Here is a 113,916-nt window from a genome sequence, read left to right as displayed (position 1 = left end):
GACAGCGGATCGGCAAGAAAGATCCGGTTCACATGGCCGCCGAGCGTGATCCACGCCCAGAACGCCACGAACAGGACAAAGAAGGCGACGCCGAGCACGGTTCGCGTGCCCGGCGCAACGGGATGCAAGGGGCGCAGCATCAGGAAAAGTCCTTGAGAGGAGGGATCGGCGGCGTCACGCCGCCGATCGGGCGATACGCGATCAGTCGGTGATCGCGCTGGTGTCTGCAAGCGTCGACACATCCGGCGCTTCCTTGATCAGCCCCATCTGCAGCAGCAGCTCTGCCGCGGTCTTGGAAAAGTCCTGAAAATCCTTGGTGAAGAACTGCTTGTTCTCGGCCTTGTCGGCCCATTTCAGGTACTTGGCCGACTCCTCGAACTCCTTGGCTGACTGCTTCACGTCGGCGCCCATGATCTCGTAGGATTTCTGCGGATCCTTCTTGATCATGTCGAGCGCGTCGAAATAGCTGTCGGCGAGCGCCTTGGCGGCATCGGGATTGGCCTTGAGGAAGTCCGGCGTGCAGCCGACCGTATCCATCACCATCGGATAATCGAGCGTGGTCGCCAGGATGTGGCCCTGGTCGGCCTTGTCGCGCACGGCTGAGATGAAGGGCTCGTAGGTGACGGCGGCATCGTTCTGGCCGGCGAGGAAGGCTTGCGCCGCCGCGTCCGGCTCCAGGTTGACGACTGTCACGTCCTTGGTCGACATGCCGTTCTTGTTGAGCACCCAGGCGAGCAGGAAATAGGGCGAGGTTCCAGGCGCGGACGAGGCAACGTTCTTGCCCTTGAGATCGGCGACGGTCTTGATGTCGTTGCGCACGACGATGCCGTCGGCGCCATAGGATTTGTCGAGCTGGAAGATCTGCTTGGTGGTGACGCCGCTGGCGTTCCACACCATCCAGGTCTCGACCGTGGTTGCCGCGCATTGCAGGTCGCCGCTGGCGATGGCCAGCGGACGGCTCGCCTGCGGCACTTTCTTGAGCGTGACGTCGAGCCCGTGCTTTTCGAAAAGCCCGGCCTGCTTGGCCAAGGTCAGCGGCGCGAAGCCGGTCCAGCCGCTGATGCCGATGGTGATCGACGTCGCCGCCATCGCCGGCGCGCTGAGCACCGCGGCCGCCGTCAGCGCCGCCGCGAAGATGGAGGTTCTTTTCATTGTGGTTCCCCTTTTTGTGGTGAGCGCGAATTGTCTCACAGACCCCAAAAGGCTTGTCAATGAAGCGGAAGCCGCACCGGACGATGGTCCAATCCGACGCCCGCCGGCGGACCTTGAGGGGCTTCTCGATTGCTCACGGCGTGCCCCAGCCGCGGTTGCGCCACATCTTCTCGCCTGCCAGGCAATCCGCGGCCGGCCCGTCGTCGGCGAGCACGACCGGCGGATGCGCCGCCTCTTGCGCCGCCCATTGCAGCGAAGCGGGACCGGCAAGCTCGAGCACCAGCTTGCGGCGGATCGCTTCGGGAAACTGCGTCCAGTCATTGACCGGGATCATGAAGGCGCCCGGTCCGCCGATGACGCAGTCGCTGTAATAGCGGTCGAGATTCTCAACGTCGAAGGCGCCGCTGAAACCGCCGCGCGTCATCAGCGGCAGCCCGTTGATGGTGATGCCTTGCCTGACCACCTCGTCGCGCGTGAGGTCGACCGGCGCGCCCTGATTGTTGGGCCCGTCGCCGGAGATGTCGATGACGCGCTTGGTTCCCTGGAATCCGCTCTCGGCGAACAGGTCGCTGCCGAAGCTCAGCGCGCCGGAGATCGAGGTCCGCCGAGCGCTGTCGGGCGGACGGGCATCGAGTTGCGCCACCACCTTCTCGGCATCGGCGCGGTTGGCGATCACCGTCCACGGCACGATGACGCGCTGCCAAGTCGTGCCTGCCCACTCGACATAGGTTACCGCGATCTTGCCGTAGGCGCCGTCGGCGATGGCCTTCAGCACATTGTCATGCGTCAGCGCCGCGGCATAACCATGACGCTGGATCTCAAGCTCGGCCGGTGACATCGAGAGCGAAACATCGACCGCCAGCACCAGCTCGACATCGACGGGCTCGGCGGGAGAAGCTGCCGGTGTCAGCCAGAGCGCCAGCGCCAGCGCGGCACTGCCTGAAAAAATATGCCTTGCACGGGCATAAGCAGACATGGAGCAAGGTTAGGCGAAAATCGCCGCGCGCAAAAGCCGGTAATCCGGGCATCGGATTCCGCCGCCGCGGGACCGCTCAAAAATACCGCGCGAGATTCGAACGGATGCGTTCCAGCACGCTGTCACCGGAAAAGTCGGGCACGAATTTCGCGCCCGTGATCGCCTCGTAGGCCTGGATATAGACCGCCGAGGCCTGGTTGACGATCTCGTCCGGAATTTGCGGGATCGGATCCTTGTAGGGATCGCAGCGCGCCGACACCCACGACCGGATGAAATCCTTGTCGAAACTCTGCGGCCGCCCGCCGCTTTCGAACGCCTCGTCGTAGCTCGCCGCGATCCAGTAGCGGCTGCTGTCGGGCGTGTGGATCTCGTCCGCCAGCACGATGGCGCCGTCCGGCGCGGTGCCGAATTCATATTTGGTGTCGGCCAGGATCAGGCCGCGTCCGGCGGCGCGCTGCTGGCCGCGCGCGAACAGCTGCTGCGCATAACGCAATACGATGTCCCACTGCGCCTGCGTGAGCAGCCCCTGTTCGATGATCTCGGCTTCCGACAGCGGCTCGTCATGGCCGCCGCTGGCGGCCTTGCTGGTCGGGGTGATGATCGCTTGCGGCAGCTTTTCATTGTCGCGCAGCCCATCGGGAAAGGTGTGACCGTAGAAGCTCCGTTCGCCCTTCCTGTATTTGGTCAGGATCGAGGTGCTGGTGGTCCCCGCCAGATAGCCGCGCACCACGATCTCGACCGGCAGCATGTCGAGCCGCCTGCCAACCACGACATTGGGATCGGGATATTCCAGCACGTGATTGGGGCAGATGTCGGCTGTTTCCTCGAACCAGTAGCGCGCCGTCTGGGTGAGGACCTGCCCCTTGAATGGGATCGAGGCCAGGATCGTGTCGAACGCGCTTAGACGATCGGTGGCGATGATGATGCGGCGCCCGTCCGGCAGATCGTAATTTTCGCGCACCTTGCCATTGTAACGGTTGGGCAGTTCGGGAATGAAGGCGTCGGACAGGATGCGCATGGGGCGTGTTGCTTTCGCGGGCTGCTGATGGGCCACATAAGCCGCTGGCCCCCGGCACATCAAGCCAAGCTTGAAGGCCTTCCGAGGAAGGCCAAGCTTTTCCGACCAGTTGCCGCTATTGCGCCGGTTGTCAGCTCCGCGGCTTGAGGTTCTCCGGGTCGTAGAGCGGCTTGTAGCCGACACCGGCCACCTCGACCGGATAGGTCTCGCCGAAATATTCCACGTTGAGCTTGCGGCCTTCCTGACAATAGTCCCAGGGCAGATAGGCGAGCGCGATGTTCTTGCCGATGGTCGGGCCGTAGGCGACCGAAGTGGTGAAGGAGCGGCGGCCGAGCTCGTCGACCAGCGTCTCGCCGGTCGCGGGATCCAGCACCGGCATGGTGCCGACCGGATATCGCGCGACACCCTTGGCGTCTTTGTTGTCGGTCATTACCAGCGTGCACAGCATCGCCGGCTGGTGCTCGCGGGCGCGATACTCCAGATGCTTGGCCTTGCCGCAGAAGTCGTTCTCCTTGACCTTCGGGCGGGCGAGGTCGGCCTCGAGCAGATTGTATTCGGTGAGCAGATCGGCGTTCTGCAGGCGCAGGCTCTTTTCCATGCGGCGCGTGTTGGCATAGGTCTCGACACCGAACGGCATGACGCCGGTGGAGCGCAGCGCGTCCCAGACGGCGAGCCCATCCTCGTAGCGCATATGCAATTCCCAGCCCTGCTCGCCGACATAGGAGATGCGGAAGGCGGTGACGTCCTTGCCGCCGATGCGGATCGGCTTGATTGCCGCGAACGGGAAATTCTCCGGCGTCAGCCCGTTCGGATCCTCGACCACCTTCTGCAGGGTCGTGCGCGCATTCGGTCCCCAGATGCCGATGGTGACGTATTTCTCCGTCACGTCGGTGACGGTGACGTCGAAGCCTTTGTCCTGCGCGGTGCGCTGCATGTAGCGGAAGTCGCGCGGGCCGGCGTCGGCGCCGTCGATCAGCCGGCACCGATCGGCCATGCGGATGACGGTGAAGTCGGCGCGCACCATGCCTTCCTCGTCGAGGAAGTGGGTGTAGATGCCCTTGCCGATATTGCTGTCGCCGCCGATCTTGGCCGCGCACAGCCATTCCAGCAGCGCGACATGGTCGGGCCCTTCGATGTCATACATCGAGAAATGCGACAGGTTGACGATGCCGCAATCCTCGCTCATCGCCAGGTGCTCGGCGTTGGAGACGCGCCAGAAGTGGCGGTTGTCCCACTCGTTCTCGCGCACCGGCACGCGGTTGCCATACTTCTCCAGCAGATGCTCGTTGGCCGCGTAGCCATGGGCGCGCTCCCAGCCGCCCAGTTCCATGAAATAGCCGCCGAGTTCCTTCTCGCGCTCATAGAACGGCGAGCGGCGGATGTTGCGGCCCTTGGAGAAGGGCTCGCGCGGATGCACCGCCGGATTGTAGACCTTCATCGCCGTTTCCGTGCAGCGATCCCAGATGAACTGTTCGCTGGTCTGGTGCGGGTAGAAGCGCGAATAGTCTATCGCGTGATGGTCGATCGAAGTACGGCCGTCGGTCATCCAGTCGGCGATCAGCTTGCCCATGCCCGGGCCGTCCTTGACCCAGATGGCGACGGCATACCACAGCCCCCTCACCTTCTGGCTTTCGCCCATCGACGGACCGCCATCGGTGGTCACCTGCAGCAGGCCGTTGAAGGAATGGCCTTCATTGTAGCCGAGCTCGCCGAGGATCGGCGTCAGCTCCATGGCGCGCTCCAGCGGCGCCATGATCTGCTCCATGTCGAGGTCGCGCTGCGACGGCGAGAGCCGCGCCTGGTCTTTTTCGAGAAGATCGCGCGGATGGCACAGACGCGGATTGGTCTCCTCGTAATAACCCCATTCGATCTGGCCGCCCTCGGCGGTCTTCGGGTCGCCGGTGTCGCGCATATAGGCCGAGTTGCCCTGGTCGCGCAGCAGCGGCCAGCCGATCTCCTTGCCGGTGCCGGCGAACTCGTTGTAGGGGCCGAAGAATGTCAGCGGATGGTCGATCGGCATGACCGGCAGGTCCTCGCCGACCAGCGCCGCGGTGAGCCGGCCCCAGATGCCTGTGCAGACCACGACATAATCGGCCTCGATCGTGCCGCGCTCGGTCACCACGCCCTTGATACGGCCGTTCTCGACAATCAGTTCCTTGGCCGAGGTGTTCGCGAAAGCCTGGAGCTTGCCGGCCGCGACACCTTGGTCGACTAGCTTGCCGGCAACCGTCTGCGAGCGCGGGATGACGAGGCCAGCATCCGGATCCCACAGACCGCCTTGCACCAGATGCTCCTCGATCAGCGGGAATTTTTGCTTGATCTCGGCCGGCTCGATCAGCCGCGCGCGGGTGCCGAAGGATTTTGCCGAGGCGATCTTGCGCTTGATCTCGTCCATGCGGGCGTCGTCGCCGACACGCGCCACTTCGAGGCCGCCGACGCGGGCGTAGTGGCCCATCTTCTCGTAGAAATCGATCGAGTAGAGCGTCGTCCAGCAAGACAGGAAGTCGTGGCTGGTCGTGTAGCAGAAGTCCGAGGCGTGCGCCGTCGAGCCGATATCGGTCGGGATGCCCGACTTGTCGATGCCGACGATATCCTCCCAACCGCGCTCGATCAGGTGGTGGGCGACGGACGCGCCGACGATACCGCCCAGGCCGACGATGACGACCTTCGCCTTTTTCGGAAACTCTGCCATTGCCCGCGACTCCGGAATGATGGACGGGCGCGTTTGCGCGCCTTTCGAATGGCGCACAATATGCAGAGGTCGCGGATTGAGCTACCGCCTGTTTGCGACACGCCGCAGGTACGGCGCGACCCCTCGCGCTGAGATGAATTGGCTAGTCGAAGGCCCAGACGTCCTCGGCCTGGAAGCCGACCTGGTAGCCCGCGGTCTTCAGTTTTACCACGACCTGGCCGATCTCGGCCGCAGGCAGCGCGCCGACCTCGATCTTGATCATGCCCGGACGATAGCGGCCAAGGTCAAGCTGTTCGAACACCATCCAGTCGGCGCCTTCGCAGTCGACCAGGAAAGCGTCAATGTGGGTGATGCCATTGCGGTCGAGCAAAGTCTGCAAGGTTTCGGACGGCACCTCGATATCCTTCAAGTGCGGCGCGAACTTGTTGAAATTGCCGTCGGCCTCGCCCCAGGCGTTCTTGCCCGACATCAGATTGGTGTCGGTGACCGACGAGCAGCCGATGAACTCGATCGGCAGCGTGCCGGCTTCAAGCGCCGCGGCATCGAATGTATGGACCGTGATCGTGCCCTTGGTCCTGGTCACCGCCACCGGCTCTATGACGAAGCGGCTGGCATCCGGGTAATTGGCGCGCAGCCGCTTCTGATTGTACGGGATCGGCTCGACCAGCATCGCGCACGCTCCGGGGATCCGGTGCAGCCAGGGTGTTACGTCGTCGAACAGCGCGCCGTCGCAGGCGCCGACATTGACCATCTGGAACGGCCGGCCGTTGCCGCCGAACCGTGCCTTAAGCGCCGCCTTGGCGAGGAATTTCGTGCCGTGCAGAGAGGGGCCGCGATCGAGCAGGCCGGCCGGAAGGCCGAGCGACAGAAGAACGCGCGCGAGACTGGAAAGCGAGTTCATGACTTGTCTCCGGGAATGACCTGCAGCGCGGCGCGGTGCCTGCCCTGGCTTGCCGATGCCCACAGCGCCATCAGTGGCGCGGCAAGCAGCAGGAAGGGCGGCAGAAGATTGGGGAAGTAGATGCGGCTGTCGTGGATCGGGAAGACGGCGAATTTCGCCAGCACGCCGAGCACAAGCGCCGCCAGCAGGATGCCGGCGCGGCGGTCGAGCCGGAAACCGGCGCGGCTCAAGCCGTACCATCCGGCCAGTGCCAGAACCGACACGCCGACCCAGCTGTTGACGTTGATGGCACGCACCACCGAGGCGGCGAAGGCCTTGAGATAGGCCGTCACCGAGAACGGCGGTTCGAACCCGTCCATGTTGTAATGCTGCTCGATGCTGGAGAACCAAAGATGCGGCCACCAGCCGGGATGCTGGGCCCAATGCGAAATGACGAAATAAGCAATGAAGGAGGCCGCGAAGCCTGCCAGCGCGCCCCATGCCTTCTCACGGAAAGCGACGAGCAGCGCCGCAAAAATGGCGAGGAAGACGATGTTGTCGGGTCTGGCTAGGAAAGCAAGGAACAGCAGGACCGCCGTCGCCGCCTCGCGCCTGCGCACATAGGCGAAGACACCGCCGAGGAATAGTGCCGAGCACAGAAGGTCCGGCGTCGAGGCCCGCGCCGCATCGCCGAAATCGGCCATGATCAGCAAGGCGCCGACGACAGGCGCCAGCGCCAGCGCGTCCTCGGCGCGCAGCCAAGCGAGCGTAATGGCGCCGAACAGAAGCACGGAAACCACCTGCACCAGCCGCATCGCCTCGACCGGCGAGACGACATGGCTGAGGCCGGAAAGAATTTCGGCATAGAGGAACTTGATCCGGTACATGCCGAGCAGCGAATGGAAATCGGCGGCATTCTGCGCCATATGGCTGCGGAAGCCGGCGCCGTCGTCGGTCAGCGCCTTGTAATCGCCGGCCGCCACGCCGGCCTTGACCGTGCCGTAGGCATAGTCATGCAGCGCCTGGGGGTCCGGGTAGGCGCTTTCCTCGGCGATCGCGAGATAGGGCAGCATGTCCCAGTTGGCGTCGGGCATAAGCCAGGCGGTCGCGGCGGTGAGCAGGATATAGAGCGAGAAGGTGATCGCCCCGATCGATGCCGCCCATTTCGCGTAAGCCCCCTCGCCCCACGCCAGGCCGGCGCCGGTCAATCGTTCCAGCGGATTGGTCGGAGCGGACGGCCTGGTCAGCATCCTCGGCGGCCTCTATTTACCGACCTGGCTTTTCACGAAGTCCTTCACGATCGCCACGATGCCGCGCGACAACAGGCTGTCGAAGGCGTCGACGAAGCGGTCGACATGCTCGGGTTGGCAGATCAGCGGCGGCTCGAGCCGGATGACGTTGCGGTTGTATTCGGTGAAGGCGACGAGCACGTCATAGTCACGCAACAGCAGCGAGCCGACGAAGCCCGACAGCGAGCCCTTAAGCTTGTCGTCGAGCACGCTCACCACCGGTCTGAGCACCATCGGCAAGGTCTGCGAGAAGTCGTGGAACTCAAGCCCGATCATAAAACCCTTGCCGCGCACGTCCTTGATGATCTTCGGGTATTTTTCCTTCAGCGCCTGCAGCCGCTGCAGAAGGTAGTCGCCCGTCGAGGCGGCGTTGTCGATCAGCCCCTCGTCATAGAGCACATTGATGCCCTCGATCGCGGTGACGCAGGCCTCGCCCATGCCGCCGAAAGTCGCCATGGCGTGAATCATCGCCGTCTTCGGCGTGCCATAGGCCTTCATGTAGACGTCGCGCCTGGCGATCATCGCCCCGACCGCCGCCTTGCCGGCGCCGAGCGATTTCGCCAGCGCCGTCACATCCGGCACCACGCCGTAATGCTCGAAAGCATAGAAGCGGCCCGAGCGGCCATAGCCGCACTGCACTTCGTCGGCGACCCACAGCACGCCATAGCGGTCGCAAAGCGCGCGCAGCTTCTGCCAGTACTCCGTGGGCGCCTGGATGATGCCGCCGCCGCCCTGGATGGTTTCCAGCACGATGACGCCGATCTCCGGATTGCTCTTGAACAGCCGCTCGACCGCGTCGATGTCGGCGAAAGGAACGCGCACGACATTGTCTGCGACCTTGAAATCGGCGCGGTAGAGCTGGCCGTCGGTGATCGCCAGCACGCCCTTGGTCTTGCCGTGGAAGGAATTCTCGGCATAGACGATTTTCGGCCGCTTCGGGCCCGCGGCGCGCTCGGCGAGCTTCACCGCCGCTTCCATGGCCTCAGAACCCGACGAGCCCAGGAACACCATGTCGAGATCGCCGGGCGAGCACTTGGCGATGTTGTGCGCAAGCGCCGCCGCATATTGCGACATGAAGGCGATGGCGATCTCCTGGCGCTTCTCCTCCTGGAATTTCTTCCGGGCTTCCAAAATGCGCGGGTGGTTGTGGCCGAAGGCCAGCGAGCCGAAGCCGCCGAAGAAATCGAGGATCTTGCGGCCGTTCTGGTCGATATAGAACATGCCCTCGGCGTGCTCGATCTTGACCTTGTGAAAGCCGAGCAGCTTCATGAAATGCAGCTGTCCAGGGTTGAGATGAGCCTTGAACAGGTCGGTGATGCGGGCGACGTCCATCGCCTTGGCCTGCTCGACGCTGATCAGATCGGGCTTGGCGATTGCTGTGGGCGAAAGCGCCGGCGCGTCGACCAGCGTGCGTGTTCCGGTATGTTCCGGCTTGGCCATGACGGTCATCTGAAAAATCTCCCCTTCGCGCTCTATTCGGCGGGAACCTGTCTGGTGGCGACGGCGTGGCCGTCCATCTTGGCGCGATATTCGTTGTAGGCGGCGATCAGCATGTCCTCGTCGCGATATTGCGGCACCCAGCCAAGCTGACGCTCGGCCTTGGAAACATCGAGCACGCATTCCTCGTCCGCGATCAGATACTGTTCCGGATCCATGATCGGCATGTTCAACCAGTCGAGCAGGTCGAGCGTGCGCTTGACCGCCCAGCCGGGCGTCGGCAGCAGGATCGACTTGGAGCCGGCATGGCGGATCAGATCGCCGAGCAGTTTTTTGACCGGCGGCGGATTGAGCGAGCCGAGATTGTAAGCCTCGTTCGGCACGCCGGCTTTCCAGGCCGCGCGGGCGGCTTCGGCGCAGTCGAATACCGAGATGAACTGGTAAGGGTTCCTGCCCGAGCCGATCATCGGCACCGGAAAATTCCAGTCGATCAGCTTGAACAGCTTTTCCAGGATGCCGAGACGGCCGGGCCCGATGATCAGGCGCGGCCTGAACAGCGAGATCGACATGCCGCGCTTGCGCCATTCAGTGGCGAGCTCCTCGGTCTTGAGCTTCGACAGCCCGTACTCGCCGAGCGGCGCGACCGGATGGTCCTCGGTCATCGGCAGCACGACCGTGTGGCCGTAGATCATGTCGGTCGTGTAGTGGACCAGCTTCGAAGCGCCGGCCTTGTCCATCGCCTGGATAATATTCTCGGTGCCGTGGAAATTCACCGGGAAGAAGAAATCGTGCCGCTTGGCGCGCACCTGGATCGGCGACAGCATCTTCGCCGACAGGTTGTAGACCATGTCGTCGGTCCTGAGGCCGACCCCCGCGACTGAGACCGGATCGGTGACGTCACAGGTGACGAAACGCATGGAGCGGTAATGCGGCAGGTCGCTCTTGACGATATCGGCGACGACGACGGTCTCGCCATCGGCGGCGAGCTTGGGGGCAAGGTGGCGGCCGACGAAGCCGTCGCCGCCGAAAATCACATGTCTCATCGAACGATCTCGCTTATGCCGATCTTGTCGGATTGATGGATGCTGTCTGGTCCTCATGCCCGCGCCCACCCATTTCCCGGCCACTTTGCGCGATCAGCACCGTGCCGACGCAGATGCAGGCGATGCCGGCGATGCGCCAGCCATTGAGGTCCTCGCGGAAGACGAAATAGGCGAAAATCGCCACGGCGACATAAGCGAGGCTGAGGAACGGATAGGCGAAGCTGAGCTCGACCTTGGACAGTACGTAGAGATGCGATGCCATCGAGATGACGAAGGTGCACAGGCCGAGGAACACCCAGGGGCTGAACACGATCTGCAAGAGCTTGACGAGCGGATTGACGCCCTCGAAGGAGACCGGCCCCATCGACATCATGCCCTGCTTCAGCATCAGCTGCGCTGCGGCATTGGTCATGACCGTGAAGAGAATGAATATTATGTATTTCATTGTTGCCACCCCGCCTCTTGGGCGGTCCTATTACAAACCCACAAAGATTTCGTGAAGCCTCGACGATGCTTTGAGTAAATCATGGTATAACCTTTCATTTACCATGGTTTATCTGACCTTTATCTATTCTGCGGCTTCAAAAACACCTTTCGTTGCATCCAGTCTTTTTGCCGTCCGTATCCAGAAGCTCGACAGAAAAGCAGGGTCGCGAAGCGCCTCCAGCTGCTGCCATTGCGGGAACGACGCGGCGAATGTCTCAGGTCCCATCCGGGCGTCCTTGTAGGGGTTCACCGCGCCGCCCGCCTCGACTGCGATGCGGTCGAGTTCGGCGAGCAGCCGCAACGTCCTTTCGCCCCGGTTGGGGAAATCGAGCGTCAGCGTGTAGCCGGGCCGCGGGAACGACAGCAGCGCCGGCGAGCGGACATCGCCGAAGCGTTTGAGCACTGTGAGGAACGACCCCTCGCCCGCCCGCCGCGCCGCCTCAAGCAGCGCAGGCACGATGCGGCGCGCATTGGCCTCCGGCACCACGCTTTGGTGCTGGAAAAGCCCGCGCGGACCGTAGAGCCGGTTCCAGTCGCGGACCCCGTCGAGCGGAAAGAAGAAGCCTTGATAGCCTGCCTGGTGCGGAGCCTGGGACTTGCCCTTCTTCCAGCGGTAGGCCGCGTTGAAGACGGTGAGGAAGGGCCGATTGAGGACATTGAATGGTAGCTGCACCGGCACGGAGAACCGGCTGCCGGCGCGCGCCGCCGCGTGCGAGCCGTGTTCGGCATGGTTGCCCGTGAACAACAGCCCGCGACCGTGCCCATGTCCGCTGGCAAGCTGATCGATCCAGGCGACGGCATATTCGTTGGTCTGGTCGGCAGCCTCGGCAAGATCGAAGAATTCGCCGAGATCGCGAAACCGCGTCGCCCTTTCCACTATGTCGAGCGAGGGCACCCGCATCAGCTTGATCGATGCCGACAGGATAAGCCCGGTCAGCCCCATGCCGCCGATCGTCGCTCCGAACAATCGGACATTGTCGGTCTGCGAGCAGCGATAGGTCCGGCCGTCGGACCGAAGCAGCGTCAAAGCCTCGACATGGCAGCCGAAGGTGCCGCGCCGATGATGGTTCTTGCCGTGGACGTCGTTGGCGATCGCGCCGCCCAGCGTCACGAACTGGGTACCTGGAACCACGGCCGGAAAGAAGCCGTAGGGCGCGGCATGAGCGATGATATCGCAAAGCAGCGTGCCGGCATCGGCCTCGAGCACGCCGGCCTCGGCATTGAAGGAACGGATGCGGTTGAGCGGCCGCATGTCGACCACCATGCCGGCATCGTTCTGGCAACTGTCGCCATAGGAGCGGCCATTGCCGTATCCAAGCAGCGATCCGGTCTTCGCCTCGCCGCGCTTAAGCAAAGCGATCGCCTCGTCCGCCGGGATCGCCTTGCGCGCCGGCGGCGTCGCCAGTCCGAAGCTGCCGAAGCGCTCGTGCCTCATCACCAGCCTCCGGCGACGAGGAAGACCGCGCCGATGGCGACGACGATCTGGCTGCGCCAGTCGCGGATGATGAAGACGACCGGGTCGTCATGCATCTCGTCGCGACGGGCGAGGATCCAGACGCGCATCGTGAGATAAAGCACGATCGGCGCCAGCGGCCATATCAGCCACGGATGCGGATAGAGCTCGCGCACCGCCGGGCTGTCCATATAGAGTGCCAGTACCAGCGCCGAGGAGAAAGCCGACGCCATGCCGGCCTGGGCGACGATTTCCTGGTCCTCGATACGATAGCCGCGGCCGGCGATGCGCTCGCCGGGCGGGATGGCCGTGGTGCGCAACTCGACGAAGCGCTTCACTAGCGCCAGCGACAGGAAGAAGAAGATCGAGAAGGCAAGCAGCCAGAAGGAGACGTCGACGCCGGTGGCGGCCGCGCCCGCCAGTACGCGGATCGTGTAGAGGCCCGCAAGCGTCAGCACATCGATCAGAAGCATGCGCTTGAACGACAGCGAATAGGCGGTGGTGACGGCCAAATAGCCGGCAAGCACGCCAAGGAATTCGATCGGAAGGAAGAGGCCCGCGGCGATGCCGATCGCAAGCAGCGTAGCGATCGCGCCGAGACCGAATGGGATCGACAATGCGCCGCTGGCGAAAGGCCGGTTGCGCTTGGTCGGATGCTTGCGGTCGAGCGCGAGGTCGAAGAAATCGTTGAGAATATAGATGGCGGACGCCACGGCACTGAAGGAAGCGAATGCCAGCAGGCACTCCCAGATCATGTTCGGGTTGAAATATTCGTGCGACAGCACCATCGGCACGGCGATCAGCGCGTTCTTCAGCCACTGATGCATGCGCAGCATCTTGATGTAGATCCTCAGCGCCGGCCTCGGTGCGGGCATGGCATCGGCTTGATGCGCCGCCTGCCAGCGCCGGGCGCTGCGGTCGGGCGCCACCACGAGCGCGTTGCGCGCTGCATCGAACACTTTGAGGTCGTGCCGGCTGTTGCCGGCATAGTCGAAGCCTGCATCGCCATAGGCGGCGACAAGTGCCGCGCCTTTCCTGCCGGAGGTCATGTCGTGCGGACCGTCGGTCGCCAGCACATGATCGAAAATGCCAAGGTGCGCCGCGATCGCCTCCGCGAATTTGCGCGGCGTTCCCGTCGCCAGCACGATCTTGCGACCCTCCCGATGCTCGGCGCGCAGCCGGTCAAGCAGATCCTGGCGGTAAGGCAGCGAGGCCGGGTCAATGTCGATGCGGCCGGCGATTTCCTGCTTCAGCCGGGCCGGCCCGCCAATCAGCCAGAGTGGCAGGAGAAAGACATAGAGCGGGTTCTTCTTGAGCAGGATGAACAGGCCTTCCCACAGAAGGTCCGTTGCGATCAGCGTACCGTCGAGATCGACCGCAAGCGGAATTGCGTTCCTGTCCGACCTCGCGTCCATTGCCCTGCCCCGATCGAGCGCGGATCCCAAAACTCCGATCACGGAAAGATCACGCGCCAACTCAACCCACGCCGTATGCCGGCGTCCTCGGGTCGGATATAGCGGGTCATGACGCAGCGAACGTTAAAACGTCCGGTTGCAGAGCATTGTCCTACCGGTTTTTCGCCATCGTCGTTAAGTGTCGGCTACCGGAAACGATAAAAGGCCGGACATCGGTCCGGCCTTTGCCAATCCTGCGGCGCCACTCTCTGTGGCGAGAGTTACTTGATGCGGGCCGCGCCGCCCGAGATTTCGACCGTTTCCGAGCCGGTCAGGGCTTCGAGGTCACCATTGGGCAGAGTGACGAAGCAGCCGCTCGAGCAGAACTCCACCGTCTCGCCGGCGGCAAGCGTCAGCTCGCTCTTGGCGCCGCCTTCGGTCACGACCAGGGTCCGCGTCTGAGCGTCCCTGTTGATCGCGCTGGCGGCGAAAGCCGAACCGCCAAGGGCCAGCAAAGCGATGGCGGCAACGACAGACTTCCACATTGCAATTCCGGTGTTCGCACACCGCCTCTGTTCAAATTTGCAAGGCATTCTCGCCCTTTGCATCGAAGCTTATATGAGATGTTACCTGAACCGCAACTGAATGCCGCATTCATGCCACAATCGGTTTCGGCGCCGGATGAGCGCAGCGTGTGGCCATTTGCAGGCCGGCCTCATCCGAATGTCGACACACCTCAGCCGGGGTCCGGCTTGCGGCCCCTGCGCTTCATCTTGGCCAGCCGTTCCCGCTCGGCCGCGGCTTCCGCCTCCAGCCTCTCGCGCTCCGCGAATTCGGCTTCGATCTTGTCGTCGTCGATCGGCCAGGCCTCGTGCTTCTTGGTTTCGACCACGGCGCGCGGCGTCGAGGGTATCTCGATCTGCTCCTGCTCGAAGATATCGAAGATGGCGAAGCGGATATCGTTCTGGACGACGCTGCCGTTCATGATGTCGGCGACGAACACGCGGATCTCGAATTCGAGCGCGGCCGCCCCGAAATTGGCGAAGAGAACGAATGGTTCGGGATTCTTCAGCACCATCGGATGGGCGCGCGCAATATCCATCAGGACGGCATGGACGCGTTTGACGTCGCTGCCATAGGCAACGCCGACCTTGATGTCGATGCGCCCGAGCTTGTTGCGATGCGTCCAGTTGCCGACCGCATTGTTGATGAGGTTCGAGTTGGGCAGGATCACCGCCTGCCGCTGGAAGGTCTCTATCTCGGTGGCACGCACGCTGATCTTCCGCACCGTGCCGCTGACGTCGCCCGCCACGATCCAGTCGCCGACCTTGAACGGCCGCTCGGCAAGCAGGATCAGGCCCGAAACGAAATTCGAGACGACGTTCTGCAGGCCGAAGCCGATACCCAGCGAAAGCGCGCCGGCAACCAGCGCCAGATTGGAAAGATCGATGCCCGCCGCCGAGATACCGACCAGGCCCGCGACCGCCACGCCGGCATAGCCGACGCCGAGCCGGATCGAGTTGCGCACGCCGGCATCGACCTTGCCGCGCGCCATCACCGATCCGTCCAGCCAGCCCTGGAACCAGCGCGTCAGGAAATAGCCGATGACGAATACGACGATGCCGCTGAGGATGCCGAGAAAGGAGATGGTCACCGAGCCGATCGTGACGCCGGTCGCCAGCTTGTAGGCCCAGGCCTCGATATCGCCGGGCTGAAAGCCCCACATCAACAGGATCAGCGGCAGGAACACCACCACGATCATCAGATTGATGGCGATGCTGACCACCAGGCCGAGCTGGTCGAGGGCGGTATCCTCGTAGCTGGAGTTTTCCGAAAGCCATCGCCCGACCGAAGTGTCGGCGAAGCCGCCCTCCTCTCCGATCGCGCGTGCCGACAGGAAGCCGATATAGGCCGTCACCAGCACGGTGCCGGTCACCACGACCTGGAACGAGACGAAAAGCGCCAGGCCGATATAGCCAAGCAGCGCCGCCGCGATGGTGAACAGGCCGAGCCCGATGGCGATGAAACGAAGCCAGGCCGGCCAGGGGCGCCATGAGCCGTCGGCCGCCCTGAACGGCCGCAGCAACCCCATCAGCACGAGGATGACGCCGACGATGATGCTGGCGACAACGCCCCTCGCGATCGTCAGCGAAAGTGGCGAACCCATCTTCTCGTTGACGACCGACAGGAAGTAATTGAACCCGAGTACCAGCGCCATGGCGGTCGTCAGTCCGACGAGCCAGCGCGCGGAACCGGTCGCGACCGGGATCAGGCGCCAATTGGGCAGGCGCGGCTCTAGCGCAGCGTTGGTCAGCCGGTTGACGCAGAACACCATGGCGATCACCGTCAGCAAGGCATTGAGGAACGTGCCGATATCGCCGCGCAGCACATTGTAATAGTTGAAGAAGAACACGGCCGAGGCGAAGAAGACGCCGAGCGCCAGGGACGGCAGCAGCGTCGACCAGAATGCCACCGACAGCCGGCTGAGATAGGAAGGATCTTCCACGGTCGGGTCGGCCTCGAATATTCGGCCGAACAGGCGCCGGCCGCCGATCAAAAGCACCGCCGCCAGCGCCAGCGCCATAAGCGTCGCCGCAAGGATCGCCTGGAACTTGAACCTGACGGCGAAGCTCGCCCAGGACGACACCGCCTTATAGAGGCCCGTGAACTGGTCATGCGCGTCGGAAAAGGCCTGCGGGCTCAGTGCGTCCGTCAGGTCGTAGTGCTTGGTGATGACGCTGCGGAAAAGCTCGCTGCGCATGACGGCGATCTTGTCGACCAAGCCGTTGACGCGGATCGACAGGTTTTGCGCGCTGGCGACGACTGCGTTGATCTGAGCTTTTTCCGTGGCGAGCGCGCTGCGCTCATTGCTCACGATCACCGGCTCCGGGGGTTGCCCCTGCGCTGGCGGCTGGCCGAGAACCTCCGCGCGATTGTTGATGTCGGTGAGGCGCTGCCGGAATGCCAGGGCGCTGTTCAGCGCCGCGCGCGAAATATCCTCGAGCTGCAACCGGATGTCGACGAGCCCCGCATCGTCCTGGTCGGGGTCACTCAGTTTCTTTTCCAGGCCGTCGGTCCTGGCCGTCAGGTCCTGGATGGCCTTGGTCTGGTCGGCGATGAGTTGTGACGAGCCATGGCCGATCGCCTGCGCCGACGCGTCCAGCGCCGGCTGCGCGAAGGCAGCGACGATGACGACCAGAACCAGGCGCAGCAGGCGGAAGAACATGATTTTGTTGGCGACTCGCGGCCGAAAAATTCTCGAAATTTCCGCCCTTGATAAAGACCGGCATATCGGGCGGCAAGCCGTCCCGATCGTGCCGACGATAGTCGGCCTGTCGAAAAGCGATGGCGCAATCTTGGCTTTGCGCTTCCCGCCTGCTCTATAGTCTGCCGCCTCGCACCATAAGGACGATAGGAAGAATGGCGGAATATTCAGCCTTCTCGCTGCTCAAGAACGCGCTGACCGGCAACAAGGATTGGAAGCCCGCCTGGCGTAAGCCGGACCCCAAGGCTTCCTATGACGTGATCGTCATCGGCGGCGGCGGCCATGGTCTTTCGACCGCCTATTATCTCGCCAAGGAACACGGCATCACCAACGTCGCGGTGCTGGAAAAGGGCTGGCTCGGCTCCGGCAATGTCGGCCGCAACACCACGGCGGTGCGCTCCAACTATCTCTTGCCGCAGAACACCCGCTTCTACGAACATTCGATGAAGCTGTGGGAGAATCTCTCGCACGACCTCAACTACAACGTCATGTTCTCGCAGCGCGGCTGCCTGAACCTCGCGCACACGCCAGCCCAGCTCGACGACTATGCCAGGCGCGGCAACGCCATGCGCCATCTCGGCGTCGACGCCGAGCTGATGAGCGTCGACCGGATCAAGCGGCTTGTGCCGGCGCTGGATGTCTCCGGGTCGGCGCGCTTTCCCGTCCTTGGCGGGCTGATGCAGCCGCGCGCCGGCACGGCCCGGCACGACGCGGTCGCCTGGGGCTATGCGCGCGGCGCCGATCGGCGCGGCGTCGATATTATCGAGAATTGCGAGGTCACCGGTTTCCTGCGCGACGGCGACCGCATCACCGGCGTTTCGACGACGCGCGGCGAAATCCGCGCCAAGAAGGTCGCGCTTGCGGTTGCCGGCAGCACCGGCCGCGTCATGCAGCTTGCCGGCATCTCGCACATGCCGATTGAAAGCCACGTGCTGCAGGCCTTCGTCTCGGAATCGCTGAAGCCTGTCGTCGACACCGTTCTCACCTTCGGCATGGGCCATTTCTACATCTCGCAATCCGACAAGGGCGGCCTGGTCTATGGCGGCGACCTCGACGGCTACAACAGCTACGCCCAGCGCGGCAGCCTTCCGATCGTCGACGAGGTGATGAGCGAGATGGTGGCGCTGTTTCCCGGCCTGGCACGCGTGCGCATGCTGCGCTCCTGGGGCGGGCTGTGCGACATGACGATGGACGGCTCGCCGATCATCGCCGCCGGTCCGCTGCCGGGCATGTATCTCAATTGCGGCTGGTGCTATGGCGGCTTCAAGGCGACGCCAGCTTCCGGCTGGTGCTTTGCCTATACCATTGCCAAGGACGAGCCGCACGAATTCAACGCGCCCTTCACGCTCGACCGGTTCTACCGCGGCCTTGTCATCGACGACAAAGGCCAGGGCGCGACGCCCAGATTGCACTAGGGGTTGGATTGAAAATGCTGATCACCTGTCCCTATTGCGGCCCGCGCGACGTCATCGAATTCACTTACCAGGGCGACGGCAACCGCGAGCGGCCGCAGCCCGCCTCGCAGGACCTCGACGCCTGGAACGCCTATGTCTACGACCGGCTCAATCCGGCCGGTGACCACAACGAGATCTGGCAGCATTCCGGCGGTTGCCGCGCGCATCTCAGGGTCGTGCGCAACACGCTCACGCATGAGATACTGAGCACCGCCTTCGCTCGCGGCGGCCACAGGGCGGAGGGCCGCTCGTGAGCCCGCGCCGCACCGAGACCGGCGGCCGGATCGACCGGCTGCGCACCATCCGCTTCACCTTCGACGGTGCGCCCTATACGGGCCATGCCGGGGACACGATGGCCTCGGCGCTGCTCGCCAATGGCGTGACGCTGTTCGGTCGTTCCTTCAAATATCACCGCCCGCGCGGCCTGCTCGCCGCCGGCGTCGAGGAGCCGAACGCGCTGGTGACGGTGCTGCGCGGCGAAGTGCGCGAGCCCAACATCGCCGCCACCATGGTCGAGATCTATGACGGGCTCGTCGCCGTCAGCCAGAACCGTACCCCCTCGCTCGCCTGGGATATCGGCGCCCTCAACCAGCTCGGCGGCAAGCTCCTGTCGGCCGGCTTCTACTACAAGACCTTCATGGGGCCGGTGATCGGCCCGCTGAAGGGCACGCGCTTCTGGATGTTCTGCGAGCATTTCATCCGTCGCGCCGCCGGCCTTGGCAAGGCTGGCACCGCTCCCGATCCGTCTCGCTACGAGCGCATGAACGCCTTTTGCAACGTGCTGGTCGTCGGCTCCGGTCCGGCCGGCCTGATGGCGGCGAAAGCCGCCGCCGACCAGGGCGCCCGCGTCATCCTCGCCGATCTCGAAGCCCATTTTGGCGGCTCCGCCAACTGGTCGGGCGAAACCATCGACGGCATGCCTGCCGCCGAATGGGCCCAGCGCACGGTCGCGCAGCTCGGAGGCAACGACAATGTGCGGCTTTTGCCGCGCACGACGGTGTGGGGCTATTACGACGGCAACACGCTGGCCGCCCTCGAACGGGTGACCGATCATAAGGAAACGCCAGCCAAGGGCGAGCCGCGCCAGCGCTACTGGGCGATCCGCGCCGGCACGGTGGTGCTCGCCACCGGTTCCTTCGAGCGGCCGCTGGTGTTTCCGGGCAACGACCGTCCCGGCGTCATGCTGGCGCATGCGGCGGAACGTTACGTCAACGAATACGGCGTGCTGCCGGGACAGCGCATCGCGCTCTTCACCAACAATGACAGCGCCTACCGCTCGGCCGTTGCGTTAAAGAAGGCCGGCGCGACCATTGTTGCCATCGTCGATGTCCGCGCCGACGTCTCGAACGACATGCGCCGGCTCGCCGGCGAAGCCGAGGCCGAGCTGCTGGACGGCCACGCCGTGGTTGCGACCGAGGGCGGCAAGGCCCTCACCGGTCTCAAGGTGCAGCGCTTCGACGCCACGAGCGGTGCGCTCAGCGGCGATGCCCGCAGCATCCATGCCGACAGCCTTTTGATGTCGGGCGGCTGGTCGCCGACCATTCATCTCGCCAGCCAGGCGGGCGCCAAGGCTGAATGGGACCCGGCCAGGCAGGCCTTCCTGCCGCCCAGGCCGACGCAGCGCTGGATCGGCGCAGGCGCCTTCACCGGCAGCTTCTCCACCGCCGAAGCCATCGCCGAGGGCCGCGCGGCCGGCGTTTCGGCCGCCGGCGGAACGGCGGCTCCCGCAGCCCTGCCGATCGTCGAAGCCGCCCCCGGCGATCCCGATCCAGCGCCGGTCTTCGAGATCAAGGCCAAGGGCAAGAGCTTCGTCGACTTCCAGCACGATGTCACCGCCGAGGACGTGCGGCTGGCGCATCGCGAAGGCTTCGTATCGGTCGAGCACCTGAAGCGCTACACCACGCTCGGCATGGCGACTGACCAGGGCAAGAACTCCAATGTGCCGGGCCTTGCGATCATGGCCGAGGCGCTCGGCAAGCCGATCCCCGAGGTGGGCACGACGCGCTTTCGCCCGCCTTACACGGCGGTTTCGATCGGCTCCCTTGCTGCCGAGCGTTTCGGCGACCTCAAGCCCGAGCGGCTGACGCCGATGCATGACTGGCACATCGCCAACGGCGCGACGATGTATTCGGCCGGCCTCTGGTACCGGCCGATGATCTACGGCCTTCCCGGCGAGACGGTCGAGCAGGCCTATGTCCGCGAAGCGAAGGCCACGCGCGAAAGCGCCGGCATCGTCGATGTCTCGACGCTGGGCAAGATCGCGGTGCAGGGACCGGACGCGGCGGAGTTCCTCGACCGCGTCTACACCAACATGTTTTCTACGCTCGCGGTCGGCAAGGCCCGTTACGGCCTGATGCTGCGCGAGGATGGGCTAGCCTTCGACGACGGCACCACCTGGCGGCTCGGTGAGCAGGAATTCCTGATGACCACCACCACCGCCAATGCCGGCAAGGTGATGCAGCATCTGGAGTATTTCCTCGACGTCATCTGGCCGGAGCTGAAGGTCACCGTCACCTCCGTCACCGATGAATGGGCGGGTGCGGCGATCGGCGGCCCAAACGCGCGCGCCATCCTCGCCTCTTGCGTCACCGGCACCGCCGTCGACAACGCTACGCTACCCTTCATGGGCATCGTCCATGGCCAGATCGCCGGCGTGCCGGTGATGATCTGCCGCCTGTCCTTCTCCGGCGAAATGGCGTTCGAGGTTTATTCCGGCGCCGGCTACGGCACCCATGTCTGGCAGGCCCTGATCGAGGCCGGCAAGCCGTTCGGCCTTGTGACCTACGGGCTCGAGGCGCTGGGCACGATGCGCATCGAGAAGGGCCATGTCACTGGCGCCGAGATCGACGGCCGCACCACGGCGCGCGACCTCCATCTCGACTGGATGCTGTCGAAGAAGAAGCCCTTCATCGGCTCGGCCATGATGGACCGCGAAGGCCTGATCGCGCCTGATCGGCTCGAACTGGTCGGACTGATCGCCCTCGACAACCGGCCGCTCAACGGCGGCGGCCATATCGTCGAGGAACTGGACGAGGACAATCCGCACGACTCTCTCGGTCACATCACCGCCTGCTGCTATTCGCCGGCGCTGGGCAAATACATTGCGCTTGCGCTGGTCAAGGGCGGCAAGGCGCGCCATGGAACGCGCGCCTTCGTCTCGGATCCGTTGCGCAACCGGTTTGGGCCGGTCGAGATCGTCTCCAATCATTTCTACGATCCGGACGGGAGCCGCATGCATGGGTGAGCAGCATTTGCCCGAACGCCAATCGCCGCTCGAGCCTGATTATCATCCGGGTTCGCACGGCAATTTCGAACATGGCGTCGATGTCATTCTGTCCGAGACGCGGCCGGGCTCGATCCTGCAGCTCGCCGCATGGCCGGGTGAAGAGAAGCAGCTGATCGAAATTATCGGCAAGCTCACCGGTCTCGCTCTGCCCGACGGCGCCGGCGGCGGCGTGAGCAGCGGCGCCCGCGCCGCCTTCGGCTTCGCGCCGGGAAAGTTCACCGTGGTCGACGAAGCGGAGGGGCTTGCTCAAACCTTCGCAGGCGCCATCACGCCGGCCGTCGGTACGATGACCGATCTCTCGCATGGCCGCACCGCGATCCGCATCGCCGGCCCGAAGGCTGAATGGGTGATGGCGAAGTTCTTCGCTATCGATTTCGCCTTGCCGGCCTTTCCACTCGGCGCCGGACGTTCGACCAACCATCACGACATCTTCGCCCAGATCCAGCGCAGCGGCCCAGACCAGTTCGACATCTACGTCTTCCGCTCCTTCGCGCGCTCCTTCTGGAAGGCCTTGTGCCACGCCTCGGAGGAAGTCGGTTACGAAGTGCAATAGCCCGCTCGGGCGTTGCTGGCTTAGCATTGGTCAGGCGGCATCTGGCATTATCGACGGCTACAACTGCTGCTTGAGCGCTGGGCCAGCAGGCGCGATAGGTAAGGAATCACGGGCGTTTGCCAGGGCAAACGTCCGCTCAGGCAACTCGTTCGACCATACCCTTCCATGACTGTTGAGACTTCGGCGACGGCCACGACCCGCTTTGCTCCGGCGGAGGGTCCGTCGATGCTGTTGCCGGCAACCGTCGCTTGCGGCGTGTTCATGACCAGTCTCGACCAGAACGTCGTGGTCACCGCGCTGCCCGGCATCGGCGAGAGCCTCGACCGGCCGCCAAGCCAGCTTGGCCTTTTGATCACCGTCTATGTCGCCAGCCTCATCGTCACCATGCCGCTTGGCGGCTGGCTGGCCGACCGTTTTGGGCTGCGCAACGTCTATTGCTTCGCGCTGCTCGTCTTCGCCGGCGCCTCGGCCTTGTGCGGCCTTTCGGAAAACATCTGGATGCTGGTCGGCTCGCGCGCCCTGCAAGGCTGCGGCGGCGCGCTGATGGGCACGCTTGGTCAGGTCGTGATCCTGTCGAGCTTCCCGCGCGACCGCACGCTGAAGATCAACATGTATATTTCGCTCGCCGGCCAATCCGGGCCGCTGGTCGGGCCGCTCGTCGGTGGCGCGCTCACCACTTACGTCTCCTGGCGCTGGATCTTCTACATCAACATCCCGATCGCGCTGACCGCGGCGCTGCTGGCCGCCTCCCTGTTTCCGACGACGACCAAGCCGGTGCGCACGCCGTTCGATTTGCCAGGCTTCCTGCTCGTCGGCTGCGGCATGACGCTGCTGGTCTTCGGCATGGATTCGGTCGCTGCGAAAGATGTGGCCGCAAGCAGCATGGCGCTTGAGCTCGGCCTGGCGATCGTCATCCTGACGGTTGCCGCCTTCTACTGCCTGCGCGCGCGCAATCCGCTGCTCGACCTCAATCTCTTGCGCATCCGCACCTTCCGCATCTCCTTCCTGACGGGCGGCGGCCTCGACACCATCGGGCTGAGCTCGGTGGTCTTCCTCTTGCCGCTGATGTTCCAGCTCGGCTTCGGCATGAGCGCCGTGCAGGCGGGATCGCTGACCTTCGTGGCCGCGATCGGGTCGTTGATCATGCGCTTCTTTATGCCGCGCCTTTTGAACCGTTTCGGCTTCAAGCGCGTGCTGGTCACCAATACGCCGATCGTCGCTTTGCTGGTCGCGGGCTTCGCCTTGATGCAGGAGAGCCTGCCGGCATGGATCGTGCTTGCCTATATTTTCGCCTTCGGCGTCTTCCGCTCGGTGCAATGGGCCTCGACCGGCAATCTCTCCTATTCGGACATCGCGCCGGAGCAGCTCGCGCGCTTCAGCGCGCTCTATTACATCCTGTGGCAGCTGGCGGTGGCGATCAGCGTCGGCCTCGCGGCCGCGCTGCTGTCACTGCTTGCCGGCGGCGGCAAGGCCGGCATCAACGACTACCGCATCCTGTTCGTCATCGAAGGATTGATCACCCTTTGCGCGCTGTCGGCCTATCTGAGGCTGACGCCGCAGGACGGCGCCCATGTCAGCGGCCATAGCGCGCATATGAGCACCGACTGACGCCTCAGCCGACGCTACTTCGCGAACGTCACCCAGTCCTCGAGCGGCGCGCGGTCGGTGCGGAACTCGTTTTCGGGCTTCGAGGTGTCCTCGTAGCCGAGCGCCATGCCGCAGACGACGATCTCCTCGTCGGGAATATCGAGCACCGGCCTGATCTGACGGTGATAGGGCGCAAAGGCCGCCTGCGGGCAGGTATGCAGTCCCCTGCCCCGTGCCGCGACCATGATGTTCTGCAGGAACATGCCGTAGTCGATCCACGACCCTTGGTTCAGCCTCCGGTCGATCGTGAAGATCATGCCGACGGGAGCATCGAAGAAGATGAAATTGCGGTCGTGCTGGGCGCGCATCCTGTCGACCTCGCGGCGGCCGATGCCCAGCACGCCATAGAGCCCGAAGCCGTTGGCGCGGCGGCGGGTGAGATAGGGTTCGAAGAACTGGTCGGGATAGTAGCGGTACTCGTCCCACTCAGCCTTTTCTGCGCGGATGCCGGAATTGAGGATGGCGTCGCTGATGCGCTGCTTGACCTCGCCCTTGGTCACATAGACGCGCCAGGGCTGCATGTTGGTGCCCGAAGGCGCGCGGGCGGCGACCGCCAGGATCGCGCGGATCGTGTCGTCATCGACCATATCGGGCAGAAACGCGCGCACCGACCGGCGCGACAGGATCGCGTCGTCGACGATCGCCGCGTCCATGGCGATTCGGCTATTCTTCTCCAGCATGGGCCGTCCCTTCGCGCATGGCCGGAACTGCAACCGGTTCCATGGCGACCATCCGCAGACACTAAAACTGTATTGGTCCCCGACCGGACGTCCCCACTCGCCGTTCGTGATCGTGGCTTTGCCTCAACCTCAAAAATCGCGCAAGTAAATCTTGCGGGTTATGAAAATCCCCTTGATTTTTTCATGACTTTACCGCTTCATGAAATTTATCCGGATTTTTTCACGAGATACGCTTGAGCTCGACTACAGCCCGATCGGAGCAGGATAATGGCGACCGGCTGCTGGCCGGCGACATCCGTGCGCTTCGCAAGGCGCGCGGCCTCACCCTGGCCGAGATCGCCCTCAAGCTCGGCCGGTCGGTCGGCTGGGTCAGCCAGGTCGAGCGCGGCCTCTCGGTTCCCTCGCTCGGTGACTTGCGGGCATTCGCCAGCCTCTTCGATGTTCCGATCAGCCTGTTCTTCAGCCATGATGTGCCTGTCGAGCAGGAACGCGGCGTGGTCGTGCGCGCCGGCAGCCGCCGTTCGCTTGGCACAAGTGAATCCGGCCTGGTGGAGGAGCTTCTGTCGCCCGATCTCGGCGGTAGCTTCGAGATGCTTCGCTCGGTCTTCGCGCCAGGCGCAGAGCTGAAGACGGAAGCGCGCCGTCCGACGGAAGAAGCGGGCTATGTCGTGTCGGGCACGTTCGAGATCGAGATCGACGGCGTCTGGCATCGTCTCGGCGAAGGCGATTCGTTCCGCTTCGAGGGCAAGCCGTTCCGCTGGCGCAATCCCGGCGCCGAGCCGGCAGTTGTCATCTGGGTGGTTTCGCCGCCTGTTTATTGATCAATGCATGTCGCCCAAAAATGCGAAGCGGTTTTGGGATAACGACATGCATCAAAAACAAAAATCGAAGCGCGAAGCGCTGAGACTCTGGAGGAAGAAATGGCCGGTTTGCCGACCACGGCACGCGTGGTGATCATCGGAGGCGGCGTCGTCGGCACCTCCTCGCTCTATCACCTCTGCAAGGCGGGCTGGACCGATTGCGTGCTTCTGGAAAAAAACGAGCTGACCTCAGGCTCGACCTGGCATGCCGCCGGCAACGTGCCGACCTTCTCCTCGTCCTGGTCGCTAATGAACATGCAGCGCTACTCGACCGAGCTTTACCGGGGTCTGGCCGAAGCGGTCGATTATCCGATGAACTACCATGTAACCGGCTCGCTCCGGCTCGCCCATACCAAGGAGCGCATGCAGGAATTCCAGCGCGCCAAGGGCATGGGCCGCTACCAGGGAATGGATATCGACGTCGTCGGCCTCGACGAGATCAAGCGCCGCTACCCCTTCATCGAGACGCATGAGTTGAAGGGCGCGCTCTATGACCCGAGCGACGGCGACATCGACCCGGCTCAGCTGACCCAGGCGCTGGCCAAAGGCGCGCGTGACATGGGCGCCAAGATCATCCGCTTCTGCCCGGTCACCGGCGTGCGCCGCGAGAACGGCGAATGGGTGATCGCCACCCCGCAAGGCGAGATCCGCTGCGAGATCGTCATCAATGCGGCCGGCTACCGCGCCGCCGAAGTCGGCAAGATGTTTGGGCGCGACGTGCCGATGATGGTGATGAGTCATCAGTACATATTGTTCGAGGAAATCCCCGAGCTTGCCGCGTGGACGAAGGAACAGGGCCGCAAGCTGCCGCTGCTGCGCGACGTCGACACGTCCTATTACTTGCGCCAGGAAAAGAGCGGCATGAATCTCGGCCCCTATGAGCGCAATTGCCGCGCGCATTGGGCGACCCACAACGATCCGATGCCGGAGGATTTCTCCTTCCAGCTCTTCCCCGACGATCTCGACCGCCTCGAGCATTACCTGGCCGACGCCGTCGCCCGCGTGCCGATCCTCGGCACCGCCGGCCTCTCCAAGGTGATCAACGGCCCGATTCCTTACGCGCCGGACGGCAATCCGCTGATCGGGCCGATGCCCGGCGTGCCGAACGCCTTCGAGGCCTGCGTCTTCACCTTCGGCATCGCGCAAGGCGGCGGCGCCGGCAAGGTGCTGGCCGAATGGGTCACCGAAGGCCAGACCGAATGGGATATGTGGTCCTGCGATCCGCGCCGTTTCACCAGCTTCGCCTCGGCGCCCGACTATTGCGTCGCCAAGGGTATGGAGATCTACGGCAACGAATACGCCATCCAGTTCCCGCGCCATGCCTGGCCGGAGGGGCGCAACCGTAAGCTGTCGCCGCTGCATGATCGCATCAAGGCGCTGGGCGGCCAGTTCGACGCCTATAATGGCTGGGAGCGCGCGACTTGGTACGCACAACCCGGCGATGATACTTCCGAAGAGTCTACCCTCACCTTCCGCCGCGACGGCCCCTGGCGGCAGCGCGTGCGCGAGGAATGCCTTGCCGTGCGCGACGCCGCCGGTATCCTCGACCTGCCCGGCTTCTCGCGCTTCAATCTCGAAGGCCCTGGCGCGGCCGATTGGCTGGCGCTGCAGGTCACCGGCCTGGTGCCGAAACCGGGCCGCATCGGCCTGGTCTATTTCGCCGATGACAAGGGCCGCATCGTCACCGAGATGTCGGTGGTGCGTCATGGCGAAGACCAGATGACGCTGATCACTGCGGCTGTCGCGCAGTGGCATGATTTCGAATGGCTGAAGTCGCGCATGCCCGCCGACGCGGCCTTCACGCTGACGGACCGGACGGAGGAATACTCAACGCAAATCCTTGCCGGCCCGAACTCGCGCAAGATCCTTGCCGAAGTCTGCGACGCCGACCTGACGCTGCCCTGGCTGACGCATCAGGAAACAACCATTGCCGGGCGCTGGGCGAAGCTGGTGCGCGTCTCCTTCGCCGGCGAGCTCGGCTGGGAGATCCACACCAAGGTCGCTGACACGGCGACCGTCTTCGACGCCGTCTGGGCCGCCGGCCGGAAGCACGGGCTGAAACCCTTCGGCATGTATGCGCTGGATTCGCTGCGGCTGGAAAAAGGCTACCGCACCTGGAAGGGCGACCTCTCGACCGACTATTCGATCCTGCAGGGCGGCCTGAAGCGCTTCGTCAAATGGGACAAGCCAGACTTCCGCGGCAAGGCGGCTCTCCTCAACGAGAAGCAGCAGGGCGTGAAGAAGCGCTTCGTCACTTTGGTTGTCGAGAACCCCGGCGACTGCGACGCACCCTATATGTCGACGCTCTGGCATGAGGGCACGATCGTCGGCGAGACGACGTCGGGCGGCTGGGGCCACCGCGTCGGCAAGTCGATCGCGCTCGGCATGCTGCGCACGGATCTCACGGAGCCGGGCACGGCGGTCGAGGTCGAGATTTTTGGCGATCGCTTCAAAGCCATCGTCCAGAACGACGAGCCGCTGTGGGATCCGAAGAATGAGAGGTTGAGAGCCTGATGCCGAAGCCATCAGAACGCATTACCGGTATCGTGCCTTCCGGCAAGGACGGCTGGGAGGTCCATTTCGCCGCCTGGAATCGCAAGCAGGCCGGCGAAGACATCATTGTGCTCTCGGTCGGCGACCATGATTTCGACACGCCGTCGGAAACCATCGAAGCCTGCGTGACTGCCGTGCGCGGCAGCAACCATCACTACACGCCGCTGCCCGGCCTGCCGCGCCTGCGCAAGGCGATGGCCGCCGCCGCGACCGTTTGCGCCGGCATCCTCACGGAACCCGACGAGGTCATCGCCACGCCTGGCGGCCAGGCAGCGCTTTACGCCGCCGTGCAGGGCGTGCTCGACCCGGGCGACCACGCCATTGTAGTAGCGCCTTACTACGCCACCTACCCCAACACCTTCAGCGCCGCGGGCGCCAGCTTCACGGTGGTCGAGACACCGGCCGAAGATGGATTTCAACCTCGCGCAGACATGATCCGCGCCGCGCTCAAGCCCAACACCCGCGCCATCCTGATCAACACGCCGAACAACCCGACCGGTGCCGTCTATTCGCGCGAACGGCTCGAACGGCTGGCCGAAATCTGCAAGGAGCACGATCTCTGGCTGCTGTCGGACGAGGTCTACTGGACGCTCGGCGGCGGCGAGCACATCTCGCCGCGCTCGCTGCCCGGTATGGCCGAGCGCACCCTGGTCATCAACTCCATGTCGAAGAGCCACGGCATGACCGGCTGGCGCATGGGCTGGCTGACCGGGCCGAAAGCGATGATCGCGCTGATGACCGACCTCAATCTGGTCACGACCTACGGCCTGCCAGCCTTCATCTCCATCGCTTGCGCCGAGGCGCTTGAAAACCACTATGGCGTGAAGGATATCGCCGAGCGTTACGCCGCGCGGCGCGCGATCTTCCTCGATGCCATACGCGGAGCCAACGAAGTCACCGTGCGCGGCTCCGAAGGCGGCATGTACATCATGCTCGATGTCTCCGCGGTCGAACCCGACGACGAGAAATTCGCCTGGGCGCTGCTCGACGAGGAAAAGGTCGGCGTGATGCCCGGATCGAGCTTCGGCGAAGCCGCCGCCGGCCACATCCGCATCAGCCTCTGCCAGCCCGAACCCGTCCTCAAGGAAGCAGCGCTTCGCGTTCGCCGTTTCGCTTCCAACTATCGCCGCGAGGCCGCATGACCAAGACCATCCCGGCCAAAGCCCGCGCGGTAATCATCGGCGGCGGCGTCTCCGGCTGCTCGGTCGCCTATCATCTGGCCAAGCTCGGCTGGACCGACATCGTGCTCTTGGAGCGAAAGCAGCTCACCTCAGGCACCACCTGGCATGCGGCCGGGCTGATCGGCCAGTTGCGCGGCTCCCAGAACATGACGCGACTGGCGAAATATTCGGCCGATCTCTACGTCAAGCTTGAAGCCGAGACCGATGTCGGCACCGGCATGCGCCAGGTCGGCTCGATCACCGTCGCGCTGACGGAGGAGCGCAAGCACGAGATCTACCGGCAGGCGTCGCTCGCCCGCGCTTTCGATGTCGACGTGCGCGAGATTTCGCCGCGCGAGGTCAAGGAGATGTACCCGCATCTCAACGTCTCGGATGTGGTTGGCGCCGTGCATCTGCCGCTCGACGGCCAGTGCGATCCCGCCAACATCGCCATGGCGCTGGCCAAGGGCGCGCGCCAGCGGGGTGCGACGATCATCGAGAATGTGAAGGTCACCAAGGTTCACACGATGAACGGTCGCGTCTCCGGCGTCTCCTGGACACAGGGCGAGGAGCAAGGCACGATCGAGACAGACATCGTCGTCAACTGCGCCGGCATGTGGGCGCGCGAGTTGGGTCGGCAGAACGGCGTTACCATCCCGCTGCATGCCTGCGAGCATTTCTATCTCGTCACCGAGCCGATCCCCGGCCTCTCCCGCTTGCCGGTGCTGCGCGTGCCGGACGAGTGCGCCTATTACAAGGAGGATGCCGGCAAGATGATGCTCGGCGCCTTCGAGCCGGTGGCGAAACCCTGGGGCATGGACGGCATCCGCGAGGATTTCTGCTTCGACCAGTTGCCCGAGGACATGGACCATTTCGAGCCCATCCTCGAAATGGGCGTCAACCGCATGCCGATGCTGGGCACCGCCGGCATCCATACCTTCTTCAACGGCCCGGAGAGTTTCACGCCGGACGACCGCTATTATCTCGGCGAAGCGCCCGAGCTTTCCGGCTACTGGATGGCGACCGGCTATAACTCGATCGGTATCGTCTCCTCCGGCGGCGCCGGCATGGCACTGGCGCAATGGATCAATGACGGCGAGGCGCCGTTCGACCTGTGGGAAGTCGACATCCGCCGCGCCCAGCCCTTCCAGAAGAACCGCCGCTACCTCAAGGAGCGCGTCTCCGAAACGCTCGGTCTGCTCTATGCCGACCATTTCCCCTATCGCCAGATGGCGACCTCGCGCGGAGTGCGCCGCTCGCCTTTGCACGAGCATTTGAAGGCGCGCGGCGCCGTCTTCGGTGAGGTGGCGGGCTGGGAGCGCGCCAACTGGTTCGCGCGCGAAGGCCAGGAGCGCGAATACCGCTATTCCTGGAAGCGGCAGAACTGGTTCGACAACCAGCGCGACGAGCATCTCGCGGTGCGCAACGGCGTCGGCCTGTTCGACATGACCTCCTTCGGCAAGATCCGCGTCGAAGGCCGCGATGCCTGCGCCTTCCTGCAGCGGCTCTGCGCCAACGACATGGAGGTCGCGCCGGGCAAGATCGTCTACACGCAGATGCTCAACGCCAGGGGCGGCATCGAGAGCGACCTCACCGTGACCCGGCTTTCGGAGACGGCCTATTTCCTGGTCGTGCCAGGCGCCACTTTGCAGCGCGACCTCGCCTGGTTGCGCAAGCACATCGCCGACGAGTTCGTCGTCATCACCGACGTCACCGCGGCCGAAGCCGCGATCTGTGTCATGGGTCCGGAAGCGCGAAAACTGGTCCAGAAGGTCAGCCCGAACGATTTTTCCAACGAGACCAATCCGTTCGGCACCTTTCAGGAGATCGAGATCGGGATGGGTCTCGCCCGCGCCCACCGCGTCACCTATGTCGGCGAGCTCGGCTGGGAACTCTATGTATCGACCGAGCAAGCGGGCCATGTTTTCGAGGTGATCGCCGAAGCCGGCGCCGATGTCGGCCTGAAGCTTTGCGGCCTGCATACGCTCGATTCCTGCCGCATCGAGAAGGCCTTCCGCCATTTCGGTCACGACATCACCGACGAGGACAATGTGCTGGAGGCGGGCCTGGGCTTTGCGGTGAAGACGAGCAAATCCGGCTTCATCGGCCGCGACGCTGTGCTCAGGAAGAAGGAAGCCGGCCTGTCACGCCGGCTGGTACAGTTCCGCTTGAAGGACCCGCAGCCGCTGCTCTTCCACAATGAGGCTATCCTGCGCGACGGCCGGATTGTCGGCCCGATCACATCAGGCAATTACGGCCACCATCTCGGCGGCGCGATCGGGCTTGGCTATGTGCCCTGCCAAGGCGAGAGCGAGGCGGATGTGCTGGGCTCATCCTACGAGGTGGAAATCGCCGGCGAGCGTTTCGCCGCGGAAGCCTCGCTGAAGCCGATGTACGACCCGAAGGCGGAACGGGTGAGGATGTAGCGCGGTCTGCTCTTCTCCCCTTGTGGGAGAAGGTGTCGCCGAAGGCGACGGATGAGGGGTGCTCCAGGGAAGCCAGCGTCTCACTCCGCTGGAACACCCCTCATCCGTCTCGGCGCTACGCGCCGATCCACCTTCTCCCACAAAGGGAGAAGGGAACTTGCACTACCCTCAAAAACCCTCCAACCTCGCCCTCACCTTCGCCAGGAAAGCCGCCCTGCTCTTCGGTGTCGAGGCATCCATCAGGTAATGCGCCAGGAAAAACGTCTTGCACCGCGTGGCGCATAGCGCCCGCATGCCGCGTAAAATCGTCTTGCGTCCCGGCTGGCCGACGACCACGCTCCACCAGGTCGGCGCGCCGCAGGTGGTGATGACGCCGACCTTGGTGACGTGTCGCATCAGCGACGTGATGCGTCCCTTGCCGGCCGGCAGCTTGAAGGCGATGTCGGTCGCCCACACGCGGTCGAACCAGCCCTTCAGCATCGCCGGCAATCCGTACCACCAGGTCGGGTAGATGAAGAGAATCGCCTGCGCCCATTGCAGATGCTCGAAATGCGGCGTCAGCGCAGCGTCTTGCGGCGCCCGGTCGTTGTAGAGGCGCCGCTCCTCGCAGCTCATCACCGGATCGAAATTCTCGGCATAGAGGTCGAGCAGCCGCACGTCCCAGCCCCGTCCTTTCAGCACCTCCACCGCCATGTCACGGATCGCCGCGCAATAGCTTTCCGGCACCGGATGGCAATAGACCACCAGCACGCGCATCAGAAGGCGTCCATCGTCGCCGCGACCTTCGCCATGAAGACTTTGCGCGTCTCGTCTGTGGATAGGTTAATCGAATAATGCGCGAGATAGGAGACGGGAGCGCCTGGCTTGATGGTCGCCCGCAGCATGCGCTTGACGATCTTGCGCGGCGGGTCGCCCATCAGCATGGCGCGAAAGCGGCTGCCGCCATAGGTGGTGATGGCCGCGAGCTTGCGGATGTTGTGCAATGTCGGCTGCACTTTGCCGTCGACCAGCTTGAACGACACGCCGGGCAGAAAGACGCGGTCGAAGAAGCCTTTCAGGATTGCCGGATAGCCATAGTTCCAGACCGGAAACGACAGCACCAGCGCTTCGGCATTCTTCAGCCTTTCGACATAGCCGGCGACCGCGTCGTCCGGCCCGCGCGGGTCGTGGTAGCCGAGCCGCTCGGCGCGTGTCAGCCTTGGGTCGAAATCGTCGGCATAGAGGTCGCAGTCGTCGACCGCATGCCCCGCCGCGGCGAGCCGCTCGACGATCGTCTTGTGCAGGCTGGCGTTGAAGCTGGTCTCCACCGGATGAGCGTAAAGCACGAGGACTTTCATCACCCCGCCTTCTGCAATCCCTTGAACAGGAACGTGCGGCCGGAGCGATAATCATAGTCCGGGTTTTCCCAGGCGATCATCTTGCCGGGATTGAGCAGCCCTTGCGGATCGGTCTGGCGCTTGAAGGCAAGCTGGATCTCGTCGGTCTGCTTCATGCCGCCTTCTTCCAGCGTGTAGCGGTGCGGGTTGAAGATCGGGCAGCCATTCTCCTCATGCAGGCGGATGATTTCGTTGAGCCGCGCCTCGGTGGTGAACTTGACCAGCGGCAGGCCGAAGCAGGTGATGTTGCCGTCGAGCCGCACGAATTCCAGATGCGAGAACACCTCGCCTGGGAACATCGCGTCCATCTTCTCGACCAGCGCCAACTGGTTGGGGAACGGATAGAGCGACTGCAGATAGGTGATCGACGGGTCGACGCGCAGTGCGCGCAGGGTCGTGTGGTTCCAGGCAAGCTCATAAGCCGGCGGCAGGCCCTTCTTGTCCTCGTCCGTCGCGGTCGCCGCATTGAAGATGACCTCGCCGCCGGCGCGCCGGGTGAAGGCCAGGAAGGCGTCGAGCCCGTGCTTCGCGACCATGACGACGCAGATGCTTTGCCCCTCGCGCAAGAATTTCTGGTGCCGCTTGAAATAGAGCTGCGGCACGGGTGCGGCGATCGGCGTGATCAGCTTGGTCAGGATGCCGTCCTGGCAGGCAAGCGCGTTGCCGTAGCGGGCTGCACCCATGAATTTGTCGAAGCTGACGATGACGTCGATCCAATCATAGGCGGCGGTCAGCGGCATCTCGACCTCGGTGATGATGCCGTTGGTGCCGTAGGCATGGGTCACCTTGTGCAGATCCTCGCCGGTGAGCTCGAGCGCCTTGGGCTCGGCCTCCATGGTGACGACGCGCAGCCGCAGCACATTGCCGAAATCGCGCAAGCCGCCGAAATTGATCGAGCCGACGCCGCCGGAGCCGCCAGCGATGAAGCCGCCGATCGAGGCGGTGTTGTAGGTCGAGGGCGAGAGCCTCAGCTCCTGTCCGGAATGCGCCCGCGTCGCCTTGTCGATGTCGGCCAGCACCGCGCCCGGCCCGGTCACCACCCGCCCCGGCGCGATCGTCTTGATCTCGTTCATCTCGGCGAGGTTCAGCACCACGCCGCCCGACAGCGGCATCGCCTGCCCATAATTGCCGGTGCCGCTGCCGCGCGGCGTCACCGGAACGCCGTGCCTGTGGCATGCGGCAAGCGCGCGGATGACTTCATCTTCGTTCTTCGGCGTGACGATCAGGTCGCCTTTGATGTGATCGAGTTGCGCCTTCAGCACCGGGCTGTACCAGTAGAAGTCGCGGCTCTTCTGCTGGACGATGGCCGGATGGTCGTCGAGCTTGATCCCGTCGAGATCGCGCTTCAGCGCTGCGATATCCATCATCACACCATCAGTTCGTCGAGTTCGGCATAGTCGGGCAGTTGGCGTTCGATCGCCCTGCCGTCGCGCACCACGATGCGATCCGATTCGGGCCGCGACAGCAATTCGGTCCAGCTCCGCCCCTTGAAGACAACGAAGTCGGCGCTGCCGCCGGCGGCCAGCGTGCCGGCGCCGTCGAGCCGCATCACCTCGGCCGGCGTCGCCGCTACAGCCTTCGGCCAGTCGCCGACCGGGTGATCGAAATGCAGGATGCGCGTCGCCAGGCGGTAGACCTCCAGCATATCGAGATCGCCATAGGCGTAGAAGGGATCGCGCGTGTTGTCGGAAGCAACCGCCACCTTGATGCCGCGCGCCTTCATCTCGTGCAGCAGCGTCACGCCGCGCCAGCGCGGGGTGGTGTGATCGCTGCGGCGGTCCTGCAGATAGAGATTGCACATCGGCAGCGACACCACGGCAAGCCGCGCCTTCGCCACCTTGTCCAGCGTGTCGAGCACCTCGAGGTCCGGCTGGCGCGCCAACGAGCAGCAATGGCCGACCAGGATATTGCCCTCGAAACCGTTCCACAGCGACGCCTCGGCGATCTTCTTCAGCGAGATGGCCGCGACATCGTCGGTCTCGTCGGCATGGAAATCGAGATCGAGCCCATGCTCGATCGCCTGGGCGAACACCTTGTCGAGCAGTTCCTCGAGATCGGGTACCATATAGGTGACGACGCCGAGCACGCCCTTGGCCGCGGCGACGCGCTTCGCCAACCGTTCGAACCAGGCCTTGTCGCGCACGCCTTCGATGCCGAGCAGGCAGGCCGCCTGCAGCTCGATGCGCCCGCGCCATTTTTCCCGCATCGTTTCGAACACCGGCCAGGAGATCTCCTCCTGCGGCGGCACGCTGTCGAGATGCGTGCGCATAGCCTTGGTGCCGTGCGCGTAGGCCGAGCGCAGCGAGAAGTCCATGCGGCGCGCGACATCCTCGGCGCTCCAGCGCGTGGTGCGGTCGGCGCCGGTGGCATTGAGTGCGCCCATGAAAGTGCCGTCCGGATTGGGCTTTCGCGGCCAGATATGGCCCTTGTCGATATGGGTATGGCAGTCGACGAAGCACGGCATCACGATGCGGCCGGCAAGGTCGATCGCGCCGGGGTGCGCCTCTGCCTGGTCGTGCGCGGCAAGATCGGCGATCTTGCCGTTGGTGATGGTAATGTTGGCAAGCGCAAACCCGTCCGAGTCGAAAGCGGCGGCAAGACCCGGCGTGAGCGATCGATGAAGCCGAACGTTAGCCAGGCAATAAGAACCAGAGGTTGGTATCAAGGCCTGGCCCCCGCTGTCTTATGCAGAGCTGGTGCCCAAATCGGCGCCTCACTATTCTCGATCACGTCGCGCACCTTACCGCTCCTGTTTCAGCGCGCTCTCGTGCCAGCGGCGCAGGATGAGATGCGACACCAGCGACAGCACCAGGAAGATAAGGATGCCGGTGAGCGAGATCAGGATCAGCGCCGCGAACAGCCTGGGAGCATTGAGCCGGTAGCCGGCCTCGATGATTCGCGATGCAAGCCCGGACGACTGCCCCTGCGCGCCGGCGACGAATTCCGCCACCACCGCGCCGATCAGCGACAGGCCGCCGGCGATCTTCAGCCCGCCGAGGAAATAGGGCATCGCCGCCGGCAGCCGCAGATAGCGCAATTGCTGCCAGCGCGTCGCGCCGTTGAGCTTGAACAGGTCCCGCAGATTGCGGTCGACCGAATTCAGCCCAAGCGTGGTGTTGGAGAGGATCGGAAAGAAGGCGACGATCCAGGCGCACAGCAGCAGTTTGACGGTCTGGTTGTCCACATAGATGTTGATCAACGGGAAGATGGCGACGATCGGCGTCACCTGTAGCACGATGGCGAAGGGGAAGAACGACATCTCCACCCATTTCGACTGCGCAAACAGCACCGCCAGTCCGACGCCGCCGATCACGGCGAGAGCCAAGCTGAGGAAGGTGATCCTAAGCGTCACCAACAGCGAGGAGAAGAGCAGCCCCGCATCGTTGTGCAGCGTCTGCAGCACCACGGCCGGCCGCGGCAGGATATATTGCGGGATCTCGTTCCAGACGCAGATGCGGTCCCACAGCACGATCGCCAGCACCATGATCGCCAGCGGCAGCACCCATTTGCCGATGCGCTCCAGCCGCTCCTGGCGGGCGCGGCGCGCCTCTTCCGGATCGAGCGTCAGGACATTGTCTTCAATGGCCATCATTTTGCGATCCGGCGGTTGAGTTGATGGCGTCGACCAGCACGCCCGAGGCCTGCCGGCAAAGCGCAGCGTAGCCCGGCGAGGTCCGGAACGCTTCGTCGCGAGGATAGGGCGCATTGATGGGGAGTTCGCCGAAAACGCGGCCCGGCCGCGCGGCCATGACGACGACGCGGCTGGACAGAAACACGCTTTCGAACACACTGTGGGTGACGAAGACGACGGTGAAGCGCTCGTCCTGCCAAAGCTCCAGAAGATCGTTGTTGAGCTTGAAGCGGGTGATCTCGTCGAGCGCCGCGAAAGGCTCGTCCATCAGAAGGATGCGCGGCTTGGTCACCATGGCCCGCGCGATCGAGACGCGCATCTTCATGCCACCGGAAAGCTCGCGCGGCACGGCGTTCTCGAAGCCGGTGAGATGGACGCGCGACAGCACCTCCATCACGGCGGGTTCCGCCTTGGCGCGCGACACCCCCTTCAGCCTCAGCGGCAACCAGACATTGTCGAAGACGCTGGCCCAGGGCAGCAGCGTCGGCTCCTGGAAGACGAAGCCGATGTTCGAGCGGTCGATCGAGCCGCGCCAGTCAAGCTGGCCGGAGGTCGGCGTCGAGAGACCCGCGATCAACCTGAGCGCGGTCGACTTGCCGCAGCCCGAGGGGCCGAGCAGGCTCAGGAAATCGCCTTCGCGGATCGCCAGGTCGACCTTGCTCAGCGCCGTCACGCCGTTGGAAAAGACCTTGCCGACATTGCGCAATGCCAGCAGCATCGGGGCCTCCCCGGATGCCGCCGGCGTCCCAGCCACTTTTTCCTGGATCATCTCAGGCCGGCCGCCTTACTTCTTCAGCTCCAGCCCGACACCCTTGTTGATGAAGGCCAGCGTGTAAGCCTTCTTGATGTCAAGGCCCGGCTGCGCGACCTTGGCCTTGACCATCTTGTCGTAAAAACTCTGGATGCGGGCTTCGGTCATGGCGCCGATGCCGAGCTTTTCCGAATCGCCCGAATCGACAACGCCGAACTTCTTCATCTGCTCGATCGAGAAGGCGATCTGCTCATCCGTCATGTCCGGATTGTCCTTCTTGATCATCTCGTTGGCGGCCTTGTTGTCGCCATAGAGGTATTTGTACCAGCCCTTGGCCGAGCCATCGACAAAGCATTGGACCACCTCCGGCCGCTTGTCGATCGTATCCTGCATCACCTCGATGGTGGTCGCATACGTATCCCAGCCATAGTCGGCGAGCAGGAACTGGTTCGGCGTGAAGCCGCCCTGCTTCTGCACGGCAAACGGCTCGGACGTCACATAGCCCTGCTGGATCGACTTCTTGTTGGCGATGAAGGGCGCTGGATTGAATGTATAGGGCACGCGCTTGGCGGCATCGAAACCGAGATCGGTGACCATCCACTGGAAGAAGGTCTGCGCGCCTTCGTCGCCCATGATGTACTGGTCGGCGTTCTTGAGGTCCTCCCACTTGTCCAGCCCCTCTCCCGGATGGGACATGATGACCTGCGGATCCTTCTGGAAGTCGGACGCGACGACACGCATCGGAATGCCCTGCTGCACGGCGTCGAAGGCCGAAAGCAAATTGCCGCCCATATAGAAATCGATCTTGCCGGCTAGCAGCATCGGCCGGCCGCTGACCTGCGGGCCGCCCTGCATGATGGTGACATCAAGGCCGCAGGCGGCATAGGTGCCGTCGGCGATCGCCTGGTAGTAGCCGCCATGCTCCGGCTCGGCCAGCCAGTTGGTGCCGAACGTCACCCTCTCGTTCGCGGCAGCAGTCAGCGTGCCCGCCGCCAGCAGGACGACGGCGCCCGCCAGGATCTTTCCTTGTCCGATCATAAACTCACCCTCTCTTGGCTCCGGCGCGCAACGCGCTGGGCTCGACACCATTGATTCAAGAAGCAAGACACATGCCACCGCCAGGGCCGCCCGCTCGTGCGGCAGTCGTTGCCGAGACCGGACGGGTCATGCCGTACGCGAGGCATCGTGCCTATTTTTTGGACGCCTGTCCATAATCGCTCCTGGCGGCGTCCACGGCATCTTGAATGTTTCATGAATCCGCCACTAGGCTGTCGGCCGACAGGAGAATGCCATGCTCAAATACCTCGCCCCCAAGTCGATCAAGCCGCCTTTCGCCCGCTACAGCCACGGCGTCGAAATACCGGCCGGAAAGCGCCTGGTGCTCTGCTCGGGTCAATTGGGAATCGGCCCCGACGATGCCGTGCCGGAGGACGCCGGCGCGCAGGCCGAGCTCTGCTTCAAGAACATCGCCGCGATTCTGAGCGAGGCCGGGCTGACCTTGAACGACATCGTGCGCATCAACGCCTTCGTCATCAGCCGCGAGCACCTGCAGGCCTATATGGATGTCCGCAATCGGCTCTTTTCCGATCCGGCGCCGGCCTCCACGCTGATGATCGTCTCCGGCTTCGCCCGCCCGGAATTCAAGGTCGAGGTCGAAGTTCTGGCAGCGGGCTAGCTGTTTCCGGGGATAGGCTCTAGACCTCAGGCCGGACAGCAGACCAATCGGGAGACGAAAAGTGACGACAAGACGCGTGTGGTGGGGCGATTACCGGACGACCGAATACGCCTCGATCGACGCCGAAGCGACCATCGCCGTGCTGCCGGTCGCGGCGATCGAGCAGCATGGCCCGCATCTGCCGGTCTCGACCGACACCTCGATCATGATGGGCATGCTGGAGACGGTGATCGCGCGCCTGCCCGACGATCTCGACATCCGCATCCTACCCGTGCAGGCTGTCGGCAAATCGAACGAGCATCTGCATGCGCCGGGAACGCTCACCTTGCCCGCCACCACCTTGGTCGACGCCTGGACCGAACTTGGCCTGTCGGTCGCCCGCGCCGGGGTGAGGAAGCTGATCATCGTCAATTCGCATGGCGGTAATGAAGAGATCATGGGCATCATTTCGCGCGAATTGCGCGTGCGCGCCAAAATGCTGTCGGTGAAGACGAGCTGGCAGCGTTTCGGCCGCCCGGCCGGAATGTACACCGAGCTCGAGGACCGTCACGGCATCCATGGCGGCGATGTCGAGACCTCGCTGATGCTGCACTTCCGGCCCGACCTCGTCGACATGAGCAAGGCGGAGAATTTCGTCTCCAATGTCGGGCGCGCCGAAAAGGAATTCGCCCTGCTGCGCCACACCGGCACGCATGCCTTCGCCTGGATCGCCAGCGACCTCAATCCGAACGGCGTGGTCGGCGACGCCTCCATCGCCACGGCCGAGAAGGGCCGGCTGACGGCGGAAATGCAGGCCGACGGCTTTATCAACCTGGTCCGGGATGTGCGCAAGGCGAAGCTTGCCGAGTGGCTGTCGTAGCGGCGGGTCTGCTTTGACTTAAGCTTCGATCCCCAGTTCGAAGGGTATCCCTTCGAACGCGTCGGCGCCGCGCCCGATCGCCTCGATCGCCGCGATCATGCGGCCGTCGCGCTCAAGCAGCGTGTCGGCGACAGCGATCAGCCGTGGATTGGGCGTAGCCGTCGGCGAGAGAAAGCGCAGCGTTCGGGCGAGCTCCATCTCGTCACGCTTGGGCGCCAGCGCCGCGGCGATGATGTAGGCCGACGCCGTCGAGCGGCTGACGCCGGCATAGCAATGCACCACCAGCGGCTTTACCCGGTCCCAGCGATAGGCGAAATCGAGCAAGGCCCGCACATGCTCCTCGCCGGGCATCGTCATGCCTTCCTGCGCGACAGCGATGTCGTGCATGACGAGATGCAAGTGGTTCTCCGCCAGGATCGAGGCCGGGCGGACCACTTCGGTGCCTGCGGCGAGCAGCGACAACAACCGCTGCGCACCGGTCCTTGCCACGGCCTCGTCGACCTTCGACAGCGAACAGACGTGGATCATTGCCCGAACTCCTTTGGCGCATCCTTGCGCCGCGCGGCCCATGTGGCAAGGGCGCCTTCGAGGCGTTGCCATTCCGCTTCATTGCCCGGCAAACCGACACGCAGCACTTGAGGCCGCTCGGCAAAATGGCGGACCAGCACGCCGCTCGAGCCAAGTGCCGAAAAAAGGCCTGCGGCCTCGGGAAACGACAGATAGCGGAACAGGCTGGTGCCGCCGGCGACCGGAACATCGAATCGGCCAAGCAGCGCGTCGAGCCGCCCGGCATCCTGCGCCAGGCGTTGCCGCATACCGGCCTGCCACGCCGCATCCGACAAGGCGCGGATGCCATATTCGAGCGCCGGGCCGGCGACTGCCCAGGGCCCGAGCTGCGCATCCAGCCGCTCGGCCGTCAGCGGATCCGCCAATGCAAAGCCGAGTCTCACACCGGCGAGGCCGAAAAACTTGCCGAACGAGCGCAGCACGACGATGCCGCCCTGCCCGACATCGCCGGCCAGGCTTTGCTCAGTCGGGCCGACATCCATGAAGGCCTCGTCGACGACCAGCAGCCCGCCCTTGGCGCGAAGTCGCGCCGCGAGCTTGAGCAGGCGCGCCTTTTCGATCACCCGCCCGTCCGGATTGTTGGGATTGACCAGCACCGCAAGGTCCGCCTCGGCCAGCGCGTCGAAATCGCTGACCTCCGCGACCGCATGGCCGGCGATAGCCGCCGCCCGGGCATGTTCGGCATAGGTTGGGCCGAGCACCAGCGCCTTGCCGGGCCGCAGCAGCGAAGCGACGCGCGGCAGGAGAATCTGCGTGCCGGGCGCCGCCGCCACATGCGCCGCCGACGGCGCGCCATAGGCCCTGGCCGCAATTTCGGCCAATTCGCGCAGTTGTCCTGCCTCCGGCAATCGGGACAGCGCTGTGGCGGGCAGGTCGAAAAGCGGATAGGAGTGCGGATTGATACCTGTCGAGAGGTCCACGAAAGGTTTTGGCGCATGAGGAAAAAGCGCGTTTGCCCGGCCAAGGCTGCCGCCATGATCAACCGCTGCAATCGCTCCGCTTAGAAGTTTCATGTCCGTCCTGATCGCTTTCCTATCACTCGCCATCGAACGCGCCCTCGGCTACCCGGACTGGCTGTTCGGCGCCATCGGCCATCCGGTCACCTGGATCGGCAGGCTGATATCCTTTCTCGATCGCCGGCTCAACCACGCTACGGATTCCGACGAATTGCGTCGCCGACGCGGCGTCCAGGCCCTGCTCGTCATTCTGCTGGTGCCCGGCCTGGTCGGCTTGGTGCTGCATGTCCTGCTCTGGATGATGTTCCCTACGGGCCTCGTCATCGCCGCCATCCTCGGTTCCTCGCTGCTGTCGCAGAAGAGCCTCGCGGAGCATGTCGAGGACGTCGCCGATGCGTTGGAGACCGGCGGCCTGACCCTCGGCCGCATCGCCGTATCGCGCATTGTCGGCCGCGATCCGGAAAAGCTCGACAAGGGCGGTGTCGCGCGTGCCGCGATCGAAAGCCTGGCCGAGAATTTTTCGGACGGCATTGTTGCGCCCGCCTTCTGGACCGGCATCGGCGGACTGGGCGGAGGTGCTGCCTATAAGGCCGCCAACACCGCCGATTCGATGATCGGCCACCGCACGCCGAAATACGAAGCCTTCGGCCGTGCTGCCGCCCGTTTCGACGATCTGGTCAACCTGCCCGCATCGCGGCTGACCGGCCTGCTCATCGTGCTGGCGGCCTTTCTCGTCCCGGGCGCCGATCCGCATGGCGCCTGGCATGTCATGCGCCGCGACGCGAGGAAGCACCGTTCGCCCAATGCCGGCTGGCCGGAGGCGGCGATGGCCGGCGCGCTGGGGCTGTCCCTCGCCGGACCGCGCAGCTATGGCGGCGAAGTCGTCGAGGACGCCTTCATGGGCGAAGGCGGCCGCCGCGAGGCCGAAAGCACCGACATCCGCCAGGCGCTCAAGCTCTATCGCGTAGCCGACTGGCTGCTGCTCGGCCTGTTCGCGGTCGTCTCGGCGATCGTGATCTACCTGACCATTTTGATCAGCGGCTAAAACTCAATTCCCTGCTGCGCCTTCACGCCGGCGGCGAAATGGTGCTTGGTCAGCCCCATCTCGGTGACGAGATCGGCCGCCTCGACAAGCAGCGGCTTGGCGTTGCGGCCGGTGACGATCACATGCAGGTCGCCCCGGCGCGCCTTCAGCGCCGCGACCACCTTTTCCAGATCGAGATAGTCGTAGCGCAGCGCGATGTTGAGCTCGTCGAGCACCACGAGGCTCATCGAGGGATCGGCCATCAGCTCCAACGCCTTGGCCCAGGCAGCTTCGGCGGCGGCGATGTCGCGCTTCAGGTCCTGCGTCTCCCAGGTAAAACCCTCGCCCATCGCATGCCAGACGACACGGTCACCGAAGGCCGCGAAAGCATCCTTCTCGCCGGTATGCCATTTGCCTTTGATGAACTGCACGACGCCGACGCGCTTGCCATAGCCCAGCATTCTCAGCGCCAAGCCGAAGGCGGCCGTGGTCTTGCCCTTGCCCGGCCCGGTGTTGACGATCAGCAGCCCCTTTTCGACGGTCTTGCCGGCCACTTCGGCATCCTGCACCGCCTTGCGCTTGGCCATCTTGGCGCGGTGGCGCTCGGCGTCCTTGTCGTCAATGGTCTTGTCTTCGATTTCGGCCATGTCACTTCACCTTGAGTGGCAATCCCGCCACCATCATGAGAACGCTGTCGGCAGCGGCCGCCACCTGCTGGTTGAGCCGGCCCGCAGCGTCGCGGAACCGGCGCGCCAGCGCGTTGTCGGGCACGATGCCCAATCCGACTTCGTTGGAGACCACGAACCATGGCCCGCGCGGCCGCGACAGAGCATCCTTGAGCCGCCGGCATTCGGCCTCGATGTCATGTTCGGCCAGCATGTGGTTGGTGAGCCATAATGTCAGGCAATCGATCAGCACAGGTTGGTGGGTCGGCAAAGCCTCGATGGCGCCAACCAGATCGAGCGGCGCATCGACGGTGACCCAGCCTTCGCCGCGCCGCGACCGATGCAGCGCGATGCGCTCGCGCATCTCGTCGTCATAAGCCTGCGCCGTGGCAATGTAGGTCCAGGGCGATGGATGGGCGGTTGTCAGCGCCTCGGCATGCGTGCTCTTGCCCGAACGGGCACCGCCCAGGATGAAGGTCAGCTTCCCATCGGAAGCTCTATTGCCGCTCGCGGCTGTCGCGCCGGTCATTCTTGCCTTCCAGGTTGGAATCGTGTTGCGGCCCAGAGGCCGACGGTGCGCGAACCTTAGGCAGAAGCGCAACCACCGGCAAACCCAATTTCGGCACCGCCCGGCGCGATTGCGGCGCGACTTGCGGTGCTACGAGCCGGCAATCCGCGCCGCGACCAGCTGCTGAAGCCGCCACAAATGCGTATCGTGGATGCCGCGCTGCTCGAGATTCTTCACCGTGTTGTAGAGATAGTCGGCGCCCGACCCCCAATGGCCGCAGGAGGTCGCCAGCCTTTCGGCAACCGCTTCCTCGCTTAATGGACCGGCATAGGTGGTGCCCTGGCGGTTGATGACGAAGGCCAGCGCCCGCAGCGGGCCGCCATCGCTCGTCATATCGAGCAGGCGCGGATGATAGCTGGTCGGCTTCAGTGTCACCTCTCGCCGCAGGATCTTGTCGAGTTGCTCGCGCCTGTCGCCGTCGCCGAGCCGAAAGGCGACGCCCTCGCATTGTCCGCCACGGTCCAGCGCCATCATCAGGCCCGGACTTTCCTTGGTGCCGCGCCAGCGCGTCATGTTCATGCAAAAGGATCTGTGCCAGCCGCGCAGCAGCGCCACGCGCTCCTCGATATGCTCGATCTCAGGCTTCCAGATCAGAGAGCCGTAGCCAAACAGCCAGAGCGGTTCGTTGGCCAGGAGTTGAGCCTCCAGCTCACGCGTCATCGCGGCATAGTCGCTGTCATCCAGATGCGCCGCATCGGGATCCGGTCCCGCATCCTCGACCGCGCGGAAGCAGCGAGCGACCAGTTCCTCGGTAAGCGACATGGTTCTTGGCAGCATGCGCGCGACCTTAAGGTTCCTGCGCGACCGAAACTATGCGGGCGCCTCGCGGTTGACAACTCCTTGGCCCGGGTGTCGGCTGCTGGCAGCCACGGAGAAGCCGATGCAGCCCGATCCGAGCGAACGCGCGTCTTACAACGGCCTGACCAGTCTACAGCCGACCTTGCCGTCCGCCTCCTATTGGGGCGCCGACGAGTATCGTCGCGATCTGGACGCCATCTGGTACCGAAGCTGGCTGATGGTCTGCCGCGAGGCCGATCTCGCGGAACCCCTCGCCTTCCGCACGGTGCGCATCGGCACCCAGGAGATCGTCGTGCTGCGTGACGAGACCGGCGCCTTGCGCGCCTTCCACAACACCTGCCGGCATCGCGGCTCGCAGCTTTGCCAGGAAAGCGCGGGGCGGCTGAAGGCCAGGCTGCTCACCTGCCCCTACCACGCATGGTCCTATTCGCTGCGCGGCGATCTCGTGCGTGTGCCGTCGAAATCGCTGCCCGAGGGCTTCGACAAGGCCGATTATCCGCTCTACCGCGTGGCGCTCTCGGTGTGGCGCGGTTTCGTCTTCGTCAATCTCGCCGAGCATCCCGACGGTTCGGCGGAAAGCGCCTTTGACCGCGCCTCCGGCGATCTTTCCAACTGGCCGCTGGAGACGCTCGTCACCGGTCACCGGCTCACCAAGGTGATGAACTGCAATTGGAAGGTCTTCTGGGAGAACTTCAACGAATGCCTGCACTGCCCGGGCGTGCATAAGGACTTGTCGCGACTGGTGCCGATCTACGGCCGCGGGCTGATGGCCAGGCATGACGATCCCGAATGGGCGCGCCACGCCGACAATGACGCGCCGGAATTCTCCGGCCGGTTGCGCCCCGGCGCCGAAACCTGGTCGAAGGACGGCCATGTCCATGGCCCGGTCTTTTCCGGCCTGACGCCGGCCGAACGCGCCGCCGGCCAGACCTACGCCACCTCGCTGCCGTCGATGTTCATCGTCGGCCATGTCGATTACATGCGCACCGTGCGGCTGGCCCCGCTCGGTCCCGAGCAGACCGAGCTCACCGCCGAATGGCTGTTCGCCCCGGAAGCTGAGACCGATGTCGAAAACATCGTCGCCTTCGGCACCCAGGTGCTCGAAGAAGACGCCGCGATCTGCGAGGTCAACCAGAAGGGGCTGCGCTCGATGCGCCATCAGGCGGGCGTGCTGATGCCGGAAGAATACGACCTGCACCGCTTCCACGATTGGGTGCGCGGTCGTCACGCGGCCTTCAGAACGCCTTCGGCAGGTAGCGCCAGGTGACGAAGCCGCAGAAGGCGGCCAGGATGCCGAGCGTGACGAACACCGAGCCCAGGCCGAAGAAGGCGAGCACCACCGAATAGACGAGCGGCGGCGTCAGCTCGGAGAAATCGAGATAGGTGCGGTAGACCGCCGCCATCTGCGCCTTCTCGTAAGCGCGCACCGAGCGCATGAACGCGGTCGAGCCGAGCGCATCGAGCGCGATGGTGAACAAGGCGCCGCAAAGCAGCAGCGCGCCGGTGAGCAACGGCGCCGCCTCGCCGATTCCGCCCGCGGCAAACAACATGGCCGACATGGCGAAATAGGCGAAGGTCATGACCCGCCGTCCACCGAAGCGCTTGCCGGCCCTGCCCCAGAAGATCGCCGCGAACAGGAGCGCGTTGCCGGCCGAAACCAGCAAGCCGCCGGCGAGCTCGCCCTGGCCGGTGATCACCATGAACAGCGGGCCGTAGACGAAGAACGTCGTCCAGAAGCAGGAGCGGCCGAAGGCGATCAGCCAGGCAAGCCTGAGCCTTGGCTGTTTCACGAAGCGGCCGATATTGGCGAGCGGATTGGCAGGACGCGACTTGCCGGGCCGGATCGACTGGTTGTCGCTCAGCCGGTAGAACCAGAACAGGCAAAGCAGCGCCAACGCAAACACCACGACCGCGCCATGCGCGGCATAGATGCCGAAATGGGTGTAGAGGAAGATGCCGAGCGTCGGCCCGCCGGTCCAGGCGAACATCGACCACGCCATGCGCAGCGATTCTGCTTGCATGAAGTCGGTCTTGCGGATGTGATCCATGATGTAGAGGTTGAGCGTGATCGACAGCGCGCTCGCCCCCATGACCCGGCACAGCATGCCGGCAATCTGGCCGGGCAACGTGTGGGTGATGAAGAAGGCGGAGCCGAGCGCCAGCAGCACGCAGCCGGCCGTGTAGACCCAGCGCCGCGCGAAGCGGCGGATGAGCACCGGCATGAACAGCGTGACCGAAAGGCCCATCAGGGACACGATCGTGTAGAGGATCGAGACGATCCGCTCATTGTGCAGGATCTCGTAGGCCTGGATCGGGATCACGCTGGAGATCGTGGCGCGGGCGAAGGATTCAACCGCATAGAGCGAGGCGAAGGTGCGCGCGTCCGCCGGCCGCAGGGCCGGAAGCCAGATCGGATGGCGCACATGGGTGGACATCGGCCCTCCGAAACGTGAATCCCGCGCCCGAATCTGGCCGGGCCAGCTGCCGGCCAGTAGCAGGAAACCGACTCCGAGGGGCCGAAAAGCGAAGCTTGCCAAAGGCTTTCCAGCTCTGGCCTAAAGCGCAATTTCATGGCTGCCATGAACCGCATTGATGGCCGCCTGCTTCTGTCGTCCACTTGAACCGTGATAGTCGTTTGGCAGGACTGAATCGGATCGAGATGATGAGCCTTCAAACGACGAGCGGCCTTGTTCAGGACGCGCCAAAGCACGGCCGCATCCAGGCCATCGACATCCTGCGCGGCATCGCGCTGATCGCGATGGCGAGCTACCACTTCACCTGGGACCTCGAAAACTTCGGCTACACCGCGCCCGCCCTCACCGCCTTCGGCTGGTGGAAATTCTACGCGCGCTGCATTGCCTCGACTTTCCTGTTTCTGGTCGGCGTCAGCCTCTTCCTCGCCCACGGCCGTCAGATCCGTTGGCCAGGCTTCTGGAAGCGGTTTGCCATGGTGGCCATCGCAGCGGCCGCCATCTCGGCAGTCACCTACATCGTCACGCCCGACGGGTTCATCTTCTTCGGCATCCTGCATGAGATCGCGCTTGCGAGCCTGCTCGGCCTCGCCTTTCTAAGGCTGCCCTGGCCGGTAACGGCGATCATCGCCGCGGCGGTCATTGCCGCCCCTTACTATCTGCGGTCGGAGTTCTTCGACCATCCGGCGCTGTGGTGGGTGGGCCTTTCCGCCACCAACCCGCGTTCCAACGACTACGTGCCGCTCTTCCCGTGGTTCGGCGCGGTGCTTGCGGGCATCGCCACGGTGAAGCTCGCTTCCGCATCGGGCTTGCTCGCCCGTCTGGGAAGCTGGCTGCCCGGCCGCTGGTCTAAGCCGCTGACCTTCATCGGCCGGCACAGCCTCGCCTTCTACCTCATCCACCAGCCGCTTCTGTTCGGCTCGGTGTGGCTGTTCTCGCAGGTCATGCCCGCCGCCCCTCAGGATAGGGAGGCCGGCTTCCTGCCTGCTTGCCAGGCGCAGTGCGAACAACAGCGGGACAGCAAGTTCTGTACGAGCTATTGTGGCTGCATGCTGGACACGCTGAAGGGCGAAGGGTCGCTCGACAAGCTTTACGCCAACGATCAGTCCAGCGTCTGGAAATCGCATTTGGCCGACATGGCGGAGACCTGCACCGCCGCGACGCAGGACCAGATGGAGGGAGGGCAGCAATGACGGGCATCACAAAGCCCAGACACGGGATCATTCCCTGGCCGCCGGTGATCTATGTCGCGGCGATTGCGGCGAGCATCGTCCTCGGCATGCTCTACCCACTGCCCTGGATCGGCGACATTCTCGGCGATCTCCTGTTCGGCGTCGGCTGGGTGGCGCTGTTCGGCGTCGCCATGCTCTGGGTCACGGCCATCCGTGTCATGATGCGGGCCAAGACGACATTCGACCCCAACGCCGAGCCCGATCATCTGGTGACGTCGGGCCCCTTCGGCATCACCCGCAATCCGATGTATCTCGCCAACACGCTGCTGCTGATCGGCGTCGCCTTCATCACCGGCATCGCCTGGTTCCTGCTCTTTGCCTTCCTCGCCGCCTTCGCGACGCAGAAACTGGCGATCGAGAAGGAAGAAAAGATCCTGGCGGAGAAGTTCGGCAAGAAATACCGCGATTATGCCAAGCGGGTGCGGCGTTGGATTTGAGGGCTGCTTCCTGAGTGGCCTGCGATTAGCCTAAGCGTTCCGGACGTCGTCATCCTCGGGCTTGACCCGAGGATCCATTCCGTGACCTATGACGTAAGGTGCAACGGTGCAGAATTCTGTAATCGTTGCGACGCCTTAGCGCCACGGCATGGATCCTAGGGTCTGCGCGCGTCGCTACGCTCCTTGCTCCGCCTAGGATGACGAAATTCAGAGGCTCAGGCCAATCGCCAATATTCGTTCGACTCCCTACGTATTCACGCCCAGCTCGGCCAGCCGCTCCACGCAGGACTCCTCGGCCTGGTCCAGCTCGGCCAGCGTCTCTTCCAGGTCGCGCCGCTTCTGGCGCAGGTCCTCGCGCTTTTCCTCGATGCGCTTGATCATCAGCTTGAGCTGGCCGACCTCGCCGGGCGGCTCCTTGTACATCTGAATGATCTCGCGGATCTCGTTGATCGAGAAGCCGAGCCTTTTCCCCCGCATGATCTGGCGGATGAGATGCCGGTCCGACGGCCGAAACAGCCGCGTGCGGCCGCGCCTTACCGGCTGCACCAGCCCCTCGTCCTCGTAAAAACGCAATGTTCGCGTCGACACGTCGAACTCGCGCGTCAGCTCGGTGATCGTGTAATATTCCCGCATTCCCGCTCCCAAGCCCGGGCATCGCGCTTGAAGCGTCGCCCTTCCCTCCGATGATACCCATCCAGCGCCGGAATCGGCACGTGACCCCGCGGCAACCCTCGCACGGCATTTACGTAAAAGTCAATTAACGGCGCCTCTTGCTTTAGCGAATGCTGAACCACCAGGTAGCCAAGCCAAGGAAAGCAAAGAAGCCGACGACGTCGGTGACGGTGGTGACGAAGACGGCGGAGGCCACGGCCGGGTCGATCTTGAAACGGTCAAGCAGCAGGGGGATGAGAATCCCTGCCAAGGCGGCCGCGAACATGTTGATGATCATCGCCGCCGCGATGATGCCGCCCAGATTGGGATCGCGGAACCAGAAACCGGCGACCATGCCGATAAGCACGGCAAACACCACACCGTTGATGAAACCGACACCGACCTCGCGGCGGATGATGCGGGCGGCGTTATAGATATCGAGGTCCCTGGTCGCCAGCGCGCGCACGGTGACGGTCATGGTCTGCGAGCCGGCATTGCCGCCCATGCCGGCGACGATCGGCATCAGCACCGCCAGCGCCACCACATGCTCGATGGTGCGGTCGAACAGGCCGATGACCGAAGCCGCGAGGAAGGCGGTCACAAGATTGACCAGCAGCCAGGGCACGCGCGAGCGCGAGGTGGCGAGCACCGTGTCGGACAGTTCCTCGTCGCCGACCCCGCCCATGCGCAAAAGGTCCTCTTCCGCCTCTTCCTGGATGACGTCGACCACGTCGTCGATGGTCAGCACGCCGACCAGCCGCCCGTTCTCGTCGACCACGGCGGCGGAGAGCAAATTGTACTGCTCGAACTCGCGTGCCGCCTCTTCCTGGTCCATGGTGGCCGAGATCGCATGCAGTGTCTCATGCATGACATCCTCGACCTTGACCGCGCGCTTGTTGCGCAGGATCTGGTCGAGATCGATGGCGCCGAGCAGCTTGAAGCTCGGGTCGATGACGAAGATCTGGCTGAAACGCTCGGGCAGGTTTCTGTCCTCGCGCATGTAGTCGATGGTCTGGCCGATCGTCCAGAACGGAGGCACGGCGACGAACTCGGTCTGCATGCGCCGGCCGGCGGTCTCTTCCGGATAGTCGAGCGCGCGCCTGAGCCTGATGCGCTCGGTGAAAGGTAGTTGCGACAGGATCTCGTCCTGGTCTTCCTTCTCAAGGTCCTCGAGGATGTAGACGGCGTCGTCGGAATCGAGCTCCTGCACCGCCTGCGCGATCTGCGCGTTGGGCAGATTGTCGACGATGTCGAGGCGGATCGCTTCATCGACTTCGGTCAGCGCGGAGAAGTCGAAATCGGAGCCGAGCAGTTCGACCAAAGCCCGGCGCTGTTCGGGATGAAGCGCCTCCAGCACGTCGCCGAGCTCCGACTGGTGCAGGTCGTCGACCTCGCGCTTAAGGGTGATCGTGTCGCGGTCGGCAATCGCCGCGCCGATCTGGGCAAGGAAGGAGGCGCGAACAGCGCCATCCTCGCCATAGATGTCGGCGTGGCGCTCCTCGGCGGGCGCGGCGCCGGTCGTCTGTGTGTCCTGGCCTTCCACCAGCGCCTCCCGCAACGAGGAATCCCCAAACGAGGTCTAGTGCATGATCCCGAAAAGGGGAAACCGCTTTTCGGGAAATCCAAACGCTGTGCGGCAGATAGCGCGGCAACAGGATTCGTCTTGGAAAGATGTCGCTCTAGCGCATGGAATAGCCAAAGAAATGTGACGGTCGCCTTCGCCTCGCAACCTCCCGGAAGTAGCGTGGAGCGCCCGCGTCGCGGGTATGACAACGCTTCAGCGGGCGCGACAGCGCATGTCGCTGGGGAAAGAGCACCCCTTCCCTATTGAGGCAGAATTGTCATGATGCATGATCCAGCAGGATCAGCGCATCGCCAAATGCTCCGAGGACAAACGCTGGCCTTGAACATCAAGTCCGCAAAGACGAACGAGGGCAATGCCGAGCGGCGCGTTCGCGTGGTCGTCGCCGAACGCAATCCTTTCGTCGTATCGGCGCTGCGCGAGATGCTGGAATGCGACGGCCGCTTCGATCTACTCGGTGTCGTGCACAGCGGCGCGCAATTCCTGGAACTGGCCGCCGTCACGCAATTCGATGTCGCCGTCGTCGGCTGGAAGCTGGCCGACATGGACGGCGCCGATGTGCTTACGGAAGTCCAGAGCCGCGAGCTTGGCGTGCGTATCGCGATCTTCTCCAACGACCACGACATTGGCATCCTGAAGCAATGCGTGCGCCTGGGCGCTCAAGGCTACTGCTTCCAGTTCGACGATCCGCCGGTGATCTTCGAGACGATCCTGGCGGTCGCCCACGGGCGTATCTGCATTCCCTATATCGACATCAACAAGGTCAACGACACGCCGTTGTCCAGGCTCACCGTGCGCGAGCGCGAGTTGCTGGCGGTGCTTTCCGACGGCTGGACCAATTTGCAGATCGCGACGCGGACCGGGATTTCCGAGAACACGGTGAAGTATCACCTGAAGAATCTCTACGACAAGCTGGACGTCCGCAACCGCGCCATGGCCGTCGCGCTCTATTCGAGCGAGAAACGCCGCACCTCCAAATCACCTATGGGGTAGGCCAACCGGGTAGGATCATCCCACCCTCAAGGGCAAACAACTTACCCGGCAAGGTGTTGTTGCAAGGCCTCATCGAAACGAAACTGCCTCCAATATCCCAACGATCGGAGGAGTTTCGCGCATGGCTGGGTTTACCCATCTCTTTATCCCAGGACCCACCAACATTCCGGAACAGGTCCGGCAAGCCATGAACCTGCCGATGGAGGATATGCGCGCCTCCTCCTTCCCCAACCTGACGCTACCGCTGTTCGAGGACATCAAAAAGGTCTTTAAGAACGACACCGGCCGCGTCTTCATCTACCCCTCCTCGGGCACCGGCGCCTGGGAAGCGGCGATGACCAATGTGCTCAGCCCCGGCGACAGGGTGTTGATGTCGCGCTTCGGCCAATTCTCGCATCTGTGGGTCGACATGGCCGAGCGGCTCGGCTTCGATGTCGATGTCATCGATTGCGAATGGGGCACTGGCGTCCCGCTCGAGCTCTATGCCGAGAAGCTTCGGGCCGACAAGGCGCACCGCATCAAGGCTGTCTTCTGCACCCAGAACGAGACCGCGACCGGCGTCACCAGCGACGTCGCCGGCTGCCGCGCCGCGCTCGACGCGGCGAACCATCCTGCCCTTCTCTTCGTCGACGGCGTTTCCTCGATCGGCTCGATCGACTTCCGCCAGGAGGAATGGGGCGTCGACTGCGCCGTCAGCGGTTCGCAGAAAGGCTTCATGCTGCCGGCCGGCCTCGGCTTCCTGTCGGTCAGCAAGAAGGCGCTTGCCGCTTCGCGGGTGGCGACACACCGGCACTGCTACTTTTCCTTCGAGGACATGATCCGCGCCAATGACGCGGGCTATTTCCCCTATACGCCGGCCACCCAGTTGCTGCGCGGCCTGCGCGCTTCGCTCGATCTGATTGCCGAGGAAGGGTTGGAAAACATCTTCGCCCGCCACCATCGCCTGGCCGAGGGCGTGCGCAAGGCCGTCGACGCCTGGGGCCTGAAGCTCTGCGCCAAGACACCGCAATGGCACTCCGAAACGGTCAGCGCCATCCTGGTGCCGGAAGGCATCGACAGCGCCAATGTCGTCAAGCGCGCCTACCAACAATACAACACCTCCCTCGGCGGCGGCTTGAACAAGGTGTTCGGAAAAGTCTTCCGCATCGGCCATCTTGGCTGGCTGAACGAGGTTATGGTCTGCGCCTCGCTGTCGGCCGCCGAAATGGCGCTGCTCGATTGCGGCGTGCGCCTGGCGCCCGGCTCGGGCGTGGCGGCGGCGATCGAGCATTTCCGCCGCACGGCCGACGTGCCGGTCGCCAGAGCGGCGTGAGGGGTACCATGAGCCACACCATCAACCATCTGAAGAAGCTGAGGCTGCAGCGCAGCGAGCTCGCGGTGCCGGGCTCCAGCCCGGAGATGATCGACAAGGCGGCCAACAGCGCCGCCGACTTCGTCTTCCTCGACATCGAGGATGCGGTGGCGCCGCCCGACAAGGAACGCGCCCGCAAGAACATCATCCAGGCGCTGAACGACATCGACTGGCGCGCCAAGGGCAAGACCGTCTCGGTGCGCATCAATGGGCTCGACACGCATTACATGTACCGCGACGTCGTCGACGTCATGGAGCAGGCCGGCGACCGGCTGGACACGATCCTGGTGCCGAAGGTCGGCGTGCCGGCCGACCTCTATATGGTCGAGGCCATGGTCAATCAGATCGAGATGGCCAAGGGCTTCAAGACCCGTGTCGGCCTCGAGGCATTGATCGAGACGGCGCTTGGCATGGCCAATGTCGAGGCGATCGCCGCCACGCCGGGCCGGCTGGAAGCCATGCATTTCGGCGTCGCCGACTATGCCGCGTCCAACAAGGCGCGCACGGTCAACATCGGCGGGCTCAACCCCGATTATCCCGGCGACCAATGGCATTTCGCTTTGTCGCGCATGACGGTCGCATGCCGTGCCTATGGCCTGCGCGCCATTGACGGGCCGTTCGGCGATTTCTCCGACCCGGAAGGCTACAACGCGGCCGCCAGGCGCGCCGCGGCCCTTGGCATCGAAGGCAAATGGGCGATCCACCCTTCGCAGATCGCCCTGGCCAACGATGTGTTCTCGCCGCCGGAGAAAGAAGTCACACGGGCCAGGCGTATCCTCGAAGTGCTGAAGGAAGCCGAGGCGCTCGGCAAGGGCGCGGCGGCGCTCGACGGCAAGATGATCGACGCGGCTTCGGAGCGCATGGCGCGCAACGTGCTGGTGGTGAGCGAGGCGATCGAGCGCGCCGGCCAGGCGCATAGCGCGGCGCGCTAAAAAATTACCGGGAGGACATGATGGACATCCACGAATACCAGGCCAAGGAACTGCTTGCCCGCCACGGCGTGCATGTGCCGCGCGGCGGCCTCGCCTACAGCCCCGAACAGGCGACCTACCGTGCCCGGGAGATCGGCGGCGCCAAATGGGTGCTGAAGGCGCAGGTTCACTCCGGCGCGCGCGGCAAGGCCGGCGGGATAAAACTCTGTTCGAACGACGAGGAGATCTCCAACGCGGCAGAAGCCATGCTCGGGCGCAAGCTGGTGACCCAGCAGACCGGCCCGCGCGGCAAGCTGATTTCGCGCCTTTATCTCGAGGAAGCGGTCGACATCGCGCAGGAACTCTATCTCGGCTTCGTCCTCGACCGCAAGGAAGAGCGCGTCATGATCGTGGCGTCGGCCGCCGGCGGCATGGAGATCGAGGACATCTCCGAAAAGAAGCCGGACTCCATCATCCGCGCCACCGTCGATCCGGGCGTCGGCATGCAAGGCTTCCAGGCGCGCGAGATCGCCTTTGGACTAGGCCTCGAAAGCAACCTGATCGGCAAGGCGACCGAAACCATCCTCGGCTGCTACCAGGTGTTCCGCGACTACGACGCCTCGATGCTGGAGATCAACCCGCTGGTGGTGACGCGCGACGGCAGCCTGGTCGCGCTCGACGCAAAAATGTCGTTCGACGAGAACGCGCTGTTTCGCCGGCCGGAGATTTCCGAGCTGCGCGACAAGAGCCAGGAAGATCCGCGCGAGACTTTCGCCAGCGACCGCGGCCTCTCCTATGTCGGGCTCGAGGGCAATATCGGCTGCATCATCAACGGTGCTGGCCTCGCCATGGCGACGATGGACATGATCAAGATCGCCGGTGGCGAGCCGGCCAATTTCCTCGACATCGGCGGCGGCGCCTCGCCGGAGCGTGTGGCAAAGTCCTTCCGCGCCGTGCTCGGCGACAAGAATGTAGAGACCATCCTGGTCAACATCTTCGCCGGCATCAACCGCTGCGACTGGGTGGCCGAAGGCGTCATCAAGGCGATCCGCGAGGTCGGGGTCGACGTGCCGCTAGTGGTGCGCCTTTCCGGCACCAAGGTCGAGGAAGGCCGCAAGATCCTGGCCGATTCCGGCGAGAAGGTCATCGTCGCCGACACGCTGGCCGAAGCCGCCGAAAAGGCCGTCGCCGCCTGGCGCGAAGCCGCCAAGAACAAAAAAGCAGCCTGAGGGAGGTCGAGAAATGGCAATCCTGCTCAACCGCAGCACGCGCGTCATCGTGCAAGGTTTCACCGGCAAGATCGGCAGCTTCCATGCCGATGACATGAAGCGCTATGGAACCAAGCTGGTCGGCGGCGTCACCCCCGGCAAGGGCGGTCAGACGCATCTCGGCCTGCCCGTTTTCAACACTGTCAAGGGCGCCGTGCGCGAGACCCGCGCCGAGGCCAGCATCGTCTTCGTGCCGCCGCCCTTCGCCGCCGATTCGATCATGGAAGCGGCCGACGCCGGCATCAAGCTTTGCGTCTGCATCACCGACGGCATCCCCTCGCAGGACATGATGCAGGTCAAGCGCTACATGCGCCGCTACCGCTTCGAGGATCGCATGCGCCTGGTCGGCCCGAACTGCGCCGGCGTCATCACGCCCGGACAGGCGCTGATGGGCATCATGCCGGGCAGCATCTATCTGCCGGGACGCGTCGGCATTGTCGGCCGTTCCGGCACGCTGGGCTACGAGGCCGCCTCGCAGATGAAGACGCTGGGCATCGGCGTGTCGACCAGCGTCGGCATCGGCGGCGATCCGATCAACGGCTCGTCCTTCAAGGACATCCTGCAGCTCTTCGAGCGCGACGACGACACCGACGCCGTGGTGATGATCGGCGAGATCGGCGGCCCGCAGGAAGCCGAAGCCGCGATCTGGGCGCGCGACAATATGAGGAAGCCGCTGATCGCCTATATCGCCGGCCTCTCCGCCCCGAAGGGCCGCCGCATGGGCCATGCCGGCGCGATCATCTCCGCCTTCGGCGAGTCGGCGCAGGAAAAGGTCGAGATCCTGAAGGAAGCCGGCGTCGTCATCGTGCCGACCCCCGCCTCCTTCGGCGAAGTTGTGGCCGATACGCTGGCGCGGACGAAGAAGGCGGCGTGACGGCCGACCAGGCGAGAATCGCGACAGGATGTGAAGCCTGTTTCGGGCCGGCCTCCTCGACGGTCGTCGGCCCGTGCGCTCGGCGCTGCCCTATGAAGGGCAATCCCAGGAAACGTGCGCTGCGGCCGTCCGGGATTGCCTGAAAACAACTGCTTAGCAGCGCGGCGGCAAATCGGCTTACGATCGGGAAAGCGGCTTTGGAACAGAGCAAACCCATCAAATTTCGTGAGGACGAGCGCAGCCTGCTGTTGCGCCTGCTGCTTCGGGTCGCAAGCGCGCGTGAGCCCGAGATCGCCGCAGTCCTGAACGGACGCAGGTCACTCGTCTCGCTGGCTCCCGAGCAGCGCATCCCGGCGCTCCAGGCGAGCGGCGTGTGGTTCCAGTTGCTGACCATTGTCGACGAGTTGCTTGCCATGCGGGCGCGGCGCGAGCTCGAGCAAGGCACGGGTGCCGACGAAGTGCCTGGCTCCTTCGCCAGCGTGATTGCCGAGATGGCGGCGAGCGGCCACTCGGCGGACGATGTCCAGGCGATGCTCGACGAACTTTGCGTCGGCCCGACCATGACCGCGCATCCGACGGAGGCCAAACGCGTCACGGTGCTGGAGATCCACCGCCGCATTTATCGCAAGCTGACCGAGCTCGATCAGCCGCGCTGGGCGCCGCGCGAACGCGATCTCCTGGTCGCCGACTTGGAAAGCGAGATCGAGCTTTTGTGGATGACCGGCGAGTTGCGGCTGGAGCGGCCGACGGTCGAGCGCGAGATCGCCTGGGGACTGCATTTCTTCCGCGAAGTCATCTTCGAGGCAACGCCGCAGCTCTATGGCAAGCTTCAGAGCGCCTGCGAGCGCCACTATCCGGGCGAGCCGATCCGAATTCCTTCCTTCATGCGCTATGCCTCCTGGATCGGTGGCGACCGCGACGGTAATCCGAACGTGACGGCCGAAGTCACCGCCTACGCCATGGCCGAATACCGCAACACCGCCATAGGCTGGTATCTGGCGCAGGTGCAGCGGCTGGTGACGGTGCTCAGCGCCAGTTCGAACGTCATCGAGCTGCCGGCCGGCTTCAGGCCGGTGCTGCAGACAGCGCTGGATAAGAGTGGAGAGGCGCAAGAGATAGCCGCCCGCAACCCTGACGAACCGCTGCGCCAGTTCGCTTCGGCCCTGCTGGCCCGGCTGGTCGCCACGCGTGACGGCGGCAAGGCGGCCTACCCCTCGGCGGAGGCGTTTCGCGCCGATCTCAACGCCCTCTCATCAGTCCTCGAAGCGATCGGCGGCCGCGCGGTCGCCAGGCGTTTCATCCAGCCGCTCGTTTGGCAGGTCGGCAGCTTTGGCTTCCGCACCGTCTCGCTCGACATCCGGCAGAACTCCACAGTCGTCAACCGGGTGCTGGCCGAGCTGTTTGCGCTGATAGACGCCGCCGATCCGATCGCCGCCGGCACGCCGCAATGGTCGGCGCGCATCCGCGCGGCGCTCAGCCAGGGCGAGCGGCTGGAGATCGACGAAGCACGGCTCTCGCAAGAAGCTGCCGAGCTGCTTTCGACATTCTCGGTTATCGCCAAGCAGATCTCGGGCTCCGATGCCGATGCGGTCGGCTCTTTCGTGCTCAGCATGACACGCTCGGCCGACGATCTGCTCGCGGTCTATCTGCTGGCTCAATGTTGCGGGCTCTCTACCGCGCCCGGCGGCGACGGCTCGATCAGGTTGCGGATCGTGCCCTTGTTCGAGACCATCGCCGACCTGCAGGCTGCACCGGGCGTCCTGAACGCATTGCTCGACGTTTCCCTTGTGCGGCGCACGGTGCGGGATTTCGGCGCGCGCCAGGAAATCATGCTTGGCTATTCGGACTCCAACAAGGATGGCGGATTCCTCGCTTCCAATTGGGAACTGGCAAAGGCGCAGAAGCGCCTCGCCGCGATCGGGCGCAAGCACAAGGTCAGGATCGGATTCTTTCACGGCCGCGGCGGCTCGGTCAGCCGGGGCGGCGCGCCGACCGGCCGCGCGATCGCGGCGCAGCCGCAAGGAACGGTCGGCGGAACCATGCGGGTGACCGAACAGGGCGAGGTCGTTTCGTCGAAATTTGCCAATCGCGGCACCGGCCTCAACCAGCTTGAGGTTCTCGCCGCCGCCGTGCTAGCGCACGGGATCCGATCGCCCGGCGATGCCAGGCAAAAGGAATCGCCGGAGTTCGACGAAGCGCTGGAAGCGCTCGCCGGCATGTCGCAGGCGTCCTATGCCGGATTGATGGCCGAGCCGGGCTTCCTGGATTATTTCAATCAGGCGAGCCCGGTTGCCGAACTGGCGCTCTTGAAAATGGGCTCACGGCCGGATCGCCGTTTCGGCGCCAGCGGCATTGCCGACCTGCGCGCCATTCCATGGGTGTTCGCCTGGAGCCAGAACCGACATCTCTTGACCGGCTGGTACGGCATCGGCAGCGCGCTGAGCGCGTTCGTCACGGTGCGCGGCGAGGCCGGGCGCGAGCTTCTGACCCGCATGTTCGAGCACTCGCGCTTTTTCCGCCTGATCGTCGACGAGGCCGAAAAGACGCTCTACCAGTCCGACATGGAGATTGCACGGCTCTATGCCGACCTGGTGTCCGACAGCGATGCGGCGGCAAGAATCCACGCCCGCATCGCCGCCGAATACGAGCTGACGCGACGCCTGATCGGCGACCTTACGGGAGGCGACCTTTCCGCGCGCTTTCCGATGTTCAAAAGGCGTTTCGACAATCTGCGCCGGCAGATGCACGACATCCACCGGCTGCAGGTCAATCTGCTGCGCGAAGTTCGGGCAGGCACAGGCGCAGATCAAAGGCGGGCGACCGACGCCCTGCTCGTCTCGATCAACTGCATCTCGGCCGGTCTGGGGTGGACGGGGTAGGCTCGGTTTGCCCGTTGCCGGAATTGCCTCGCGTCAAGCATCAGCGGCGGTGCGGTCTCATGGCCCGCCGCCGCTTCGCTTTGGTCTACCGCCGGCAGCGACGAGAACGATCGCTCGCCGATGCCAAATTCGACAGGCTTTTGGGGAGAATGGTGCGGTCGAGAAGACTCGAACTTCCACGGGTTGCCCCACAGCGACCTCAACGCTGCGCGTCTACCAATTCCGCCACGACCGCACGTGGTAGGAGCCGGAACCGTCCGGCCCGGGGCCTGTAGCAAATCGTTTCCGGCGAAACAAGTGCGCCGAGCGGAATATTCGCGAATGCGTATCGCCCACAAGTGCGCAGAGGTTTGGGAGGACGACGTGCATCAGGCAAAGCGGCTGGCACAAGCCTCCGCGGCTCGGCTTCACACTGGCGGAACTGGACGTTTTGGCCGATTGCCGCCATATGAGAGGAGCATCGAGAAAGTTCCATGACAGAACGCAGCCAGATCGCCACGTCGTTCCTTCCTTTGCCTGGTTCGGCGCCGGTGGAATGGGTGATCGAACCCGGCCTCACGTCTTATCCGGATGCGCTCGCCTTCATGGAGGCGCGCGCCGAGGCGATCCGCAGCGGGGCCGCCGGCGAGATGGTCTGGCTGGTCGAGCATCCGCCGCTCTACACCGCCGGAACCAGCGCGCGAATCGATGACCTGATCGATCCCAACCGGTTTCCAGTTTTTGCCGCCGGGCGCGGCGGCGAATATACCTATCACGGTCCCGGCCAGCGCGTGGCCTATGTGATGCTCGACCTGAAACGCCGGCGCGAGGATGTGCGCGCCTTCGTCGCGGCGCTCGAGCAATGGATCATCGCCACGCTCGCCGCCTTCAACGTGCGCGGCGAGCGGCGCGAGAACCGCGTCGGCGTCTGGGTGGTACGGCCGGACCGGCCCGCCCTGCCGGACGGCACGCCCGCCGCGGACAAGATCGCGGCCATCGGCATCCGGCTGCGGCGCTGGGTGAGCTTTCACGGCATCGCCATCAATGTCGAGCCGGATCTCGGCCATTTCAGCGGCATCGTGCCCTGCGGCGTCTCGGACCATGGCGTGACCAGCCTTGTCGATCTCGGGCTGCCCGTCACCATGGCCGATCTCGACCTCGCGCTGAAAGCTGCGTTCGAGGATGTGTTCGGACCTGCCGCCGTTCCGGTCGCTGAGCCCGCTCGCAAGGCTAGCTAAGCCGCTCCGCCACGCGCAGCCGGCAAGCGTGGCCAAAAGCATGGCGGCCAGCCGATGTCCTTCGCCATTGGCGAAGCCGCTGGCGGCGATCAGCACCGGCACCAGGAAGGCGGAGAAGCCGGCGCCCATAATCGCCACGAAGGCGACCTCGAAGCGGCTGTCATAGGGCCTGCCGCCGATGGCGATGCCGCCCAGCAGCGGAATGAAGATCATCCGCGCGCGGCGATGCCCCGTCAGGCGGAAGGCGGCCATATGGCCAAGCTCGTGCAGGGCGACCACCGAGATGAGGATCGCCGCCAGCGCCAGGCCGCCAAGATTGAGCCCGAAGAACGGCCACAGGATCAGGGCCGAAAGCGCGGCGAAGCCGACCTGGCTCAGCGGATGCTCGAACCAGCCGCCCCTGCGATAAGTGCCCGTCGCCGCCCAGACGTCGAGCTTGCGCAATTCGCGACGCATGGCGAAGAAACGGAAGATCAGGAACGCGACACCGCGATAGCGGTCGGTCTGGGTGAGCGTCACTCGCACGGCCTCGCCTTCCGGCACAAGCTCGGCGGTCTCGCGATAGTTCGCCCAGAACGAGGGATCGAGCGCCGTGTCCTCGATGACGGTCATCGAGAAGTAGCTTCCCTCCCTCACATCCTCGAGCCGCGCCTTGCGGTCGATCGGCCGGCCGTCCCGTCCTTCCCAGGAGAGCCGGATCAGCGCCGTCCCTTCGCTATCCAGGGGTTCGGCGGCAAGGATTTCGCCCGACCAGCCGGCGTCGCTGCCGAACGGCCACAGCGCCTGCCAAAGGCAATTGCGGTCGGCCTTGATCACGCGGCTGACCGTCACCGTGCGCAGTCCGAGCGGCACGGTCATCAAAAGAAAGATCAGTCCGAGATTGCCGGCCACGAGCGTGACCGTGACGATGACCGACACTTGCCTTGGCTCCCCGTCTTGAAGGAACAGCCTAGCGGCAGCGCGGCCAAGAAAGACTTAACAACGGGCGGGCATCTGCCCGTCCCGTACAGGCGGCGAAACCGCCTGATCACATGGCGCCGATCCAGATCGCCATGGAAACGAGAAAGGTGCTCATGCAAACCAGTGAAACGACGTCCTGAACAAGATCGCTCATAACTCTCTCCTGTTGTTGCTGTGTTCGTAATTTGTTCTAATTTTGTTCGAATGTCAACGACCGTCGGAGGCGTGCCAGATTGATTTCGGGCGATCCGTTTGGGCAGGGTTAAGGAAAGGTTGAGGGCCTTGCTCCGCGGGCACACCGCAGCCGTTTGCGATTAGCCAACACGCCGATGGCTTCGTCATTCTAGGGCGGAGCAAGGAGCGAAGCGACGCGCGCAGACCCTAGAATCCATTCCGTGAGATTGATGCTTCGCTACGGTGCGGAACAAGGCTTCTAAAAGCCCCTCTGCCCCCTCTGCGGCGTCGCATTCTTCGGCAGAGGTAACGGAATGGATCCTAGGGTCTTCGCTCCGCTTCGCGGAGCTTCGCCCTAGGATGACGACATTGGCCTATAGCGGCACGACCTTGCCTTCAGCCAACGTCACGCGCCGGTCCATGCGTCCGGCGAGCTCATGGTTGTGGGTGGCGATCAGCGCCGCGAGGCCCGACTGCCTGACCAGCGCCTCCAGCGCATCGAACACATAGGAGGCGGTGACCGGATCGAGATTGCCGGTCGGCTCGTCGGCCAGGAGCACCAGCGGCGCGTTGGCAACGGCGCGGGCAATGGCGACGCGCTGCTGCTCGCCGCCGGAAAGCTCGGCCGGCCGGTGCTGCGCGCGCTTGCCGATCTGCATATAGTCGAGGAGCTGCGCCGCCCGCTCGGATGCTTCCTTGCGGCCGAGCCCCTTGATCAGCTGCGGCATCATGATGTTCTCGAGCGCGGAGAACTCCGGCAGCAAATGATGGAATTGATAGACGAAGCCGACGTCGTTGCGGCGGATCGCGGTGCGCTCCTCGTCCGACAGCCGTCCGCACGCACGGCCGGCGAGGATCACATCGCCCGCATCGGGCCGCTCCAATAGCCCCGCCGTGTGCAAAAGGGTGGACTTGCCGGTGCCCGACGGCGCCACCAGCGCCACCATCTCGCCGCGCCTGAGCGAAAAGTCGGCGCCGTTCAGAATGGTGAGCTTGCGCGGCCCTTGGACGTAGTGCCGCTCGACGCCCTTCAACTCGATAATGGCCTCGGCCATCATTCGTACCTCAAGGCTTCGACGGGATCGAGCCGGGCGGCCCGCCAGGCCGGGAACACCGTCGCGAGGAACGACAGGCCAAGCGCCATGATGACGACATAGGTCGTCTCGCGCGGATCCATCTTCGCCGGCAACTGGCTGAGGAAATAGAGCTCGGGATTGAACAGGATCCTGCCGGTCATCCAGGAGAAGAACTGGCGGATCGATTCGATGTTGAGGCAGATGACGACGCCGAGCAGCACGCCGGCGATCGTGCCGGTGACGCCGATCGCCGCGCCCGTCATCAGAAAGATGCGCAGGATCGCGCCGCGCGAGGCGCCCATCGTGCGCAGGATGGCGATGTCGTGGCCCTTGTCCTTCACCAGCATGATGAGGCCGGAAATGATGTTGAGCGCCGCCACCAGCACGATCAGAGTGAGAATCATGAACATGACGTTGCGCTCGACCTGCAGCGCCGAGAAGAAGGTCTCGTTGCGCTGTCGCCAGTCGACGAGGTCGACCGGCCGCTGCGCCGCCTGCTCGACCAGCGGCTTCAGCGCGTCGACATTGTCGGGATTGTCGACATAAATCTCGATGGTCTGGGCTCGCCCGTCCATGTTGAAATAGAGCTGCGCTTCCGAGAACGGCATATAGACGATCGAGCTGTCATATTCCGACATGCCGACCTCGAAGATCGCCGCCACCTTGTAGCCCTTCATGCGCGGCGTGGTGCCGAGCGGCGTCACGTCGCCGTCCGGCGAGATCAGCGTGATCGTGTCGCCGAGCACCAGCCCGAGGCTTTCGGCCATGCGCTTGCCGATCGCCACGCCGTCGCCGGTGTCGAAACCGTCGAGCGTGCCCTGCTTGATGTTGCTGGCGACGATCGAAATCTTGCCGAGGTCCTCGCCGCGGATGCCGCGCACCAAGGCGCCCGTGCCGCCGCCGACATTGCCTTGCGCCAGGACCTGGCCGTCGATCAGCGGGATGGCGTATTTGACGCCCGAAACACCGTTGATGCGGCTCGCCACCTGGGCGTAATCCTCCAGCGGCGAATCGAGCGGCTGCACGATGAGATGGCCGTTGACGCCGAGGATGCGGGTCAGCAACTCGGCGCGGAAACCGTTCATCACGGCCATGACGACGATCAACGTCGCGACTCCGAGCATGATGCCGAGAAAGGAGATCGAGGCGATGACCGAGATCACCGTCTCCTTGCGGCGCGATCGCAGATAGCGCCACGCCACCATGCGCTCGAAGCCGGAGAAAGCGCCCGCCGCTGACCTGGCCGCTGCCGCCGCCTCGTTCATGCGGCGATACCCAGGCGTTTCTTGGCTTCGGCGATCGGCAGCGTCTCGCGCTCGCCCGACCTGCGGTTCTTGATCTCGACCTCGCCGGCGGCCACGCCGCGCGGGCCGACGATCACCTGCCACGGCAGGCCGATCAGATCGGCGGTGGCGAATTTGCCGCCGGGACGCTGGTCGGTGTCGTCATAAAGCACGTCCTTGCCCGCCGAAGTCAGAGCCGCATAGAGCTCGGCGCAGACGCGGTCGCATTCGCCATCGCCGACCTTCATGTTGATCAGGCCGATATCGAAGGGCGCCACCGCTTCCGGCCAGATGATGCCGTTCTCGTCATGGCTGGCCTCGATGATCGCCGCGACCAGGCGCGACGGACCGATGCCATAGGAGCCGCCCGAGGCGTAATGGTCCTTGCCGTCGGGGCCGGTCACCTTGGCGTTCATCGGCTTGGAGTATTTCTCGCCGAAGTGGAAGATATGGCCGACCTCGATGCCGCGCGCCGAGACCTGCTCGCTTGGCGGAACGTTCGCCCAGGCCGCCTCGTCATGCATCTCGTCGGTGGCGGCATAAGGCGTCGTCCACTTCTTCACGATATCGCCGATCTCGGCGTCGTTGGAGAAGTTGGTGCCGGCGCCCGGCACGTCGAGCGTCAGATAAGCGCGGTCGCAGAACACCTGGCTCTCACCGGTCTCGGCCAGGATGATGAACTCATGGCTGAGATCGCCGCCGATCGGACCGGTGTCGGCGCGCATCGGAATGGCCTGCAGGCCCATACGTGTAAACGTCCTGAGGTAAGAGACGAACATGCGGTTGTAGGCGGCCTTGGCGCCCTCGAAATCGAGGTCGAAGGAATAGGCGTCCTTCATCAGGAACTCTCTGCTGCGCATGACGCCGAAGCGAGGGCGCACCTCGTCGCGGAACTTCCATTGGATGTGGTAGAGGTTGAGCGGCAGGTCCTTGTAGGACTTCACATAGGCGCGAAAAATCTCGGTGACCATCTCTTCGTTCGTCGGCCCGTAGAGCATGTCGCGGTCCTGGCGGTCCTTGATGCGCAGCATCTCCTTGCCGTAGTCGTTGTAACGGCCGCTTTCGCGCCAAAGATCCGCCGACTGGATGGTCGGCATCAAGATTTCCAGCGCGCCGGCGCGGTTCTGTTCCTCGCGGATGATCTGGCAGACTTTGTCCAGCACGCGCTTGCCGAGCGGTAGCCACGAAAAGCTGCCCTGCCCCTGCTGGCGGATCATGCCTGCGCGCAGCATCAGCCGATGCGAGACGATCTCGGCCTCGCGGGGATTTTCTTTGAGAATGGGCAGGAAATAGCGCGACAAACGCATGGACTGGTCCGTGAGTGAAAATGGCGGCGCGGGGAATCGGCGCAACCGAGGCTGCTTGCCCGGGCTTCATAGCCATTTCATGGCCGAATGGAAACCCGAGTGCCCCAAAGTATCGGGCCTTCTGCACCTTACCAAAAAGGCGATTTTGGCTGCAAAGTGCCGCAAATGGCTATTTGATCGATTCACAAGCAAGCCCTGCCGCACTATTGTGCAGTGCAGCACGATATTGCCTGTTTCGAGGCAAAATTCTTCGTGACATTTTCACCTGCCTTGGTCTAGTGTGCGCCGATAACCGAGAGGGCGGAGAAAAATCTGCTCTCCTACGCGGTCAAAGTCTTGGGAGGATGCGATCTAGGCGCGGTAACTCGCTGCCGCCGGACACCGGAAACGGATCGGACGCGTTTAAATTGCAAGGCCTTGTGCCTTGCATTTTTTTTGTGCAATCATCTGCTTAGCGCGATCATCTGCCAAACAGCGTCAGCCACGGTTAGCCGTCGAATTCGGAAGCCGGCTTCCGAATTCAACCTTGGCGCGCGTATGCTGCTTAATACTTGCGGAGACTGTATCTTCAGCGTCAGTGATGGGCATTCGGACTAAAGTCCGGCATGATCCGCATGATATCGTCGAAGCTGAATCCCAGGCCCATCGTCAGGCCGTAGAGAATGCCCATCACGACCACCGTCACGATCGTCGCGCGGGCGAAGGCGCGCAGCATGTGCGGGCCGCGCGGTGCGCTGGAAACGGTGCCAAGCGTGACATCCTGGTCGTCGTCCTGGGTGCGCAGGCTGAACGGCAGAACGACGAACAGCACCAGCCACCAGGTGACGAAGAACAGCGCGGCGAACAGGATCCAGTTCATGCCTGCTCCAGTTCGACCAGCGTGCCGAAGAAATCCTTGGGATGCAGGAACAGCACCGGCTTGCCATGCGCGCCGATCTTCGGATTGCCGTCGCCAAGCACACGCGCGCCGCTTTGCTTCAAATGATCGCGGGCGGCTAGGATATCGTCGACCTCATAGCAGACGTGATGCATGCCGCCCGAAGGGTTCTTCTCGAGGAACGCGGCGATGGGCGATGCCTCGCCCAGCGGTTCCAGCAACTCGATCTTGGTGTTGCCGACATCGACGAACGCCACGCTCACACCATGCTCCGGCAGCGCCTGCGGCTCGCTCAGCCGCGCGCCCAGCGTATCCCGATAGGCTGCCATTGCCGCGGCCAGATCCGGCACAGCAAGCGCGACATGGTTCAGACGTCCAAGCATAAAGCGCTCCGCTTTTAGGGGAGTAAGGGAGTAGGGCAGTAAGGGAGTAGGGAAAAATCTCGGCGTATACAAATCTATCGCCCTTTCCCTACTGCCCTACTGCCCTACTGCCTTACTGCCTTACTCCCCTACTCCCCTACTCCCTTGTTCGTCACCGCGTGACGAACACCGTCACCAGCGGCTTCTTGCCCCAAGCTTCGTTGGCGGCGCCGCGCACTGCGCGGCGCACCGCCTCCTGGACCAGGTCGAGGTCTTTTCGGCGCTGACGCGGAATGGAGTCCACCGCGCCGATTGCCGCATCGAGCATCAGATCCTCCAGCGTCTCGCCGCGGGCGTCCGCTTCGGCGACGCCGATCGCCACCAGGTCGGGGTCGCCGGCAAGCTCATATTTGTCGTCGAGCACGACATTGACCGCGACATGCCCGGCGAATGAAAGCTTGCGGCGGTCGCGTATGCCCATCGCCTGGTCGGTGCCGATCAGCGAGCCATCCTTGTAGAGCCGCCCGAACGGCACCTGGTCGATGATCGTCGCCGGCCCTGGCCAGAGCCTCAGCATGTCGCCGTCGCGCACCTGCGCCACCTGGCCGATGCCCGACATCGACATCAGCGAGCCCTGCGCCACCAGATGCGCCGCCTCGCCATGCACGGGAACGCCGATCTGCGGCCGCACCCATTCATACATCTTGCGCAATTCGCTGCGGCGCGGGTGGCCGGAGACATGCACCAACGCGTCGCCGTCCTCGATGATCTTCATGCCGAGATCGATCAGCCGGTTCTTGATCTCGAGAATTCCCTTTTCGTTGCCGGGAATGGTGCGCGAGGAAAACACCACCGTGTCGCCGGCCGTCAGCGCCACCGACTTCATCTCGTCGCGTGAAAGCTTTGCCAGCGCCGCCAGCGGCTCGCCCTGGCTGCCGGTGCAGATGATCACCAGGTTCTCGCGCGGGATATAGCCATAGTCCTCCTCGGCGATGAACTCCGGCAGCCCGTCCATGTAGCCGAGCTCGCCCGCCACATCGATAACACGCTTCAGCGATCGGCCGAGCACAAGGCATTGCCGGCCGGCATCGCGTGCCGCCTTGGCGATCGAGACGATACGCCCGACATTGGAGGAGAAGGTCGTGACCGCGACGCGCCCCTTCGCGCTCTCAATGACACCCTTGAGGCCTTCGCCGACAGCGACTTCCGACGGCGACTCCCCTTCCCTCAGCGCGTTGGTGGAATCGCAGATCAGCGCCAGCACGCCCTTGTAGCCATAGGCGCGGAAGCGTGCCTCGTCGGTCTTCGGGCCGATCGTCGGCGCCGGGTCTATCTTCCAGTCGCCGGTGTGGATGACGATCCCGGCGGGCGTGGTGATCGCCAGCGACATCGGCTCGGGAATCGAATGCGCCACGGGAATGGCCTCGATCTCGAAAGGTCCGATGGTGAATTTCTCACCGCCCCGGTAGATCGACGCCGGTATCTTCTGCGCGCCCTGCTCGCCCTGTCGCTTGGCCTCGAGCAGGCCGGCGGTGAACGGCGTCATCCAGACCGGGACTTTAAGCTTCGGCCAGATATCGAGCAGCGCCCCGTAATGATCCTCATGCGCATGGGTGATGACGATGCCGCGCAGGCCGTCGATATTCTCCTCGATGAAGCGCGTATCGGGCAGGATGAGATCAACGCCGGGATGTGCCGAGTCCGGAAAGGTGACGCCGACATCGACGATGATCCATTCGCGCGCATCGGCGGGCCCATAGCCGTAAAGGGCGAAGTTCATGCCGATCTCGCCGACGCCGCCCAGCGGCGCGAAGACGAGCTCGGCGTTTTCCTTATTCGCCATCAATTCTTTCCTTCCTGGCCGCTTTGGCCAAGCCGTTGGCGCAAACCCGGGAAAAGCGTGTCACGGCTTTCCGTACGGAATTGCACAAAAACAAAATTATACCCGGGCCGAGGCGACCGCGCCGAAATGCACGTCGCCGGCCGCGATCGTCAAAACCGATCCCTCATCGTCGCGGATCACGAAACGGCAGTCCTCGTCAATGGTTTCGAAGACGCCGCGCACCACATTGCCGTCAATTCTGACAGCAACCTCACCGCCGAGCCCTGCCGCGCGGGCAAGCCAGCGCTTTCTGATGGCATCGAGCCCGCGCCCGTCATCCCACAGCCTGGCATTCTCGCTCCAGGCATCCGAAAGCGCCAGGAACAGCATTTCGGCATCGCATGTGGCGCCCAGCGCCCGCAGCGACGTCGCCGGATAAGGCAAATCTTCGGGGTAAGCCACGACATTGACGCCGATACCGATGGCGACGGCAAAGCGGCCGCCCTCGAGCATCGCCGATTCCAACAGGATGCCAGCAAGCTTGGCGCCCGACGCCAGCACGTCGTTCGGCCATTTCAATTCGAAGCGGTTGCGGCCCTGGCTCGCGCCGTCGACGGCGACGGCGATCCGGCCCTTCGGCACGACGGCGTCGAGAGCGTCGGCCAGCGCAAGCCCCGCGACGAAGCCGAGCGTCGCGGCAAGCCGGAGCTCGCCACCCGGAACCAGAAGCAGCGTCGCCGCGAGATTGCCTTCGGGCGTTGCCCAGACACGGCCGCGGCGGCCGCGGCCGCTTTCCTGCTTCTTCGAAACGACCCAGAGCTTGCCGGGATCGCCGGCGCGCGCGTGTTCCAGCGCCAGCGCATTGGTCGAGCCGACGCTGTCATGCGCCTCGAGCCGGAACCCCTCCGACGCCGCGGTTGGAGCCAGCCGAAACGCCATCCCGTCAGAAGAAGGTCTTGGCGGCGGCTTCGGCATAGCTGCCGATCGGCCCGCCGATCAGCACGTAGAACAGCACGAAGGCGCCGCTGACGCCGAGCACGAGGCGCAGCTCGCTGGCCATCGGCACGAAGCCGCCGACCGGCTCGTCGAACCACATGATCTTGATGATGCGCAGGTAATAATAGGCGCCCACCACCGAGGCCAGCACGCCGATGATCGCCAGCGCGTAGAGATGCGCGTTGATGGCGGCGAGGAACACGTACCACTTCCCCCAGAAGCCGGCGAGCGGCGGAATGCCGGCCAGCGAGAACATCAGGACGGTGAGGATGGTGGCCATGATCGGATTGGTCGAGGCGAGACCGGAAAGATCGCTGATCTGCTCGACATTGCCTTCCTTGCGCCGCATGGCCAGGATGAAGGCAAAGGTGCCGAGCGTCATCACCAGATAGATCAGCATGTAGATGGCGACGCCGCGCACGCCGGCCTGGCTGTTGGCGGCAAGGCCGACCAGCGCATAGCCCATATGGCCGATCGAGGAATATGCCATCAGGCGCTTGATGTTGGTCTGGCCGATGGCCGCGAAGGCGCCAAGCGCCATCGAAGCGATCGAGATGAAGACGACGATCTGCTGCCAGTCCGAGGCGATCGGCTTGAAGGCGCCCATGGTGACGCGCACGATCAGCGCCATCGCCGCCATTTTCGGGGCGGCTGCCAGGAAGGCGGTGATCGGCGTCGGCGCGCCCTCATAGACGTCCGGCGTCCACATATGGAACGGCACGGCCGAGATCTTGAAGGCGAGGCCTGCCAGCACGAACACCAGGCCGAAGACCAGGCCGAGCTGGCGCTCGCCGCCGCCAAGAGCCGTCGCGATTTCCTGGAAACCGGTATTGCCGGTGTAGCCGTAAACGAGGCTGATGCCGTAGAGCAGCATGCCCGACGACAGGGCGCCAAGGACGAAGTATTTCAGGCCGGCTTCGGTCGAGCGCAGATTGTCGCGGTTGATCGCCGCCAGCACATAGATCGCCAGCGACTGCAGCTCGAGCCCGAGATAAAGCCCGATCATGCCGTTGGCCGAAATCATCAGCATCATGCCGAGCGTGCAGAGCAACACCAGAACCGGGAATTCGAACTTGTCGAAATGCTCCTGGCGCGCAAAGCGCATCGACATGACGAGCGTCACCGCCGATCCGATCAGCGCCAGCATCTTCATGAAGGCGCTGAAGGAATCCTGCACGAAGGCGCCGCCATAAGCAGCGCCTTGCGTGCCGGAGAAGCCAAGCCAGAGGCCGGTCACCACCAGCACGAGGACGGCCAGGCCGGTCACGGTCATGGTGCTGTTGGAGCGCGAATAGGCCCCGATCATCAGGAGCGCCAGCGCACCGACGGCGAGGATCAGCTCCGGCGTCGAGAGCGAAAGGCTGGAGAGAAGGTCCGGCGTCATGGTCTATTCCCCAGTCAGTTCGCCGCCGCGGTCTGCGCGGAATTGATGGATGCGGTGACGTTGGTTACGAGCGTCTTGACCGACTGGGCCGTCGCGTCGAACACCGGCGCCGGGTAGACGCCGAAGAAGATGACCAGCACCACCAGCGGGTAGACGATCGCCTTCTCGCGCGGCGAAAGGTCGAGCAGGTTCTTCAGGCTATCCTTGGTCAGCGCGCCGAAGATCACCCGGCGATAGAGCCACAGCGCGTAGGCCGCCGACAGGATGACGCCGGTGGCGGCGAAGAACGCCACCCAGGTGTTGACCTTGAACACGCCGAGCATGGTCAGGAACTCGCCGATGAAGCCGCTGGTGCCGGGAAGGCCGACATTGGCCATGGTGAAGATCATGAACACGGTGGCGTATTTCGGCATGTTGTTGACGAGACCGCCATAGGCGTCGATTTCGCGCGTATGCATACGGTCGTAGATGACGCCGACGCACAGGAACAGCGCGCCCGAGACGAGGCCGTGGCTGAGCATCTGGAAGATCGCGCCCTGCACGCCTTCCTGGTTCATCGCGAAGATGCCCATGGTGACGAAGCCCATATGGGCGACCGACGAATAGGCGATCAGCTTCTTCATGTCCTCCTGCATCAGCGCCACCAGCGAGGTGTAGATGATGGCGACGACCGAGAGCGTGAACACCAGCGGCGCGAACATCGCCGACGCCTCCGGGAACATCGGCAGCGAGAAGCGCAGGAAGCCGTACCCGCCCATCTTCAGCAGGATGCCGGCCAGGATCACCGAACCGGCGGTCGGCGCCTCGACGTGGGCGTCCGGCAGCCAGGTATGCACCGGCCACATCGGCATCTTCACCGCGAAGGAGGCGAAGAAGGCGAGCCACAGCCAGGTCTGCATGTTGGCCGGGAAATTATGCGTCAGAAGCGTCGGAATGTCGGTGGTGCCCGACTGGAAGAACATCGCCATGATGGCGAGCAGCATCAGCACCGAGCCGGCGAGCGTGTAGAGGAAGAACTTGAACGAGGCATAGACGCGCCGCTTGCCGCCCCAGACGCCGATGATGATGAACATCGGAATCAGGCCAGCCTCGAAGAAGACGTAGAACAGCACGATGTCGAGCGCGCAGAACACGCCGATCATCAGCGTCTCGAGGATCAGGAAGGCGATCATATAGGCCTTGACCCGCTTCTCGATCGCATCCCAGGAGGCCAGTATGCAAAGCGGCATCAGGAAGGTGGTCAGGATGACGAACAGCATCGAGATGCCGTCGACGCCCATGTGGTAGGAAATGCCCGAATCCAGCCAGGCGTGCTTCTCGACGAACTGGAAGCCGGCCTGCGAATTGTCGAAGCCCGTCCAGATGAACAGCGAGATCACGAAGGTGAACGCCGTCGTGATGAATGCGATGGCGCGGATGTTGCGGCGCGCGTTTTCGCTGTCGTCGCTGATGAACAGGATGAGCAGAACACCAACCAGCGGCAGGAAGGTGACCAGCGAGAGGATTGGCCAGTCGGTCATCAGAGCATCATCCAGGTGACGAGAGCGGCCACGCCGATCAGCATGGCGAAGGCATAGTGATAGAGATAGCCGGTCTGCAGCTTGACGACCCTGTTGGTGACGTCGACGACGCGCGCCGAGATGCCGTCGGGGCCGAGGCCGTCGATGACGGCGCCGTCTCCGGTCTTCCACAGGAACCTGCCGAGGCGCTTCGCCGGCCGCACGAACAGGAAGTCGTAGAGCTCGTCGAAATACCACTTGTTGAGCAGGAATGCATAAAGCAGGCGATGATTGGCGGCGACGCTTCGGGGAAGTTCCGGCGAGCGGATATAGAATTTCCAGGCCACCGCGAGGCCGATCAGCATGGCGACGAACGGGGCGAGCTCTACCCAGAGCGGCAATTCGTGGATCTCATGCAGGATGTGGTTTTCCGGCAGCGTGAACAGCGAAGCCTTCCAGAATTCGGCGTAACCCTCGCCGATGAAGGCGCCGTGGAAGATGATACCGGCAAACAGCGCGCCGGCGGCCAGCACATAGAGCGGCACCAGCATCACCGGCGGCGATTCGTGGACATGGTGCATGACCTCGTGGCTGGCGCGCGGCTCGCCGTGGAAGGTCATGAAGATCAGCCGCCAGGAATAGAAGCTGGTGAAGCAGGCGGCGACCACCAGCAGGATAAAGGCGAAGCCGGCGACCGCATTGTGGCTGGCGAAGGAGGTCGCGATGATGGCGTCCTTGGAGAAGAAGCCGGCAGTGCCGATCACCGTTGCCGGAATGCCGACGCCGGTCAGCGCCAGCGTGCCGACGATCATCATCCAGTAGGTCGCCGGGATGAGCCTGCGCAGGCCGCCCATCTTGCGCATGTCCTGCTCGTCGGACACGGCATGGATGACCGAGCCGGAGCCGAGGAACAGCAGCGCCTTGAAGAAGGCGTGCGTGAAAAGGTGGAAGATCGCCGCGCCATAAGCGCCGACGCCTAGCGCCACGAACATGTAGCCGAGCTGCGAGCAGGTCGAATAGGCGATGACGCGCTTGATGTCGTTCTGGACGAGGCCGACGGTCGCCGCGAAGAAGGCGGTGAATGCGCCGATGAAAGTGACGACGGTCAGCGCCGAATGCGAAAGCTCGAACAGCGGCGAAAGCCTCGCCAGCATGAACACGCCGGCGGTCACCATGGTCGCCGCGTGGATGAGCGCGGAGACCGGCGTCGGGCCTTCCATCGCGTCCGGCAGCCAAGTGTGCAGCGGCACCTGCGCCGACTTGCCCATGGCGCCCATGAAGAGCAGCAGGCAGACCACCGTCAGCGCCGTCTGCTTGTCGAGCGCTTGGCCGAGGAAGGTGAGCACGGCAGCACCCGCCGGCGCGCCTTCGGCCGGCAGGAAGGATGCGGCATTGGCGAACACGGTGCTCAGATTGACCGAACCGAACAGCACGAACACGCCGAAGATGCCGAGCGCGAAGCCGAAGTCGCCGACGCGGTTGACGACGAAAGCCTTGATGGCGGCGGCATTGGCCGACGGCTTCTTGTACCAGAAGCCGATCAGCAGATACGAGGCGAGACCGACGCCCTCCCAGCCGAAGAACATCTGGATGAGGTTGTCGGCCGTCACCAGCATCAGCATCGCGAAGGTGAACAGCGACAGATAGGCGAAGAAACGCGGCCGGTTCGGATCGTAGTGCATGTAGCCGATCGAGTAGATATGGACCAGCGCCGACACGGTGTTGACGACGACCAGCATAACCACCGTCAGCGTGTCGATCCTGAGCGCCCAGGAGGCGTCGATGCCGCCCGACTGGATCCAGCGCAGCACCGGCACGGTGAACACCTCGCCATGGCCGAAGCCGACGGTGAAGAAGGCAACCCACGACAGCACCGCCGCGATCACCAGGAAGCCGGAGGTGATGTATTCGGAAGCCTTGGCGCCGAGCGAATTGCCGAACAGGCCGACGATCAGGAAGCCGAGCAGCGGAAGGAAGACGATAGCCTGATACATGATGGTTCCCGTCAACCCTTCATCGCGCTCACGTCTTCGACCGCGATCGAGCCGCGGTTGCGGAAGAAGACGACAAGAATGGCAAGTCCGATCGCGGCTTCAGCGGCTGCGACCGTCAGCACGAACAGGGCAAAGACCTGTCCGACAAGGTCATGCAGCGCCGCCGAGAAAGCGACGAAGTTGATGTTGACCGCAAGCAGGATGAGCTCGATCGACATCAGGATGACGATGATGTTGCGGCGGTTCAGGAAGATGCCGAACACGCCGAGCGTGAACAGGATCGCCGATACCGTCAGGTAATGTGCAATGCCGACGACCATCTCAGATGCCCTCGCCCGATTTGACCTTGCGGATTTCCATGCCCGTCGCCGGCGTGCGGGCGACCTGCGCGGCGATCGACTGCCGCTTGACGCCTTCCTTATGGCGCAGCGTCAAGACGATGGCGCCGATCATGGCGACCAGCAGCACCAGGCCGGAAATCTGGAAATAATAGAGGTAGTCCGTGTAGAGAATGTCGCCGAGCGCCGCCGTGTTGGAGCGCGTGGCGAGATCCGGCGTCGCCTTGGCGACCGTCGAGGCGAGCTGCGGCGCAAATGTGTAGCCGCCGAGCACGACGATCAGCTCCGCCGCCAGGATCAGCCCGACCAGCGCGCCGATCGGCGCGTATTGCAGCGCGCCCTCTTTCATCTCGGCGAAGTCGACGTCGAGCATCATGACGACGAACAGGAACAGCACCATAACCGCGCCGACATAGACGACCAGCAGGATCATCGCCAGGAACTCGGCGCCGGTCAGCATGAACAGACCCGCGGCGTTGAAGAAGGTGAGGATCAGGAAGAGCACCGAATGCACGGGGTTGCGCGACGAAATGACCATGAAGGCCGACGCCACGGCGATAAAGGCGAAGAGGTAGAAAAAGGCCGCCTCTAGTCCACTCAGCATGGGTTCCCCCGGGTTCCAAATTCCGACTCCGACCCGCCTCCGGTTCGAAACCGCGTGTTCCTTAGACGGACGACGTTGCGACGTCCACTTTCTTGTTCTTTCTCCCCGTTTACAGGGAGAAGGTGGCCCGAAGGGCCGGATGAGGGGTACGCCAAGTTTCCAGAAGCTGGCGCGGCCCCTCATCTGCCTGCCGGCGTCTTCTCCCCGTAAACGGGGAGAAGCACGCTAATCACCTATACGGCGCATCCAGCGCGATGTTGCGCGCCAGCTCCCGCTCCCAGCGATCGCCGTTCGCGAGCAGCTTTTCCTTGTTGTAGTAGAGCTCCTCGCGCGTCTCGGTCGCGAATTCGAAATTGGGCCCTTCGACGATGGCGTCGACCGGGCAGGCTTCCTGGCAGAAGCCGCAATAGATGCACTTCACCATGTCGATGTCGTAGCGCACGGTGCGGCGCGTGCCGTCATTGCGGCGCGGGCCGGCCTCGATGGTGATGGCCTGCGCCGGGCAGATCGCCTCGCAGAGCTTGCAGGCGATGCAGCGTTCCTCGCCGTTCGGATAGCGGCGCAGCGCATGCTCGCCGCGGAAACGCGGGCTGATCGGCCCCTTCTCATGCGGATAGTTGATCGTTTCCTTCGGTGCGAAGAATTGGCGCATCGACAGGAAGAAGGCGCTGACGAAATCCTTCAGCAGCAGCGATTTTGCGGCCTGGGCCAGAGCGGACATCACGCAAACCCCGTGATCTTGAGGAAGGCCGCGGTGGCGACGACCATGAACAGCGAAATCGGCAGGAACACCTTCCAGCCCAGCCGCATCAGCTGATCGTAGCGGTAGCGCGGCACAAAAGCCTTCACCATGGAGAACATGAAGAACATCAGGCAGATCTTCAGCACGAACCAGATCACCCCAGGTATCCAGGTGAAGGGCGCGAAGTTGAACGGCGGCAGCCAGCCGCCGAGGAACAGGATGGTCGCCAGCGCGCACATCAGGACGACGGCGACATACTCGCCGAGGAAGAAGAGCAGGAACGGCGTCGACGAATATTCGACCATGTGGCCGGCGACGAGTTCCGATTCCGCTTCCACCAGGTCGAAGGGCGGACGGTTCGTCTCGGCAAGCGCGGAAATGAAGAACACCACGAACATCGGCAACAGCGACAGCCAGTGCCAGTCGAGGAAGGTGTTGGGCAGGCCAAGCCGCGTGCCGAGACCGTCCTGCTGCGACATGACGATGTCGGAGAGGTTGAGCGAGCCGACGGTGAGCAGCACGGTGACGATGACGAAGCCGATCGAGACTTCGTAGGACACCATCTGCGCGGCCGAGCGCAACGCGCCGAGGAACGGATATTTCGAGTTGGACGCCCAGCCGCCCATGATCACGCCATAGACCTCGAGCGAGGAGATGGCGAAGACATAAAGGATGCCGACATTGATGTTGGCGATCGCCCAGCCCTCATTGACCGGAATGACAGCCCAGGCCGAGATCGCCAGCACCGCCGACACCAGCGGCGCCAGAAGGAACACGCCCTTGTTGGCGCCCGACGGGATCACCGGCTCCTTGAAGACGAATTTCAAAAGGTCGGCGAAGGCCTGCAGCGTTCCCCACGGACCGACGACGTTCGGCCCGCGCCGCAATTGCACCGCCGCCCAGATCTTGCGGTCGGCATAAAGCAGATAGGCGACGCCGATCAGAAGCACGACGATCAGCACGACCGACTTCAACAGGATCAGCAGCGTCGGCAGCACATAGAAGGAGAAGAAGGTGTCCATGCTTATTCCGCCGCCTGCTTGAAGCCGCTCTTGGCCAGCGCCGAGCATTCGGCCATCACGGCCGACGCCCGCGCGATCGGGTTGGTGAGATAAAAATCCCTCACCGGCGAGGTGAACGTGCCCTTGTTAAGCCGGCCGCCGAGCTTCGCCACCTTGGCGATGTCGTCGCCGCTGCCCGCCTGCACCTGATCGATGCGGGCGAGATGCGGGAATTCGCCATAGAGCTTGGCACGCAGCTGCGCCAGCGAATCGAAGGGCAGCTTCTTGCCGAGCACGTCGGAGAGCGCCCGCAGGATCGCCCAGTCCTCGCGCGCCTCGCCAGGGGCGAAGCCGGCGCGGTTGGTCTGCTGCACGCGGCCTTCCGTGTTGACATAGGTGCCCGACTTCTCGGTATAGGCCGCGGCCGGCAGGATGACATTGGCGCGGTGCGCGCCGGCATCGCCATGCGTGCCGATATAGACGACGAAGGCGCCGCCGGTCTTGGCCATGTCGATCTCGTCGGCGCCGAGCAGGAAGAGCACATCGGTCTCGCCCAACATGCCGGCGACGTTCTTGCCGCCCTCGCCCGGCACGAAGCCGACATCGAGGCCGCCGACTCTTGCCGCTGCGTTGTGCAGCACCGCAAAGCCGTTCCACTCGGCTGTGACCGCGTTGACGGCAGCCGCGAGCCTGGCTGCCTGGCCGAGCACCGCTGCGCCGTCGGTGCGCGCCAGCGCGCCCTGGCCCACGATGATCAGCGGATGCGTGGCCTTGCTCAGCACCTCGAAGAACTTGCCGTTGCCGTCGGCAAGGTCCTTGAGCGATTCCGGGCCGGCGCCGATCAGCTCATAGTCGTAGCGTGTATCGCCGATCTCGCCGATGACGCCGACCGGCAGATTGCCGACGCGCCAGCGCTTGCGGATGCGGGCGTTGAGCACCGAGGCCTCGAAGCGCGGATTGGCGCCGATGATCAGCACCGCATCGGCCTGCTCGATGCCTTCGATGGTCGGGTTGAAGATATAGCTGGCGCGGCCGAGCGACGGGTCGAGCGCTGCTCCATCCTGGCGGCAGTCGATGTTCTTCGAGCCGAGCGCGGCCATCAGCAGCTTGAGCGCGTAGATTTCCTCGACCGCGGCGAGATCGCCGGCGATGGCGCCGATCCGCTCGGGTGCGGTCTTTGCAACCTCGTCCTTGATCGCGGCGAAGGCTTCCGCCCAGCTTGCCGAAACGAGCCTGCCGTTCTTGCGCACGTAAGGGCGGTCTAGGCGCTGCGTGCGCAGGCCGTCCCAGATGAAACGGGTCTTGTCGGATATCCACTCCTCGTTCACCGCCTCGTTGACGCGCGGCAGGATGCGCATCACTTCACGGCCTCTGGAGTCGACGCGGATCGCCGAGCCGACCGCGTCCATGACGTCGATCGATTCCGTCTTGGTCAGTTCCCACGGCCGCGCCTGGAAGGCGAACGGCTTGGAGGTCAGCGCGCCGACCGGGCACAAATCGATGACGTTGCCCTGCAACTCCGACGTCATCGCCTGTTCGAGATAGGTGGTGATCTCGGCATCCTCGCCGCGGCCGATCAGGCCGAGCTCGGAAATGCCGGCGACCTCGGTGGTGAAGCGGACGCAGCGCGTGCAATGGATGCAGCGGTTCATCACCGTCTTGACCAGCGGGCCGATATACTTGTCCTCGACCGCGCGCTTGTTCTCATGATAGCGCGAGGAATCGACGCCGAAGGCCATTGCCTGATCCTGCAGATCGCATTCGCCGCCCTGGTCGCAGATCGGGCAATCGAGCGGATGGTTGATCAGCAGGAACTCCATCACGCCTTCGCGGGCCTTCTTGACCATCGGCGTGTTGGTGAAGATTTCCGGCGGCTCGCCATTCGGGCCCGGGCGCAGGTCGCGCACGCCCATGGCGCAGGAGGCCTGCGGCTTGGGCGGACCGCCCTTCACCTCGATCAGGCACATGCGGCAATTGCCAGCGATCGACAGCCGCTCGTGGAAGCAGAAGCGCGGCACTTCCGCGCCGGCGTCCTCGGCCGCCTGCAGCAGCGTGTAATGGTCGGGTACCGTGATCTCTTTCCCGTCGACCTTTAGCTTTGCCATTCGCCTCAAACCTCTGCGGATGTCCCGCAATCTATCCTTCCGGGCGCGACTGAAGCCGCGCCCGGCATTTCAATTCACTTCTTCGCGGCGAGCGCCGCGGCCTGGGCAGTCCAGTTGTCGCGGCCGATACGGCCGGCGAGCGACAGGTAATCTTCCACCCAGGCGATCTCTTCCGAGGTCCAGGCGGCGATCTGGCCATAGGTCCAGATGCCGAGACCGTTGAGCACCTTCTCCAGCTTCGGTCCGACACCCGAAATCGCCTTCAGGTCCGACGGCTTCGCCGGCTTGTCGACGGCCTTAGGCTGCCTGAAATCCTCAGGCATCAGCCCCGTTGCGGCCGGTTGGGCGACAATATCGGCCCCGGTCGCGTCGAGCGCCTTCTCGGTCGCGTTCGCCGCTATGTCGGTCACATCCTGGGCGAAGGTCTGAGCCCTGGCGATCAACGTCTCGGTCGCCTTGCGCGCCTTGGAGGCGTTGGCGGCCGCTTCATGCTGCGCCTCGAGATCGTCGAGGAAAGGCTGGAACATGCGCTGCGAAGCCTCCAGCGCGCCGGTGAACGCGCCCATCCACATGCCGACGGCGTGGTTGGCCAGACCGATGCTGAGCGCCGACATCGCGGCGGCGCCCGCGACTGGATGCGCCAGAAGGTTGACGGCGCTGGCCATCTCCTTCGGCATCATCTTGGTCAGGTCCTGGTTCATCTTCTCGAGTTGGTCCAAATCAGGCACGAACGGATAGGGTATCGAATACGGCGCCATAGAGATCTCCTGGTCGTTTCTTCGTATGCCCGCCCCAGTTTTTCAGTCTTCGGGCCAAGCCCGTATTTCGTAGTCTTATTCCGCCGCCACCATCACCGGCTCGACCCGGTGCGCGTTGCGCGAAAACTCGTCGATGCGGCGTTCCACCTCGCCGCGGAAATGCCGCATCAGGCCCTGGATCGGCCAGGCAGCCGCGTCGCCCAGCGCGCAAATTGTGTGGCCCTCGACCTGCTTGGTGACGTCGAGCAGCATGTCGATCTCGCGCTTCTGCGCCTCGCCGCGCACCAGCCGCTCCATCACCCGCCACATCCAGCCGGTGCCTTCGCGGCACGGCGTGCACTGGCCGCAGCTCTCATGCTTGTAGAAGTAGGACAGCCTGGCGATCGCCTTCACGATATCCGTCGACTTGTCCATGACGATGACGGCCGCCGTGCCAAGGCCGGATTTCAGGTCGCGCAGCGCGTCGAAATCCATCGGCGCATCGATGATCTGCTCGGCCGGCACCAGCGGCACCGAAGCGCCGCCCGGAATGACCGCGAGCAGATTGTCCCAGCCGCCGCGGATGCCGCCGCAATGCGTCTCGATCAGCTCGCGGAACGGGATCGACATCGCTTCTTCGAAAGTGCACGGATTGTTGACGTGGCCGGACACGCAGAACAGCTTGGTGCCGGCATTGTTCGGGCGGCCGAAGGACGAGAACCAGGCGGCGCCCCGGCGCAGAATGGTCGGCGCCACCGCGATCGATTCGACGTTGTTGACGGTGGTCGGGCAGCCATAGAGGCCGACATTGGCCGGGAATGGCGGCTTCAGCCGCGGCTGGCCCTTCTTGCCTTCCAAGCTTTCGAGCAGCGCCGTCTCCTCGCCGCAGATATAGGCGCCGGCGCCATGATGCATGTAGATGTCGAAGTCGTAGCCGGACGTGTTGTTCTTGCCGATCAGCTTGGCCGCGTAAGCCTCGTCGATGGCGCGCTGCAGCGCCTCACGCTCGCGGATGAACTCGCCGCGCACATAGATGTAGGCGGCGATCGCGCCCATGGCGAAGCCAGCGACCAGCGCGCCTTCGACCAGCGTGTGCGGATCGTTGCGCAGGATATCGCGGTCCTTGCAGGTGCCGGGCTCGGATTCGTCGGCGTTGATGACCAGATAGCTCGGCCGTCCGTCGCTCTGCTTGGGCATGAACGACCACTTCAACCCGGTCGGGAAGCCGGCGCCGCCGCGCCCGCGCAGACCCGACGCCTTCATTTCGTTGATGATCCAGTCGCGGCCCTTGGCGACGAGGCCTGGCGTGTCATCCCAGATGCCGCGCGACTGCGCGCCGGCCAGCGACTTGTCGAACAGGCCGTAGATGTTGGTGAAGATGCGGTCTTTGTCCTGAAGCATTTGTCGTCCCTCAGACCGGCTTCTTGCCGAAGACGCGGATGTATTCGGCGACGCCGCCCTTGGCGAGCGCCTTGGCCTGCTTCACCCAGTCGTCGCGCTCGATGCGGCCGCGGAAATTGAGATAGCCGTCGACCCATTCGCGCTCGGCTTTCTTCCAGGCGGCGACCTGCGCGAAGGTGTAGATGCCCAGCGAATGCAGGGTGCCTTCGATCTTCGGGCCGACGCCTGAGATCAGCTTGAGATCGTCGACCGTTGCCGGGCGCTCGATGCCGTTCGGCCGGTTCTTGTCGTCGAGCGAAGGTTTCGTCGTCTTGGCGACAGGCTGCTTGGTTTCCGGCGCCTTGAAAGCCGTGACCGGCTCGGCCTTGGTCTTCGGCCCGCTGCGCGGCTTTGAAACCGCCTCGACTTCCGGAGAAGCCTGATTGGCGTTGGCGGCCGAATGGCGCGGCGCCCTGACGCTGGCGCCATTCTCGGTGGCCGGGGCGACCTTGACCGGCGACGGCGTGTTGAGCGCCGGGCTGGTTTCAGCCGCATGGGTCTTCGGCTTGCTGGATTTTGACGGTCCAATCGGGCCAGAGGCGGCCGTAGCCGGCGCCGAAGCTGCCGGCGCAGCGGGTGCCGGGGCTGCGGCGGGAGTTGCAGGCGGCGCCGACGCGAGAGCTTCCTTGGCGGCTTTCGCCGCCGCCCTGGCTTCCTTGTCGCGCGTCGACTTCAGGATCCCCTTTTCGCTGGTCAGCGTCGTCAGCCCGGTAGCCGGCTCGGACCCGTGGCGGCCGTTCTGCGGACCAGGCTTCACCTCGGCGCCCTTGCCGGCGTCGTAGAGATCGATGATCTCGGCCAGCCGCTCGGGCGTCAGGTCCTCGAAAGTGTCCTTGAAGATCATGACCATCGGCGCGTTGACGCAGGCGCCGAGGCATTCGACTTCCTCCCACGACAGCGTGCCCTTGTCGTTGGTGTGGAACTGGTCGTGATGGATTTTCGACCGGCACACATCCATCAGCGCTTCCGAGCCGCGCAGCATGCAGGGCGTGGTGCCGCAGACCTGGATATGGGCGCGCGTGCCGACCGGATTGAGCTGGTACTGCGTATAGAAAGTCGCGACTTCGAGGCCACGGATGCGCGGCATGCCGAGCATGTCGGAGATCGTCTCGATCGCCGCCTTGGTGACCCAGCCTTCCTGCTCCTGCGCGATCATCAGCAGCGGGATGATGGCCGACTGCTCGCGACCCTTTGGGTATTTGGCGATCCACTGCTGGGCGGCTGCCGCGTTCGCCTCGTTGAAGGCGAAGGTGGCAGGCTGGAGGCTGGCTTCTGCAAGACGGCGGACTGACATTTAGCGATCGACCTCACCAAACACGATGTCGAGGGAGCCAAGCACGGCGGTGACGTCGGCCAGCATGTGGCCGCGGCACAGGAAATCCATGGCTTGCAGATGCGCGAAACCGGGCGCGCGCAGCTTGCAGCGATAGGGCTTGTTGGTGCCGTCGGAGACCAGGTAGACGCCAAATTCGCCCTTCGGTGCCTCGACGGCCGCATAGACCTCGCCGGCCGGCACGCGGTAGCCCTCGGTATAGAGCTTGAAGTGATGGATCAGCGCTTCCATCGAGCGCTTCATCGCGGCGCGCTTCGGCGGCACGACCTTGCCGTCGAGGTTCGACACGCGGCCGGCGCTTTCCTTGCCGAGCAGCAGATCGACGCACTGGCGCATGATCTTCGCCGACTGGCGCATCTCTTCCATGCGCACAAGGTAACGGTCGTAGCAGTCGCCGTTCTTGCCGATCGGAATGTCGAAATCCATCTCGGAATAGCATTCATAGGGCTGCGATTTGCGCAGGTCCCAGGCGGCGCCCGAGCCGCGCACCATCACGCCAGAAAAGCCCCAGGCCCAGGCGTCGGCCAGGGACACCGTGCCGATATCGACATTGCGCTGCTTGAAGATGCGGTTGCCGGTCAAGAGCGCGTCGAGATCGTCGATCGACTTCAGGAACGGGTCGATCCACTTGCCGATGTCCTCGACCAGCTTCTGCGGCAGGTCCTGATGAACGCCGCCCGGCCGGAAATAGGCCGCATGCATGCGCGAACCCGAGGCGCGCTCGTAAAACACCATTAGCTTTTCGCGTTCGACGAAGCCCCAAAGCGGTGGCGTCAGCGCGCCGACATCCATGGCCTGCGTCGTCACATTCAAGATGTGCGACATGATACGGCCCATCTCGGAATAGAGCACCCGGATCAGTTGCCCACGCTTCGGCACCTCGATGCCGAGCAGGCGCTCGGCCGCGAGAGCGAAGGCATGCTCCTGGTTCATCGGCGCGCAATAATCGAGCCGGTCGAGATAAGGCACGGCCTGCAGATAAGTCTTGGCCTCGATCAGCTTCTCGGTGCCGCGATGCAGCAGACCGATATGCGGATCGACGCGGTCGACCACCTCGCCGTCCAGCTCCAGCACCAGGCGCAAAACGCCATGCGCCGCAGGATGCTGCGGGCCGAAGTTGATGTTGAAGTTGCGGACGGAGGTTTCAGCCATCGTGGCGCCTCTGGCGACGAGTCAGTAGTGAGTAGTGAGTAGTATTCATCAATCTCAATGCCTGCTTCATTCCGCCTGCTTGGCCTGCACCGTCCGAATGAGAGATCTCGTCATCTTTCCAATCTCTTCGCATCGCACCAGCAGTTCAATCTCATTGTCTTTTTCTAATAAGCCAACCCGGCATGCCAGGAGTATGTGCGTTTCCAGTTCCTTCAACGAACCCTGCGCCATGCGCAGAAATTGAACGAATGAACCTCTGTTCTCACGACCATATCCCTCAGCGATATTGGCGGCGATAGATGCCGCCGAGCGGCGCATCTGGGAGGTCATTCCATAGATCTCGTCCTTCGGAAAACCCTTGGTGACGCGATAACAATCTTCGGCAAGGACCATCGCCGATTGCCACACCATCAGGTCGCGATAAGATTCGATCCGCTTTTCCAATTCCTTCCCTACTGACTACTTACTACTCACTACTTCCTACTCACTGCTTCGCCTTCTCATCCCCGGGAAGCACGTAATCCGTTCCTTCCCACGGGCTCAAGAAGTCGAAATTTCTGAATTCCTGCTTCAATTCCACCGGCTCGTAGATCACCCGCTTGGCCTCGTCGTCGTAGCGCACCTCGACGAAACCGGTCAGCGGGAAATCCTTGCGCAGCGGATGCCCCTCGAAACCATAGTCGGTGAGAATGCGGCGCAGGTCCGGATGGCCCGAGAACAGCACGCCGTAAAGGTCGTAGGTCTCGCGCTCGAACCAGTCGGCACCCGGATAGACGCCGGTCAGCGACGGCACCAGCGTCTCCTCGTCGGCCTGGACCTTGAGCCTGATGCGGACATTCTGCTTCGGCGACAATAGGTGATAGACGACGTCGAAGCGCCTGGCGCGCGACGGGTAGTCCGCTCCGCAGACATCGATGATCGAGATGAACTGGCAGCGCGGATCGTCGCGCAGGAAGGTCGCGACCTCGATCAGGTTGCCCGGTTCAACCGAAACCGTCAGCTCACCATAGGCAAGCACGGCTTCGCCAATGCGGCCGGAGAGCTTCTCGCCGAGATAGGTGGAGAGTTCGTTCAACGCCAGGGTCATCGGCTCACCGTTCGATCGTGCCGGTGCGGCGGATCTTCTTCTGCAGAAGGAGAATGCCGTAGAGCAGCGCCTCCGCGCTCGGCGGGCAGCCGGGCACATAAATGTCGACCGGCACGACGCGGTCGCAGCCGCGCACCACCGAATAGGAATAGTGGTAGTAGCCGCCGCCATTGGCGCAGGAGCCCATCGAGATGACGTAGCGCGGCTCCGGCATCTGGTCGTAGACCTTGCGCAGCGCCGGCGCCATCTTGTTGGTCAGCGTGCCGGCGACGATCATAATGTCGGACTGGCGCGGCGACGCGCGCGGGGCGACGCCGAAACGCTCCGAGTCATAGCGCGGCATCGAGGTGTGGATCATCTCGACCGCGCAGCAGGCGAGGCCGAAGGTCATGAACATCAGCGAGCCGCTGCGCGCCCAGGTGATCAGCGCCTCGGTCGAGGTGACGAGAAAACCCTTGTCGGCCAGCTCATTGTTGATTTCGAGAAAGAAGGGATCGTCCTCCCCCACCGGCCTGCCGGTGTTGGGGTCGATGATGCCCTTGGGCTTCGGCGCGACAAGGGTGCCTGAACTGTCGTTCAATCCCATTCCAGCGCTCCTTTTTTCCATTCATAGGCAAAACCGATGGTCAGCACCGCCAGGAACACCATCATCGACCAGAAGCCGAGCATGCCGAGCTTCGAGAAGGACACCGCCCACGGGAACAGGAAGGCGACCTCGAGATCGAAGATGATGAACAGGATCGACACCAGGTAGAAGCGGATGTCGAACTTCATGCGGGCGTCGTCGAACGAGTTGAACCCGCATTCATAGGCGGAAAGCTTTTCCGGGTCGGGATTGCGGTAGGCCACAAGGAACGGAGCGATGATGAGCGCCAGACCGACGATCATCGCCACGGCGATGAACAGCACGATAGGCAGGTACGAACTTAGGAGTGCGCTCATGCGGCGACTTTCCTTCGGCGGGGGCAGTTCATTTTGATTACAGCAACGAACTCTAATGCGGAAGCGTGACAGATTAACCGCTGAACCGTTTTAAGGGGCCCATGCTGCAACGCGGCGAGGGTTAGCGCAGCGGTTTCGGTGACGCAAGTCAAACGTTGTTCAAATCGCGGCTCTGGACGCCTTATCGGAAGAAACTGGTCCGATCCGCTCCTGTTTGATTTCCTTCAGTTTTTACTCCAGTTTTCTCTCCTGACATATCTCCCGCCATTTGCCTGCTAGCATGGCCGGAATCACCGGCTAAAAATCCAACGGACGATCGGGGCAAGGACACCTGATGAAGGACAAGATTTCGCTGGCCATGGCGAGGCGCGTCGCGCTCGGGGCGCAAGGGTTCAACGACCCTAGGCCCAGTGGTGTTCCGGATCGCCGCCACCTTGCGCGGGTACTTTCGCGAACCGGCCTTCTGCAGATCGATTCCGTGAGCGCGGTGGTGCGCGCGCATTACATGCCGCTCTATTCGCGCCTCGGCCCCTACCCGCTTACGCTGCTCGACAATGCCGCGGTCACCCGCAAGCGCGCCGTTTTCGAATACTGGGCGCATGAGGCATCGTTCCTGCCCGTCGAGACCTATCCTTTGATGCGCTGGCGCATGCAGCGCGCCGAGCAGGGCGACGAGATGTATCTCGGCCTGGCGAAATGGGGCCGTGAACGCAAGGAAATGATCGACGAGATATATAGAGAGGTCGCCGATCGCGGTCCGATCGCCGCGTCCGACATCGAAGGCCACAAGGGCAATGGCGGCTGGTGGGGCTGGAGCGAGGCCAAGCACGCTTTCGAATGGCTGTTCTGGGCCGGGCGCATCACCACCGCCTACCGCCGCGGCTTCGAACGCTATTACGACCTGCCCGAGCGCGTTTTGCCGCAGGCGGTGCTCGACCTTCCCGTCCCCTCGGTCGAGGACGCGCATCGCGAATTGCTGCGCATTTCCGCCCGCGCCCATGGCATCGCCACCTATGGCGACCTGCGCGACTATTTTCGTCTCGCGCCGGGCGACACGAAGGATCGCATCGAGGAACTGGTCGAAGCCGGCGAATTGCTGCCGGTGAAGGTCGAAGGTTGGGACAAGACCGCCTATCTCCACAAGGACGCCCGTTTCCCGCGCCGGATAGAAGCGCGCGCCCTGCTCGCCCCTTTCGATCCCGTCGTCTTCGAACGCACTAGGACGGAGAAACTCTTCGATTTCCGCTACCGCATCGAGATCTACACGCCGGCCGAGAAACGCCAATATGGCTACTACGTGCTGCCCTTCCTGCTCGGCGATCGGATCGTCGCCCGCGTCGATCTGAAAGCTGACCGCCCGGCCAGCATCTTGCGCGTCCACGCCGCCTACGCCGAGGCCGGCGCCCCGCCCGAAACGGCCGCCCAGCTCTTCGACGAGTTGAAGCAGATGCAGGGCTGGCTCGGCCTGGAGGCGATCGAAGTGACGCCGGCCGGCGACCTCGGACCGGCGCTGGCCGACATCGCGGTGTCGTAGCTGCGCGTTGACAGGGAGAGTGAACAAAAATAGAACATCCCAACTGTGGTTAGGATCGGTTGCGATGGTTTTCAGGCGCTCGATATGTCTGGTCTTGGCCTACCTGACCTTAGCGTCGCCATCATATGCGACAGGTGCTTACCGAGAGGAATGGGTAGAGGTCACGCGTCCAGTCATTTTCTGTGGCGGCCACATTGCACCCGGTATGCAGCCAAAAGAAGTGACGGCGCTTCTTCTGCGGTGGTTGGAGTTTGGAACGATCGACAAGCAGATCGCAGGCGCCTGTGGCTTATTGCCGGTAGGGCAGCGCTATATAATAGTTCATGAGCCGAAGTTCGACGCCAATCGCTTCGTCTTGATGTGGGAACCGGTTTGCCAGCACGGCTGTTCGTTAAGTATGGCGCCCGTGGCCTCACCGCCTCGCAAACTTGTGGGTCCATACCTCAAACCCATAAAGCCGCCAAAAGGCTGGTACTAAGCCAGTCGTTGACTCCAGCCCCCTGAACCCTCTAAATCCTGACCCAGACGGTCTTCTCCCGGCAAAGGGAGGAGCCAAGAGGGAATGCGGTGCGGGCCAACACCCAAATCCGCGGCTGTCCCCGCAACTGTAAGCGACGAGCCTCTGCCGAAAACCACTGGGATGTTCCCGGGAAGGCGGCATTCAGGGTGACGACCCGCGAGCCAGGAGACCTGCCGTCTGAGACTTTAAGTATCCGAATGCCCGGCGGGTTTTCCGGGCAAGGAGCATGGTTTTGGATCGCAACGGCAGTTTCCCGGCAAACAGTGCGGACATTCCGTCCGAGCCCGATGCTTTGGCTGGCGTCACCGTCATCGTCTGCTCATCCTGCCCCGACGAGACCGGGTCGGATGCGCATCCGCGCGCCGGCGCGCTGCTTGCCGAAGACACGCGTCGGGCTGCTTGCGGCGAAAAGATCGACATCCGTACCGTCGAATGCCTCGGCAACTGCAAGCGCCGGCTAAGCGCCGCGCTGCTGCGCGACGGCTGCTGGAGCTACGTCTTCGGCGATCTGAACACGACCAGCGGCGCCGATCTCGTCGCCGGCGCAAAGCTCTTCGCCACCTCGACCGATGGCCTCATCCCCTGGCGCGGCCGGCCCGATTCTCTCAAGCGCGGCCTGGTTGCCCGCATCCCTCCCCTCGACATGCTGAAGGACCGACCATGAACGCATCCGTTTCCCGCGTGCCCTGCACCGTCGTCACCGGCTTTCTTGGCGCCGGCAAGACGACGCTGATCCGCAACCTGCTCGAAAACGCCAAGGGCAAGCGGCTGGCGATCATCGTCAACGAGTTCGGCGATGTCGGCATCGATGGCGAGATCCTGAAGGGCTGCGGCGTCGACACCTGCCCGGAGGAAAACATCGTCGAGCTCGCCAATGGCTGCATCTGCTGCACCGTCGCCGACGATTTCGTGCCGGCGCTCGACCAGATCCTGTCCCGCACGCCGAAGGTCGACCACATCCTGATCGAGACCTCCGGTCTCGCTCTGCCGAAGCCCTTGGTGCAAGCCTTCCAGTGGCCGACCGTGAAGAGCCGCGTCACCGTCGACGGCGTCATCGCCGTGGTCGACGGCCCGGCGCTGGCCGACGGCCGCGTCGCTTCCGACATGGACGCGCTGAAGGCGCAGCGTGCCGCGGACGATTCGCTCGACCATGACGATCCGGTCGAGGAGGTGTTCGAGGACCAGATCGCCTGCGCCGACCTGATCATCCTGTCGAAGAGCGATTTGATGGATGCGGCGGGCTCTGAGCGCGCCAACGCCGTCATCGGCGAGCATGTGGCGCGCGCCGTGAAAGTCGTGCCGACGTCGCAGGGCAAGGTCGATCCCTCGGTGCTGCTCGGCCTCGGTCTCGCCGTCGAGGACGACATCGAGAACCGCAAGACCCATCACGACGACGAGCTCGACCACGAGCACGACGATTTCGATTCCTTCGTCATCGACATCCCGTCGATCGCCAATCCCGACGAGCTGGCCAAGCGCGTCGCCCTTGCCGCAGAGCAGGAAAACGTCTTGCGCGTCAAAGGCTTCGTCGAGGTCGGCGGCAAGCCGATGCGGCTCCTGCTGCAGGCTGTCGGCCCGCGCGTCAACCACTATTACGACCGCGCCTGGACGGCTGAGGACGACCGCCGCTCGCGGCTCGTTGTCATCGGCCTCAAGGGGCTGAACCGCCCGGCGATCGAGCGTATCCTCGCCGGCTGAGGCAATCCGGACCGCGATGCACATCCTCGCCACCACATCCGCATCGCTCGACGATCTCGCCGAGCCGATCGACCTCAGGCAGACGCCTGCGGATGTGGTGGCGCTGTCCTTCACCGACAGCGACCTCGCCGGCCTGGCCGCCGCCTGGAAGGCGGATGCGGCGCGGCTGCCCTCAATGCGGCTTGCGGCGCTGCGTGACCTTCGCCACCCGATGTCGGTGGACCTGTGGATCGACAGCGTCGCCCGCCACGCCAGGGTCATCCTCGTCCGCATCCTCGGCGGCTATGACTGGTGGCACTACGGCTGTGACCAGCTCGCCGCCCTGGCGCGCGAACGCGGCATCAAGCTGGCATTGCTGCCCGGCGAAAGCCATGACGAAGACCTGCGGCTGGTCGAAGGCTCGACCCTGCCGCGCGCCGAATTGGACGCCCTGCTTGGCTATTTCCGCGAAGGCGGCCCGGCCAATATGAGCGCGCTGGTGCAAAGGCTGGCTAGGCTTGCCGGGTCGGATGCGGCCTTGGCCGAACCGGTCAGCGTGCCGAAGGCGGGATTTTATCAGCCGGGAATTGGTGTCGTCGAGAAGCCGAACCTTTTAAAGGCGGAACTCGACGCCTACAATTTTGCCGTCATCCCCATCCTCTTCTACCGCTCGATGCTGCTTGCCGCCGACGTGGCACCGATCGACGTTCTCGTGGAAGCGTTGAAGCTGCAAGGGCTCACCCCCGTGCCGATCTTCGTGTCCAGCCTCAAAGACGCGGCATCCCTGGCCTTCGTCGAAACCGCCCTCACCTCCCTGAACCCCTCCGCCATCGTCACCGCCACCGCCTTCGCCTCTGGCGCGGAACCCGGTGCCGAGACCCTCTTCGACCGCGCCGGTGTGCCCGTCTTCCAGGTCATCGTCGCCACGACGAGGCGCGAGGTCTGGCAAAAGAACCAGCGCGGCCTGGCTCCTGCCGACCTTGCCATGCATGTGGTGCTGCCCGAGCTCGACGGTCGCATCCTGGCCGGCGCCATCTCCTTCAAGGGCGAGGTCGAGACCGATCCGGCGCTGGCTTTTCGTGCTTTCGCCAACCGTCCGGAAGCGGACCGCGTGGCGCAGGTCGCCAGGCGGATCGCCGCGTTCATTCGCCTGCAGCGGACGAAGCGGGCCGAGCGCAAGCTCGCCATCCTGATCCCGGATTATCCGAGCGCGCCTGGACGGACCGGCTACGCCGTCGGGCTGGACGTGCCGTCGAGCGTGCTCGCCATGCTGCGTGACCTGAACGAACAAGGCTATGCGGTTGACGGGATTCCGCAATCGCCGCGGGAGTTGTTGGATGCGCTGGAGGTTCGTGGGCACAGGTTAAGTCTGGAAGACTACCTGCGCTCGTGCACGGAACTGTCAGGAGGCGCGCGTGATGCAGTCAGGGCTGCCTGGGGCAGCGCGGAGGACCAGATAGGTCTGCGCGAGGCCCCCCTCTCTGTCCTGCCGGACATCTCCCCCTCAAGGGGGGAGATTGGCAGCTCCGCCGCCGGCTCCCCCCTTGCTAGTCCGAAAATTGGCGAAAGCCAGGCGCAAGGAATAATCTCCCCCCTTGAGGGGGAGATGTCCGGCAGGACAGAGAGGGGGGCGACGGAACGCCTGCCTTTGAAGGCAGCCTCCCCGCCACACTTCCCCTTCCGCGCCGCGACCTTCGGCAACGTCACCGTGGCGCTGGCCCCCGACCGCGGCCGCTCGGCCGACCGCCGCGCCGACTATCACGACCCGACGCTGCCCCCGCGCCACGAGCTGATCGCCTTCGGCCTGTGGCTGCAAAAATCGCTCGGCGTGCATGCCATCATCCATGTCGGCGCGCATGGCACGCTCGAATGGCTGCCGGGCAAGACGGTGGCCCTCTCCGGAACCTGCTTCCCGGAGATCGTCACCGGATCGCTGCCCGTCATCTATCCATTCATCGTCTCCAATCCGGGCGAGGCGGCGCAGGCCAAGCGCCGCATTTCGGCCGTCACCCTCGGCCATCTGGCGCCGCCGCTGACCGGCGCCGGCCTCGATGAGGCGCAACAGAAACTCGAGCGGTTGGTCGACGAATATGCTCAGGCCGACGGCCTCGACCGCCGCCGTCGTGACCAACTTGCAAAGCTGATCGTCGAGACCGCGCAGAAGACTGGCCTCGCTTCTGAAGCGGGCGTGGCCAAGGCCGATCAACCCGACGAAGCGCTGCGCCGCATCGACGCCTGGCTCTGCGACCTCAAGGATTTCGCCGTCAAGGACGGGCTGCATGTCTATGGCCGGGCGCCGGAGGACGAGGCCGATCCGCTGCGCCGGCAAAGCGCGGACGCGGAAAAAGCAGCCCTGCTTGCCGCGCTCGACGGCCGTCACGTCAAGGCGGGTCCCGCCGGCGCCCCGGCGCGTGGCCGCTCCGACGTGCTGCCCACCGGCCGCAACCTCTTCACCTCCGATCCGCGCACAATGCCGACGCCAACCGCCTATGACCTCGGCCAGGCGGCGGCGGAGGAAGTGGTGCGCAGCTATATGCAAAGCCATGGCGACTGGCCGCGCTCGCTGGTCATCGACCTCTGGGGTTCCGCCTCGTTGCGTACCGGCGGCGAGGAGATCGCGCAAGGTCTGGCGCTGATGGGCTGCCGACCGCAATGGGATGCCGCCACCGGCCGCGTCACCGGCATCGAGGTGCTGCCGCCGGCCGCGCTCGGCCGCCCGCGCGTCGACGTCACCTGGCGCATCTCCGGCCTGTTCCGCGACATGTTCCCGACCCAGATCGCGTTGATCGACGCCGCTGCCAACGCGGTCGCCAGCCGCGACGAGGACGATACCGAGAACCCGCTCGCCGCAGCGACGCGCGCTCAGGGGAAGATCAGCCCGCGCATTTTCGGCACCTCACCGGGAACTTATGGCGCCGGCGTCGAGGACTTGCTGTCGCGCGGCGAATGGGGCGCGCGCGAAGAGATCGGCCGTGCCTATCTCGACGCCACCTCGCACGCCTATGGCGGCGCCGAAGGCGAAGCGATATCGGCGCCCGGCGCTTTCGAGGGCCGGGTCGCCGAAGCCGATCTCCTCGTCCACACCGGCGACGATCCCGGCCGCGACATCCTCGAAGGCTCGGCCGACGTCGCCTTCATCGGCGGCTTTTCGGCCGCCCTTGCCACGCTCGGCCGCAATGCCGACGTGATCGTGCTCGACACGACCGACCCGAAAAAGCCGAAGCCGCGTTCGGTCGGCGAAGCGGTATCGCGCGTGGTCCGCGCCCGCGCCGTCAACCCGCGCTTCATTGCCGGCCAGATGCGCCACGGCCCGCGCGGCGCCTCCGAATTCGCCGAAACGGTCGACCGTCTGGTCGGCTTTGCCGAAACCACGCATGCCATTTCGGGAGCGCTGATCGAGGCCGTTCACGACGCCTATGTTGGCGACCCGGACGTCCGTGCCTTCCTGCTGCGCGAGAATCCGGCGGCTGCCAAGGTCATCGCCGAACGGTTCCTCGCCGCCCGTCGGCGCGGCCTGTGGCACCCGCTGCGCAACTCCATCGACGACGACCTCGCAGCCTTGATTGCCGAGGCCCAGGCAGGTGGAGTGGCGGCATGAACGCGTTTTCGCGCCGTGGCGCTTGCCCTGCTCTAAGCGCGCCGATGCAGACCGGCGACGGGCTGCTGGTGCGGCTCAACCCAGTCGCTGGAGGAATTTCGCCGAAGTCGCTGATCGGGCTCGGCGAATCCGCCTTGCGCCACGGCAACGGCATCATGGAAGTGACTGCGCGCGGCAGCCTGCAGATCCGCGGGCTGACGGCGGAAAGCGCCCGGTTGCTGGCGGACGAAGTGGATGCGCTCGGCATCGCGGTGCAGATCGGCGTGCCGGTCGAGACGGGGCCGCTGGCGGGAATCGATCCGGAAGAGATCGCCGATCCGCGCCCGTTGGCGGAGCGAATCAGCGCGGCGATCGAGGAAGCCGGGCTGACGGCAAGGCTGGGGCCGAAGGTGTCGGTGGTTGTCGACGGCGGCGGACAGCTGACGATGGATGCCGTGACGGCCGATGTGCGGCTGAAGGCGATGCAGGCTGCGGCGAGCATCTGGTGGAGCGTGTCGATTGCCGGCGACGGGCGGAGTGCGAAGCCGCTCGCGACGGTCGATGCGGATGCTGGGCGTGACATTACAGTTGCTGCACTCCGGATGGTCGCGGAAAAGGGCCGGGAGGCGCATACCCGCGATTTGTCGGAGCGGCAGTTGGCCTCTCTCGCCAGCTGGCATTCCTTCGCGCCCCCCTCTGTCCTGCCGGACATCTCCCCCTCTAGGGGGGAGATTGGCAGTTTCCGCGCCGGCTCTCCACTTTCAGCGTTGGAGATTGGCGAAAGCCGCGGTGACAAGGCAATCTCCCCCCTTGAGGGGGAGATGTCCGGCAGGACAGAGAGGGGGGCGCAGGAACGCCAGCCCGCGAGAAGTCCCATTGGCCTATTCAATCTAGGCAACAACACCGCCCTAGGCATCGCCCTGCCCTACGGCAGCATGCCGGCGCAAAACCTCATCGATCTCGCCGCCCAAGCTGCAAACCTCGGCGCCTCCGAAATCCGCCTTGCCCCAGGCCGAGCCCTGCTCTTCCTCGGTCTCTCCGCCCCCTCCACGCTCCAATCCTCCGCCGCCGCGCTCGGCTTTGTCACCGACCCCGCCGATCCGCGCACCCGCATCGTCGCCTGTCCCGGCACGCCGGCTTGCGCGTCCGGCCGCATCGCCACCCGCGCCATCGCCGAAACCATCGCAAAGGAAAGCGCGGACCTCCTTGACACCTCGCTGACCCTGCACGTTTCCGGCTGCGCCAAGGGCTGCGCGCATCCCGGCACCGCTGCGCTCACCCTGGTCGGCGACGAAAACGGAGCCGGACTTGTCGTGGACGGGACGGCAAAGGCCCTTCCTGCCGCGTACAGGCCGGGCTATGACGCCGCGCTCGGGGTCGCCGGCATCCTTGCCGCGATCCGCGACGGAAGACATCAGGGCGAAACCGCCGCCGCCTGCCTGAAAAGACTTGGCGCGGCCGGCATCGCCGAACTCTATCGACGGAACCAATAATGGCCGCCTACGACTATATCCATGACGGAACGGCGATCTACGAGCGGTCTTTCGCCATCATCCGCGCCGAGGCGGATCTGTCGCGCTTCTCGGAGGCGGAAGCCGATGTCGCGATTCGCATGATCCATGCCTGCGGCCAGGTTGAAGCCGCCAGCCATTTCGTCTTCTCGAATAATTTCGTTGCCGCCGCCCGGACCGCGCTCGCCGCCGGCGCGCCGATCTTCTGCGATGCCGAGATGGTGGCGCACGGCGTCACCCGCGCCCGTCTGCCGGCCGGCAACGAGGTGATATGCACGCTGCGCGACCCGCGCACGCACGACATCGCCAGGCAAATCGGCAACACCCGCTCGGCCGCGGCGATCGACCTCTGGGGCGAGCGCATGGCCGGCTCTGTCGTCGCCATCGGCAACGCGCCGACCGCGCTCTTCTATCTGCTTGAGAAGCTGCGCGACGGCGCGCCGAAGCCGGCCGCGATCATCGGCATGCCGGTCGGCTTCGTAGGCGCTGCCGAATCCAAGGATGCGCTGGCCGAAAATTCCTACGGCGTGCCCTATGCCATCGTGCACGGCAGGCTGGGCGGCAGCGCCATGACGGCCGCCGCGCTCAATTCGTTGGCGAGGCCCGGCCTGTGAACGCGATCATGAAAGGCCGTCTTGTCGGCGTCGGCACCGGCCCTGGCGACCCCGAGCTTCTGACACTGAAGGCAGCGCGCGCGTTGGCAGAGGCCGACGTCGTCGCCTATTTCGCCAAGCGCGGCAACAACAGCAATGCGCGTGCCATCGTCGAGGCGCGCTTCCGGCCGGACATGATCGAGCTGCCGCTGCTCTATCCGGTGACGACGGAGATCGACAAGGATCACGACGACTACCGCGCGCAGATCGCCGATTTCTACGAGCAATCGGCCGAACAGGTGGCCGAGCATCTCGGCGCCGGCAGGATGGTGGCGGTGCTGTCGGAGGGCGATCCGCTCTTCTACGGCTCCTACATGCATCTGCATGTGCGGCTTGCGCACCGCTTCCCGACCGAGGTCATTCCTGGCATCACCGCCATGTCGGGCTGCTGGTCGAGCACGGGTCTGCCGATCGTGCAGGGCGACGACGTGCTGAGTGTGCTGCCCGGCACGATGAGCGAGTTCGAGCTGACCCGCCGCCTCGCCGACACAGATGCCGCCGTCATCATGAAGGTCGGCCGCAACCTGCCAAAAATCCGCCGCGCGTTGGAAGCGACCGGCAAGCTGGCGAAGGCCGTCTATGTCGAGCGCGGCACCATGCCGGGCAGCGTCTCGATGCGGCTGGCCGAAAAATCGGACGACAAGGCGCCCTATTTCGCCATCGTGCTGGTTGCCGGCTGGTCGGCTCGCCCGGGTGCCAAGGCATGAGCGGCCGCCTTACCGTCATCGGTCTCGGACCCGGCAATGCCGACCAGGTCACGCCGCAGGCTGCCAATGCCGTGGCCGAGGCTTCCTTCTTCTATGGCTACAAGCCCTATCTCGACCGGCTGGAGCTGCGGCCGGACCAGACCCGCATCGCCTCCGACAACCGCGAGGAACTCGCCCGCTCCAACGAAGCGCTGGCCAAGGCCGCAGAAGGCCACAATGTCGCCGTCGTTTCCGGCGGCGATCCCGGCGTTTTCGCCATGGCCGCGGCCGTTTGCGAGGCGATCGAAGCCGGCCCTGAAGAATGGCGTGCCATCGACATCTCGGTTGTCCCGGGCGTGACTGCAATGCTCGCCGTCGCCGCCCGCATCGGCGCACCGCTCGGCCATGATTTCTGCGCCATCTCGCTCTCCGACAATTTGAAGCCGTGGGAGCTGATCGAATTGCGCCTGCTGGCAGCGGCCGGCGCCGGCTTCGTCATCGCGCTCTACAATCCCATCAGCAAGGCTCGCCCCTGGCAGCTTGGCCGCGCCTTCGAATGCCTGAAGGCGATCCTGCCCGGCACCACGCCGGTGATCTTCGGCCGCGCTGCCGGCCGGCCCGACGAGCGTATCGAAGTCTCTCTGCTGGCGGATGCCGATGCGGCAAAAGCCGACATGGCGACCTGCATCATCATCGGCTCGCCCGAAACCCGGATCATCAAGCGCGGCGAAAAACCCGCGCTAGTCTACACGCCGCGCTCGGCAACAGGGTCGAAAAGATGATCGACTTTTGCCGCCAGCGCATCGACGGTTTTGGCCGAAGGAACGTCCGGCAAAGGCGGTCGGCGGATCATGATCACTTCGATGCCGAGCGCCCGCGCAGCGGCGATCTTGCCATAGGTCGCCTCGCCGCCGCTGTTCTTGGAAACGACGGCATCAATGCCGTATTTTTCGAGCAACGCCCTTTCGTCCGCTTCCGGAAACGGTCCACGCGCCAGGAGGTAAAGCGCATCGGGCACGCCAAGCTTCGGCTCGACCGGGTCGACGCTGCGGATCAGGTAGCGGTGCTGCGGAGCGACTTCGAAGGCGCCGGCCTCCTGACGGCCGATCGCCAGGAAAACGCGGCGCGGCGCCTCGCCAAGCGCCTTCGCCGCCTCAGTGACGCTGTCGACCAGCGTCCAGCGATCACCGGCCACGGGCTCCCATCCAGGACGCCGCAGCGCAAGGACCGGCACGCCAGCCTGCGCAGCCGCTTCTGCGGCGTTGGCCGAGATACGCGCGGCGTATGGATGCGTGGCGTCGATCAGCAGATCGACGTGTTCTTCCCGAAGATAGGCAGCCAGCCCATCTGCGCCGCCAAAGCCGCCGGCACGCACCGGCACGCCTTGCGCGACCGGGCTTTCAGTGCGGCCGGCCAGCGACAGCGTGACCGAAAAATCGTCGCGACGGGCGAGCTTCCCGGCCAATTGCCGGGCTTCCGTCGTTCCGCCGAGGATCAGGATATGGTGGGTCATCATGCCTGCTAAGGGTCCGCGCGCCGCCAAGCCAGCCTCAAAATGGCTCACCATCGTCGGCATCGGCGAGGACGGTGTAGCGGGTCTCGGCGACGAGGCCAAGCAGCGGATTGCGCAGGCGGACGTCGTGTTCGGCGGAAAGCGGCATCTTGCGCTCGTCTCTTCCCTCGCCAACGGCGAAACCCGCTCATGGCCGACACCCTTCGACGCGGAAATGCGCGACGTGCTGGCGCTCGCGGGCAAGGACGTCTGCGTGCTCGCGTCCGGCGACCCGTTCTTTCACGGCGTCGGCGTCACGCTCGCGCGCAAGGTAGAACCGGAACAGATGCTCGTCCTGCCGGCGCCCTCATCTCTGTCGCTCGCGGCATCGCGCCTCGGCTGGGCCTTGCAGGACGTCGAGACCATCTCGCTGCACGGCCATTCGATCGACCTGATCCGGCCCCTGCTCCATCCCGGCGCGCGCATCCTGGCGCTCACCTCCGACGCCGAAGCGCCGGCGGCTATCGCTGCACTGCTCGACGAGCTCGGTTTTGGCCCTTCGCACTTGACTGTCCTCGAAGCGCTCGGCGGCCCCGATGAGATGCGTCGCACCGTTCGAGCCGATGCCTTCAATCTCGAAAACATCAACCCGCTCAACGTGCTGGCGCTCGAAATTGAATCGACACCGGACGCGCGCATCCTGCCCTTGACCTGTGGCCTTGCCGATCATCTGTTCGAGCACGACGGCCAGATCACCAAGCGCGAGATCCGCGCTATCACGCTGTCGGCACTGGCGCCGCGGCGCGGCGAATTGCTCTGGGACATCGGCGCCGGTTCCGGCTCGATCGGCATCGAGTGGATGCTGGCTCATTCCTCGCTGCGCGCCATCGCCATCGAGGCTAACGCAGAACGCGCCGCCCGCATCGCTCGCAACGCCGCGCATTGCGGCGTGCCCGGCCTCGTCGTGATCGAGGGCGCCGCGCCTAAGGCGCTGGCAAAATTGGAGACGCCCGATGCCATCTTCATCGGCGGCGGCGGCAGCGATGCCGGGGTGCTGGAGCAGGCGATCAAGGCGCTGCGTCCCGGCGGCCGGCTAGTCGCCAATGCGGTGACGCTGGAGATGGAGGCGCTGCTGCTCGACCAGCACAACAGGCGTGGCGGCGACCTGACCCGCATCGCCCTGTCGCGCGCGGCGCCTGTCGGATCGATGCAATCATGGCGTCCGGCCATGCCGGTCACGCAGTGGAGCTGGGTCAAGCCATGATGGTCGCGGGCATCGGCAGCCGCAAAGGCGTGACGGCGGGCGACGTTCGCGCCGCGGTCGAGACCGCGCTCGAAGCGCACGGGCTGGCGATGACGGCGCTTTCCGCGCTGGCGACAGGCGAAATCAAGCGCGACGAGCCGGCGATCTTCCTTGCCGGCCGAGACCTCGACCTCCCCGTGCTCGTCATCTCCGACGCCGCGCTGCGATCCGTCTCGTCCGGCACGGTCAGTCGCTCCGAAGCGTCGCAGGCCCAGGCCGGCACGCCTTCTGTCTCGGAAGCCTCGGCTCTGGCCGCGGCCGGAAAAGGTGCGAGACTGCTTGGACCGCGTATCGTGCTCGGTCCGGTGACCTGCGCCATCGCTCTTGGCGGAGGCGCCGCATGACCGTCCATTTCATCGGCGCCGGCCCGGGCGCCGCCGATCTCATCACGCTGCGCGGCGCCCGGCTCCTGGCCAGTTGCCCGGTCTGCCTCTATGCCGGCTCGATCGTCGCGCCGGAACTGCTCGAGAATTGCGCGCCAGGCACCAAATTGATCGACACCGCGCCGATGTCGCTTGACGAGATCGAGGCCGAATATGTCGCCGCGCACAAGGCCGGCCACGACGTCTCGCGCCTGCATTCCGGCGACCTTTCGGTGTGGAGCGCGGTGGCCGAACAGATCAGGCGGCTGGAAAAGCACGGCATCCCCTACTCGCTGACCCCAGGCGTGCCCTCTTTCGCGGCGGCGGCGGCAGCACTTCGCCGCGAGCTCACCATTCCCGAGCTCGCGCAAAGCCTGGTGCTGACCCGCATCTCCGGCCGCGCCTCGAAAATGCCGCCGGGCGAGACGCTGGCCGGCTTCGGCCGCACCGGCGCCACGCTAGCCATCCATCTCGCCATCCATGCCATCGACCGCATCGTGGCGGATCTAACCCCGCTTTACGGCGCCGAATGTCCGGTCGCGGTCGTCTTCCGCGCCTCCTGGCCGGACGAGCGCATCCTGACCGGCACGCTGGGAACCATCGAAGCGCAACTGGCGGAGAGCCCGATGGAACGCACCGCGATCATCTTCGTCGGCAGCGCTCTCGCCGCGCAGGATTTCGGCGAAAGCTCATTGTACGACGCCCACTACCAGCGGCGTTTTCGCGGACGGGACGGATTGTGAACGGCGGCGCCAATATGAACGGACGGGCTAATGTGGAGCAGGCGCTGGCGCGGCTGAACTTCAAGCCGCGCGAGCTTGAGCCAGGCCATGTCTGGCTGGCAGGCGCCGGCCCCGGCGACCCCGGCTGCCTGACGCTGGAGGTGCTGGCGGCACTTGGGCAATGCGATGCGCTGGTCTATGACGCGCTGGTCTCGCCCGATGTCGTGGCGGTCGCTCAAGGCGCCGAGCTCTTCTACGCCGGAAAACGCGGCGGCCAGCCCTCGATGAAGCAGGACGACATCAACGCGCTTCTCGTGCGGCTGGCGCGCGAAGGCCGCCGAGTCGTGCGCCTGAAGGGCGGCGACCCCTATATTTTCGGCCGCGGCGGCGAAGAAGCTCTGGCGCTCGCCGGCGAAGAAATTCCGTTCCGGGTGCTCTCCGGCCTGACCTCCGGCCTCAGCGCGCTGGCTGCCACCGGCATTCCCACCACCATGCGCGGCATCAACAAGGCGGTCATTCTCGCCACCGGCCACGCCGCCGGCACCGATGACGACATCGACTGGACCGCGATCGCCCGCACCGGACAGCCGGTCGTCGTCTATATGGGCATGGCCAATTTGCCGGTGATCGCGGCAAAGCTGCTCGAGGGCGGCCTCGCGCCATCGACCCCGGCCGCCGTGATCGTGGCGGCAACCACGCCGCAGGAGCGCATCGTCGTCGCCACGCTCGCCAACATCGCTGACGAGGCCGCGGCCGCCGGGCTCGCTTCGCCGGCGCTGATCGTTGTCGGCGGCATCGTCGCCATGCGCGCGGCACTGACGGGCGGCGCATGACGGCGCGCGCAATCATCGTCGGCGCGCCGCGCTCCGGCTCGGGCAAGACCAGCGTCACCATCGGCCTGTTGCGTGCGCTTGCGCGGCGCGGGCTGAAAGTGCGCGGCGCGAAGTCCGGACCAGACTATATCGACCCGGGCTTCCACGCCGCCGCGACCGGCCTGTCAGGCGTCAACCTCGACAGCTGGGCGATGTCGCCTTCTCTGCTCAATGCGCTAGCGGCCGAAGCCGCGGACGACGCCGAATACATTATCCTTGAAAGCGCGATGGGCCTGTTCGACGGCATCCCCGCGCCGGAAGGCCGCTCCGGCTCGGCCGCCGATCTCGCCCGGCTCTACGGCCTGCCAGTGCTTCTGGTGCTCGATGTTTCCGGACAGTCGACCACGGCCGCCGCCGTCGCCAAGGGTTTTGCCACCTACGATCCGGATGTCCGCATGGCCGGCGTCGTGCTCAATCGGCTCGGCAGCGAACGCCACCGGCGGCTGTCCGGCGACGCCATCGAAGCGATCGGCCTGCCCGTGGTCGGCGCCATCCTGCGCGATCCGACGCTCAACCTGCCGGAGCGGCATCTCGGCCTCGTCCAGGCCGGCGAGTACGAAAACCTGATGGCGCATCTCGACCGCCTGGCCGACATGGTCGAAAAGTCGCTCGATATCGACGCTATCCTAGCGCTGGCCACCCCGCTGGATCCGGCGACCGGCGACTTCGGCGATGCCTTGCAGCCGCCCGGACAGCGCATCGCGCTGGCGGAAGACGCCGCCTTCACCTTCCTCTATCCGCATGTCGCCACGCATTGGCGCAAGGCAGGCGCCGAGATCGTGCCTTTCTCGCCGCTTGCCGACGAGGCGCCCTCGCCGGACTGCGATGTCTGCTGGCTGCCCGGCGGCTATCCCGAGCTGCATGCCGGCAAGCTCGCGGCCGCGATCAACTTCCAGGCAGGAATGGCGCGCTTTGCGGCGGCAAAGCCGGTTCACGGCGAGTGCGGCGGCTTCATGGTGCTGGGCGAAGTGCTGGAAGACGCGGACGGCGAGAGCCACAAGATGCTTAGCCTGCTTGGCCATTCGACCAGCTTCGCCAAACGCAAGATGAATCTCGGCTATCGCGAGGCGCGGCTGCGCGCCGCCTGTCCGTTGGGGCCGGAGGGCACGCGGATCCGCGGTCACGAATTCCACTACGCGCAGATGCTTGCTGCCGGCAATGACGAGCCCTTGGCCGATCTCGCCGACGGCCAGGGCAATCCGCTCGGCGCCTCCGGCTACCGGCGCGGCCATGTCAGCGGCACCTTCTTCCATGCCATTGCGAGGAGCGCATGAGCGGCCCTTCCGCGCCCCGGCAAGTGCTTGACGATATCGGCCTCAGCCTCGTCTTTTTCACCCGCCTGCGGTTGCCCTCGAGCGATTTCGGCGGCCGCAGCCTGGCGGATGCGATCTGGGCCGCGCCCTTCGCCGGCCTCGCGGTGGCGATCATCGGCGCGCTCGTCTACGCGATCGCCTATAGTTTGGGTCTTGCCAGCGGCCCGGCCGCGGCGCTCACCCTCGCCGCGACGATGCTCGTCACCGGCTGCCTGCACGAGGACGGGCTTTCCGATATCGCCGACGGCTTTTGGGGCGGCAGGACGCGCGACAGGAAACTGGAAATCATGCGCGACAGCCGCATCGGCGCGTATGGCGCTGCAGCGCTTGGGCTGTCGCTGCTCATCCGCTGGAGCGCTCTTTCCGAACTCGCCGGTCCAGGCCACGTATTCCTGGCGCTGCTTGCCGCGCATGCCGGCTCGCGCGGCCTGTTCGGCGCCTTTATGCATCTTCTGCCGCCGGCCCGCAGCGACGGCCTGTCGGCGGGCGCCGGCACCGTCACCGCCGAAACCGCAGTCATCGGCGCCGCGCTCGGCGCGGTGGCGCTGCTGGCGCTCGGCCTTGGCGGCGCGATAGCGGCGCTCATTCTGCTCGGCCTGGTCTTCATGGCGTTCCGCGCTCTTTGCCTCAGCCAGATCGGCGGGCAGACCGGCGACACGATCGGCGCGCTGCAGCAGCTCGGCGAGATCGCCGTGCTGCTCGTCGCTTCCATCTGCCTTTCCTGATTCACTTTCGGAGACCTTGCCCCCATGAGCTTCAAATCCCTCGAAGACCTTCGCGCCGCCTGCCTCGACCTCCCGTCCGGCAGCGATGCGGCCGCCAGCGCCGTCGCGAGGCGCCAGGACACGCTGACCAAACCGCAGGGCAGTCTCGGCCGGCTGGAAGCGATCGCCGCCTGGCTCGGCCGCTGGCAGGCGCGCGACATGCCGAAGCTCGACCATGTGAAGGTTGTCGTCTTCGCCGGCAATCACGGCGTCACCGCGCAGGGCGTGTCGGCCTATCCTTCGGAAGTCACGGTGCAGATGGTGGCGAATTTCGCCGGCGGCGGCGCGGCCATCAACCAGCTTGCCCGCGTCGCCGGCGCCAAGCTGGACGTCATTCCGCTCGACCTCGACCATCCGACCGGCGATTTCACGATAGCGCCGGCGATGGACGAAAAGGCGTTCCTCGCCGCCGTCTCGGCCGGCTACGACACGGTAACCAAGGATCTCGACCTCGTCTGCTTCGGCGAGATGGGCATCGGCAACACGACGCCTGCGGCGGCGATCTCGACGGCGCTTTTCGGCGGCGGCGCGGAAAAATGGACCGGCCGCGGCACCGGCGTCGACGATGCCGGGCTGCTGCGCAAGGTCGTGGCCATCGAGGCCGGCCTCAAGCGCCATGCCGATGCGCTCTCCGACCCGCTGAAGATCGCTGCCGCCCTTGGCGGGCGCGAGCTGGCTGCAATCCTCGGCGCCACACTCGCCGCGCGCAAGAACAACGTGCCGGTGCTGCTTGACGGCTTCGTCTGCACCGCAGCCGCAGCACCTCTGGCGAGGCTGCATCCGACCGGGCTGGCCCACACCATCGCCGCCCATGTCTCGGCCGAAGCCGGCCACCGCCGCCTGCTCGAGGCGCTCGGCCTGCCGCCGCTGCTCGATCTCGGCATGCGGCTCGGCGAAGGCTCCGGCGCCTGCCTTGCCGTCAACATCGTGCGTTCGGCACTGGAATGCCACGCGAAGATGGCGAGCTTTGCCGAAGCCGGGGTTTCGGAGAAGTGACGGGATTGGTCGCCCTTACGCAATTTCTGTTTCTGCAAATCGGCTTAATATTATCTAAATTTAGCGGATTTGACGGTTGCACTGATCTGACCACGGATCACTCAAAGATCCTCTTACCAACAATTGCAAATGATTTGTGATCATCCTCACAGATCAAACTCTGACGCCATGCCAAATCATACCTCGTTATTACCCCATAATTGAGGTTTCTTCAGAAAAGGAGGAAGGCATGGCTCGTTCAATTAGAGTACTCTACCGGGGAATGAAAGGTACAATTCGTCAGAACTTCAATTGGGACCCGATCAACCTAGACTCGGTGGTGATCATAACAGCAGCGGAATTTATACCTGCCTTCGGTGGCTTTGGTGGCGGACCGAAGACGCTTGGGCGCCCAAATCTTGGCTCCGCTAATGTTTATGTGACCAATGTTGGCCCCCACGGCGTGGCCGGCGGGGAAGCAGGAGGCGTTGAATTCCTTCTTCATGTCGACTGGGACAGCCCGTTGGACATCGTTGCGACCATCACCGTTCTGGATGACATCGAGGAATTCTTCCAGGCGTAGCAGACATCTTCCGTGGCCTAGTGCGGCATTGGCACTTGCGGCTTGATCCTTCGATCGCCGGTTGGGCATCAATCGTCATGAGAGCTGTCTGACGGGCGATCGTTGCAGGTCTTGAGCTTTAACAGCTCAATCCGCCGCGAAGGCGGGCTAAAAAGGAGAAATACCATCGGAAAAAATGGTGGGTGTGCACAGGATCGAACTGTGGACCCGCTGATTAAGAGTCAGCTGCTCTACCAACTGAGCTACACACCCACACCGCCGGAAAACTCAGCGTCGGCGGCGCATATAGCCGCCGCTTTCGGCTGTGTCTAGGCCCTGCCGGATCATTTCCCGACAAATCGACACGGCATGATCGCGAAAAGTGGATTCCGGTTTTTCGGGAAAAGATCATGCCTGCCAAAAAAGCCCGCAGGTGTCACACGAATAGCTTGCCTTCAGCCACCTTGACCGCGTGGCCGCCAATGCGCGCGGAGGCCAGTTTCCCGCCATCGACATTGAGCTCGAGCCGGATGCGCGACGGCCGGCCCATTTCCAGCCCCTGCTCGATCCAGAGCTGCGAGATGCCGTCGGTCGGGGCGTCGAAATGCATGATGGCGCCGGCAAAGGCGGCCGCGGCCGAACCGGTCGCCGGGTCCTCATAGGAAGGCGTGCCGGGCACGATCATGCGGGCATGGAAGGCGCTGTCGTGATGCACCGTCTCGCGGCAATAGACATAGGGGCTGGCGAAGGCCCATTCGCTCTTGCGCGGCGCCAATTCCGACCACGCCTGGTTGTCGAGCCGGATCTTGGCCGCCTCCTCCAGGCCGGCAACGGGAATCGTCACATAAGGCACGCCGGCCGACCAGAAGGCGACGCGGTGATTCTCGAAGCCGATCTCGTGCGGGGCAAGGCCGAGCGCGGCGCCGATCGCGTCCGGGTCAGCCTTGAGCTCCAGCGGTTCCGGCAGTTTCGCCAGGTCGAACTCAGCGAATGTCGAGCCGTCATGCTTGCTCACCGCGCAACGCACCGGCCCGATATTCTCCTCCAGCACGAAAATGCCGGCGGCCTCGCCGGCGAGTTCGGCCAGCGCGATCGCCGAGCCGACCGTCGGATGCCCCGCGAAAGGCATCTCATAGTCGGGCGTGAAGATGCGTATGCGGTTGCGATGCTTCGGATTGTCGGGAGGCAGCACGAACACTGTCTCAGACAGATTGAATTCACGTGCGATCGCCTGCATGCCGGCAGTGTCGAGCCCGTCGCTGTCCAGCACCACCGCAAGCGGATTTCCAGCCAGCCTTTCGGTGGTAAACACATCGTAAAGCAAGTAATTGCGCGCCATGGAGAAAACCTTTCGCCTCGCCCCGAATTTCTGCCTCAATCCAAACATGAGGGAAATTTAATTTGAAATTCGAACCTTAAGGCCTGATTTGTGGACGGATAGGGACATCCATTTTCAGCATAGGGGTCCGGCGTGGACCAGCTTGTCAATCCGCCAAACGCGGAATCCGGTACTTCCATAGAGGCAGCGCTCGGGCTCGACCGCAAGGGCGTAAGCCGCAAGCGTCGCCGCTTCTGGTTCTACGCGCTGCTGGCGATAGCGATCATCGCCGCCGGCGTTGCCCTCTATCGATGGTATGCCGCAGCACCTCCCAGGATCGAATACACCGCCGTGCCCGCGGCGGTCGCCGACCTCACCGTCGCGGTATCGGCCACCGGCACGCTGCAGCCGCTGACCCAGGTCGACATCTCCAGCGAGCTTTCCGGCATAGTCCGCTCGGTCGCGGCCAATGAAAATCAGCGGGTCAAGAAGGGCGACGTGCTGGCGACGCTCGACACCGCCAAGCTGGAGGTCCAGATCGAGCGCGCCACCGCCTCCGCCAAGGCGGCGGCGGCCGCCGTCGAGGACGCCAAGGTGACCTTGCAGGAAAACGAGAACGCGGTTGTGCGCGCAAACGCGCTGACCAAGCGCGGCATGGCGACGGACCAGTCGCTCGAAGCGGCGACGGCGACGCGCGACCGCTCGAAGGCGGCGCTCGACAGCGCCGAAGCCAATCTCGCCATCGCTCAGGCAGATCTCAAGGCGCAGCAGACCGATCTCGCCAAGAGCACCATCTATGCGCCGATCGACGGCATCGTGCTGACGCGCTCGGTCGACCCTGGCCAGACCGTCGCGTCCTCGCTGCAGGCGCCGGTGCTCTTCGTCATCGCCGCCGACCTTCGTAACATGGAATTGCAGGCTGCGGTCGACGAGGCCGATATCGGCGAGGTCAAGCCCGGCCAGCACGCCCGCTTCACCGTCGACGCTTTCCCGGACCGACCCTTCGACGCCGAGATCCGCGACATCTCCTACGCCTCGGTCACCACCGACGGCGTTGTCACCTACAATGCCCGCCTCGAAGTCGACAATGGCGAGCTTCTCTTGCGGCCCGGTATGACGGCCACGGTCTCGGTGGTGACTCGGCAGGCCAAAAGCGTGCTTACCGTCCCGTCGACCGCTTTCCGCTATCGCCCGATGCAACAGCAGGCACGCGGCTGGAGCCTTAGCGACCTCTTCACCGGCCGCATGGGCCGCCCCAACCGGCAGCGCGAGGCAACGAAGGCGCCGACCGACGGCTCGCGCACGCTCTATGTGCTGGAGAACGGCCGGCCACGTCCGGTCAACGTCAGGATCGGCTCGACCGACGGCGAGCTGACCGAGATCACCTCCGGCCTCGACGAAGGCGCGCAAGTCATCACCGGCGCGCAGCAGCGGAGCTGACGAAATGTCGGCTCCCCTGCTCATCACCTTCGACAAGGTCTGGAAGAGCTATGGCGAGGGCGAGGCTCGCGTGCACGCGCTGGCCGGCGTCGACCTCGCCATCCGGCGCGGCGAATTCGTCGCCATCATGGGTCCCTCGGGCTCGGGCAAATCGACGGCGATGAACATCATCGGCTGCCTCGATACGCCGACGGCCGGAACCTACTGTTTCATGGGCATCGATGCGGGCCGCCTCGACCGCAACCGCCGCGCGCTTTTGCGCAACCTTTATGTCGGCTTCGTCTTCCAAGGCTACAATCTGCTGCCGCGCACGACTGCGGCGGAAAATGTCGAGCTGCCGCTGATCTATCGCGGCGTTGCCGCGCGCGAGCGCCGCGATCTCGCCATGCAGGCGCTGGCCGAGGTCGGGCTGGTCGGGCGCGAGCACCACACGCCGGCCGAGCTTTCCGGCGGCCAGCAGCAGCGCGTGGCGATCGCCCGCGCCATCGTCACCAGACCGACGCTGCTGGTCGCCGACGAGCCCACCGGCAATCTCGACACGGCGCGCACGCACGAGATCATGGAACTGCTGACAAGGCTCAACGCCGAGCTCGGGCTCTCCATCGTCATGGTCACGCACGAGGCCGACGTCGCGAACTATGCCGGCCGCACCGTCCGTTTCCTCGACGGCCATGTCGCCTCCGACACCTTAGCGGAGCAAGCGGCATGATCTGGGAGACCGTGCGCCTCTCGCTGCGCTCGATCCGCCGCAACGTATTGCGCTCGTTCCTGACGTTGCTTGGCATCGTCATCGGCGTCGCCGCCGTCATCGCCATGCTCACCATTGGTTCCGGCACGACGGAGAAGGTCAAGGCCGATATTTCCAAGCTCGGCAGCAACCTGCTCGTCGTCCGCGCCGGCCGGCCGGCAGGCCCCGGCGGACCGGGAGGGCTCGACCAGGCGGTGCGGCCGCTGGCCGAAAAGGATGTCGCCGCGCTCGTCGCGCATCTGAGCGGCGCGCGCGCGATTTCGCCGGCCTCGCAAAAGCAGGTCCGCGTCATCTTCGGCACCGAAAGCCTCACCTCGGGCGTGACCGGCACCGACAGCGCCTATCTCGACGCCCGCGACTGGAAGCTGGTGTCAGGCCGCCCGTTCAGCGATTCCGAATCGCGCGCCGGCGCCGGTGTGTGCCTGATCGGCGAAACCGTGCGCCAGCAATTCTTCGGCGCCGGCGATCCGGAGGGTGAGATCATCCGCGTCAACCGCACCTCCTGCAAGATCATCGGCCTGCTCGAGCCCAAGGGCTACACCGGCTTCGGCCAGGACCAGGACAATGTCGTGCTGATGCCGCTGCACGCCTATCAACGGCGCATCGCCGGCAACCGCGACATCGACAACATTTATATCGCCGCCGACGACCGCACCCCGACCACCGAGCTGCAGTCGCGCGTCGAGGACATTTTGCGCGACACACGCCGTATCACGCCCGACCGAGATCCCGATTTCGCCATCCGCGACATGACCCAGATCGCGGATGCGATGACCAGCGCCACCACGACCATGACCGGCATGCTCGGCGCCGTCGCCGGCGTCAGCCTGCTGGTCGGCGGCATCGGCATCATGAATATCATGCTGGTCTCGGTCACCGAACGCACGCGCGAGATCGGCATCAGGCTGGCCATCGGCGCGCATGAAAAACACATCCTCATCCAGTTCCTGGTCGAGGCGACGGTGCTGTCGCTCTTTGGCGGCATCATCGGCATCCTGATCGGGCTTTCGCTGGCCGGCCTCGCCTCGATGACGCTGACGATACCCTTCGCGCCAAGTCCCGCCGTCGTCCTGCTCGCCGTCGGCTTCTCTGCGCTGATCGGCATGGTGTTCGGCTTCTTCCCGGCGCTGCGCGGCGCAAGGCTCGACCCGATCGACGCGCTCAGGCACGAATAGTCAGAAAACAACGTTCCGCGCCTGTGCCCCCTGATCTTGTGGTGAGGCAGCGCTGAAAGAGCGGGGGGTGCTGCTAACGATCGCCGCCGAAATGCCACTCGACCAGCGGCTTCATGTGCGGCATCAGGCCGGCGGGCAGATCGCCGGCGTGGCGGATGATGACCGGCCCTTCGATCTCCGGGTCGGTCTCGGCGGCGACGAAGGCGGTGATACGCCGCGCCAACTCGTCGGCGGATTCCGCGACCCGGTAGCGGCGGAAGATGACCGTACCGCTTGCCGTCGATAGCGCGTGATAGCGCTGTCCGCGTTCAGCCGTCGAAAGGTCCAGCCCGGTCTCCTCCCTCACCTCGCGGATCATGTTGAAGTCGACATCGACCAGTCCGTCGCGGAAATCGATCGGCTCGAAGGAGCCGGCGGCGAAATAGACGCGGCCGGCATTGACCGTATGCGGCCCCATGCGGATCGCCACCAGCGCATTGTCGCCGGCGACCAGCACGGCATGCGCGTAGGCGTGCTCGGCGCCGGAATTCTCGCGCCGCTTGCGCCACAGCATGAAGGTCGAATAGTTGACTGCGTGGCAGCGGCCGACGAGGCGACCGTCGCGGTAGGCAAGCTCGGCAAGCAGCACCACAGCGCCATCGAACAATGCCGGATTGGCGGTGATCTCCTGCCGCCAGTTCTCGGCGATGGCTGCAGCATTGCTCAGCGCGAAGGGATGCGGGCCGGGATCGAGGCGGACATCGACCGCATCGACCGGAAGGATGACGTTGCGCGGCAGGTCGAAACTCAACAGCGTCACGCCATGTCCACTGTGATCGCCACCGGGCAATGGTCCGACGCTTTCGGCCTGTCCCAGCCCGCGCGCGGGAAACGTTCGACCTCCTGTCCGGGCGGAAAGATGGTGCGCCAGGGCTGGCCATTGCGGATGATGTCGGGAACGGCGGTGGCGTTCTTCGCGGCCAGCCCCTTCGACAGCAGGATATAGTCGAGCTGGCAAAGGTGCCGCTCCTCCGGGCCGCGCGTATGGTAGAAGCTCCAGCGGTCCATCTCCGGACGCCGCTCGACAACATTCTCGCAAAAGCCGCCTGCGGTGAGCACATCGATCGAGGACAGGGTTTCGTCGACAACCTCGAAACGGTAGCCGTCGATGGCGTCGCCATCGATCTTCACGCGTTGCCGGTAATCGTTCATGTCGCCGCAGATGGCCCAGCGTTTGTCGGCGGCATGGTCCTTGCCGAAACGCTCCTCGACGATGCGGCGCACCGCTTGCGCTTCCGCGATGCGCAGCGGCATCGACGCCTGGCGGCCATCCAGCCCGTTGCGCGGCGGCCCCATCGATTTGAAATGCACCAGATAGAGCGTCAACGGCACGCCGCCGACCCTCAGGTCGATCTCCAGGCAGTCGCGGCGAAAGACACGCTCATTGGCGAGATAGCCGAGCGCGGCGAGCTCCGGCGTGAACAGCCCGAACTCCTCGAAGGTGACATAGGCGTGGCTGGTCATGCGCACGAAGTCGATCGGCTGCCCTTGCGCTGTTTCATTGCGCATCATCACCGCGACATCGATGCCGCGCGTATCGTTGCCGGCGGTGGTGTATTTCTGCCGGTAGCCCTGGCCGATCATCTTGAACAGATAGCCATATTCGAAAGCCTTCAGCGCCTCGATGTTGTCGACCTCCTGCATGCAGATGATGTCGGCGCGGGTGGCTGCTATGGCGAGCGCCGTCAGCTGGCGCGTGTCGTCGGACTGGGCGATGGCACGAGCCTGCTCGAGAAACCGGTATTCGGCCTCGCTCTGGATATCGAACAGCGCCAGCGTGCGGTCTTCATTGAGCTGGTTGCGATAGCCCGAGAAATCGAACCTGCTCATCAGGTTCTCGACGTTGAAGGTGGCAAGCCGAAGCGACATGGCCGTGACCTTTGCCCGCAAGCGGGGACGAAAACAAGAGCCAGGCGCGATACTCGTTATGGTTGATGGAACCTTTCCGTTCATCTTCCGTTCAGACGGAAAGTTCCAACAATGGGCCTCTTCCCGGGGTGTGCTGGGCGTGGGGCCTTTGCTCCTTGGAGAGTGAAATGAAACCGCTTTTCTCTTCCCTTCGATCCGGGCTCCTGGCCCTCGGTTTCGTTGCCGGCGTGACGGCACCGTCGGTGGCCGGCCCAATCCTGCAACCCGATCTGTCGATCGCAACCAGCACGGCGGCAACCATCATACCCATCCGCGACAGTTGGGCCGGCGGCAACGACCGGCAGGGGATGTATGACTGGCGCTGGCGGCGCGGTGGCGACTGGCGGGGCCGGGATTTCAGATGGCGCGGCGACGACTTCCGCTCTCGTCATTTCTCCCGCAATTGGGATGGCGGCGACTGGCGCTGGCGGCATCATCGCCATCATCGGCATTTCGACAATGGTGACGCCGCCCTTCTGGGGCTTGGGCTAGGCCTGGGCCTGGGTAGCCTCGCCTACAACAACTACTACGATCCATATTATTACGACCCCTACCCGCGCTACGTTCAGCCGCGGCGCATCTACCGGACCGAGCGGCTTTCCAGGGCCCATGTCCAATGGTGCTACGACCGCTACCGGTCCTATCGGGCCTGGGACAACACGTTCCAGCCCAATTACGGCCCGCGCCGGCAGTGCATCTCGCCCTATATCTGAGCCCTTCGGCAGGAAGGATGAGACGGCGCCCTTCGCGGCGCCGTTTTATTTTGCCGAACCTGTGTCCGCCATCGGCCGATAACCCTAAATTCATCGGCGGCGGCTATTCATCCATGCCGTTGTCCCTCAATATGACGATTCGCGCGAACGGGGTGCGAGACGTGCACGCCATGGCCGAAAACGAACACAGAAACCAACACAGGCAACGCGTGCTCAAAGGCGCGGCGATCCTGACCGGCATCAACAATTCCGAGGTCAGATGCACGGTGCGCAACATGCATGCTAACGGCGCAGAGTTGAAAGTGCCGATCGATGCACGCGTGCCGGACGAATTCCTTCTCTATGTGCCGATCGACGGCATCGGCTATAGGGCGGTGGTCCGTTGGCGCCGCGAGGACCGCATCGGCGTCGAGTTCACCGGCACCGAGCCCAAGCCGCACTGGCATTACGGGTGAGCCGCGGCGACTGGCTTGCCTAGTGGTTATGCACACGGAGTTTAAAAGGTTGCGGTTTGTCGACGGATACGATTTTCACCGTTCCTTTCCGTGAAATCAGTGCAAACGCCGGGGATTGGCCGAAGCCTCCCAACCTCGTCATTCCAGGGCGGAGCAGCCGCGAAGCGGCGTCGCGAAGACCCTGGAATCCATTCCGTGACCTGAGCCGTGGAATGCATCGGAGCAGAATCTGCACCGCAGCAGCGCTCTTGCGTCACGGCGTGGATCCTCGGGTCTGCGCGCGTCGCTTCGCTCCTTGCTCCGCCCGTGGATGACGACTGGGTGGGCGCTTTGGCCAATCTCCAGGGCATGCCACCCGCCAACACAAACATGGCCAACCGGTCAAAATCCCTATGCAGAACCACTAGAGAAAAGGCCGGCGGATCGCTCCGCCGGTCTCATGAGATGCACAACAAAACGAGAATTAGTTTAGTTCTTCGCCTTGTCGACCAGCTTGTTCTTGGCGATCACCCGCGCGACCGCAGGGCGAAGCCCGAGGACGCGCAGGCAAAAAGACGTGGATCGCCTTAGTTCTTCGCCTTGTCGACCAGCTTGTTCTTGGCGATCCACGGCATCATCGCGCGCAGCTTGGCGCCGACTTCCTCGATCTGGTGGCTGTCGTTGCCACGGCGGATGCCCTTGAAGCGCGACAGGCCGGCCCGATATTCCTGCATCCATTCCGAGGTGAACTTGCCGGTCTGGATGTCCTTCAGGATGCGCTTCATCTCGGCTTTGGTGTCGGCGGTGATGATGCGCGGACCCGAGACATATTCGCCCCATTCGGCGGTGTTCGAGATCGAGTAGTTCATGTTGGCGATGCCGCCTTCATAGATCAGGTCGACGATCAGCTTCACCTCGTGCAGGCACTCGAAATAGGCCATTTCCGGCGCGTAGCCGGCTTCCACCAGCGTCTCGAAACCAGCGCGGATCAACTCGACCAGACCGCCGCACAGCACCACCTGCTCGCCGAACAGGTCGGTCTCGCATTCCTCGCGGAAATTGGTCTCGATGATGCCCGAACGGCCGCCGCCGACGCCGCAGGCGTAGGAGAGCGCGAGGTCGAGTGCGTTGCCCGAAGCGTCCTGGTTGACGGCCACCAGGCACGGCACGCCGCCGCCCTTCTGGTATTCGCCGCGCACCGTGTGGCCCGGGCCCTTCGGCGCGATCATGACGACGTCGACCGACGCCTTCGGCTCGATCAGGCCGAAATGCACGTTGAGGCCGTGCGCGAAGGCGATCGCGGCGCCGTCGCGGATATTCGGCGCGATCTCGTTTTTGTAGATGTCGGCCTGCAATTCGTCGGGCGTCGCCATCATCATCAGGTCGGCCCATTTGGCGGCGTCCGCCACGCTCATCACCTTGAGCCCGTCGGCCTCGACCTTCTTGGCGGTCGCCGAGCCGGCCTTCAGGCCGATGGCGATCTCCTTGACGCCGGAATCCTTGAGATTGAGCGCGTGCGCCCGGCCCTGGCTGCCATAGCCGATGATGGCGACCTTCTTGCCCTTGATGAGGTTCAGATCGGCGTCACGATCGTAATAGACACGCATTGTGGTCTTCCTTCCCGTTTGAAGATCAGAGGGCCTGCGGCCCGGTTTTTGCTCCGAAAAGAGCGAGAAACTGTTGCGTCGCGCGGCGGGCATCGCCGCCGATCGTCGCCCCAGTCAATTCCACCCGATCGCCGAGCAGCAGACGTATCTGCACGTCCCGGCCGACCAAGCCGAAAAAGGTCCGGAACACCGTCTCGGCGTCCTCGAAATCGAGCAGTCCTGCCTGGCGTCCGGCTTCGAGCACAGGCTTCAGGCGCTTCGCCAAGGCAAAGCGGCCGTTCTGCAGCACGACGGCGCCGAGATCGTCCTTGCCCGAGCCGGCATGGCTGACCGCGACACGGTTGAGCGCGATCGAG

General features: G+C 64.4%; 102 protein-coding genes, 2 tRNA genes, 1 pseudogene and 1 riboswitch (2 of these 106 only partly in view). Of the genes and pseudogenes, 43 read left to right on the top strand and 62 right to left on the bottom strand.

Annotation, left to right across the window (positions count from 1 at the left end):
- From FJ423_RS05975 to FJ423_RS05910, 14 genes are all read right to left on the bottom strand, one after another.
- On the bottom strand, positions 1-140 hold the beginning of the coding sequence (locus FJ423_RS05975) for an ABC transporter permease (protein WP_176476899.1). It extends 637 nt beyond the left edge of the window; the window shows 140 of its 777 coding nt (coding positions 1-140); its start codon is at positions 138-140; the stop codon falls past the left edge of the window.
- Positions 141-201: 61 nt separating this feature from the next.
- Positions 202-1,152: an ABC transporter substrate-binding protein gene (locus tag FJ423_RS05970; RefSeq protein ID WP_140840044.1), complete on the bottom strand. Its 951-nt coding sequence runs from the start codon at positions 1,150-1,152 to the stop codon at positions 202-204.
- A 133-nt stretch (positions 1,153-1,285) separates the two neighbouring features.
- A complete protein-coding gene (locus FJ423_RS05965; RefSeq protein ID WP_140840042.1) occupies positions 1,286-2,128 on the bottom strand; it encodes a DUF1194 domain-containing protein in 843 nt (280 codons plus the stop codon).
- Between the two features lie 76 nt (positions 2,129-2,204).
- Entirely contained in the window at positions 2,205-3,146 is a 942-nt protein-coding gene (locus FJ423_RS05960) for a phosphoribosylaminoimidazolesuccinocarboxamide synthase (RefSeq protein WP_140840040.1), read from the bottom strand.
- A gap of 130 nt (positions 3,147-3,276) precedes the next feature.
- Positions 3,277-5,838, bottom strand: a complete 2,562-nt coding sequence (locus tag FJ423_RS05955) for an FAD-dependent oxidoreductase (RefSeq protein WP_140840038.1) — start codon at positions 5,836-5,838, stop codon at positions 3,277-3,279.
- A 142-nt stretch (positions 5,839-5,980) separates the two neighbouring features.
- Complete coding sequence (locus FJ423_RS05950; RefSeq protein WP_140840036.1) at positions 5,981-6,739, bottom strand: FkbM family methyltransferase; 759 nt, start codon at positions 6,737-6,739, stop codon at positions 5,981-5,983.
- Entirely contained in the window at positions 6,736-7,968 is a 1,233-nt protein-coding gene (locus FJ423_RS05945) for a hypothetical protein (protein WP_140840034.1), read from the bottom strand. Before FJ423_RS05945 ends, FJ423_RS05950 begins: the two co-directional genes overlap by 4 nt.
- Before the next feature lie 12 nt (positions 7,969-7,980).
- Entirely contained in the window at positions 7,981-9,456 is a 1,476-nt protein-coding gene (locus tag FJ423_RS05940) for an aspartate aminotransferase family protein (protein ID WP_140840032.1), read from the bottom strand.
- Between the two features lie 23 nt (positions 9,457-9,479).
- Entirely contained in the window at positions 9,480-10,487 is a 1,008-nt protein-coding gene (locus tag FJ423_RS05935) for an NAD(P)-dependent oxidoreductase (protein ID WP_140840030.1), read from the bottom strand.
- 13 nt (positions 10,488-10,500) lie between these two features.
- Complete coding sequence (locus FJ423_RS05930) at positions 10,501-10,932, bottom strand: EamA family transporter (RefSeq protein ID WP_140840028.1); 432 nt, start codon at positions 10,930-10,932, stop codon at positions 10,501-10,503.
- Between the two features lie 123 nt (positions 10,933-11,055).
- Positions 11,056-12,408, bottom strand: a complete 1,353-nt coding sequence (locus tag FJ423_RS05925) for an FAD-binding oxidoreductase (protein ID WP_140840026.1) — start codon at positions 12,406-12,408, stop codon at positions 11,056-11,058.
- On the bottom strand, positions 12,408-13,841 hold the full coding sequence (locus tag FJ423_RS05920; protein WP_140840024.1) for a UbiA family prenyltransferase: 1,434 nt from the start codon (positions 13,839-13,841) through the stop codon (positions 12,408-12,410). The genes FJ423_RS05925 and FJ423_RS05920 overlap by 1 nt, the downstream gene beginning before the upstream one ends.
- A gap of 260 nt (positions 13,842-14,101) precedes the next feature.
- A complete protein-coding gene (locus FJ423_RS05915) occupies positions 14,102-14,365 on the bottom strand; it encodes a hypothetical protein (protein WP_095764911.1) in 264 nt (87 codons plus the stop codon).
- 191 nt (positions 14,366-14,556) lie between these two features.
- Positions 14,557-17,046, bottom strand: coding sequence for a mechanosensitive ion channel family protein (locus FJ423_RS05910; protein WP_140840022.1), 2,490 nt, complete (start codon positions 17,044-17,046; stop codon positions 14,557-14,559).
- Between the two features lie 194 nt (positions 17,047-17,240).
- Here FJ423_RS05910 and FJ423_RS05905 point away from each other — a divergent pair, with 194 nt between their 5' ends.
- The 5 genes from FJ423_RS05905 to FJ423_RS05885 all read left to right on the top strand — a co-directional run bounded on the left by FJ423_RS05905 (position 17,241) and on the right by FJ423_RS05885 (position 23,986).
- Complete coding sequence (locus FJ423_RS05905; RefSeq protein WP_140840020.1) at positions 17,241-18,500, top strand: sarcosine oxidase subunit beta; 1,260 nt, start codon at positions 17,241-17,243, stop codon at positions 18,498-18,500.
- A gap of 14 nt (positions 18,501-18,514) precedes the next feature.
- Entirely contained in the window at positions 18,515-18,793 is a 279-nt protein-coding gene (locus tag FJ423_RS05900; protein WP_140840018.1) for a sarcosine oxidase subunit delta, read from the top strand.
- Complete coding sequence (locus FJ423_RS05895; RefSeq protein WP_140840016.1) at positions 18,790-21,783, top strand: sarcosine oxidase subunit alpha; 2,994 nt, start codon at positions 18,790-18,792, stop codon at positions 21,781-21,783. Before FJ423_RS05900 ends, FJ423_RS05895 begins: the two co-directional genes overlap by 4 nt.
- 7 nt (positions 21,784-21,790) lie before the next feature.
- Entirely contained in the window at positions 21,791-22,378 is a 588-nt protein-coding gene (locus tag FJ423_RS05890) for a sarcosine oxidase subunit gamma (RefSeq protein WP_140840108.1), read from the top strand.
- Between the two features lie 225 nt (positions 22,379-22,603).
- On the top strand, positions 22,604-23,986 hold the full coding sequence (locus tag FJ423_RS05885) for an MFS transporter (RefSeq protein WP_224545491.1): 1,383 nt from the start codon (positions 22,604-22,606) through the stop codon (positions 23,984-23,986).
- Between the two features lie 14 nt (positions 23,987-24,000).
- Here FJ423_RS05885 and FJ423_RS05880 read toward each other — a convergent pair whose 3' ends face one another.
- Complete coding sequence (locus FJ423_RS05880; RefSeq protein WP_095764905.1) at positions 24,001-24,705, bottom strand: nitroreductase; 705 nt, start codon at positions 24,703-24,705, stop codon at positions 24,001-24,003.
- A gap of 233 nt (positions 24,706-24,938) precedes the next feature.
- Here FJ423_RS05880 and FJ423_RS05875 point away from each other — a divergent pair, with 233 nt between their 5' ends.
- The 4 genes from FJ423_RS05875 to FJ423_RS05860 all read left to right on the top strand — a co-directional run bounded on the left by FJ423_RS05875 (position 24,939) and on the right by FJ423_RS05860 (position 31,704).
- Positions 24,939-25,526, top strand: coding sequence for an XRE family transcriptional regulator (locus FJ423_RS05875; protein ID WP_140840011.1), 588 nt, complete (start codon positions 24,939-24,941; stop codon positions 25,524-25,526).
- A 99-nt stretch (positions 25,527-25,625) separates the two neighbouring features.
- Entirely contained in the window at positions 25,626-28,079 is a 2,454-nt protein-coding gene (locus FJ423_RS05870) for an FAD-dependent oxidoreductase (protein ID WP_140840009.1), read from the top strand.
- The gene (locus tag FJ423_RS05865; protein ID WP_140840006.1) at positions 28,079-29,260 is read left to right on the top strand and encodes a pyridoxal phosphate-dependent aminotransferase; all 1,182 of its coding nucleotides are present in this window, start codon (positions 28,079-28,081) and stop codon (positions 29,258-29,260) included. The genes FJ423_RS05870 and FJ423_RS05865 overlap by 1 nt, the downstream gene beginning before the upstream one ends.
- The gene (locus FJ423_RS05860) at positions 29,257-31,704 is read left to right on the top strand and encodes an FAD-dependent oxidoreductase (RefSeq protein WP_140840004.1); all 2,448 of its coding nucleotides are present in this window, start codon (positions 29,257-29,259) and stop codon (positions 31,702-31,704) included. The genes FJ423_RS05865 and FJ423_RS05860 overlap by 4 nt, the downstream gene beginning before the upstream one ends.
- 168 nt (positions 31,705-31,872) lie before the next feature.
- Here FJ423_RS05860 and FJ423_RS05855 read toward each other — a convergent pair whose 3' ends face one another.
- The 7 genes from FJ423_RS05855 to FJ423_RS05825 form a co-directional block, all read right to left on the bottom strand.
- Positions 31,873-32,460, bottom strand: a complete 588-nt coding sequence (locus tag FJ423_RS05855) for an NAD(P)H-dependent oxidoreductase (protein ID WP_140840002.1) — start codon at positions 32,458-32,460, stop codon at positions 31,873-31,875.
- Entirely contained in the window at positions 32,460-33,041 is a 582-nt protein-coding gene (locus FJ423_RS05850; RefSeq protein ID WP_181174727.1) for an NAD(P)H-dependent oxidoreductase, read from the bottom strand. Before FJ423_RS05850 ends, FJ423_RS05855 begins: the two co-directional genes overlap by 1 nt.
- A complete protein-coding gene (locus tag FJ423_RS05845; RefSeq protein WP_140840106.1) occupies positions 33,041-34,444 on the bottom strand; it encodes an FAD-binding oxidoreductase in 1,404 nt (467 codons plus the stop codon). The genes FJ423_RS05850 and FJ423_RS05845 overlap by 1 nt, the downstream gene beginning before the upstream one ends.
- Positions 34,445-34,446: 2 nt before the next feature.
- Positions 34,447-35,745, bottom strand: coding sequence for a cytosine deaminase (locus FJ423_RS05840; RefSeq protein ID WP_140839998.1), 1,299 nt, complete (start codon positions 35,743-35,745; stop codon positions 34,447-34,449).
- 75 nt (positions 35,746-35,820) lie between these two features.
- A complete protein-coding gene (locus tag FJ423_RS05835) occupies positions 35,821-36,672 on the bottom strand; it encodes an ABC transporter permease (protein WP_140839995.1) in 852 nt (283 codons plus the stop codon).
- Positions 36,659-37,480 (bottom strand): ABC transporter ATP-binding protein, encoded by an 822-nt coding sequence (locus FJ423_RS05830; protein WP_140839993.1) that lies wholly within the window; start codon positions 37,478-37,480, stop codon positions 36,659-36,661. The genes FJ423_RS05835 and FJ423_RS05830 overlap by 14 nt, the downstream gene beginning before the upstream one ends.
- 15 nt (positions 37,481-37,495) lie before the next feature.
- Entirely contained in the window at positions 37,496-38,500 is a 1,005-nt protein-coding gene (locus tag FJ423_RS05825; RefSeq protein ID WP_140839991.1) for an ABC transporter substrate-binding protein, read from the bottom strand.
- A gap of 253 nt (positions 38,501-38,753) precedes the next feature.
- Here FJ423_RS05825 and FJ423_RS05820 point away from each other — a divergent pair, with 253 nt between their 5' ends.
- Both FJ423_RS05820 and FJ423_RS05815 read left to right on the top strand, forming a co-directional pair.
- Complete coding sequence (locus tag FJ423_RS05820; RefSeq protein ID WP_140839989.1) at positions 38,754-39,137, top strand: RidA family protein; 384 nt, start codon at positions 38,754-38,756, stop codon at positions 39,135-39,137.
- A 61-nt stretch (positions 39,138-39,198) separates the two neighbouring features.
- Positions 39,199-39,996, top strand: a complete 798-nt coding sequence (locus FJ423_RS05815; RefSeq protein WP_140839987.1) for a creatininase family protein — start codon at positions 39,199-39,201, stop codon at positions 39,994-39,996.
- 18 nt (positions 39,997-40,014) lie between these two features.
- Here the strand turns inward: FJ423_RS05815 and FJ423_RS05810 are convergent, their stop codons facing one another.
- Together FJ423_RS05810 and cobD are read right to left on the bottom strand one after the other, a co-directional pair.
- On the bottom strand, positions 40,015-40,524 hold the full coding sequence (locus FJ423_RS05810) for a tyrosine phosphatase family protein (RefSeq protein WP_140839985.1): 510 nt from the start codon (positions 40,522-40,524) through the stop codon (positions 40,015-40,017).
- Positions 40,521-41,576, bottom strand: a complete 1,056-nt coding sequence (gene cobD, locus FJ423_RS05805; protein ID WP_140839983.1) for a threonine-phosphate decarboxylase CobD — start codon at positions 41,574-41,576, stop codon at positions 40,521-40,523. The genes FJ423_RS05810 and cobD overlap by 4 nt, the downstream gene beginning before the upstream one ends.
- Here cobD and cbiB point away from each other — a divergent pair.
- Positions 41,575-42,564 (top strand): adenosylcobinamide-phosphate synthase CbiB, encoded by a 990-nt coding sequence (cbiB, locus tag FJ423_RS05800; protein ID WP_140839981.1) that lies wholly within the window; start codon positions 41,575-41,577, stop codon positions 42,562-42,564. The genes cobD and cbiB overlap by 2 nt on opposite strands.
- Here cbiB and cobO read toward each other — a convergent pair.
- From cobO to FJ423_RS05785, 3 genes are all read right to left on the bottom strand, one after another.
- Positions 42,561-43,190 carry a cob(I)yrinic acid a,c-diamide adenosyltransferase gene (cobO, locus tag FJ423_RS05795; RefSeq protein ID WP_095764889.1) on the bottom strand — a complete coding sequence of 210 codons (630 nt, stop codon included), beginning with the start codon at positions 43,188-43,190 and terminating at the stop codon, positions 42,561-42,563. The genes cbiB and cobO overlap by 4 nt on opposite strands.
- Before the next feature lies 1 nt (position 43,191).
- Positions 43,192-43,737, bottom strand: a complete 546-nt coding sequence (cobU, locus tag FJ423_RS05790; protein ID WP_140839979.1) for a bifunctional adenosylcobinamide kinase/adenosylcobinamide-phosphate guanylyltransferase — start codon at positions 43,735-43,737, stop codon at positions 43,192-43,194.
- Between the two features lie 129 nt (positions 43,738-43,866).
- Positions 43,867-44,553, bottom strand: coding sequence for a gamma-glutamylcyclotransferase (locus FJ423_RS05785; protein WP_140839977.1), 687 nt, complete (start codon positions 44,551-44,553; stop codon positions 43,867-43,869).
- 103 nt (positions 44,554-44,656) lie between these two features.
- Here FJ423_RS05785 and FJ423_RS05780 point away from each other — a divergent pair, with 103 nt between their 5' ends.
- Complete coding sequence (locus tag FJ423_RS05780; protein ID WP_140839975.1) at positions 44,657-45,841, top strand: aromatic ring-hydroxylating dioxygenase subunit alpha; 1,185 nt, start codon at positions 44,657-44,659, stop codon at positions 45,839-45,841.
- Here the strand turns inward: FJ423_RS05780 and FJ423_RS05775 are convergent.
- Complete coding sequence (locus tag FJ423_RS05775) at positions 45,810-47,009, bottom strand: MFS transporter (RefSeq protein WP_140839973.1); 1,200 nt, start codon at positions 47,007-47,009, stop codon at positions 45,810-45,812. The genes FJ423_RS05780 and FJ423_RS05775 overlap by 32 nt on opposite strands.
- 227 nt (positions 47,010-47,236) lie before the next feature.
- On the opposite strand from FJ423_RS05775, the gene FJ423_RS05770 reads away from it, so the two are divergent.
- Positions 47,237-48,238 carry a DUF1624 domain-containing protein gene (locus FJ423_RS05770; RefSeq protein WP_140839971.1) on the top strand — a complete coding sequence of 334 codons (1,002 nt, stop codon included), beginning with the start codon at positions 47,237-47,239 and terminating at the stop codon, positions 48,236-48,238.
- Positions 48,235-48,714 carry an isoprenylcysteine carboxylmethyltransferase family protein gene (locus FJ423_RS05765; protein WP_140839969.1) on the top strand — a complete coding sequence of 160 codons (480 nt, stop codon included), beginning with the start codon at positions 48,235-48,237 and terminating at the stop codon, positions 48,712-48,714. Before FJ423_RS05770 ends, FJ423_RS05765 begins: the two co-directional genes overlap by 4 nt.
- Before the next feature lie 246 nt (positions 48,715-48,960).
- Here the strand turns inward: FJ423_RS05765 and FJ423_RS05760 are convergent, their stop codons facing one another.
- Together FJ423_RS05760 and mgtE are read right to left on the bottom strand one after the other, a co-directional pair.
- Entirely contained in the window at positions 48,961-49,347 is a 387-nt protein-coding gene (locus FJ423_RS05760) for a MerR family DNA-binding transcriptional regulator (RefSeq protein ID WP_027168973.1), read from the bottom strand.
- A gap of 142 nt (positions 49,348-49,489) precedes the next feature.
- On the bottom strand, positions 49,490-50,908 hold the full coding sequence (mgtE, locus tag FJ423_RS05755) for a magnesium transporter (RefSeq protein ID WP_140839967.1): 1,419 nt from the start codon (positions 50,906-50,908) through the stop codon (positions 49,490-49,492).
- Between the two features lie 360 nt (positions 50,909-51,268).
- On the opposite strand from mgtE, the gene FJ423_RS05750 reads away from it, so the two are divergent.
- The 6 genes from FJ423_RS05750 to FJ423_RS05725 all read left to right on the top strand — a co-directional run bounded on the left by FJ423_RS05750 (position 51,269) and on the right by FJ423_RS05725 (position 59,223).
- Positions 51,269-51,940: a response regulator transcription factor gene (locus tag FJ423_RS05750; RefSeq protein ID WP_246680092.1), complete on the top strand. Its 672-nt coding sequence runs from the start codon at positions 51,269-51,271 to the stop codon at positions 51,938-51,940.
- Between the two features lie 121 nt (positions 51,941-52,061).
- Positions 52,062-53,252 (top strand): aminotransferase class V-fold PLP-dependent enzyme, encoded by a 1,191-nt coding sequence (locus FJ423_RS05745; RefSeq protein ID WP_140839962.1) that lies wholly within the window; start codon positions 52,062-52,064, stop codon positions 53,250-53,252.
- A gap of 8 nt (positions 53,253-53,260) precedes the next feature.
- Complete coding sequence (locus FJ423_RS05740) at positions 53,261-54,223, top strand: CoA ester lyase (RefSeq protein ID WP_140839960.1); 963 nt, start codon at positions 53,261-53,263, stop codon at positions 54,221-54,223.
- A 20-nt stretch (positions 54,224-54,243) separates the two neighbouring features.
- The gene (locus FJ423_RS05735) at positions 54,244-55,431 is read left to right on the top strand and encodes a malate--CoA ligase subunit beta (protein WP_140839957.1); all 1,188 of its coding nucleotides are present in this window, start codon (positions 54,244-54,246) and stop codon (positions 55,429-55,431) included.
- 13 nt (positions 55,432-55,444) lie between these two features.
- On the top strand, positions 55,445-56,344 hold the full coding sequence (gene sucD / locus FJ423_RS05730) for a succinate--CoA ligase subunit alpha (RefSeq protein ID WP_140839955.1): 900 nt from the start codon (positions 55,445-55,447) through the stop codon (positions 56,342-56,344).
- A gap of 197 nt (positions 56,345-56,541) precedes the next feature.
- Positions 56,542-59,223 carry a phosphoenolpyruvate carboxylase gene (locus tag FJ423_RS05725; RefSeq protein WP_140839953.1) on the top strand — a complete coding sequence of 894 codons (2,682 nt, stop codon included), beginning with the start codon at positions 56,542-56,544 and terminating at the stop codon, positions 59,221-59,223.
- A gap of 150 nt (positions 59,224-59,373) precedes the next feature.
- Here FJ423_RS05725 and FJ423_RS05720 read toward each other — a convergent pair.
- A tRNA-Leu gene (locus FJ423_RS05720) sits at positions 59,374-59,458 on the bottom strand.
- A gap of 238 nt (positions 59,459-59,696) precedes the next feature.
- Here FJ423_RS05720 and lipB point away from each other — a divergent pair.
- Positions 59,697-60,440 (top strand): lipoyl(octanoyl) transferase LipB, encoded by a 744-nt coding sequence (gene lipB / locus FJ423_RS05715; RefSeq protein ID WP_140840104.1) that lies wholly within the window; start codon positions 59,697-59,699, stop codon positions 60,438-60,440.
- Positions 60,441-60,446: 6 nt separating this feature from the next.
- Here the strand turns inward: lipB and FJ423_RS34750 are convergent.
- The 24 genes and pseudogenes from FJ423_RS34750 to FJ423_RS05595 all read right to left on the bottom strand — a co-directional run.
- A pseudogene (locus FJ423_RS34750) lies at positions 60,447-60,692 on the bottom strand (site-2 protease family protein); the annotation flags it as partial.
- Between the two features lie 1,256 nt (positions 60,693-61,948).
- A complete protein-coding gene (locus FJ423_RS05705; RefSeq protein WP_181164814.1) occupies positions 61,949-62,632 on the bottom strand; it encodes an ABC transporter ATP-binding protein in 684 nt (227 codons plus the stop codon).
- On the bottom strand, positions 62,629-63,915 hold the full coding sequence (locus FJ423_RS05700) for a lipoprotein-releasing ABC transporter permease subunit (protein WP_140839951.1): 1,287 nt from the start codon (positions 63,913-63,915) through the stop codon (positions 62,629-62,631). Before FJ423_RS05700 ends, FJ423_RS05705 begins: the two co-directional genes overlap by 4 nt.
- Positions 63,912-65,240, bottom strand: a complete 1,329-nt coding sequence (proS, locus tag FJ423_RS05695; RefSeq protein ID WP_140839949.1) for a proline--tRNA ligase — start codon at positions 65,238-65,240, stop codon at positions 63,912-63,914. The genes FJ423_RS05700 and proS overlap by 4 nt, the downstream gene beginning before the upstream one ends.
- Before the next feature lie 574 nt (positions 65,241-65,814).
- On the bottom strand, positions 65,815-66,099 hold the full coding sequence (locus FJ423_RS05690) for a DUF1467 family protein (protein ID WP_095764873.1): 285 nt from the start codon (positions 66,097-66,099) through the stop codon (positions 65,815-65,817).
- The gene (mce, locus tag FJ423_RS05685) at positions 66,096-66,500 is read right to left on the bottom strand and encodes a methylmalonyl-CoA epimerase (RefSeq protein WP_140542006.1); all 405 of its coding nucleotides are present in this window, start codon (positions 66,498-66,500) and stop codon (positions 66,096-66,098) included. Before mce ends, FJ423_RS05690 begins: the two co-directional genes overlap by 4 nt.
- A 151-nt stretch (positions 66,501-66,651) precedes the next feature.
- Positions 66,652-68,322, bottom strand: a complete 1,671-nt coding sequence (locus FJ423_RS05680) for a ribonuclease J (RefSeq protein WP_140839947.1) — start codon at positions 68,320-68,322, stop codon at positions 66,652-66,654.
- Between the two features lie 96 nt (positions 68,323-68,418).
- Positions 68,419-69,240, bottom strand: coding sequence for a biotin--[acetyl-CoA-carboxylase] ligase (locus tag FJ423_RS05675; RefSeq protein ID WP_140839945.1), 822 nt, complete (start codon positions 69,238-69,240; stop codon positions 68,419-68,421).
- 4 nt (positions 69,241-69,244) lie between these two features.
- The gene (nuoN, locus tag FJ423_RS05670) at positions 69,245-70,681 is read right to left on the bottom strand and encodes an NADH-quinone oxidoreductase subunit NuoN (RefSeq protein ID WP_140839943.1); all 1,437 of its coding nucleotides are present in this window, start codon (positions 70,679-70,681) and stop codon (positions 69,245-69,247) included.
- A gap of 14 nt (positions 70,682-70,695) precedes the next feature.
- The gene (locus FJ423_RS05665) at positions 70,696-72,201 is read right to left on the bottom strand and encodes an NADH-quinone oxidoreductase subunit M (RefSeq protein ID WP_140839940.1); all 1,506 of its coding nucleotides are present in this window, start codon (positions 72,199-72,201) and stop codon (positions 70,696-70,698) included.
- On the bottom strand, positions 72,201-74,174 hold the full coding sequence (gene nuoL / locus FJ423_RS05660; RefSeq protein ID WP_140839938.1) for an NADH-quinone oxidoreductase subunit L: 1,974 nt from the start codon (positions 74,172-74,174) through the stop codon (positions 72,201-72,203). Before nuoL ends, FJ423_RS05665 begins: the two co-directional genes overlap by 1 nt.
- 11 nt (positions 74,175-74,185) lie before the next feature.
- Positions 74,186-74,494 carry an NADH-quinone oxidoreductase subunit NuoK gene (gene nuoK, locus FJ423_RS05655; RefSeq protein ID WP_027168992.1) on the bottom strand — a complete coding sequence of 103 codons (309 nt, stop codon included), beginning with the start codon at positions 74,492-74,494 and terminating at the stop codon, positions 74,186-74,188.
- Between the two features lies 1 nt (position 74,495).
- Positions 74,496-75,116 carry an NADH-quinone oxidoreductase subunit J gene (locus FJ423_RS05650; protein WP_140545674.1) on the bottom strand — a complete coding sequence of 207 codons (621 nt, stop codon included), beginning with the start codon at positions 75,114-75,116 and terminating at the stop codon, positions 74,496-74,498.
- A 229-nt stretch (positions 75,117-75,345) separates the two neighbouring features.
- Positions 75,346-75,837, bottom strand: coding sequence for an NADH-quinone oxidoreductase subunit NuoI (gene nuoI, locus FJ423_RS05645; RefSeq protein WP_095764866.1), 492 nt, complete (start codon positions 75,835-75,837; stop codon positions 75,346-75,348).
- Complete coding sequence (gene nuoH / locus FJ423_RS05640; RefSeq protein WP_095764865.1) at positions 75,837-76,880, bottom strand: NADH-quinone oxidoreductase subunit NuoH; 1,044 nt, start codon at positions 76,878-76,880, stop codon at positions 75,837-75,839. The genes nuoI and nuoH overlap by 1 nt, the downstream gene beginning before the upstream one ends.
- Positions 76,881-76,882: 2 nt before the next feature.
- Positions 76,883-78,964 (bottom strand): NADH-quinone oxidoreductase subunit NuoG, encoded by a 2,082-nt coding sequence (gene nuoG / locus FJ423_RS05635; protein WP_140839936.1) that lies wholly within the window; start codon positions 78,962-78,964, stop codon positions 76,883-76,885.
- Positions 78,965-79,038: 74 nt separating this feature from the next.
- Positions 79,039-79,722, bottom strand: coding sequence for an NADH-ubiquinone dehydrogenase (locus tag FJ423_RS05630; protein WP_140689744.1), 684 nt, complete (start codon positions 79,720-79,722; stop codon positions 79,039-79,041).
- A 75-nt stretch (positions 79,723-79,797) separates the two neighbouring features.
- Complete coding sequence (gene nuoF, locus FJ423_RS05625) at positions 79,798-81,102, bottom strand: NADH-quinone oxidoreductase subunit NuoF (protein ID WP_095764862.1); 1,305 nt, start codon at positions 81,100-81,102, stop codon at positions 79,798-79,800.
- 10 nt (positions 81,103-81,112) lie between these two features.
- Complete coding sequence (locus FJ423_RS05620; protein ID WP_140839934.1) at positions 81,113-82,435, bottom strand: NADH-quinone oxidoreductase subunit E; 1,323 nt, start codon at positions 82,433-82,435, stop codon at positions 81,113-81,115.
- A complete protein-coding gene (locus FJ423_RS05615; RefSeq protein WP_140839932.1) occupies positions 82,436-83,626 on the bottom strand; it encodes an NADH-quinone oxidoreductase subunit D in 1,191 nt (396 codons plus the stop codon).
- A gap of 66 nt (positions 83,627-83,692) precedes the next feature.
- Entirely contained in the window at positions 83,693-84,070 is a 378-nt protein-coding gene (locus tag FJ423_RS05610) for a four helix bundle protein (protein ID WP_140839930.1), read from the bottom strand.
- A 40-nt stretch (positions 84,071-84,110) separates the two neighbouring features.
- Positions 84,111-84,713, bottom strand: a complete 603-nt coding sequence (locus tag FJ423_RS05605) for an NADH-quinone oxidoreductase subunit C (protein WP_095764859.1) — start codon at positions 84,711-84,713, stop codon at positions 84,111-84,113.
- Positions 84,714-84,717: 4 nt separating this feature from the next.
- Positions 84,718-85,299 carry an NADH-quinone oxidoreductase subunit B gene (locus FJ423_RS05600; protein WP_015317338.1) on the bottom strand — a complete coding sequence of 194 codons (582 nt, stop codon included), beginning with the start codon at positions 85,297-85,299 and terminating at the stop codon, positions 84,718-84,720.
- Positions 85,290-85,655 (bottom strand): NADH-quinone oxidoreductase subunit A, encoded by a 366-nt coding sequence (locus FJ423_RS05595; protein WP_042643187.1) that lies wholly within the window; start codon positions 85,653-85,655, stop codon positions 85,290-85,292. Before FJ423_RS05595 ends, FJ423_RS05600 begins: the two co-directional genes overlap by 10 nt.
- Before the next feature lie 334 nt (positions 85,656-85,989).
- Here FJ423_RS05595 and FJ423_RS05590 point away from each other — a divergent pair, with 334 nt between their 5' ends.
- The 8 genes from FJ423_RS05590 (at position 85,990) to FJ423_RS05555 (ending at position 96,595) form a co-directional block, all read left to right on the top strand.
- Positions 85,990-87,189, top strand: a complete 1,200-nt coding sequence (locus tag FJ423_RS05590; RefSeq protein WP_140839928.1) for a winged helix-turn-helix domain-containing protein — start codon at positions 85,990-85,992, stop codon at positions 87,187-87,189.
- Positions 87,190-87,698: 509 nt separating this feature from the next.
- Positions 87,699-87,902, top strand: a riboswitch (cobalamin riboswitch).
- A 39-nt stretch (positions 87,903-87,941) separates the two neighbouring features.
- A complete protein-coding gene (locus FJ423_RS05585; RefSeq protein WP_140840102.1) occupies positions 87,942-88,373 on the top strand; it encodes a DUF1636 family protein in 432 nt (143 codons plus the stop codon).
- On the top strand, positions 88,370-89,407 hold the full coding sequence (gene cobW, locus FJ423_RS05580; RefSeq protein ID WP_140839926.1) for a cobalamin biosynthesis protein CobW: 1,038 nt from the start codon (positions 88,370-88,372) through the stop codon (positions 89,405-89,407). The genes FJ423_RS05585 and cobW overlap by 4 nt, the downstream gene beginning before the upstream one ends.
- A 16-nt stretch (positions 89,408-89,423) precedes the next feature.
- Entirely contained in the window at positions 89,424-92,984 is a 3,561-nt protein-coding gene (cobN, locus tag FJ423_RS05575) for a cobaltochelatase subunit CobN (protein WP_140839924.1), read from the top strand.
- Positions 92,981-94,456 (top strand): precorrin-3B synthase, encoded by a 1,476-nt coding sequence (cobG, locus tag FJ423_RS05570; RefSeq protein ID WP_140839922.1) that lies wholly within the window; start codon positions 92,981-92,983, stop codon positions 94,454-94,456. Before cobN ends, cobG begins: the two co-directional genes overlap by 4 nt.
- Positions 94,456-95,088: a precorrin-8X methylmutase gene (locus FJ423_RS05565; protein ID WP_140839920.1), complete on the top strand. Its 633-nt coding sequence runs from the start codon at positions 94,456-94,458 to the stop codon at positions 95,086-95,088. The genes cobG and FJ423_RS05565 overlap by 1 nt, the downstream gene beginning before the upstream one ends.
- Positions 95,085-95,834 carry a precorrin-2 C(20)-methyltransferase gene (locus FJ423_RS05560; protein WP_140839918.1) on the top strand — a complete coding sequence of 250 codons (750 nt, stop codon included), beginning with the start codon at positions 95,085-95,087 and terminating at the stop codon, positions 95,832-95,834. Before FJ423_RS05565 ends, FJ423_RS05560 begins: the two co-directional genes overlap by 4 nt.
- Complete coding sequence (locus tag FJ423_RS05555) at positions 95,831-96,595, top strand: precorrin-3B C(17)-methyltransferase (protein ID WP_140839917.1); 765 nt, start codon at positions 95,831-95,833, stop codon at positions 96,593-96,595. Before FJ423_RS05560 ends, FJ423_RS05555 begins: the two co-directional genes overlap by 4 nt.
- Here the strand turns inward: FJ423_RS05555 and FJ423_RS05550 are convergent.
- Entirely contained in the window at positions 96,559-97,326 is a 768-nt protein-coding gene (locus tag FJ423_RS05550; protein ID WP_140839915.1) for a cobalt-precorrin-6A reductase, read from the bottom strand. The genes FJ423_RS05555 and FJ423_RS05550 overlap by 37 nt on opposite strands.
- A gap of 1 nt (position 97,327) precedes the next feature.
- Here FJ423_RS05550 and cbiE point away from each other — a divergent pair, with 1 nt between their 5' ends.
- The 8 genes from cbiE (at position 97,328) to FJ423_RS05510 (ending at position 104,199) form a co-directional block, all read left to right on the top strand.
- Entirely contained in the window at positions 97,328-98,569 is a 1,242-nt protein-coding gene (gene cbiE / locus FJ423_RS05545; RefSeq protein ID WP_140839913.1) for a precorrin-6y C5,15-methyltransferase (decarboxylating) subunit CbiE, read from the top strand.
- On the top strand, positions 98,566-98,952 hold the full coding sequence (locus FJ423_RS05540; RefSeq protein WP_095764849.1) for a cobalamin biosynthesis protein: 387 nt from the start codon (positions 98,566-98,568) through the stop codon (positions 98,950-98,952). Before cbiE ends, FJ423_RS05540 begins: the two co-directional genes overlap by 4 nt.
- Positions 98,949-99,713, top strand: a complete 765-nt coding sequence (gene cobM, locus FJ423_RS05535; protein ID WP_140839910.1) for a precorrin-4 C(11)-methyltransferase — start codon at positions 98,949-98,951, stop codon at positions 99,711-99,713. Before FJ423_RS05540 ends, cobM begins: the two co-directional genes overlap by 4 nt.
- Before the next feature lie 14 nt (positions 99,714-99,727).
- Entirely contained in the window at positions 99,728-100,525 is a 798-nt protein-coding gene (gene cobA, locus FJ423_RS05530) for a uroporphyrinogen-III C-methyltransferase (protein ID WP_140839908.1), read from the top strand.
- A complete protein-coding gene (locus FJ423_RS05525) occupies positions 100,522-101,838 on the top strand; it encodes a cobyrinate a,c-diamide synthase (protein ID WP_140839906.1) in 1,317 nt (438 codons plus the stop codon). The genes cobA and FJ423_RS05525 overlap by 4 nt, the downstream gene beginning before the upstream one ends.
- Positions 101,835-102,602, top strand: coding sequence for an adenosylcobinamide-GDP ribazoletransferase (cobS, locus tag FJ423_RS05520; protein WP_140839904.1), 768 nt, complete (start codon positions 101,835-101,837; stop codon positions 102,600-102,602). Before FJ423_RS05525 ends, cobS begins: the two co-directional genes overlap by 4 nt.
- Before the next feature lie 24 nt (positions 102,603-102,626).
- Positions 102,627-103,637 (top strand): nicotinate-nucleotide--dimethylbenzimidazole phosphoribosyltransferase, encoded by a 1,011-nt coding sequence (gene cobT, locus FJ423_RS05515; protein ID WP_140839902.1) that lies wholly within the window; start codon positions 102,627-102,629, stop codon positions 103,635-103,637.
- A gap of 229 nt (positions 103,638-103,866) precedes the next feature.
- On the top strand, positions 103,867-104,199 hold the full coding sequence (locus FJ423_RS05510; protein WP_140839900.1) for a hypothetical protein: 333 nt from the start codon (positions 103,867-103,869) through the stop codon (positions 104,197-104,199).
- Between the two features lie 176 nt (positions 104,200-104,375).
- Here the strand turns inward: FJ423_RS05510 and FJ423_RS05505 are convergent.
- Together FJ423_RS05505 and FJ423_RS05500 are read right to left on the bottom strand one after the other, a co-directional pair.
- Positions 104,376-104,451, bottom strand: a tRNA-Lys gene (locus FJ423_RS05505).
- A gap of 163 nt (positions 104,452-104,614) precedes the next feature.
- A complete protein-coding gene (locus FJ423_RS05500) occupies positions 104,615-105,517 on the bottom strand; it encodes a PhzF family phenazine biosynthesis protein (RefSeq protein WP_095764813.1) in 903 nt (300 codons plus the stop codon).
- A gap of 132 nt (positions 105,518-105,649) precedes the next feature.
- On the opposite strand from FJ423_RS05500, the gene FJ423_RS05495 reads away from it, so the two are divergent.
- From FJ423_RS05495 to FJ423_RS05485, 3 genes are read left to right on the top strand one after another with little or no spacing between them, the layout of a single operon-like run.
- Positions 105,650-106,936, top strand: coding sequence for an efflux RND transporter periplasmic adaptor subunit (locus tag FJ423_RS05495; RefSeq protein ID WP_140839898.1), 1,287 nt, complete (start codon positions 105,650-105,652; stop codon positions 106,934-106,936).
- Between the two features lie 4 nt (positions 106,937-106,940).
- Entirely contained in the window at positions 106,941-107,645 is a 705-nt protein-coding gene (locus tag FJ423_RS05490; protein ID WP_140839896.1) for an ABC transporter ATP-binding protein, read from the top strand.
- Positions 107,642-108,859 (top strand): ABC transporter permease, encoded by a 1,218-nt coding sequence (locus FJ423_RS05485; protein WP_140839894.1) that lies wholly within the window; start codon positions 107,642-107,644, stop codon positions 108,857-108,859. The genes FJ423_RS05490 and FJ423_RS05485 overlap by 4 nt, the downstream gene beginning before the upstream one ends.
- Before the next feature lie 73 nt (positions 108,860-108,932).
- Here FJ423_RS05485 and FJ423_RS05480 read toward each other — a convergent pair whose 3' ends face one another.
- Entirely contained in the window at positions 108,933-109,649 is a 717-nt protein-coding gene (locus tag FJ423_RS05480) for a hypothetical protein (RefSeq protein ID WP_140840100.1), read from the bottom strand.
- 5 nt (positions 109,650-109,654) lie between these two features.
- Positions 109,655-110,767: an endonuclease/exonuclease/phosphatase family protein gene (locus FJ423_RS05475; RefSeq protein ID WP_140839892.1), complete on the bottom strand. Its 1,113-nt coding sequence runs from the start codon at positions 110,765-110,767 to the stop codon at positions 109,655-109,657.
- A gap of 167 nt (positions 110,768-110,934) precedes the next feature.
- On the opposite strand from FJ423_RS05475, the gene FJ423_RS05470 reads away from it, so the two are divergent.
- Together FJ423_RS05470 and FJ423_RS05465 are read left to right on the top strand one after the other, a co-directional pair.
- Positions 110,935-111,519 (top strand): BA14K family protein, encoded by a 585-nt coding sequence (locus tag FJ423_RS05470; protein WP_140839890.1) that lies wholly within the window; start codon positions 110,935-110,937, stop codon positions 111,517-111,519.
- A 170-nt stretch (positions 111,520-111,689) separates the two neighbouring features.
- Positions 111,690-111,974 carry a PilZ domain-containing protein gene (locus FJ423_RS05465; protein WP_095764807.1) on the top strand — a complete coding sequence of 95 codons (285 nt, stop codon included), beginning with the start codon at positions 111,690-111,692 and terminating at the stop codon, positions 111,972-111,974.
- A 566-nt stretch (positions 111,975-112,540) separates the two neighbouring features.
- On the opposite strand, the gene ilvC is transcribed toward FJ423_RS05465, so the two are convergent.
- Positions 112,541-113,560, bottom strand: a complete 1,020-nt coding sequence (gene ilvC, locus FJ423_RS05460; RefSeq protein WP_140839888.1) for a ketol-acid reductoisomerase — start codon at positions 113,558-113,560, stop codon at positions 112,541-112,543.
- A 25-nt stretch (positions 113,561-113,585) separates the two neighbouring features.
- A protein-coding gene (locus tag FJ423_RS05455) for a TetR/AcrR family transcriptional regulator (protein WP_140839886.1) crosses the window boundary here: on the bottom strand, positions 113,586-113,916 show its 3' portion. It continues 323 nt past the right edge of the window; 331 of the gene's 654 nt are visible here — the last part of the coding sequence; the start codon falls outside the window, past its right edge — the gene reads right to left on this strand; it ends in the stop codon at positions 113,586-113,588.

The organism is Mesorhizobium sp. B2-8-9, assembly GCF_006439475.1.
In the GTDB taxonomy this organism is placed as follows: domain Bacteria; phylum Pseudomonadota; class Alphaproteobacteria; order Rhizobiales; family Rhizobiaceae; genus Mesorhizobium.
This window is presented reverse-complemented; position numbering and strand designations above follow the sequence as displayed.

What these genes read in the sequence shown, in the direction of transcription:
- FJ423_RS05970 (WP_140840044.1), bottom strand. Translation starts at nt 1,152, where the DNA reads ATGAAAAGAACCTCCATCTTCGCGGCGGCGCTGACGGCGGCCGCGGTG.
- FJ423_RS05620 (WP_140839934.1), bottom strand. Translation starts at nt 82,435, where the DNA reads ATGTCAGTCCGCCGTCTTGCAGAAGCCAGCCTCCAGCCTGCCACCTTC.
- FJ423_RS05775 (WP_140839973.1), bottom strand. Translation starts at nt 47,009, where the DNA reads ATGTCCACCCATGTGCGCCATCCGATCTGGCTTCCGGCCCTGCGGCCG.
- FJ423_RS05850 (WP_181174727.1), bottom strand. Translation starts at nt 33,041, where the DNA reads ATGAAAGTCCTCGTGCTTTACGCTCATCCGGTGGAGACCAGCTTCAAC.
- FJ423_RS05945 (WP_140840034.1), bottom strand. Translation starts at nt 7,968, where the DNA reads ATGCTGACCAGGCCGTCCGCTCCGACCAATCCGCTGGAACGATTGACC.
- cobW (WP_140839926.1), top strand. Translation starts at nt 88,370, where the DNA reads ATGAACGCATCCGTTTCCCGCGTGCCCTGCACCGTCGTCACCGGCTTT.
- FJ423_RS05500 (WP_095764813.1), bottom strand. Translation starts at nt 105,517, where the DNA reads ATGGCGCGCAATTACTTGCTTTACGATGTGTTTACCACCGAAAGGCTG.
- FJ423_RS05735 (WP_140839957.1), top strand. Translation starts at nt 54,244, where the DNA reads ATGGACATCCACGAATACCAGGCCAAGGAACTGCTTGCCCGCCACGGC.
- FJ423_RS05955 (WP_140840038.1), bottom strand. Translation starts at nt 5,838, where the DNA reads ATGGCAGAGTTTCCGAAAAAGGCGAAGGTCGTCATCGTCGGCCTGGGC.
- cobT (WP_140839902.1), top strand. Translation starts at nt 102,627, where the DNA reads ATGAGCTTCAAATCCCTCGAAGACCTTCGCGCCGCCTGCCTCGACCTC.
- FJ423_RS05770 (WP_140839971.1), top strand. Translation starts at nt 47,237, where the DNA reads ATGAGCCTTCAAACGACGAGCGGCCTTGTTCAGGACGCGCCAAAGCAC.
- FJ423_RS05825 (WP_140839991.1), bottom strand. Translation starts at nt 38,500, where the DNA reads ATGATCGGACAAGGAAAGATCCTGGCGGGCGCCGTCGTCCTGCTGGCG.
- FJ423_RS05920 (WP_140840024.1), bottom strand. Translation starts at nt 13,841, where the DNA reads ATGGACGCGAGGTCGGACAGGAACGCAATTCCGCTTGCGGTCGATCTC.
- FJ423_RS05600 (WP_015317338.1), bottom strand. Translation starts at nt 85,299, where the DNA reads ATGGGATTGAACGACAGTTCAGGCACCCTTGTCGCGCCGAAGCCCAAG.
- cobG (WP_140839922.1), top strand. Translation starts at nt 92,981, where the DNA reads ATGAACGCGTTTTCGCGCCGTGGCGCTTGCCCTGCTCTAAGCGCGCCG.
- FJ423_RS05940 (WP_140840032.1), bottom strand. Translation starts at nt 9,456, where the DNA reads ATGACCGTCATGGCCAAGCCGGAACATACCGGAACACGCACGCTGGTC.
- sucD (WP_140839955.1), top strand. Translation starts at nt 55,445, where the DNA reads ATGGCAATCCTGCTCAACCGCAGCACGCGCGTCATCGTGCAAGGTTTC.
- FJ423_RS05885 (WP_224545491.1), top strand. Translation starts at nt 22,604, where the DNA reads ATGCTGTTGCCGGCAACCGTCGCTTGCGGCGTGTTCATGACCAGTCTC.
- cbiE (WP_140839913.1), top strand. Translation starts at nt 97,328, where the DNA reads ATGCCTGCTAAGGGTCCGCGCGCCGCCAAGCCAGCCTCAAAATGGCTC.
- FJ423_RS05830 (WP_140839993.1), bottom strand. Translation starts at nt 37,480, where the DNA reads ATGATCCAGGAAAAAGTGGCTGGGACGCCGGCGGCATCCGGGGAGGCC.
- FJ423_RS05740 (WP_140839960.1), top strand. Translation starts at nt 53,261, where the DNA reads ATGAGCCACACCATCAACCATCTGAAGAAGCTGAGGCTGCAGCGCAGC.
- FJ423_RS05675 (WP_140839945.1), bottom strand. Translation starts at nt 69,240, where the DNA reads ATGGCGTTTCGGCTGGCTCCAACCGCGGCGTCGGAGGGGTTCCGGCTC.
- FJ423_RS05465 (WP_095764807.1), top strand. Translation starts at nt 111,690, where the DNA reads ATGGCCGAAAACGAACACAGAAACCAACACAGGCAACGCGTGCTCAAA.
- cobO (WP_095764889.1), bottom strand. Translation starts at nt 43,190, where the DNA reads ATGGCCGAAATCGAAGACAAGACCATTGACGACAAGGACGCCGAGCGC.
- FJ423_RS05665 (WP_140839940.1), bottom strand. Translation starts at nt 72,201, where the DNA reads ATGACCGACTGGCCAATCCTCTCGCTGGTCACCTTCCTGCCGCTGGTT.
- cbiB (WP_140839981.1), top strand. Translation starts at nt 41,575, where the DNA reads ATGTCCGTCCTGATCGCTTTCCTATCACTCGCCATCGAACGCGCCCTC.
- nuoH (WP_095764865.1), bottom strand. Translation starts at nt 76,880, where the DNA reads ATGGACACCTTCTTCTCCTTCTATGTGCTGCCGACGCTGCTGATCCTG.
- ilvC (WP_140839888.1), bottom strand. Translation starts at nt 113,560, where the DNA reads ATGCGTGTCTATTACGATCGTGACGCCGATCTGAACCTCATCAAGGGC.
- FJ423_RS05700 (WP_140839951.1), bottom strand. Translation starts at nt 63,915, where the DNA reads ATGAACGAGGCGGCGGCAGCGGCCAGGTCAGCGGCGGGCGCTTTCTCC.
- cobA (WP_140839908.1), top strand. Translation starts at nt 99,728, where the DNA reads ATGAACGGACGGGCTAATGTGGAGCAGGCGCTGGCGCGGCTGAACTTC.
- FJ423_RS05485 (WP_140839894.1), top strand. Translation starts at nt 107,642, where the DNA reads ATGATCTGGGAGACCGTGCGCCTCTCGCTGCGCTCGATCCGCCGCAAC.
- FJ423_RS05550 (WP_140839915.1), bottom strand. Translation starts at nt 97,326, where the DNA reads ATGACCCACCATATCCTGATCCTCGGCGGAACGACGGAAGCCCGGCAA.
- FJ423_RS05910 (WP_140840022.1), bottom strand. Translation starts at nt 17,046, where the DNA reads ATGTTCTTCCGCCTGCTGCGCCTGGTTCTGGTCGTCATCGTCGCTGCC.
- FJ423_RS05930 (WP_140840028.1), bottom strand. Translation starts at nt 10,932, where the DNA reads ATGAAATACATAATATTCATTCTCTTCACGGTCATGACCAATGCCGCA.
- FJ423_RS05960 (WP_140840040.1), bottom strand. Translation starts at nt 3,146, where the DNA reads ATGCGCATCCTGTCCGACGCCTTCATTCCCGAACTGCCCAACCGTTAC.
- FJ423_RS05835 (WP_140839995.1), bottom strand. Translation starts at nt 36,672, where the DNA reads ATGATGGCCATTGAAGACAATGTCCTGACGCTCGATCCGGAAGAGGCG.
- FJ423_RS05595 (WP_042643187.1), bottom strand. Translation starts at nt 85,655, where the DNA reads ATGAGCGCACTCCTAAGTTCGTACCTGCCTATCGTGCTGTTCATCGCC.
- FJ423_RS05555 (WP_140839917.1), top strand. Translation starts at nt 95,831, where the DNA reads ATGAGCGGCCGCCTTACCGTCATCGGTCTCGGACCCGGCAATGCCGAC.
- FJ423_RS05905 (WP_140840020.1), top strand. Translation starts at nt 17,241, where the DNA reads ATGGCGGAATATTCAGCCTTCTCGCTGCTCAAGAACGCGCTGACCGGC.
- mce (WP_140542006.1), bottom strand. Translation starts at nt 66,500, where the DNA reads ATGCTTGGACGTCTGAACCATGTCGCGCTTGCTGTGCCGGATCTGGCC.
- FJ423_RS05860 (WP_140840004.1), top strand. Translation starts at nt 29,257, where the DNA reads ATGACCAAGACCATCCCGGCCAAAGCCCGCGCGGTAATCATCGGCGGC.
- FJ423_RS05865 (WP_140840006.1), top strand. Translation starts at nt 28,079, where the DNA reads ATGCCGAAGCCATCAGAACGCATTACCGGTATCGTGCCTTCCGGCAAG.
- cobD (WP_140839983.1), bottom strand. Translation starts at nt 41,576, where the DNA reads ATGAAACTTCTAAGCGGAGCGATTGCAGCGGTTGATCATGGCGGCAGC.
- FJ423_RS05470 (WP_140839890.1), top strand. Translation starts at nt 110,935, where the DNA reads ATGAAACCGCTTTTCTCTTCCCTTCGATCCGGGCTCCTGGCCCTCGGT.
- nuoK (WP_027168992.1), bottom strand. Translation starts at nt 74,494, where the DNA reads ATGGTCGTCGGCATTGCACATTACCTGACGGTATCGGCGATCCTGTTC.
- FJ423_RS05745 (WP_140839962.1), top strand. Translation starts at nt 52,062, where the DNA reads ATGGCTGGGTTTACCCATCTCTTTATCCCAGGACCCACCAACATTCCG.
- FJ423_RS05870 (WP_140840009.1), top strand. Translation starts at nt 25,626, where the DNA reads ATGGCCGGTTTGCCGACCACGGCACGCGTGGTGATCATCGGAGGCGGC.
- nuoI (WP_095764866.1), bottom strand. Translation starts at nt 75,837, where the DNA reads ATGTCCGCTCTGGCCCAGGCCGCAAAATCGCTGCTGCTGAAGGATTTC.
- FJ423_RS05780 (WP_140839975.1), top strand. Translation starts at nt 44,657, where the DNA reads ATGCAGCCCGATCCGAGCGAACGCGCGTCTTACAACGGCCTGACCAGT.
- proS (WP_140839949.1), bottom strand. Translation starts at nt 65,240, where the DNA reads ATGCGTTTGTCGCGCTATTTCCTGCCCATTCTCAAAGAAAATCCCCGC.
- FJ423_RS05525 (WP_140839906.1), top strand. Translation starts at nt 100,522, where the DNA reads ATGACGGCGCGCGCAATCATCGTCGGCGCGCCGCGCTCCGGCTCGGGC.
- FJ423_RS05950 (WP_140840036.1), bottom strand. Translation starts at nt 6,739, where the DNA reads ATGAACTCGCTTTCCAGTCTCGCGCGCGTTCTTCTGTCGCTCGGCCTT.
- FJ423_RS05900 (WP_140840018.1), top strand. Translation starts at nt 18,515, where the DNA reads ATGCTGATCACCTGTCCCTATTGCGGCCCGCGCGACGTCATCGAATTC.
- FJ423_RS05615 (WP_140839932.1), bottom strand. Translation starts at nt 83,626, where the DNA reads ATGGCTGAAACCTCCGTCCGCAACTTCAACATCAACTTCGGCCCGCAG.
- FJ423_RS05765 (WP_140839969.1), top strand. Translation starts at nt 48,235, where the DNA reads ATGACGGGCATCACAAAGCCCAGACACGGGATCATTCCCTGGCCGCCG.
- FJ423_RS05475 (WP_140839892.1), bottom strand. Translation starts at nt 110,767, where the DNA reads ATGTCGCTTCGGCTTGCCACCTTCAACGTCGAGAACCTGATGAGCAGG.
- FJ423_RS05785 (WP_140839977.1), bottom strand. Translation starts at nt 44,553, where the DNA reads ATGCTGCCAAGAACCATGTCGCTTACCGAGGAACTGGTCGCTCGCTGC.
- FJ423_RS05490 (WP_140839896.1), top strand. Translation starts at nt 106,941, where the DNA reads ATGTCGGCTCCCCTGCTCATCACCTTCGACAAGGTCTGGAAGAGCTAT.
- FJ423_RS05630 (WP_140689744.1), bottom strand. Translation starts at nt 79,722, where the DNA reads ATGGCGCCGTATTCGATACCCTATCCGTTCGTGCCTGATTTGGACCAA.
- cobS (WP_140839904.1), top strand. Translation starts at nt 101,835, where the DNA reads ATGAGCGGCCCTTCCGCGCCCCGGCAAGTGCTTGACGATATCGGCCTC.
- nuoG (WP_140839936.1), bottom strand. Translation starts at nt 78,964, where the DNA reads ATGGCAAAGCTAAAGGTCGACGGGAAAGAGATCACGGTACCCGACCAT.
- FJ423_RS05510 (WP_140839900.1), top strand. Translation starts at nt 103,867, where the DNA reads ATGGCTCGTTCAATTAGAGTACTCTACCGGGGAATGAAAGGTACAATT.
- FJ423_RS05935 (WP_140840030.1), bottom strand. Translation starts at nt 10,487, where the DNA reads ATGAGACATGTGATTTTCGGCGGCGACGGCTTCGTCGGCCGCCACCTT.
- FJ423_RS05650 (WP_140545674.1), bottom strand. Translation starts at nt 75,116, where the DNA reads ATGCTGAGTGGACTAGAGGCGGCCTTTTTCTACCTCTTCGCCTTTATC.
- FJ423_RS05925 (WP_140840026.1), bottom strand. Translation starts at nt 12,408, where the DNA reads ATGAGGCACGAGCGCTTCGGCAGCTTCGGACTGGCGACGCCGCCGGCG.
- FJ423_RS05605 (WP_095764859.1), bottom strand. Translation starts at nt 84,713, where the DNA reads ATGACCCTGGCGTTGAACGAACTCTCCACCTATCTCGGCGAGAAGCTC.
- cobU (WP_140839979.1), bottom strand. Translation starts at nt 43,737, where the DNA reads ATGACCGGCGCGACAGCCGCGAGCGGCAATAGAGCTTCCGATGGGAAG.
- FJ423_RS05820 (WP_140839989.1), top strand. Translation starts at nt 38,754, where the DNA reads ATGCTCAAATACCTCGCCCCCAAGTCGATCAAGCCGCCTTTCGCCCGC.
- FJ423_RS05760 (WP_027168973.1), bottom strand. Translation starts at nt 49,347, where the DNA reads ATGCGGGAATATTACACGATCACCGAGCTGACGCGCGAGTTCGACGTG.
- FJ423_RS05845 (WP_140840106.1), bottom strand. Translation starts at nt 34,444, where the DNA reads ATGGATATCGCAGCGCTGAAGCGCGATCTCGACGGGATCAAGCTCGAC.
- FJ423_RS05855 (WP_140840002.1), bottom strand. Translation starts at nt 32,460, where the DNA reads ATGCGCGTGCTGGTGGTCTATTGCCATCCGGTGCCGGAAAGCTATTGC.
- nuoN (WP_140839943.1), bottom strand. Translation starts at nt 70,681, where the DNA reads ATGACGCCGGACCTTCTCTCCAGCCTTTCGCTCTCGACGCCGGAGCTG.
- FJ423_RS05880 (WP_095764905.1), bottom strand. Translation starts at nt 24,705, where the DNA reads ATGCTGGAGAAGAATAGCCGAATCGCCATGGACGCGGCGATCGTCGAC.
- FJ423_RS05705 (WP_181164814.1), bottom strand. Translation starts at nt 62,632, where the DNA reads ATGATGGCCGAGGCCATTATCGAGTTGAAGGGCGTCGAGCGGCACTAC.
- nuoF (WP_095764862.1), bottom strand. Translation starts at nt 81,102, where the DNA reads ATGCTTCAGGACAAAGACCGCATCTTCACCAACATCTACGGCCTGTTC.
- FJ423_RS05590 (WP_140839928.1), top strand. Translation starts at nt 85,990, where the DNA reads ATGAAGGACAAGATTTCGCTGGCCATGGCGAGGCGCGTCGCGCTCGGG.
- FJ423_RS05680 (WP_140839947.1), bottom strand. Translation starts at nt 68,322, where the DNA reads ATGGCGAATAAGGAAAACGCCGAGCTCGTCTTCGCGCCGCTGGGCGGC.
- FJ423_RS05540 (WP_095764849.1), top strand. Translation starts at nt 98,566, where the DNA reads ATGATGGTCGCGGGCATCGGCAGCCGCAAAGGCGTGACGGCGGGCGAC.
- lipB (WP_140840104.1), top strand. Translation starts at nt 59,697, where the DNA reads ATGACAGAACGCAGCCAGATCGCCACGTCGTTCCTTCCTTTGCCTGGT.
- FJ423_RS05565 (WP_140839920.1), top strand. Translation starts at nt 94,456, where the DNA reads ATGGCCGCCTACGACTATATCCATGACGGAACGGCGATCTACGAGCGG.
- FJ423_RS05965 (WP_140840042.1), bottom strand. Translation starts at nt 2,128, where the DNA reads ATGTCTGCTTATGCCCGTGCAAGGCATATTTTTTCAGGCAGTGCCGCG.
- FJ423_RS05690 (WP_095764873.1), bottom strand. Translation starts at nt 66,099, where the DNA reads ATGAACTGGATCCTGTTCGCCGCGCTGTTCTTCGTCACCTGGTGGCTG.
- cobN (WP_140839924.1), top strand. Translation starts at nt 89,424, where the DNA reads ATGCACATCCTCGCCACCACATCCGCATCGCTCGACGATCTCGCCGAG.
- cobM (WP_140839910.1), top strand. Translation starts at nt 98,949, where the DNA reads ATGACCGTCCATTTCATCGGCGCCGGCCCGGGCGCCGCCGATCTCATC.
- nuoL (WP_140839938.1), bottom strand. Translation starts at nt 74,174, where the DNA reads ATGTATCAGGCTATCGTCTTCCTTCCGCTGCTCGGCTTCCTGATCGTC.
- FJ423_RS05915 (WP_095764911.1), bottom strand. Translation starts at nt 14,365, where the DNA reads ATGTGGAAGTCTGTCGTTGCCGCCATCGCTTTGCTGGCCCTTGGCGGT.
- FJ423_RS05810 (WP_140839985.1), bottom strand. Translation starts at nt 40,524, where the DNA reads ATGATCCACGTCTGTTCGCTGTCGAAGGTCGACGAGGCCGTGGCAAGG.